The sequence below is a fragment of the Desulfomonile tiedjei genome (assembly GCA_016212925.1).
In the GTDB taxonomy this organism is placed as follows: Bacteria; Desulfobacterota; Desulfomonilia; order Desulfomonilales; family Desulfomonilaceae; genus JACRDF01.
This window is the reverse complement of record JACRDF010000050.1, coordinates 112378-227720: the sequence shown is the minus strand read 5'-3', so window position 1 is coordinate 227720 and position 115343 is coordinate 112378. Positions and strand designations below refer to the sequence as shown.

The 115343-nt window shown below is 53.9% G+C and carries 94 protein-coding genes, 1 tRNA gene and 1 pseudogene (2 of these 96 only partly in view); 40 read left to right on the top strand and 56 right to left on the bottom strand.

The annotated features are described in order from the left end of the window. From HY913_23180 to HY913_23170, 3 genes are all read left to right on the top strand, one after another. Window positions 1-86 carry the end of a 3-isopropylmalate dehydrogenase gene (locus tag HY913_23180; GenBank protein ID MBI4966201.1) on the top strand. The gene continues 976 nt to the left of window position 1, outside the view, so only the last 86 of its 1062 coding nucleotides appear in the window; the start codon falls outside the window, past its left edge; it ends in the stop codon at window positions 84-86. Between the two features lie 422 nt (window positions 87-508). Then, complete coding sequence (locus HY913_23175) at window positions 509-2179, top strand: ribonuclease J (GenBank protein MBI4966200.1); 1671 nt, start codon at window positions 509-511, stop codon at window positions 2177-2179. Between the two features lie 558 nt (window positions 2180-2737). Next, on the top strand, window positions 2738-3109 hold the full coding sequence (locus HY913_23170; GenBank protein MBI4966199.1) for a hypothetical protein: 372 nt from the start codon (window positions 2738-2740) through the stop codon (window positions 3107-3109). 421 nt (window positions 3110-3530) lie between these two features. Here the strand turns inward: HY913_23170 and HY913_23165 are convergent, their stop codons facing one another. Next, the gene (locus HY913_23165) at window positions 3531-3773 is read right to left on the bottom strand and encodes a hypothetical protein (protein MBI4966198.1); all 243 of its coding nucleotides are present in this window, start codon (window positions 3771-3773) and stop codon (window positions 3531-3533) included. 251 nt (window positions 3774-4024) lie between these two features. Between HY913_23165 and HY913_23160 the strand changes: the two genes are divergently transcribed. Then, window positions 4025-5146, top strand: a complete 1122-nt coding sequence (locus HY913_23160) for a DegT/DnrJ/EryC1/StrS family aminotransferase (GenBank protein MBI4966197.1) — start codon at window positions 4025-4027, stop codon at window positions 5144-5146. 265 nt (window positions 5147-5411) lie between these two features. Continuing rightward, window positions 5412-6137 (top strand): pentapeptide repeat-containing protein, encoded by a 726-nt coding sequence (locus HY913_23155; protein MBI4966196.1) that lies wholly within the window; start codon window positions 5412-5414, stop codon window positions 6135-6137. Window positions 6138-6462: 325 nt separating this feature from the next. Here HY913_23155 and HY913_23150 read toward each other — a convergent pair whose 3' ends face one another. The 9 genes from HY913_23150 to tatA all read right to left on the bottom strand — a co-directional run bounded on the left by HY913_23150 (window position 6463) and on the right by tatA (window position 17941). Then, window positions 6463-6870: a hypothetical protein gene (locus HY913_23150; protein MBI4966195.1), complete on the bottom strand. Its 408-nt coding sequence runs from the start codon at window positions 6868-6870 to the stop codon at window positions 6463-6465. Window positions 6871-7670: 800 nt separating this feature from the next. Then, entirely contained in the window at window positions 7671-8213 is a 543-nt protein-coding gene (locus HY913_23145; GenBank protein ID MBI4966194.1) for a hypothetical protein, read from the bottom strand. A gap of 135 nt (window positions 8214-8348) precedes the next feature. Then, a complete protein-coding gene (locus HY913_23140) occupies window positions 8349-9497 on the bottom strand; it encodes a CoA transferase (protein ID MBI4966193.1) in 1149 nt (382 codons plus the stop codon). 201 nt (window positions 9498-9698) lie between these two features. After that, window positions 9699-10841 carry an acyl-CoA dehydrogenase family protein gene (locus HY913_23135; protein ID MBI4966192.1) on the bottom strand — a complete coding sequence of 381 codons (1143 nt, stop codon included), beginning with the start codon at window positions 10839-10841 and terminating at the stop codon, window positions 9699-9701. A 26-nt stretch (window positions 10842-10867) separates the two neighbouring features. Then, window positions 10868-11509 (bottom strand): TetR/AcrR family transcriptional regulator, encoded by a 642-nt coding sequence (locus tag HY913_23130; protein MBI4966191.1) that lies wholly within the window; start codon window positions 11507-11509, stop codon window positions 10868-10870. Window positions 11510-11595: 86 nt separating this feature from the next. Beyond that, entirely contained in the window at window positions 11596-13695 is a 2100-nt protein-coding gene (locus HY913_23125; GenBank protein ID MBI4966190.1) for an enoyl-CoA hydratase/isomerase family protein, read from the bottom strand. Window positions 13696-13917: 222 nt separating this feature from the next. After that, a complete protein-coding gene (locus HY913_23120) occupies window positions 13918-15111 on the bottom strand; it encodes a thiolase family protein (protein MBI4966189.1) in 1194 nt (397 codons plus the stop codon). 801 nt (window positions 15112-15912) lie between these two features. Beyond that, the gene (locus tag HY913_23115) at window positions 15913-17640 is read right to left on the bottom strand and encodes a hypothetical protein (GenBank protein MBI4966188.1); all 1728 of its coding nucleotides are present in this window, start codon (window positions 17638-17640) and stop codon (window positions 15913-15915) included. Between the two features lie 55 nt (window positions 17641-17695). After that, entirely contained in the window at window positions 17696-17941 is a 246-nt protein-coding gene (gene tatA / locus HY913_23110; GenBank protein ID MBI4966187.1) for a twin-arginine translocase TatA/TatE family subunit, read from the bottom strand. 251 nt (window positions 17942-18192) lie between these two features. Between tatA and HY913_23105 the strand changes: the two genes are divergently transcribed. Next, entirely contained in the window at window positions 18193-19740 is a 1548-nt protein-coding gene (locus HY913_23105; protein MBI4966186.1) for an adenylate/guanylate cyclase domain-containing protein, read from the top strand. A 297-nt stretch (window positions 19741-20037) separates the two neighbouring features. On the opposite strand, the gene HY913_23100 is transcribed toward HY913_23105, so the two are convergent. The 4 genes from HY913_23100 to HY913_23085 all read right to left on the bottom strand — a co-directional run bounded on the left by HY913_23100 (window position 20038) and on the right by HY913_23085 (window position 24830). After that, on the bottom strand, window positions 20038-21201 hold the full coding sequence (locus tag HY913_23100) for an ABC transporter substrate-binding protein (protein ID MBI4966185.1): 1164 nt from the start codon (window positions 21199-21201) through the stop codon (window positions 20038-20040). Between the two features lie 114 nt (window positions 21202-21315). Beyond that, on the bottom strand, window positions 21316-22041 hold the full coding sequence (locus tag HY913_23095; GenBank protein ID MBI4966184.1) for an ABC transporter ATP-binding protein: 726 nt from the start codon (window positions 22039-22041) through the stop codon (window positions 21316-21318). Between the two features lie 55 nt (window positions 22042-22096). Continuing rightward, on the bottom strand, window positions 22097-23968 hold the full coding sequence (locus HY913_23090; GenBank protein MBI4966183.1) for a branched-chain amino acid ABC transporter ATP-binding protein/permease: 1872 nt from the start codon (window positions 23966-23968) through the stop codon (window positions 22097-22099). Further along, window positions 23946-24830 carry a branched-chain amino acid ABC transporter permease gene (locus HY913_23085; GenBank protein ID MBI4966182.1) on the bottom strand — a complete coding sequence of 295 codons (885 nt, stop codon included), beginning with the start codon at window positions 24828-24830 and terminating at the stop codon, window positions 23946-23948. Before HY913_23085 ends, HY913_23090 begins: the two co-directional genes overlap by 23 nt. A 314-nt stretch (window positions 24831-25144) precedes the next feature. Here HY913_23085 and HY913_23080 point away from each other — a divergent pair, with 314 nt between their 5' ends. Next, complete coding sequence (locus tag HY913_23080; protein ID MBI4966181.1) at window positions 25145-25732, top strand: DUF2062 domain-containing protein; 588 nt, start codon at window positions 25145-25147, stop codon at window positions 25730-25732. A 111-nt stretch (window positions 25733-25843) separates the two neighbouring features. Further along, on the top strand, window positions 25844-26200 hold the full coding sequence (locus HY913_23075) for a DUF488 domain-containing protein (GenBank protein MBI4966180.1): 357 nt from the start codon (window positions 25844-25846) through the stop codon (window positions 26198-26200). A gap of 361 nt (window positions 26201-26561) precedes the next feature. Here HY913_23075 and HY913_23070 read toward each other — a convergent pair whose 3' ends face one another. The 18 genes from HY913_23070 to HY913_22985 all read right to left on the bottom strand — a co-directional run bounded on the left by HY913_23070 (window position 26562) and on the right by HY913_22985 (window position 50349). Continuing rightward, the gene (locus HY913_23070) at window positions 26562-29399 is read right to left on the bottom strand and encodes a bifunctional transaldolase/phosoglucose isomerase (GenBank protein MBI4966179.1); all 2838 of its coding nucleotides are present in this window, start codon (window positions 29397-29399) and stop codon (window positions 26562-26564) included. 251 nt (window positions 29400-29650) lie between these two features. Further along, the gene (locus tag HY913_23065) at window positions 29651-31105 is read right to left on the bottom strand and encodes a DegQ family serine endoprotease (GenBank protein ID MBI4966178.1); all 1455 of its coding nucleotides are present in this window, start codon (window positions 31103-31105) and stop codon (window positions 29651-29653) included. Window positions 31106-31220: 115 nt separating this feature from the next. Further along, the gene (locus HY913_23060; GenBank protein ID MBI4966177.1) at window positions 31221-32114 is read right to left on the bottom strand and encodes a YfdX family protein; all 894 of its coding nucleotides are present in this window, start codon (window positions 32112-32114) and stop codon (window positions 31221-31223) included. Window positions 32115-33024: 910 nt separating this feature from the next. Next, window positions 33025-33990 (bottom strand): ankyrin repeat domain-containing protein, encoded by a 966-nt coding sequence (locus HY913_23055; GenBank protein MBI4966176.1) that lies wholly within the window; start codon window positions 33988-33990, stop codon window positions 33025-33027. A gap of 131 nt (window positions 33991-34121) precedes the next feature. After that, on the bottom strand, window positions 34122-34391 hold the full coding sequence (locus HY913_23050; protein ID MBI4966175.1) for a hypothetical protein: 270 nt from the start codon (window positions 34389-34391) through the stop codon (window positions 34122-34124). A 623-nt stretch (window positions 34392-35014) separates the two neighbouring features. Further along, window positions 35015-36970: a PAS domain S-box protein gene (locus tag HY913_23045; protein ID MBI4966174.1), complete on the bottom strand. Its 1956-nt coding sequence runs from the start codon at window positions 36968-36970 to the stop codon at window positions 35015-35017. A gap of 52 nt (window positions 36971-37022) precedes the next feature. After that, on the bottom strand, window positions 37023-37505 hold the full coding sequence (locus tag HY913_23040; protein MBI4966173.1) for a hypothetical protein: 483 nt from the start codon (window positions 37503-37505) through the stop codon (window positions 37023-37025). A gap of 103 nt (window positions 37506-37608) precedes the next feature. Then, window positions 37609-39006 carry a TolC family protein gene (locus tag HY913_23035; GenBank protein ID MBI4966172.1) on the bottom strand — a complete coding sequence of 466 codons (1398 nt, stop codon included), beginning with the start codon at window positions 39004-39006 and terminating at the stop codon, window positions 37609-37611. Between the two features lie 70 nt (window positions 39007-39076). Continuing rightward, entirely contained in the window at window positions 39077-40300 is a 1224-nt protein-coding gene (locus HY913_23030; protein MBI4966171.1) for a M20 family metallo-hydrolase, read from the bottom strand. 680 nt (window positions 40301-40980) lie between these two features. Then, window positions 40981-42150: a DUF1343 domain-containing protein gene (locus HY913_23025; GenBank protein ID MBI4966170.1), complete on the bottom strand. Its 1170-nt coding sequence runs from the start codon at window positions 42148-42150 to the stop codon at window positions 40981-40983. 422 nt (window positions 42151-42572) lie between these two features. Next, on the bottom strand, window positions 42573-42995 hold the full coding sequence (locus HY913_23020) for a phage holin family protein (protein ID MBI4966169.1): 423 nt from the start codon (window positions 42993-42995) through the stop codon (window positions 42573-42575). A gap of 82 nt (window positions 42996-43077) precedes the next feature. Beyond that, window positions 43078-43851, bottom strand: a complete 774-nt coding sequence (locus tag HY913_23015; protein MBI4966168.1) for a slipin family protein — start codon at window positions 43849-43851, stop codon at window positions 43078-43080. Window positions 43852-43932: 81 nt separating this feature from the next. Next, a complete protein-coding gene (locus tag HY913_23010) occupies window positions 43933-45258 on the bottom strand; it encodes a nodulation protein NfeD (protein MBI4966167.1) in 1326 nt (441 codons plus the stop codon). Then, complete coding sequence (locus HY913_23005) at window positions 45255-45944, bottom strand: uracil-DNA glycosylase (GenBank protein MBI4966166.1); 690 nt, start codon at window positions 45942-45944, stop codon at window positions 45255-45257. The genes HY913_23010 and HY913_23005 overlap by 4 nt, the downstream gene beginning before the upstream one ends. Before the next feature lie 23 nt (window positions 45945-45967). Next, window positions 45968-47176: a bifunctional phosphopantothenoylcysteine decarboxylase/phosphopantothenate--cysteine ligase CoaBC gene (gene coaBC / locus HY913_23000; protein ID MBI4966165.1), complete on the bottom strand. Its 1209-nt coding sequence runs from the start codon at window positions 47174-47176 to the stop codon at window positions 45968-45970. A 673-nt stretch (window positions 47177-47849) separates the two neighbouring features. After that, entirely contained in the window at window positions 47850-48050 is a 201-nt protein-coding gene (locus HY913_22995; protein ID MBI4966164.1) for a hypothetical protein, read from the bottom strand. A 259-nt stretch (window positions 48051-48309) separates the two neighbouring features. Continuing rightward, complete coding sequence (locus HY913_22990; protein MBI4966163.1) at window positions 48310-49734, bottom strand: CoA-binding protein; 1425 nt, start codon at window positions 49732-49734, stop codon at window positions 48310-48312. A 180-nt stretch (window positions 49735-49914) separates the two neighbouring features. Continuing rightward, entirely contained in the window at window positions 49915-50349 is a 435-nt protein-coding gene (locus tag HY913_22985) for an acyloxyacyl hydrolase (protein MBI4966162.1), read from the bottom strand. Between the two features lie 719 nt (window positions 50350-51068). Between HY913_22985 and HY913_22980 the strand changes: the two are divergent. Further along, window positions 51069-51598 (top strand): annotated as a pseudogene (locus HY913_22980) (tyrosine-type recombinase/integrase). Between the two features lie 8 nt (window positions 51599-51606). Further along, window positions 51607-51683: transfer RNA gene (locus HY913_22975), tRNA-Arg, on the top strand. Between the two features lie 165 nt (window positions 51684-51848). On the opposite strand, the gene HY913_22970 is transcribed toward HY913_22975, so the two are convergent. Then, the gene (locus tag HY913_22970) at window positions 51849-52196 is read right to left on the bottom strand and encodes a cupin domain-containing protein (protein ID MBI4966161.1); all 348 of its coding nucleotides are present in this window, start codon (window positions 52194-52196) and stop codon (window positions 51849-51851) included. Between the two features lie 185 nt (window positions 52197-52381). Between HY913_22970 and HY913_22965 the strand changes: the two genes are divergently transcribed. The 15 genes from HY913_22965 (at window position 52382) to HY913_22895 (ending at window position 70172) form a co-directional block, all read left to right on the top strand. Then, on the top strand, window positions 52382-53143 hold the full coding sequence (locus HY913_22965) for an IclR family transcriptional regulator (GenBank protein ID MBI4966160.1): 762 nt from the start codon (window positions 52382-52384) through the stop codon (window positions 53141-53143). A gap of 127 nt (window positions 53144-53270) precedes the next feature. Next, a complete protein-coding gene (locus tag HY913_22960; GenBank protein MBI4966159.1) occupies window positions 53271-54962 on the top strand; it encodes a glyoxylate carboligase in 1692 nt (563 codons plus the stop codon). A gap of 333 nt (window positions 54963-55295) precedes the next feature. Next, window positions 55296-56597, top strand: a complete 1302-nt coding sequence (locus tag HY913_22955; GenBank protein MBI4966158.1) for an iron-containing alcohol dehydrogenase — start codon at window positions 55296-55298, stop codon at window positions 56595-56597. 4 nt (window positions 56598-56601) lie between these two features. After that, window positions 56602-57450 (top strand): MoxR family ATPase, encoded by an 849-nt coding sequence (locus tag HY913_22950; protein MBI4966157.1) that lies wholly within the window; start codon window positions 56602-56604, stop codon window positions 57448-57450. A 68-nt stretch (window positions 57451-57518) separates the two neighbouring features. Further along, the gene (locus HY913_22945) at window positions 57519-58349 is read left to right on the top strand and encodes a VWA domain-containing protein (protein MBI4966156.1); all 831 of its coding nucleotides are present in this window, start codon (window positions 57519-57521) and stop codon (window positions 58347-58349) included. A 62-nt stretch (window positions 58350-58411) separates the two neighbouring features. Continuing rightward, window positions 58412-59797, top strand: a complete 1386-nt coding sequence (locus HY913_22940) for an FAD-binding protein (protein ID MBI4966155.1) — start codon at window positions 58412-58414, stop codon at window positions 59795-59797. Window positions 59798-59818: 21 nt separating this feature from the next. Next, window positions 59819-61234, top strand: coding sequence for an FAD-binding oxidoreductase (locus HY913_22935; GenBank protein MBI4966154.1), 1416 nt, complete (start codon window positions 59819-59821; stop codon window positions 61232-61234). A 2-nt stretch (window positions 61235-61236) separates the two neighbouring features. Continuing rightward, window positions 61237-62385 (top strand): (Fe-S)-binding protein, encoded by a 1149-nt coding sequence (locus HY913_22930; protein ID MBI4966153.1) that lies wholly within the window; start codon window positions 61237-61239, stop codon window positions 62383-62385. Between the two features lie 19 nt (window positions 62386-62404). After that, a complete protein-coding gene (locus HY913_22925; GenBank protein ID MBI4966152.1) occupies window positions 62405-62689 on the top strand; it encodes an MTH1187 family thiamine-binding protein in 285 nt (94 codons plus the stop codon). 46 nt (window positions 62690-62735) lie between these two features. After that, window positions 62736-64028, top strand: coding sequence for a nickel-dependent lactate racemase (gene larA, locus HY913_22920; GenBank protein ID MBI4966151.1), 1293 nt, complete (start codon window positions 62736-62738; stop codon window positions 64026-64028). A gap of 206 nt (window positions 64029-64234) precedes the next feature. Then, window positions 64235-66175, top strand: coding sequence for a cytochrome c3 family protein (locus HY913_22915; protein ID MBI4966150.1), 1941 nt, complete (start codon window positions 64235-64237; stop codon window positions 66173-66175). Between the two features lie 90 nt (window positions 66176-66265). Next, on the top strand, window positions 66266-66685 hold the full coding sequence (locus HY913_22910) for a glycine cleavage system protein H (protein MBI4966149.1): 420 nt from the start codon (window positions 66266-66268) through the stop codon (window positions 66683-66685). Between the two features lie 4 nt (window positions 66686-66689). Continuing rightward, window positions 66690-67883, top strand: a complete 1194-nt coding sequence (locus tag HY913_22905; protein MBI4966148.1) for a (Fe-S)-binding protein — start codon at window positions 66690-66692, stop codon at window positions 67881-67883. A gap of 40 nt (window positions 67884-67923) precedes the next feature. Next, window positions 67924-69057 (top strand): glycerate kinase, encoded by a 1134-nt coding sequence (locus tag HY913_22900; GenBank protein ID MBI4966147.1) that lies wholly within the window; start codon window positions 67924-67926, stop codon window positions 69055-69057. A gap of 65 nt (window positions 69058-69122) precedes the next feature. Beyond that, window positions 69123-70172 carry a lipoate--protein ligase family protein gene (locus tag HY913_22895; GenBank protein ID MBI4966146.1) on the top strand — a complete coding sequence of 350 codons (1050 nt, stop codon included), beginning with the start codon at window positions 69123-69125 and terminating at the stop codon, window positions 70170-70172. Between the two features lie 519 nt (window positions 70173-70691). Here the strand turns inward: HY913_22895 and HY913_22890 are convergent. Further along, a complete protein-coding gene (locus tag HY913_22890) occupies window positions 70692-70874 on the bottom strand; it encodes a hypothetical protein (protein MBI4966145.1) in 183 nt (60 codons plus the stop codon). Window positions 70875-70968: 94 nt separating this feature from the next. Between HY913_22890 and HY913_22885 the strand changes: the two genes are divergently transcribed. Both HY913_22885 and HY913_22880 read left to right on the top strand, forming a co-directional pair. Continuing rightward, window positions 70969-72495 carry an Nramp family divalent metal transporter gene (locus HY913_22885; protein MBI4966144.1) on the top strand — a complete coding sequence of 509 codons (1527 nt, stop codon included), beginning with the start codon at window positions 70969-70971 and terminating at the stop codon, window positions 72493-72495. A 514-nt stretch (window positions 72496-73009) separates the two neighbouring features. Beyond that, entirely contained in the window at window positions 73010-73885 is an 876-nt protein-coding gene (locus tag HY913_22880; protein MBI4966143.1) for an NAD(P)-dependent oxidoreductase, read from the top strand. 862 nt (window positions 73886-74747) lie between these two features. Here the strand turns inward: HY913_22880 and HY913_22875 are convergent. The 7 genes from HY913_22875 to HY913_22845 all read right to left on the bottom strand — a co-directional run bounded on the left by HY913_22875 (window position 74748) and on the right by HY913_22845 (window position 80618). After that, a complete protein-coding gene (locus HY913_22875; protein ID MBI4966142.1) occupies window positions 74748-75584 on the bottom strand; it encodes a substrate-binding domain-containing protein in 837 nt (278 codons plus the stop codon). Window positions 75585-75696: 112 nt separating this feature from the next. Next, window positions 75697-76491 (bottom strand): substrate-binding domain-containing protein, encoded by a 795-nt coding sequence (locus HY913_22870; GenBank protein ID MBI4966141.1) that lies wholly within the window; start codon window positions 76489-76491, stop codon window positions 75697-75699. 600 nt (window positions 76492-77091) lie between these two features. Beyond that, entirely contained in the window at window positions 77092-78255 is a 1164-nt protein-coding gene (locus tag HY913_22865) for a sigma-54-dependent Fis family transcriptional regulator (GenBank protein MBI4966140.1), read from the bottom strand. A gap of 377 nt (window positions 78256-78632) precedes the next feature. Further along, the gene (locus tag HY913_22860; protein MBI4966139.1) at window positions 78633-79511 is read right to left on the bottom strand and encodes an ATP phosphoribosyltransferase; all 879 of its coding nucleotides are present in this window, start codon (window positions 79509-79511) and stop codon (window positions 78633-78635) included. Beyond that, window positions 79504-79875 carry a phosphoribosyl-AMP cyclohydrolase gene (gene hisI / locus HY913_22855; GenBank protein ID MBI4966138.1) on the bottom strand — a complete coding sequence of 124 codons (372 nt, stop codon included), beginning with the start codon at window positions 79873-79875 and terminating at the stop codon, window positions 79504-79506. The genes HY913_22860 and hisI overlap by 8 nt, the downstream gene beginning before the upstream one ends. Then, complete coding sequence (locus tag HY913_22850; GenBank protein MBI4966137.1) at window positions 79875-80276, bottom strand: hypothetical protein; 402 nt, start codon at window positions 80274-80276, stop codon at window positions 79875-79877. The genes hisI and HY913_22850 overlap by 1 nt, the downstream gene beginning before the upstream one ends. Before the next feature lie 201 nt (window positions 80277-80477). Continuing rightward, window positions 80478-80618 (bottom strand): membrane lipoprotein lipid attachment site-containing protein, encoded by a 141-nt coding sequence (locus HY913_22845; GenBank protein ID MBI4966136.1) that lies wholly within the window; start codon window positions 80616-80618, stop codon window positions 80478-80480. Between the two features lie 297 nt (window positions 80619-80915). Here HY913_22845 and HY913_22840 point away from each other — a divergent pair, with 297 nt between their 5' ends. Beyond that, window positions 80916-81374, top strand: coding sequence for a hypothetical protein (locus HY913_22840; GenBank protein ID MBI4966135.1), 459 nt, complete (start codon window positions 80916-80918; stop codon window positions 81372-81374). Window positions 81375-81484: 110 nt separating this feature from the next. Here the strand turns inward: HY913_22840 and trxB are convergent, their stop codons facing one another. Genes trxB through HY913_22820 form a run of 4 tightly spaced genes read right to left on the bottom strand, consistent with a single transcriptional unit; the run spans window position 81485 to window position 83619 of the window. Continuing rightward, complete coding sequence (trxB, locus tag HY913_22835) at window positions 81485-82402, bottom strand: thioredoxin-disulfide reductase (GenBank protein ID MBI4966134.1); 918 nt, start codon at window positions 82400-82402, stop codon at window positions 81485-81487. Window positions 82403-82406: 4 nt separating this feature from the next. Beyond that, entirely contained in the window at window positions 82407-82736 is a 330-nt protein-coding gene (trxA, locus tag HY913_22830) for a thioredoxin (GenBank protein ID MBI4966133.1), read from the bottom strand. 20 nt (window positions 82737-82756) lie between these two features. Then, a complete protein-coding gene (locus tag HY913_22825) occupies window positions 82757-82999 on the bottom strand; it encodes a zf-HC2 domain-containing protein (GenBank protein ID MBI4966132.1) in 243 nt (80 codons plus the stop codon). Continuing rightward, window positions 82996-83619 (bottom strand): sigma-70 family RNA polymerase sigma factor, encoded by a 624-nt coding sequence (locus tag HY913_22820; GenBank protein MBI4966131.1) that lies wholly within the window; start codon window positions 83617-83619, stop codon window positions 82996-82998. Before HY913_22820 ends, HY913_22825 begins: the two co-directional genes overlap by 4 nt. Before the next feature lie 525 nt (window positions 83620-84144). Here HY913_22820 and HY913_22815 point away from each other — a divergent pair. After that, entirely contained in the window at window positions 84145-84957 is an 813-nt protein-coding gene (locus HY913_22815) for an NAD-dependent deacylase (protein MBI4966130.1), read from the top strand. Between the two features lie 490 nt (window positions 84958-85447). Here HY913_22815 and HY913_22810 read toward each other — a convergent pair whose 3' ends face one another. Then, window positions 85448-86197 carry a hypothetical protein gene (locus tag HY913_22810; GenBank protein MBI4966129.1) on the bottom strand — a complete coding sequence of 250 codons (750 nt, stop codon included), beginning with the start codon at window positions 86195-86197 and terminating at the stop codon, window positions 85448-85450. 734 nt (window positions 86198-86931) lie between these two features. On the opposite strand from HY913_22810, the gene HY913_22805 reads away from it, so the two are divergent. Together HY913_22805 and HY913_22800 are read left to right on the top strand one after the other, a co-directional pair. Next, a complete protein-coding gene (locus HY913_22805; GenBank protein ID MBI4966128.1) occupies window positions 86932-87300 on the top strand; it encodes a type II toxin-antitoxin system RelE/ParE family toxin in 369 nt (122 codons plus the stop codon). Continuing rightward, window positions 87290-87628, top strand: a complete 339-nt coding sequence (locus tag HY913_22800; GenBank protein MBI4966127.1) for an XRE family transcriptional regulator — start codon at window positions 87290-87292, stop codon at window positions 87626-87628. Before HY913_22805 ends, HY913_22800 begins: the two co-directional genes overlap by 11 nt. A 113-nt stretch (window positions 87629-87741) precedes the next feature. On the opposite strand, the gene smc is transcribed toward HY913_22800, so the two are convergent. Next, window positions 87742-91272, bottom strand: coding sequence for a chromosome segregation protein SMC (gene smc, locus HY913_22795; protein MBI4966126.1), 3531 nt, complete (start codon window positions 91270-91272; stop codon window positions 87742-87744). A 293-nt stretch (window positions 91273-91565) separates the two neighbouring features. On the opposite strand from smc, the gene HY913_22790 reads away from it, so the two are divergent. Beyond that, on the top strand, window positions 91566-92069 hold the full coding sequence (locus tag HY913_22790) for a hypothetical protein (protein ID MBI4966125.1): 504 nt from the start codon (window positions 91566-91568) through the stop codon (window positions 92067-92069). A gap of 37 nt (window positions 92070-92106) precedes the next feature. Continuing rightward, complete coding sequence (locus tag HY913_22785; GenBank protein ID MBI4966124.1) at window positions 92107-93198, top strand: tetratricopeptide repeat protein; 1092 nt, start codon at window positions 92107-92109, stop codon at window positions 93196-93198. Window positions 93199-93639: 441 nt separating this feature from the next. Here HY913_22785 and HY913_22780 read toward each other — a convergent pair whose 3' ends face one another. The 3 genes from HY913_22780 to rpsO all read right to left on the bottom strand — a co-directional run bounded on the left by HY913_22780 (window position 93640) and on the right by rpsO (window position 97380). Further along, on the bottom strand, window positions 93640-94947 hold the full coding sequence (locus HY913_22780) for an insulinase family protein (GenBank protein MBI4966123.1): 1308 nt from the start codon (window positions 94945-94947) through the stop codon (window positions 93640-93642). Next, window positions 94947-97037 carry a polyribonucleotide nucleotidyltransferase gene (pnp, locus tag HY913_22775; protein MBI4966122.1) on the bottom strand — a complete coding sequence of 697 codons (2091 nt, stop codon included), beginning with the start codon at window positions 97035-97037 and terminating at the stop codon, window positions 94947-94949. The genes HY913_22780 and pnp overlap by 1 nt, the downstream gene beginning before the upstream one ends. 73 nt (window positions 97038-97110) lie before the next feature. Further along, window positions 97111-97380: a 30S ribosomal protein S15 gene (rpsO, locus tag HY913_22770; protein MBI4966121.1), complete on the bottom strand. Its 270-nt coding sequence runs from the start codon at window positions 97378-97380 to the stop codon at window positions 97111-97113. A gap of 977 nt (window positions 97381-98357) precedes the next feature. Here rpsO and HY913_22765 point away from each other — a divergent pair. Next, window positions 98358-100946 carry an FAD-binding protein gene (locus tag HY913_22765; protein MBI4966120.1) on the top strand — a complete coding sequence of 863 codons (2589 nt, stop codon included), beginning with the start codon at window positions 98358-98360 and terminating at the stop codon, window positions 100944-100946. 256 nt (window positions 100947-101202) lie between these two features. Continuing rightward, window positions 101203-102648 (top strand): cobalamin B12-binding domain-containing protein, encoded by a 1446-nt coding sequence (locus HY913_22760; GenBank protein ID MBI4966119.1) that lies wholly within the window; start codon window positions 101203-101205, stop codon window positions 102646-102648. Between the two features lie 336 nt (window positions 102649-102984). Here HY913_22760 and uvrC read toward each other — a convergent pair whose 3' ends face one another. Continuing rightward, window positions 102985-104817, bottom strand: a complete 1833-nt coding sequence (uvrC, locus tag HY913_22755; GenBank protein MBI4966118.1) for an excinuclease ABC subunit UvrC — start codon at window positions 104815-104817, stop codon at window positions 102985-102987. A 241-nt stretch (window positions 104818-105058) separates the two neighbouring features. On the opposite strand from uvrC, the gene HY913_22750 reads away from it, so the two are divergent. From HY913_22750 to HY913_22730, 5 genes are all read left to right on the top strand, one after another. After that, complete coding sequence (locus HY913_22750; GenBank protein ID MBI4966117.1) at window positions 105059-105460, top strand: hypothetical protein; 402 nt, start codon at window positions 105059-105061, stop codon at window positions 105458-105460. Between the two features lie 14 nt (window positions 105461-105474). Beyond that, complete coding sequence (locus tag HY913_22745; GenBank protein MBI4966116.1) at window positions 105475-106023, top strand: 2-oxoacid:acceptor oxidoreductase family protein; 549 nt, start codon at window positions 105475-105477, stop codon at window positions 106021-106023. A gap of 88 nt (window positions 106024-106111) precedes the next feature. Further along, a complete protein-coding gene (locus HY913_22740; protein ID MBI4966115.1) occupies window positions 106112-106393 on the top strand; it encodes a 4Fe-4S binding protein in 282 nt (93 codons plus the stop codon). 2 nt (window positions 106394-106395) lie between these two features. Beyond that, entirely contained in the window at window positions 106396-107559 is a 1164-nt protein-coding gene (gene porA / locus HY913_22735; GenBank protein MBI4966114.1) for a pyruvate ferredoxin oxidoreductase, read from the top strand. A 26-nt stretch (window positions 107560-107585) separates the two neighbouring features. Continuing rightward, entirely contained in the window at window positions 107586-108560 is a 975-nt protein-coding gene (locus HY913_22730) for a pyruvate synthase subunit beta (protein MBI4966113.1), read from the top strand. A gap of 349 nt (window positions 108561-108909) precedes the next feature. Here the strand turns inward: HY913_22730 and HY913_22725 are convergent, their stop codons facing one another. The 5 genes from HY913_22725 to HY913_22705 all read right to left on the bottom strand — a co-directional run. Next, window positions 108910-110523 (bottom strand): (Fe-S)-binding protein, encoded by a 1614-nt coding sequence (locus tag HY913_22725; GenBank protein MBI4966112.1) that lies wholly within the window; start codon window positions 110521-110523, stop codon window positions 108910-108912. Window positions 110524-110533: 10 nt separating this feature from the next. Next, window positions 110534-111463, bottom strand: a complete 930-nt coding sequence (locus HY913_22720; protein MBI4966111.1) for a respiratory nitrate reductase subunit gamma — start codon at window positions 111461-111463, stop codon at window positions 110534-110536. A gap of 799 nt (window positions 111464-112262) precedes the next feature. Next, entirely contained in the window at window positions 112263-113480 is a 1218-nt protein-coding gene (locus tag HY913_22715) for an AAA family ATPase (protein ID MBI4966110.1), read from the bottom strand. A gap of 318 nt (window positions 113481-113798) precedes the next feature. Further along, window positions 113799-114806 carry a ketol-acid reductoisomerase gene (gene ilvC, locus HY913_22710; GenBank protein MBI4966109.1) on the bottom strand — a complete coding sequence of 336 codons (1008 nt, stop codon included), beginning with the start codon at window positions 114804-114806 and terminating at the stop codon, window positions 113799-113801. 141 nt (window positions 114807-114947) lie between these two features. Beyond that, a protein-coding gene (locus HY913_22705; protein MBI4966108.1) for a serine acetyltransferase crosses the window boundary here: on the bottom strand, window positions 114948-115343 show its final stretch. It continues 612 nt past the right edge of the window; only the last 396 of its 1008 coding nucleotides appear in the window; its start codon lies beyond the right edge, outside the window; its stop codon occupies window positions 114948-114950.

The following is a 115343-nucleotide window of genomic DNA, read 5'->3' as shown; positions in this document are numbered from 1 at the left end:
CAAGCAACTTGAAAAGCCTCGAAGCGGGTCGTATGGGCTATTCCACCTCTGAAGTGGGGGATCTCGTGGCGGGCTATTTGGTCTGACGCGCACCGGGGCATGAAGGTTTTTGATCTGCGTCCGGGCGGATTGAGAAACAGCCTATGAATCCGGTTTGCGGTTAAAAAGCCAATCATACCTCCGAAGGGACCCGATCCGGAGGCCCGGCAAACTGGCAAAATCCCTTCTTTCTCCATTCACGAAGGTTGGAGCGGGGGGATTTGACGACATTGGCCTCCGTAGCCTGGATTTCCGAAGTAAAATCTATGGACGCCTGCCTGCCCGAAGCATTCCCCCGCAAATTGACTTTTCGCAAACGCCGTATGCTATAGTAATTTTAAGGCGTTTTCGTTTCAGACATCGACCACGCAAATGTCTCATCCATAGCGGAGGACCTCTTTGAGCACACTCACATTGATTGCCATGGCAGCTGCACGGACCAATTAGAGGTTAAATCAAACAACAATCTATGAGCAACGACCTGGTTCCTAAAATAAGAATCCTTCCTATGGGGGGGCTTGGGGAGATCGGCCTGAATATGATGGTCGTGATCTTCGGGGAAGACGCGTTCATAATCGATGCCGGGCTCATGTTTCCGGACGAGTCCATGCCGGGCGTGGACATTGTTATTCCCGATCTGGACTCGATCCTGGACAAGGGCTGGAACATCCTCGGCATAGTGCTTACTCACGGCCATGAAGACCACATCGGCGCGTTGCCTTATGTGCTCAAGAAAATTCCCGTGCCCGTTTATGCCACGAATCTGACTATGGGTCTTGTGGAGTATAAGCTCGAAGAATTCGATCTGTTGGCCGGCACGATCAGGCACACAATCTCGACCGAACAACCACTCCAACTCGGACCTTTTCAGATTGATTTCTTTGCCATGTGTCACTCCATTGCGGACGCGATCGGATTGGCTATAACCACGCCCGGCGGGGTGTTGGTTCATTCCGGGGACTTCAAGCTGGATCCCACGCCCGTGGATGGAAGGCTTTGCGACCTGGAAAAGGTGGCGACATATGCACGCAAAGGGGTTTTGGCTCTCTTTTCGGACAGCACAAACGTCGAAAGGAAGGGGAGCACGCGCTCGGAAAGTACGATTCGCCCCGCGTTTGAAAGCATTTTCAAGGATGCCCGCGGGCGAATCCTGATTGCTACCTTTTCCTCAAATATTCATCGGGTTCAGCAGATGCTGGAGCTTGCCGAAGAGTTCGGCCGCAAGGTGGTGCTCGTAGGAAGATCCATGGCGGCCAATACGAGGATCGCCTCTGAAAGAGGATACTTGCAAATTCCTCGCGACATCCTGGTCGATATGAAATATCTGGAGAGTCTACCTGACGAAAAGGTCACGGTTCTGTCTACCGGTTCTCAAGGGGAACCTATGAGCGCCTTGTCGCTGATGGCCTTTGATCGCCACAAATATTTGAAGGTCAAGCCGGGAGATGTCATTGTCATGTCCTCCCGTTTCATACCCGGCAACGAAAAGGCGATAAATCATATCATTAATGAGTTTTCGCGTCGGGGAGCCCGCGTCCTCTACGAAAAGGTCTCGGATGTTCATGTTTCGGGGCACGCGAGCGAAGAAGAGCTACGCTATCTGATCCGGTTGGTGCATCCCAGGTACTTTATTCCTGTACACGGGGAGTACCGGCATCTTTTGAGACATGCGGCTATTGCCATTGAAGAAGGAATTCCAGCGGACCGAGTTCTGGTGGCTCAAAACGGGGACCTCGTCGAATTTTCCGAAGAAAACGCGAGCGTGGTCGACCAGCTTGACGTGGGGCGAGTCTTCGTTCACGGCAAAGGCGTTGGCGACATAGTTCACGATGTGCTGCGAGACCGTCGTTTGCTATCGGAGGTTGGGCTGGTAACCGTGGCTCTGGCTATTGCAAAGGAGTCCGGTAAGCTCGTATCAGGTCCTGATCTGTCCTCTTTGGGTGTGACTTTCGAGGAGGTCGAACAGGAACTTCTGGACAGCGTCCGCGCTGTGTTGATGGATCGCCTGGCCGAACTGAATCCACGGACACTCGAGGACTGGGAGGCATCGAGGCAAGACATCAGATTGGTTGTGCGCAGGCAGATAAATCGTATTCTTGGCCGCAAACCAATTGTCAGCACTGTTATCCTGCACGTGTGAATGAGGTTGTTGTGGAGTTGCCACCGTTCTGGCGCAGGTAAGGGCCGAACCTCCCTGTCACAATTCCTTTCAAAGTCATGAATAATTCCGGCCTACAAAAACCATGGCCGGGGTGGCCCCGGATTGGTGAAACGGTCCAGTCTCTGACGGGATCGCTTGTCCCAAAAGGCCCTTCCGCGGTGGTTCAGGTTTCTCGCCTGTCTATTAACGGTTACGGACACTCTGTTCACCACCACCAAGTCATTTGAGATACCGGTCACTTTTTTTGAATTTCTTTCATTTTGTGCTCCTCCGGCAAAATCCTGTCAAAGCGGAACGATTTTCCTTGCAATCGGTCGGCGGTTGGATTAGGTCTTATCCAGCGCCGACCAATGATGCCGAGCGGGGACGAGGTACCCTGTGGCTGCGCGTTATTGATCGGGCAGAGGTATTTTGCGGCGCCTGTGCATTTGGCTGGGATTTTTCTTGACAAGCCGCTCAGACGCGTGCTACGGTGACGAAAATTTCGGTTATAACAGCTCTTGTATTGGAGTATGCTTCGTTTAAGGAGGGTTTAGGATGAAGAAGTTGTTGCTTATGATGGTGGTGCTGGCGGGCTGCCTGGCCCTGGTAGGAACTGCATTTGCGGCAGGGCCGGCTAGCTGCGCGCCCGTGTGCAAACCCCCGGTTATGAAACCGGCAAAGTGCCCCCCGTCGATTGCCATCCCGGAGATCGTAGAGAAAAAGGTTACGCCGGAAGCGGTGCTTTGCAAAGGCGCAACCAAAGGCAAGACCAAACTTTGTGGACCCTGCGCTCCCACGATTAAATGGGCTGTTTCCTGGAAGACCGCCGAGTTGGGTGCCACAAAAACCTGTAAGTACATGATCGTAAAGAAGGGCAAGCTGATCAAGGAGCCCAAGCCTGCGAAAGAGCCGGCATTCTGCTGGTAAGAAAGTATTCGTCATCGGAGAGTGACTGCAGTTCGTGCTGGTGCTAGACTGCTGCGGACTCCAGCCTCCAAGATGTGAATGAACATATGACAGAGGTCCCTCATGTCGAAGGGGGACCTCTTGCCGTTTCTAAGGCATTTAAGTGGGGCCGGGCGGAAAGTTGGGACGACCCGAGACCACGAAAGTTGCGTTCCCAATCCTCATCCGCCATACAACTGCGGATGAGCGAAACACACGCTACTCATTTCCCCATTCTTCCGACACGGAATGACGGGCAGGACTAACCGTGCTCCACCCGCTCCATAGGGTGCTCCTCTCAATGTCTTTTCAGACGTATAACTTACGGGGAGATCGTAATTTGCAGAACGCCGTTTTCGGCCCCAACCAAAGCGAGCGCCAGTTCTCTTCCACTACCGTCGAATCAAACCTGCCTCCGCGTGTAAGTAATGTCGGGACGCCTTTGGCCCCGGATAGTCCGATACGTGAGAATGGCGGCCAGAATGGCAGAGATTCCCAACCACGCGCAGCCCGTGACCAGCTTGTGATCAATAAAGGAGAAATCCGAGCTTATGCCGGAGAGCAATAAATGCAAAACGACCAGACCAATAGCGACGCATACGAGCGCAAAGTAGAAATGGTCCAAAAAGACTTTTATTGATTGCATCTTTGGTCTGCGGGAAGTAATGGCTTTGGTAGCTAATTTTCAATGTTTCAGTCAAGAATGTCAAGGGCTACCCTGTGCGCCGGGAACGCTTGGAGGACCTCGCTCCGTTACAATCGGCAGCGAGGCCGCTATACTAATGCCCTTTTAGAGGGGTAAACTGCGAGGGGAACCTTCTTGCCGCGTGTTACCGCGTAAATCGTATTGGAGGAATCGTGCGAGATAACCCTGTTTGGCCCAACGACGATTCTGAGTTGGAAGTGCCTTTACTGGATCTGAGGCCAATCCATCAGCCGCTGGCCGGCCGGATGAGAGAAGCAGTTGTCAGGGTTCTGGAGAGCAATCGGTTTATCGGCGGACCTGAGCTGGAAGCCTTCGAGAACGAAACAGCGGCGTATTGCGGCGCGAAATATGCTTTGGGGGTGTCGTCAGGCACTGATGCCATTATCGTTTCACTAATGGCACTGGACATAAGCTATGGAGACGAAGTCATCGTGCCGAGTTTCACCTTTTTTGCGACCGCCGGGTCGGTTCATCGTGTGGGGGCCAAACCGGTTTTTTGCGACATCAGTCCCGACACTTTCAATATGGACCCCACAAAACTTGAGGCATTGATCACCGCGAGAACCAAGGCGATTATCCCGGTTCACCTGTTTGGACAGTGCGCGGACATGGACGCGATCCTGGACGTGGCTCGGCGGCATTCGCTAAAGGTCATAGAGGACGCGGCTCAAGCCATGGGCGCGCGGTACCGAGACAGCATGGCCGGAAGCATGGGGGACACGGGTTGCTTTTCTTTCTTTCCGTCAAAGAATTTGGGAGGAATCGGAGATGGCGGCTTGGTGACCACAAACGACGCGGATCTTGCAGCGGCCATCAGGAGCCTGAGAGACCATGGCGCGCAGCGCAGGTACTACCACTCCAGAGTGGGCGGGAATTTCCGGCTGGACGCAATTCAAGCAGCGGCACTGCGGGTGAAGCTCCCCGCTCTCGAGGATTGGCATGACCAGAGGCGGCGTAATGCTGCCTTCTACAAGGAGGCGCTCTCAGACCTTCAAGAAGCGGGGCACTTGAGGCTCCCTGTGGAAGCGCCTTATGCAAGCCACGTGTTCAACCAATTTGTGATTAGGGTAAAGCAACGAGATCGGCTTCAGAAACATCTCATGGCCAATCGAATCGGCGAGGCTGTGTACTATCCGGTTCCGCTGCATTTGCAGGATTGCTTCTCGGACTTGGGCGTGAAGGAGGGAGCATTGCCTGAAAGCGAAGCAGCGTCCCGTGAGGTCCTTGCCCTCCCTATTTTCCCCGGCCTCACCGACCGGCAAACCGCGAAGGTTGTCCGCTGCCTGAGGGACTTTTATTTGTCGGCGAGCTGATGTTCATACCTGGTACCAATGCGCTTTTGCACGATCAGCCTTGAGAAAACAGTTGCTTGCCGACCCCGGCAGATCTCCCCGGCTGGCAACGGGACAGCTTGGCTTAGCCTCGGAGATTTACCAAAGTGGGCTCATTCATTGTTACTTCTTTGACCGCGCATTGATATAATGTGGCTTCAAAAAGGGAATTTTCCGGAACCGACATCTCTATATATTTCCGCAGGCCGCGAGACCGCAGCGATTGCCACGCGATCAGGGTTAACCCGTGAAAATTGAGATAAGAAATCGATTCACCCGCGAGATAGCTCTGAGTGGAGAAGCAGACTCCCTCAAAGCCTTTTTCCGTACCTTTGTGAGGTCCGGGGCTGATATTTCGGGGCTGGATCTTCCGGGAGCGAACCTTGCCGGGCTCAACCTCTCGAAGGTCAATCTCTCCGGATCCAACCTGTCGGGAGCTAACCTTACCAAGGCAGACCTGTCCGAAGCGGATTTGGCCGGGTGCAATTTGACCAGAACCATTCTTACGGGCGCAATCCTCAAGAAGGTGGATCTTACTGAAGCCAACCTAACCGGGGTGGACCTTACAGGAGCGAGCATGGAGGGAGCAAGTTTGGTAAACGCCGATCTGTATTGGTCAGCCCTTTCCGGGGTTGATCTCACCCGTGCTGATTTGTCCCAGACGAACCTGTCCAAGAGCAACCTCATAGTCGCGACCCTGGTGGAAGCCGATCTGTTTTGGGCGGATCTGGCTGGGACTAACCTCACTATGGCCAATCTTACCGCCGCGACCTTGACCGTAGCCAATCTTTCCCGGGCCTGTCTCACAATGGCTGATCTGTCAAACGCGATCCTGGCGGGTGCGGACCTCACCGGGGCTGATCTGAGCGAGGCAAATCTCACCGGGGCCGATGTTAACGAAGCCAACCTTGCGGGAACGAACCTCACCGGCGCCAATCTCACGGGCGTAGACCTCTCGAAGGCCAAAAAATAGCTGGAGAAGCAGTTTGTTGCACCGGCGGCCAAATCCCAATGGAGATGCCTGTTATTGCGGCAAGACGATTTGCCTCCCCGTTCGTTTATGGGTTGCCGAAATCCTTATCCGGTTGGGCGCAGAGCCTTAGCGGAAAGAAGTCTATTTCCCCCAGCGCCTTTGACAACAACCGTGATTCGGCGGGCGCGGCCCGCCCTACGGGAAACGTCGCCTCCTATCGTAGGCGGGCCGTGCCCGCCGAACGAGGTAAGCACCGACAACTTCGATTGGACGCGTTTTTGGACATTTCCTTTGGTGATCGATGTAACAGCGGATCCGGCTGAGCTTAGGATCTTTCCCTGGCGCGGCCTATTATTGAGTTATACAGAGCGATTCCCACCAGGAAGTCAGCCAACAGGATTACTATGTCAGCAAAGGTGGTTTCCAGGAGCCAGCCCACGGGGCTGTCCCACGGCTTGATCTTGACAAAGCCGTGAAGCGTGGCGGACAGGGAAAAGTCGGTCATAAGAATAATGCCCAAGAAGGCCAGAAATCCGTTTAGCAACAAACCCCAGACCGCGGTGCTTCTGTAAAGGAACAATATGCCCACCACCACCAAGTCGAGTGCGGTCCCAATATTGGCCACCAGGTGCATTCCTCCTTCACTGGGCGGGTGAATCCTGTAATGCAGCATGGTTCCGCCGATCGCAAGGCCGAGTAAGGCCGTCCACAGGAGACGCTGCTGTGTATTCATGACATCCTCGCTAGAATTTTGCTAGATAACCCAGCAAGAACATGAGGCAAATTGACACGACATGCACAATTATCCATCCACGCTTAGGATACATCAAGTGTTGGAGCATATCTTTCACCTCCCGAGAAATGCGGCTGTCAGCCGACCCGCAGCGTACACGGCAGCCATTCCGACGAAGTGAACGAGCCACCATCGGAAGCTCAAAAACCTCCATTCCTTTTTCACGCTGTCACCTCCTGTTACGTAATTCAGGAAAAGGCGAAGTATATTGGGAAGTTGTATATATCAAACGCGGCCAATATACCAAAAGCCAACAAAGTATATCCCATTGCCCACCAAAAAATGGCGGTCCCCACAATATGGCATTATAGCAATTGCCGAAAATAATGTCCGTTGTGATTCGACGGCTCCCTTACCATTGCTGCTTTGCTCACCCGTCGTTCCCGCGAAAGCGGGAACCCAGGGAATCTCGCGAGACGCGGGACTGGATTCCTGCCTCCGCAGGAATGACGGAATGTAGACCTCCCGAATCGGACAAAAATTTTGGCAACTACTATTTAACTTGATTTTTTTGTGGTGGATGCCACTGCCGGCTTCATCTTGACTCGCCTCGTAGTCTGCGGCGCCAATAGGCTGCCCTACGTTTGTAGTCCCAGGCTTGGTGTCATCCCCCGTAGGGCGGCCTATTGGCCGCCGTTGACTCAGGCGCCACTGAGGCTTCATTCCGCGAAAACTTTTGAGAATCACTATGGACACTAAGCCGCTGCAAGGGGAACAGGGCACCAACAATAGAGTTTTTGTTATCGCCCCGCGTTTTGGCGCCGGATGTAATCCCGCACCGCCAAGCTTACGAATTGGGAAAAAGGGACATCTCCTCTGTTCTCGTCAATTGCCTCGATTACACTAACCGGGAAATTAACCGCCTTGAGCCTCATAATTTCTTTGGCTTCCGAACTGACCGTCACGGATTCCGCTTCGCGGGCTTTGTCTCGAACTTTGACTCCGAACTCAAGAGGCTGTTGGGATTTCTCAACGAAATTCCTTTGCAGCACTTGGAATTCTTCGTCGGTCAGGGACAAATGGCCGAAGCCCACAAGGTGTTGTCCGGTGGCCTCATCTTCTTTAGCCCAATCAATTTTGGCGTGGCACGTTATTCTTTTGGTTCCGCGGTCAAGCACCAGCCTCAGCTTGACGTTCTGGCCCTCGCCGAAGTGCGTGAATTCGCTCGCCTCCACAAAGGAGGCCACCTGAATACCGTATTGGTACGCCAGATCCGAGTTTATGATTGGTGGAGTGGAAGCTATTCGCGAATGGACCGCGCCGTCAATGTGTTTGTATTCCATGTTCGGCCTCCTGTCCGGCAACAGTTCGGTCAACAGAGCAATTTACAGCGATGATACAATCTGGGTCCGAAATGGCCTATAGTTAATTATTAGCCAAATTGCGACAATTGCATACAAAAATTCTTTGACGCGCGATCAAATTGTTCCCTGTCTGGCCAAAGATTCAATTTCATCCGGCCCCAGGCCCAATTGCTCCAGAATCTCGCGAGTGTGCTCACCCAAAGCCGGCGCGGGAATGTCATCAGGCACAGGTGAATGCCCTAGAATTAGCGGGAAACCGAGTGCCCGCCCGCCTTCACGATTCCGGTTAATCATTTGACGGGTCGCAACCAGAGTGGAGTTGGAGGCATCGGCCAGAGACAACACCGGTTCGCAGCAAGCGTCGGCATTCTTGAAGACCTCCACCCATTCGGTTTGAGTGCGGGAAGCAAAAAGGCGTCGCAGTTCGTCGACAACCTCGGGGCCGCCAAACTGGCTGGCCACAAGGTCTTTCCGGTCCAACGCGTTGCAGAAATTCTCCCAGAACTTGAATTCCAAGGCCCCCACGGACATCCATAGGTCATCAGCCGTCTTGTAAAGTCCATAGCAGGGGAATCGCCCGTTCAGTAGCATCTTTCCTGGTTCGGGCTGCTCTAAACCGGATTCGACACCCGCGAAAACCATAGTGGCAAGGGAGAATGACCCATGAAACATGGACACATCTACAAATTGTCCCTGTCCCGTCTTTTCCCGCTGGATTACCGCAGCCAGCAGGCCCGCAATGCCCATGAGGCTGCCACCTGCCAAATCCGCGACCTGCACACCCGGTATGCCGGGCCGGCCATCCGCGGTTCCGGTCATTCCTATGACGCCGGCCAGGGACAAGTAGTTTATATCGTGGCCGGCCCTGAGGCGATAAGGGCCGTCATGACCGTAGCCCGTAATGGAAACGTGGATCAGTCGAGCATTTCGAGCGCTGGTGGTGTCATATCCCAGGCCGAGTTTTTCCATGGTGCCCGGTCTGAATCCTTCCACCATGATGTCGTAATGGTCCAAAAGCTCGAGAAAAAGCCTCTTGCCATCAGCATGTTTCAGGTTAAGGGCTACGCTCTTTTTGTTGCGATTGACCGCCTCGAAGAAAGGAGAGTTCTGTTTGCCGCCGAGAGCACGGGCATAGTCTCCACCGGCGGGGTTCTCCAGCTTGACTACCTCTGCTCCAAGTAGTGCCAGGAGCCAGGTCATGTACGGACCCGGCAGATTCATGGTCAGATCGAGCACTTTCAGTCCGTTCAGGGCTTGGGACATTTTCCACCACCAAAAGTTGTTTGTACAAAGGGACGTTGTTTCCGGATCACGAGGCAGCGGCCGGAGGGTTGCGGCTTTCCGTAGAGGCATCCCGCGTCCCGCGGGACCGTGCCCGAGATCCGCGATCGCAAACTTCACAGTGTTTCTTGGTAACTGACTCTACTGAACCCCGTTTGGGTCAAGGCCCCTCAAATGGGACGCTTACAACCCGAGGCGTTTCGCCGCGATCTCTTTCATCACCTCGTTGGTGCCTGCAAAGATCAAAAAGACTCTCATGTCTCTCCATGCACGGGCCACGGGGTATTCCTCACAGTAGCCGTACCCGCCGTGGAGTTGCAAGCAGCCGTCGATCACGCGCATGGCCATTTCGGTAATCCAGTACTTGGCCATAGATACTTCCAGCACCACATCCTTGCCTTCCATGTGATCCACAATCAGCTTGTCGATGAATGTCCGGCCGAGCTTCACCTGAGTAGCCATCTCCACGATCTTGAATTGGGTATTCTGAAACTTGGAGATAGATTTCCCAAAGGCTGTTCGCTCCTTGCAGTACTGAATAGTAAGATTGAGGATGTTTTCCGCTGCGCTCACGGCCCCGATGCAGCACACGAGGCGTTCCTGTTGGAGCTTTTCCATAAGCATGACAAAGCCCCCGCCCTTAGCTCCCAGGCGATTTGCTTTGGGAACGCGGCAATCAGTAAAGAAAAGCTCAGCAGTGTCTTGGCTGTGCCACCCAACCTTTTTCAGCGTTCTGCCCTTGTCGAATCCGGGGGTGGCTGCTTCGACCGCATAGAGGTCTATAGCCTTGTGCGGAACTTTCACCGACGGGTCCTTGACCGCGAGGACGATCAGATCGCAGTTCTGGCCATTGCTGATGAAGGTCTTCTGCCCGTTGATTATCACGTGGTCACCGTCATCGACCGCTGTGGTTCGTATGGACGCAAGGTCGCTCCCCGCGTTGGGCTCGGTCATGCCCACGGCAGTGATTATGTCTCCGGATATGCAACCGGGCAGGTATTTCTCTTTCAACTCCTCAGAGGCATAGGAGGTTATGTAAGGGACCACTATGTCGCTGTGGAGGAAACACGCCAGGCCGAAATGGTTTGTCCTTGTGAGTTCCTCCATAAGGATGACGGAATAAAGAAAGTCCGCTTCCATTCCCCCGTATTTCTCAGGAAGGTCCATGCACAAGAAACCTTGTTCCCCCATTTTTTTCCAGGCTGATTTGGGGACTATACCGGCCTCCTCCCATTCTTCAATGTAAGGAACGACCTCTTTTTCAAAGAATTTTCGAACCGCGTCTCTGAAAATCCGGTGCTCTTCCGAATAGTTGATAATCTCCATGTTTGGGCCTCCCGAGAGGTGAGCCGTCACTCTGAGCCCTTGTCCGGGCTGGAGTGAGTTTGAGCTATACCGTTAAAGATAAGCTCGCAAAGCTCTTCAGTGAGTTTGTCGGCTTCGATGTCGCGATTGAAGATGACTCCGGGAAGACATACATGTTCTATCCCCCCTAGAACAGCCTGTCTGATGACAGACACCGAGATGTCGTCGCGGATTTCACCGCCTTCGATACCTTCTTTGACAATCTGTCGGACCATCTTGCCGTACCGCCGGACTATCTCGTACGCGTCGCTTTTGAAATAGTCCGGATAGTTCCTTACTTCCAGCAGTAAGATCCTGGCGAACACCCTATTTGCGGCATACATGTTGATGTGAGACCAAATGAGCTTTCGCAGTTTGTTAAGGGCCCCCTTGATCCCCCGCAGGTCCATCTGCCCTCGTGAGAGGAAATCCTCCATGTATTCCTTCAAGACCTGATGCAGCAGGTCCCGCTTATCCTGGAAATATTTGTAAATGAGGGCTTCGGTCACACCGGCTGTTTTGGCTATTTCAGAAGTAGTGATCGCGCTGAACTCCTTCTCCGCGAGCAGAGATCTCAGGGCTTCCGCGATCTTGACCCGACCAGGGGGCAAATGCCTGTCATTTATCTTTTTGATGTGAGGTTTTCCCATTCTAGGACTCGCCCCCACGGCACCCGCGGAAGCAACTATCGTTGGAATCCATTCTGAAAAAAGGTCCTCGCCAAGGCTTCACGGTCCTACACAAGCGATGAGTCCAGACCGCACGCGATGAGTCGCTCGAATTCAGGCGCAGGCGCCAGGGCAGGCATGTTGAATTTTTCGGATAGTTCCGTCAGTCTGGAATGAACCGCCTTAACGCCCCGCTGGCTGACGTACCGGCCCGGCCCGTGCCAGCAATCAGGAAAGCCTATACCCAGGACCGCGCCTAGGTCCATGCTGTAATAATCGCGTAGGATCCCTTCACTCAAGCACCAGAAGGCTTCGTTCACCATTCCGAGCAAAAGGATGTCTTTTGCTTCGGTATCGGTCGGCCTAGGCATTCCTTCCCTTCTCACCACATGAGCCAGCGCGGATTCGTCTCGGACAAACTTCCGCGGGTCCACGTAAAACGAAGGCTTCCCCAGGCCCACGTATCCTGCTTCGTATAGTTTGGTCAGAGTCGGGGGCACAGTCATCCTGTCAGGGAATCGCTCGGCCATGAAACGGCTTGCGTGGTACACGACCATTCCGCCTGTGGTGCCGTAAACATGCAATGGTCCCTGCGGAAATCCTGCCTGCAAAGCCAAAAAGTCTACATCCCACGGCGACAGGCCCAATTCCACCAATATGAAACCATTCATGACAAAATTGCCGAACGTTCTACTGGTATAGAAACCCGGACCATCACCGACGAGGATCACCGTCTTTCCCATGGCTCTGCCCGCTGTCACCGCAGTGGCCAGCGCCTGCCTGCTTGTCGACGGACCTTGAATCACTTCGAGTAGCGGCATCAGCGGTACCGGCGAGAAGTAATGCATCCCTACAACGTGTTCAGGCCTGGACGCTTCGGATGAAATATCCGCCATGGGTATTGTGGAAGTGTTGGACGCAAATATGGCATCGGGATTGACTTGCTGGACCTGCGCGAGGATTTTCCTTTTCAAGGGTAGGTCCTCAAAGACGCATTCGATGACCAACGGCACGTCCCTGATGTCGCTGTAGTCCGTGGTCCATTGGATGTGGGACATGACCGCTTCCTTTCGACCCGGGCTCCATCTGCCGCGAGCGACCCGGTCTCCCAAGGAACGGTCGACGTTGTCCACAGCAGCCCGTACCTTCTCTTCATCCACGTCGATCAGAGTAACGTGTGCTCCCTTGTCCGCAGCCACTTGAGCTATACCTTGGCCCATAAGGCCGGCTCCGATTACGGCGATCCTGTCGGCGCGCACGGCCGCGGAAGGGTCGATCTTGGCCAGCTTCGGACCAACGCTTGTGGCAAGAAAGAAGAGGTCTACCTTGTTGCGCGTATTCGGGTGAAACATGATCGGAACGAACAGGTCGATCTCGTTTTTGACCGCCTGATCGAACGGCAACCTCAGGCCGGCTTCCAGAGCTTCGATCACGGCAAGCATGTTAGGGCGGTCAGGGCATATGGTGTACCTGAATCTGGCCGCGTTTAGAATCTTCTGTTTTTCGTCATCACTAATAGGGCTCGGTTCATGATAATTGGGATCGTAATTGCGGTTTACGACTCCCTGATGATCGGCCAACCAACTCAACGCCTTTGGCCTCAATTCGGCAGAAGAACATAAGGTGAAGGCTTCGGAACCTGAAAAAGACTCGACCGAGCTTATTCTTGCTGTGATTATTAACTCCACGGCTGCCTTGAAACCCACCACACGGCGCAATGTCTGAGTAGCGCCGCCTGCCGGGAAAAGCCCAACGCTCACTTCAAGCTGCCCCACTCTTGAATCCGGGGTGGCAAACACATGGTCGCAAGCCCACAACAGCAGTTCCAAGCCGCCGCCCAAAGCGGTTTGGCCATCCAAGATCGCCACCACAGGGAAAGGTGCTTTAGCCAGGGCGTCCAGGGCCTCCTGGAATCTGTGCAGTATCTGGCGAACTAATTGAGGCGTGCCGCCGGTCAATACTTCCTTCAGGTTGGCCCCGTCGAGGAAGCTCTTTTTCTTTGCCGAGATCACAACGACTCCACGAACCTCGTCCTTTAGCGCACTAGCAACGGCCTTCTCCAGATCGGTTATGAACTGCTGGCCGATGGTGTTTACAGGCCCCGCTGTGTCTATGACCATTGTGGCAAATCGAGAAGCCTGATCCAGGCTGTAAATGATCTCGGGCATGCTCCCTCCTGTTGAATTTCTCGGTTATAGTGCGGCGCTTCTAAAAAGAAGAGGTCTGAAAATCATCCCTGTGCTCTTTCGAAATGGCGCAGGCTGCTTGTTGAATGCTTTCCGCTATCAGCGGAAAGCATTCAACAAGCAGGATATGAAAGTTTTTGGGGAGGGGTGCGGGGAGGCCCTTTTTGTAAAAAGGGCCTCCCCGCAATTTCATCCTGCACTCTCTCAAACCTCGACTATGACGGCTTCACCCTGGGTTAGGCCGCCGCATATGGCCGAGACGCCCAAGCCGCCACCGCGTCGGCGCAGCTCATACATCATGGTCATCATAATTCTGAGGCCTGATGCGCCTACCGGGTGGCCCAATGCGATGGCGCCGCCGTTGACGTTGGTCATCCTCAATAGCTCGTACCACTTGTCCGAGTCTTCGTTCGCGAGGATCTTGGTGCTCACCAAAGGCATCGCGGCAAAGGCTTCGTTGATCTCGATCAGATCCATCCGTTGCAGGTCAAGGTCGGCTCCGGCCAAGACTTTTCGGATGGTAAGCGCAGGTATCCATGAGATGCCGTTGGGCTGGTCGGTTTCCCCAGCCATGTGGACAATTCTGCCGAGAGGTGTGAGATTGAGTTCTCGCGCCTTTTGCTCCGTCATGATCACTACGGCTGAAGCTCCGTCGCTTAGTCCGGGGGCGTTGCCCGCAGTGGTTGTCTTGGATCCGAAGATAGCGGGGAGTTGCTCGATCGCGGCTACACTGCTGTCCGGCCGGGGGGATTCATCCACTGAGAAGATGGATTTTTCTCTTCCCTTCCTGGCAACTATAGGAGCGATCTCCTCGTCAAATTTGCCGCCCTCACGAGCCCTGGCCCACTTGGAATGAGAGGCCATTGCCCACGTGTCAAGCAGCCGCTTTGGGACCTGGTATTTTTCAGCACCGTCCGATGCATCCTCCGCCACAGACTTGTACCCCGGATAACTGATGGGAAAGATGGAATCCTTGAGCTTCACTTCTCCAATCCGCACACCGGCCCTCAATTCCCTGCTGGTATGCGGGACACGGCTCATGGATTCGACCCCGATAACCAGGGCCGCGGACGCTTCCCCGAGCCGGAGCGCCCACCAAGCCATCCGAAGCGCTGTCAGCGGTGAGCAACACGCGGTATCAAGCGTGATTGTGAAGCGATCCAAGCCCAGCTTGAGGGCGATTTGCCGCCCTGCCACCGAGCCGGTCTCAAAAGAGCCCGGCATGCAATTGCCGACAAATACCTGGTCGATGTGGCTCCCCAGATCGTTTCCCTGGGCCGTGAGAGCGGCTCGTCCCGCGTGAACAGCCAGTTCCAGGGGCTCCATTTCGGAGAGTGAGCCGAGGTACCTGCCGAAAGCGGTCCTTTTGGCGCCTACGATGACGAATTGTCCTGACATGTACCCTCCGCGTCAATCGGGATGGTGGGGGGTGGGTTAATGTAACTAACCTAGTGAATAGCTAACTGATTATGCGAAGTATGGGCTATATGAACCCCACAAGGAGTAGGTAAGTGATAATCACCCACCCGCGCGCCTCTGTCAAGAATTTCTTGCTTGCAACACCCTGCGGGTCTCGTACCCATGCCTTTCATGGATGTAAACATTGCAGGCACTGATGCCTGCCTTTAAAGTGTTTGCCAAAATTTTTGCCTGATTCGGGAGGACGCCATTCCGTCATTCCTGCGAAGGCAGGAATCCAGTCCCGCGTTTCGCTGGATTCCCTGGGTTCCCGCTTTCGCTGCAACGACGGGGTGAGCAAATCAAAAATAGTGGGGGGCGTTGGGGGCCAACGGACATTGTTTGTTGGCAATTGCTACAATGAAACTACTTCTCCTACCACGCGCTGAAATGATATCGGCTCGCTTTCAAACTGTGAAGATGACCTCGCAGCCAAAGCAGCACTGACCTGGTGCCCAGGTCAGTGTCTGATTCAAGGGATTATTCATTGTTTGGCCGCGCAATGGTATGAGCCCCGCCCTTTCTTTTTTCGGCATGAATCGAATCGCGGATGTTCGCATCTAGAATGACGTAACGGATCGAATACGGAGATGTGCCATGAGTGGAAGAGATACGGAAAGAATCGTACCGGAATCAATGATGCCGCACCGAGAGGAGCAGACTTTTTGTCCTCCGGTAGAAAACTGGCCTGACGACCAATTTGCTCGCTGGGTGATCTCTCATAGAGACGACGTGAAGACCCTAGTGTGTGGTTCGACCTTTTATGGAGGCATACCTGCCTGCAGGAGTTGATGGGCAAGGTGTCTTCCGTGGACGGTTGGGTTCGCGCGGCGGCATAATGAGATTTTTGTTCGAATGTATGGCGGTCACACCATTCCAGTGAATCGCAGCAAGAGAGTCGCGCTCGGAGATAGTGTCAAGAAGAACCAGCTTTGACCCCTGGCGCATGAAGATAAGCAGGCTGTCCAGCGGGATTGGCGGTCTGATCGCGCTCCCGCGAGCTACCAGCCCAGCCTGCGATGCTGTTGCGCTGCGCCCTTCCTTGTCACCCTTCACCTGGTCTTTTGGATAAAGGAAGTAGGCGTGGAGGTCCTGCTTGTCGTACAGCATGCGCACAAATTGGCCCAGCCCATCAACCCCCTGAAACACTACGGCGCTCTGAGCACCGTGATCGGGCAAGTACCACTGAAGGTCCAGGAACAGGAACGTCGTGCCCGGCGCGACATCCGGGACTTGCTCTACAAGGTTTGCGCAGATTTGGTCCCTCTTCTCGGCCGCCTCCAGCCACTTGTTTCTCAGATCCATGAAGAAAACCGCCATCAAAGCTATAACAACAACAGCGGCAACTTTCATCACCGACCGCATTCCTTGGCTCCTGGGAGCCGTAACCGACAAGCCCAGTAGTATTGCCACTCCGTACGAACCCGCGGAATAAATGCGGCTTTGGCTGGTAAAACCCATTGAGGAATCATATCCGGCCATCAGGTAGGGCAGCATGCCAAGCACCAGAACAGCCAGTCCCAGCACAGCTACATAAAGCCAACTTCGTTCCCAACTGGCCGGCTTCTCGCGGCTCGAAGAATCCCCACTCGCGGCGCGATAGAGCAAGCCTGAGGCTATCAATGCTACCAGGCATCCCCAAGTCCAGGCCAGTTTGTCGCCGGAAAGGTCCCGAAATGGAATCAAACAGTATAGCGCCAAGTTGGTGATATATGTCCATGCCAGGCTCCAGGGCGGGATCAAGGAGCTGTGCCCCACCGCACCCCCTGAAAAAACCGCAAACCTGACCAAGACGAAAACCGTGAAGGCTGCCGTAATTCCTGTGCCGACCCGAAGCAGAAAAGACCGGTATGACAATCCATTTTGGTTCCGGGTGTGAATCGGCCAGACGAACAGCGGAACGGAAAAGATGAGGAATGTCGTATTCTCGTAAGTAAACGCGGCCAGGTAGTAAAGAAGGACGGGCAATATCAGCCCGTGCCACGACGGCGAAACCTGAGCCCATCGCTGAAAAGCCCACACAGACACCCAAAACAACAATACGGACAGTCGAGAATTGTCCGTATGAAACATGTACAGAAGATTGGAAAGGGGGGTCAGGACAAACGCAAACAGGGCACTTAACACCACGAGAGAGTCCCTGCCCGGAAAAGCTTTTTTCAAGCAAGCTCCCATGAGCAGGCAAGACCCCATGGACAAGAGCAAAGCCGAGAGATTGTACCAGATCCTGTTCAGTCCGAAGGTCTCAAAGGCCAGAACCGTGTAAAGCCCTTCGACAGGCCGCCGGGATTCCTTAATGTATTCCCAGATGGAGTAAGGAAACGAATTCCAGTACGGCCACGCGAATTGCCACCAGTCGTCACCCTGGAAGCCGATGTTCCCGATGAGTATTGCGGCACTGACGCTGCATACGACCAACCCCGCGGCGGTCCATGATACAATTTTCGTGTCCGGACCAGTTTCACCCAATCCTAAATTCTCTCTTCCCGACACAGCGCTGATACTGCCTTCACTAAACAGGGAGCTATTTGGGCTCTATTTTTTCAGAGGAGACGACCGCGGCGGAGCTTCGGTCAGGGGGAACCGGCGTCGGGGGAGACGCAGGCCCGGGCTGCTGCGCGGGAATAGCGGCTTCCACATCTCCGTCCATGACCTTTTTAAAAGTCCTAATCCCCTTGCCCAGACCCTCCATAATCTCGGGAATTCTTTTGGCGCCGAACACAATAACAACTATTAGCAGAATCACGATCAGTTCTTGCGCACCAAGCATGATTTCCTCTCCTTCGTTCGGGAAGGGCCTTTCTCTCACGGCTTCCAATTGTATGTCGGATTTGCCGGAGTGTCCACCGCTTACAAAAGCATCTGACTTTGCAGGCCCTTTCGTGTTATGGTTTGCACTGGACTACAAATTCAATCTGCTGAGCCGGGACTCCTTTGGAAGCATCACGGAACAGAACCTACCGATTTGTCATCGGGGGCGTTTCTCTGCTCTTGAACACGTTAGGGGCAGGATTAACCTTTGTGTACTTCACGTTCATCAGATCCGGCCTCAGCCCTAATCTGGCCGAGCCGGACATAAGGACGCTAATCTCTTATTTTGTGTTCGTAATGATTCTGGTGAGCGGTGCGGCTCATTTATTCTCAGTGAGATATTACAAGCGCTTATGGCTGCGCCTGAGTAGTGTCAAGGAAGAGCCTGATCCACAGCGGACCAGAGCCATATTAGATAGCCTTCTGAATGTTCCCTTTAATGTTTCAGCCCTCAGTCTTCTAGCGTGGCTCGCCGCCGGGGTGCTATTCGGCGTTGTCCCCGAGTTCTGGCAATCCTCGGAGACGGCGCGGTGGTATCGTGCTTCTCACGTATTTTTCGGCATTGTGTTCGTGGGTGCGCCTTTCACGGTCGTTTTTCTTTATTTCGTCTTGGAATGGCTCATACAGAATAGACTGCATTCACTGTTTCCCTCCGAAGCGCTGACCACAGTTCCGCGTTCGCTCCACTTGAATGTCTTGCCGAAGATAATTCTTGTTTCGTTATTGATAGGGATCGTACCCGTAACGATAATCAGTTACGTCACTCTGGGCCAAATCCACCAGGTCCGGGCAGGGGAGGTGGACATAGGGAGTTTCATCGCGCATATGCCCGTGGTCATAGCGTTCCTCCTTTCCTTGGCTGTACTCGTGGCGGTGGGACTGTCGGTCTTCGTGGCCAAGAGCATTTCGGAACCGCTGCGTCAACTGAGCACCGCTATGAGGCGGATTCGAAAAGGAGACCTGGATGTGAACGTACCTGTGGTCTCAAGCGATGAGATAGGAAGGATGACGGAAGGATTCAATCGCATGGTTGGAGGGTTGAGAGAACGGGATTTCATAAGAGACACCTTTGGATCGTACCTGAGCCCCGAGGTCGTTTCGGAGATCCTTTCCTCGCCCGCCGGAGTGAACCTCGGCGGAGAACAGCGGGATATAACTATTCTGGTAGCTGATTTGAGAGGATTCACTGCACTCACCGCCAATGTGGGGCCTGACGCGGTGGTGAAAATCCTCAACCGTTTCCTGGAAAAGATGGTCGATATAATCGTCCGGCATGGTGGAACAATAGACGAGTTCACAGGTGACGGAATTCTTGCATTCTTCGGGGCTCCGCGCGTAATGGCTGACGCTCCGGAACGAGCCTTGCGATGCTCCATTGAAATGCAGAATGCAATGAGTGGCCTCAACGACGAATTGCATCCTGACCTGACCCCCGGCAACGAACAGACCGACACACCAAATCCCGGACGGACCGGGAACCCTTTCACCGGACCACTCACTCTTCAGATGGGCATCGCAATCAACAAGGGGCGCTTGATTGTTGGCAACATAGGATGCGAACAACGCAGAAAATACGGCGCGGTGGGAACTCCAATCAATGTCGCGTTCCGGATCGAGAATATCGCCCGTGCGGGGGAGATCCTAGTAAGCGAGGAAGTCTACGAATCCATTAAGCATATAACCGGAGCGCACCCCATGCCCGGGGTCCAATTGAAGGGCATAGACCACGCGGTCACTTTGTACAGCCTAATTCCCTGATACATTATGAACCCTCGGCGTTACCTTGAGATACGGGACGACTCTTGTACTAGCGCTCTCCAAGGCATATACCACTTGCCACAATTCTTGACCGTTTGTACAACCCGAACTCCTAAAAAACCAGTGGGGACCAGAGCCTGCCCCGGACCGCGATCCGGGGTCCATGTCACGCCAGGGGCGTGATTGATTTATACTGGCAAAATGTGCCGGCACGGAGGCCGGCACCTACTACTTTCCCGGAACCGCCTTGCGCAATCGGACATTATTTTTTGACACTTGCTATAATCCGAATTGGTGTCACTCGACCAGATTCCATTTGCCGTTGTCGATGCGGACTACAATCATGGAATCAGTGCCCAGGCCGTTATGATCCTCGGGCGTTAGGTTGTAGATTCCACTGACCCCCACATAGCCCTTGGTATTCTCGATGGCTTCTCGGAGCTTCTCGGGATCTGTTCCTGCCTTCTTCATGGCGTTGGCCACTATGTAAATGGCATCCCAGGCATACCCGGAGTGCGTATTTAGAGGGAATTCTTTGTTGTACTTGTACACGTCGTTGTACAGGCGCACAAACTCCTTAATCACCGGCTTTTGAGGGTCGTTATCCGCGAGTTTTTCCCATGCCATCAACTTGGTGGAAGGCATGATGTTCCCTTCCGCTGCTGCTCCTGCAAGCTCCACGTATTTGGGATCCGGGAGCCCGTGGCACTGGAAGAGCGGAGTCTTGATGTTCAGTTGCTTGACGTTCTTGGCCACGATCGCGCCGGCGGGTCCTATGGTCCAACACACAATGGCTTCAGGGTTTGTCGCGGCGATTTTGGTTAGCTGAGAGGTCATATCCGTGTCTTTGGGGTTGAACGACTCGTCCGCCACTATGGTTATGCCGTGTTTGGGAGCCAGTTTTTCGAGCCAGCCTTTGCCGTCTTTGCCGAACCCATCAGATGCCGTGATCAGGGCGACCTTTTTCAGATTGTGTTTTTGCAGATAGGTGTAGACCTTTTCCACTGCGGTGGAACTTCTCTGCGGGGACTTGAAAACCCACTTGAAGGTCCCCAATGGCCCGCCTCCCATGATGACAGGATCGCCTCCAACCGTCATAAACGTCGGAATTCCCGCATCCTCGATCAGTTTTTTGACCGCCATGCCGAGATCGGTCCGGTCCGGACCTATTATTGCCGCTACTTTGTCCACGTTTATAAATTTTTTCGCCACCATAACCGCCTTTGTCGGCTCGGATTCGGTGTCTCCCAGCACCAGCTCGATAGGCCGGCCGTTGATGCCGCCTTCCTTGTTAATCTTTTCCACCACCATCTGGGTTACGAGTTTGGTGGGTGTGCCTATCGCGGCCGCAGGCCCGGATAGGGAGTAAAACGCGCCGATTTTGATGGGTTCAGCGGCATTTCCCGCCGTGACCCCAGCTAGAAATAAAATTGCCAGCAAAAGAAATCCCACTCTTTTCATGCCACCCTCCTTGGATCTGATCTGGTCCCTTGCCGTGAAGCAGCGCAAAACGGGACGAAAAGCGTCGCTGTAGCCAAGCCGTGAAGAAATGCCAATAGGATGCCTCGAACCCTGTTACATGGTTACATCCTGCCCGAGAAAAGCACGCCGGACTCTCTCGTCTTTCATCATCAGGTCTGGAGGCCCGCTCGCGGAGATCCTTCCGTTCTCTATCACGTATGCTCGTTGCGAGATTTTCAGGGCAGCCAGAGCATTTTGTTCAACCAACAGTATAGTTCGCCCTTCGTTGCGCAGTTCCTTGATTATGCGGAATATCTCTCTGACCACCAGGGGCGCCAGCCCCAAGGAAGGCTCGTCGAGCAAGAGCAGGCTTGGGTCCGCCATCAAACCTCGGCCTATTGCCACCATTTGCTGTTCCCCACCCGATAGGGTCCCGGCGAGCTGTTTTTTGCGGTTCTCCAGCGAGGGGAACAGCGCAAAAATGCGATCCATTTCCCCTATCAACGTTGCCTTTTTCATCTGGCCGGCTCGCAGGTACGCCCCCATTTCCAGATTTTCCTCGACAGTCAATGGACCGAATAGTTGACGATTCTCAGGCACCTGGACGATTCCCAGACGGACGAGGCGCTGAGAGGAGGCTTTTGCCACCTCCTGACCCTTGAAAAAGACCTCACCGCGGCGTTGGGGGTGCACGCCTGAAAGACAATTCAACAACGTGGTTTTACCTGCGCCGTTTGCCCCTATCAAGCATACTATTTCTCCCTGTTGGATCTCCAGAGAAATTCCTTTCAAGGCCTGGTTACCGCCATAAAAAGCCTGCAGGTCTTGCACTTTCAGCATTTAGCCTACACTCCTCGGGTACGCGGGCAGGACGATGACCGGCAAGATGCCGGCGCTACGGAAGACCTACACTCCCCAGGTACGCGGACAGGACTTTTTCGTTCTTCTGGATCTCCTCAGGATGACCCTCTGCGATCTTTCTGCCGTAATTAAGTACCACTACCTTATCGGAGACTCCCATTACAAGGCCCATGTCGTGCTCAACAAGGAGGACCGAGATCCCCATCGAGCGTATTTTTTTGATGAGCCGGGCGATCTCCGCGGTTTCCGTCATGTTGAGGCCCGCGACCGGTTCATCCAGGAGAATCAGCCGGGGATTCGACACAAGTCCGCGAGCCATTTCCACTCGCTTCTGTTCGCCGAAAGACAGACTCGATGCCGGCCAGTGGGCCTTCTCATCCAGCCCCAGAAAACTCAGCGTGTCCCACGCCTGCTGTTCTATTGCTGCCCCTTCCTTACGAAAGCCTGGGAGGCGAAGCAGGCATTGGAGGAACTCGCTCCTGGTTCGCGCGTGCAGCCCTACCATCACGTTTTCCAGGACAGTCATGTTTTCGAATATCTGAACATTCTGAAACGTACGTGTCATGCCCAATGCTGCCATTTGATAAGGGCGACTGCCTTTAACTCCTTGCCCATCAAAGATCACTGTTCCGGACTGCGCCTGATAATTGCCGGAAACCACATTGATCATTGTAGTCTTGCCCGCGCCGTTGGGGCCGATAAGGGACGTGATCGAACCCTCCACAACATCGAAGGACACCTGCGCCAGAGCCACTATACCTCCGAAGCGGATGGTAACGCCTTCCATGTTGAGGATTGCCCGACCGGACGAATATGAGCCCGAAACCACACGGTCAGTTCTCGGATCAGCGTCCCTGCCGGCGGCCGCGGGGTAATGTTCACGATACTTTGAGTCTTCTTTTTGCTCCGACGGCAATGCCTCGGCAGGTCCCTTCATCGACAGCCATCGTTTTCGAGCCGCAACCACCAGACCTTCCGGCACAAAGATCAGAATGAGCACCAGGATCAAACCATAAAAGACGTCCTTGTACTCATCGAAGAAATGAAGCACATTTGGCAGGGAAGTGAGGAAAATCGTCCCAAACAGCGCGCCCCAGACACTCCCCATTCCGCCGACAATGACCATAGTGACAAGTTCCACGGAAAAGAATATGTCAAACGTTTTCGGACTTATGAACGTCAAGTAATGGGCATACAAACTGCCTGCCAAAGAGGCGAACAGAGCGCTCAGAACGAACACCTTTACCTTGTACTTTTCTGTGGGAACGCCTACGGAAGCGGCTGCAATTTCGCTCCCGTGCAAAGCCCTCAGGCCTCTGCCTACCCTGGAATTGACGAGGTTGAGCGACAATAGAACAAAAATGAAAGCACACGACCATATCAAGAAATACATTTTTAGGTCGGAATCCAACGCCCAGGACCCCAACTGTAAATTAGGTATACCGGGGAAACCCGATGGACCGCCCGTGACTTTGTCCCATTGGATTAGAATTATGTTTATTATCAAATTGAAACCTAGTGTGGCCATGACAAGGTAGTGACCATGAAGCTTCAAGGTGGGAATGCCGATAATCAAGGCGATCAGGCCTGTAGCCAATAGCGCAATTAACATCGCAGGCCAAGGAGACATATTGTACGTGACGGTGAGAATGCCTGAGAGGTACGCCCCCAGTCCGTAGAACGCCGCGTGTCCGAGTGAGATCTGTCCTGCATAGCCGATCAACAGGTTGAGGCCTACCACCACCATTGTGTTCAGGCCGATGATGTTGGCCACGTTTAGATAGTAGGGGTTGGTGGTCAGAAAAGGGAAAAACAGGATGCCCGCGGCCAACGCTACCAAAGACAAATACTGTTTGATTTTGGAAAGACGGCCGGTCATAAGGCTATACCCGTTCTTTTTCCCCATAGCCCAGCAGCCCGCTTGGCTTCAGGAAAAGGACCGACAAGAGAATGGCAAAGGCTATTACATCCTTGTAAGTGGAAGAAATAAGACCGGCGCCTATGGATTCAAGAAGCCCGAGCAACAACCCGCCTATGATGGCGCCGACGCTGTTTCCATAACCGCCCAAGACCGCGGCAGCGAACCCTTTAAGGCCCAGCATTACACCTATGTCGTAGTTGAGGGTCGTAATGGGAACTATGATTATTCCGGCAACCGCGCCCAGGGCTCCGCTAAGCGCGAAAGACAACAAGATCATTCGATTGACATTCACCCCCATGAGCGCAGCGGCCGTGGGGTTGAAAGATGTAGCTCTCATGGCTTTACCGACTCTGGTGCGACTGAAAAAGAAATGCAGGAGCCCCACCACAAGGACGGTGATACCTAAAATCCAAAGGCTCTGAGGCAAAATTGCCGCGTTCCAGACCACGAGGGGTGTGTCTCCGGAAAAAGAAGGGAGCGCCATCTGGTTTTTACCCCAGATAATTTTGATTATGCCTCGTGTCAGAATGGAGACACCGATAGTGATGAAGATCAGTATAATTATGGCGCGGGATCTCGCCGGCTGAATCGCTAGTCTTTGCACCAATCCGCCGATACCTGTCACAGCCAGGACGCCCAGGACAAAAGACAGCGGCATGGGCAAACCCAGTCCCATAAGGAAGGTGTACATCATCATGCCGCCCAGAGTGACGAAATCCACCTGGGTGAAATTAACTATTCCAGTGGAATTGTGGATGATGCAGAAACCGAGAGCGATCAGGGCATAGATGCTGCCGGTGGTGAGTCCGGAAACGACGAATTGAGCAAGCTGGTCACCAATAGACATGCTCTCCTTCAGTTATCAGCCCTTTTTCTTTGGTAGCCTGAACTACTCGTGTAACCGTTCAGGCGGAAACTGTCAAGAAAGAAGCCGGTGACCGCGAGGCCAAAAAAATTTCGTCTCCCGCAGGCCGCGTTGACTCCGGACCAAATCTGACATATTCCTATAGCCGTGTCGTAATACCAATGCGCTTTCATGCGAATAAGCATGGCGGGCGTCCCGCGGGGCCGCTAACATATTATAGTAGGCGCCGGGGTCCCTGCCGGCGCATCGGTTTAACCGGCCAACGATCATTCTTCAGCGTGTCGGGACACTAGTTAATGGGTGAGCCATCAAGAAAGGGGCTGTGGGGCCGGTTTCGGCGGATCATCCACGGTAATTTTATCGAGCCCTTAGTCAATTCCAGGCATCCACCGTGGTTTGACGCGCGGGGGGTAGCCGTAGGGCTGGTCGTCGGATTTGGGGTCCCTGTGGGCGGCCACTTCGTGGCCCTGGCCATTCTGAGAGCCATATTCGGATTCAACTTTATAGTGGCTTTCGCGTTCACGTGGGTCTGCAATCCATTTAATATGATCCTCGTGTACTATGGATATTACTTGCTCGGATCTGTGGTGGTCGGCAAGCCTGCCGCCCTGGGCCTTGAGGACTTTGGCAATCTGCTAACTCCCATTATAGAAATGACATACTTCTGGGAAGCCCTATCTGCATTCCTTCAACTGGGCAAAGACCTGCTTGTAAGGTGGTATGTGGCTGCGGCCATGATTTCCGTTGTCTCCGGGGTGATCGGATACGTTGTCACGTACCGGGTGCAGAAACTGCGCTGCCGGCGAACCGCGGAGAAACTCGGAGTGAAATACGAGAAATTCCTCGAGGAACTAGAAAGTGGACCCGCCACGGGACCGACTTGACACCAATAGACTAAATCGGAAGGCAAGGGATCATGCAGGGAAAGGACCGAACAATGGGCAGACCATTCTCCAGGGGATCTTTGACGGGAACGCGGCGGAAAGGAGGTCTAAATGGGAATTCGCGTCAAAAGGGTCTATGACACACCCGAAGACCAAGACGGTTATAGAGTGCTGGTGGATCGCTTGTGGCCTCGCGGGATAAAGAAGGAAAATGCCCGCATCGACGAGTGGGTCAAGGAAATATCCCCGAGTAACGAACTCCGGAAATGGTACGGTCACGATCCGGAAAAATGGGAAGAATTCAAGCGGCGATATTTCATGGAACTCAGGGACCATTTGGAGACAGTAGAGCACCTCGGAAAGAGGGCGTCAGAGGCCACCGTGACATTCCTGTTTTCCAGCAAAGAACTCCGGATCAATAATGCAGTGGCCTTGAAGGAGTACGTAGAAACAAAATTCAAGCCGTGATTATCTCTCGTTCCCAGGCTCCAGCCTGGGAACGCATGCCGGGAGGCTCCTGCCTCCCCTTTACATGAACGATTGAGGACATTAGCGTAGGACGGTTAAAGCGAACCGCATTGCCCGGGAAAGCCGCCCGAGAGATGCAGTTTGCGATTGTTACAGCATCCTACCGGACTAAGTAATGTCCGGGCCAGAGCCCGGACGACAGACATTCCCAGGCTGGAGCCTGGGAACGAGACAATAAGCGAACAAATCGACCCCTCTGGACGTGGCCCTGTAGCGGCCAGAGCCTGCCCCGGACCGCGATCCGAGGTCCCTGCCGGCCCTGCATAATGCAACCTGTTCGAATGTCGGCGAAAGCAGACCGTCACAACGACGTCAAGGCTTGGCTCAACAGCTCCTCGAGAGCCGCCAATCCGCCCAGGGCGTTCCGTCCCAGGTCAATCCTGATGACACGGCGGCCATGTTTGCGCAACGCCTGCAAGTCTCCCAGGGCTTGAGCGTGCTTGAGGACTCCAAAGGTGTAAAGCCGTCCGGGTATCCACACATCTTCCTGATCTTCCGAAGTAAGCAGCAGAAACAAACCGGTGTTAGGGCCACCCTTGTGGTACTGACCCGTGGAATGCAAATAGCGCGGCCCGTAACCTGTGGTCGTTGCCAACCCGAGACGGTTACGCAGGAGCAGGCGTATCGCCTGGAGTGCGCTTTCAGTGTGGTCATCTTCGGTCAAATACGCCTGGACAGCCACATAATCGCCGCCGCGCGCGCTGCTGAAAAATGCCCCCAGGAGGGCTTTGGCGTCCGTAATGGCGAGGTCGGTAGAAAAGAAGGCCAGTCCATCCTCTCTTGCCGCGGGCTTCTCCTCCGGCAACTTGCCGAGTTCCTTTACCGATTTCAACAGACGGTTGGTGTTGTCCTTGCTTTCCTGAACATTGGGCTGATCAAAGGGATTAATGCCCAAAACAAATCCCGCGCAGGCCGTAGCCATTTCCCATCTGAAAAACTCCTGGCCGAGATCCAACCAGTCCCTGAGTCGAATAGTTATTGCAGGATGGCCGGCAGCGATCAACGCGGCCGGGATCTTTTCCGTGGTTTCGCACGGTTCGCTTCCCAATCGAAAGGAGACTAAAAGCCTGTCGGACCCGTACTCGGACGAGCCGATCGGAACTTCGCCTGCGACAGGCAGTATCCCCTTGCCGTCCTTGCCGGTGCTTTCCGCGAGCAACTGCTCCAGCCACATGCCAAGGGCAGAAATTGAATCAGGGACAACAAAGGTGATTTTGTCCCGACCCGCGCGGGCCAGTTCCCCGATGGCAGCGCCCAGTATCAGGCCGGGGTTTTGACTCGCGGGATTGCACGAAGGACAGGCGTATTTCATGCGCAAGGCCCTTTCCAACAATTCGGCCACGTCCAGCCCCATAAGTGCGGCCGGGACCAGGCCGAAATACGACAGAGCCGAATAGCGCCCTCCAATGTCGGAAAAATTGAAGAAAGCGCGGCGAAAGCCTCGCTCCAGTGCAACAGACACTAGCGGTGACCCGGGATCGGTAATTGCAACAAAGTTCTCGCCCGCGCGGTTGCCTTTTACGGATTTCACCTTGTCATAAAAGTAATCGCAAAACGCCAGTGGTTCGGTCGTGGTGCCGGATTTGGTGGCTACAATGAACAGGGTGGTGGGAAGTGAAATCTCCCGTTGTATGCTTAGGATGGTTGCCGGGTCGGTGGTGTCCAGGACAATGAGGGGTATCCCGTTTGCCGTGTGGGGAACCGATCGTTGCAGAACCAATGGCGCAAGACTACTTCCGCCCATACCCATATGCACCACATGGGTAAAACCGTTTTTCTTCGCGGCGGCTGCAAATTGCTCAAGTTGCGGTACCACGGAGATCGTTTTTTCCGCAACGTGCAACCATCCCAAGGAATTGGTGATGGTTTGTCGGGCAGCCGCGTCGGCCTCCCATAAGCTCGAGTCTTTGCGCCATATGCGCTTTGCAAAGCCGGATTCCTCCAATTCTGAGACCCGTTTCTCCACACTGACTTCATAAGGCCCCAATTGCAGATTCTGGTCATCAATCGGTTCTGAAAGCGCTTCTTTGCGTTTCTCGTCCAAGGACCGCATCAACCTGTCGAACGGATGGCTGAATTTCTGAATACCCTCGTGCTCCAGGCGCTGAGCTATCACCTCCAAGTCTATGCCCAGGCTCGGCAGCAGCCCCAAGATCTTTCGGGATTCGGCAAGCCCATCTTCCAGGCGCGTGGCCGGGTTGCCATGGTCACGGTAGGCTGCCAGGGTTTCCATTGGAAGAGTATTGATGGTGTCCTGGCCAATGAGGGCTTCCACGTATTTGACATCGCTGTAAGCAGGGTTTTTGGTGCTGGTGCTGGCCCATAGGGCACGCTGCGGCCTGGCCCCGTTACGGGCAAGTTTCTGGAAACGGTCGCTCGAAAAGACTTCCTTGTAAATCTGGTACGCGAGTTTGGCACATGCAATCGCCACTTCACCGCGACATGAATCGGCAATTTGGCTCTTGTCGCACTTATCTTCAATGACTCGTTCCAGCAGCGGGTCAACCATCAAGTCGATGCGGCTGAGGAAGAAAGAGGCAACTGATGCCACCCGATCCAGCGGCTTCCCGGCAGCCAGACGGGCCTCCAGGCCGGAAATGTAGGCCAACGCGACCTGGTGATAGCGTTCCAGGCTGAATAGAAGCGTCACATTAACGTTTATGCCTTCGCTAGTAAGCTGCGTGATAGCCGGAAGGCCTTCTTGCGTCGCGGGGACCTTGATGAAGACGTTGGGCCTATCTACAGCCTCCCACAGCTCACGCGCCTCGCTCACGGTCCGTTCCGTATCTCGAGCCAAATAAGGTGAGACCTCGAGACTCACAAAGCCGTCGCGGCCGTCAAGTTGGTCGAAAACAGACCGAAAAACGTCCGCAGCCTGTCGCACGTCTTCCACAGCAATTACCTGGTAGATCTGCTCCGCTGTTTTTCCTTGCACGGCCAAGGAACGCACCGCTGCAAGGTAGTCGGTGCTGCCGTCAATGGCCTTCTCAAAGATCGCTGGATTCGAGGTCACGCCACAAAGGCCATCCTCGTCGATAAGCTGCTTAAGTTCACCCGAAACTATGAGGCCTCTGCGGATAAAATCCAACCACACGCTTTGCCCCAATTCCCTGACTCGGAGCAGAGGATTCCTTGTCATTTGTTGCTCCTGTCGCGGCTTGGCAGGCCAGATCGGAAGCAGAATGTAACATCGAGATCAAATGAAAAGGCAATTCAATTCCGACCAGCCCGCGAGCCGCTCCTCGGCCGCGAAAAGATATTTGTTAACATGGCGAGACTGCGTTCAAGAATCACGGCCGCGTCAAATCATGGATGAATTTTCGAGGAAAGCCCTGTGCTCAGGGTTTCCTCTCCCACACAAATTCCCAATTTGGAGTTTTCCCAGCCGGCTTAAGGGATACGGTCCGCAAGATAAATTTTGGCATTGCCTCTCTGAATCATGAGGCGGACGATCCCGGCTTTCTTGGCCTCCTCCACTTCGTTGTTGAAATCGGAAGCTGTGGACACCGGTTTCCCGTCAATTTCGAGGATAATGTCGCCCGGCCTAAGTCCCATTTTGGCGCCTGCTTCACCTGGGCTTATTTGTTTGATCTGCAGGCCGAGCCCCTCTTTGATGCCCAATTTGCTCGCTAAGTCGGCAGGGACCTTTTCGACCTCGATTCCAAGCTCTTTTGAACCTTCAGCAGAAGGGACCGACTTGGCAACGGCCGCTGGGGTCCGTTCCCCTATCGTGACTTCGACATCCATTGTTTTCTTGTCTCTGAAGATGGTCAATTTGGCCGCAGCCCCCGGCTTTTGCAGGCCCACCATATTTTTTAGTTGCGTAGCGCCTGTCACCGGTTGACCATTAAAGGCCACAACGATGTCACCGCTTTTTACGCCGGCTTTCTCTGCTGGGCTGCCCGGAACCACTTGTGAGACCAGCGCTCCGTTTGTGTCGGGCTTTCCGAAAGATTTGGCGAGACTTTCGTCAAGGTCCTGGATGTTGATCCCTAATAGCCCCCGCTTGACCTTTCCGTGCTTGATTAGTTCATCCATGACCAGCTTGGCCGAATTGGAGGGTATGGCAAATCCAACTCCCATGTATCCGCCGGTGCGAGTCGCAATAGCAGTGGCGATACCGACAACCTCGCCTCGGATATTGACAAGAGGTCCTCCGGAATTACCGGGGTTGATGGCCGCGTCGGTTTGGAGGAAGTCCTCGTAGTCAATGATCCCCACATTGGTACGGCCCTTGGCGCTGACGATTCCGGAAGTGACAGTGCTGTTGAGGCCGAAAGGATTGCCGATAGCTAAAACTATCTCGCCGACACGCAGCTTGTCCGAATCACCCATTTGTGCGGTGGGGAGGTTTTGGGCGTCGATTTTGACGACCGCTATGTCGCTCTCCGGATCGAATCCAATCATTTTGGCCTTGAACACTCTCTTATCCGGAAGAGTGACCTTAATTTCATCCATTTCCTTCACAACATGAGCATTTGTTAGAATATCACCGTCAGTGGACACGATTACCCCTGAGCCCATTGCCACCCTCTTAGGGATTACTTCCGGCCCGGGACGGCCTCTGGGCCTTGAAAACTGATCTCCGAAGAATTCCCGGAAAGGAAAGCCCTTGAAAAAGGGTGGCAATTCCTCGCTGGAAGGAGGCGGGCCGGCTTTCTTGGTGGAATTTATATTGACAACCGCAGGCGTGACTTTGCCTGCGACGTTGACGAAGGCTTCGTCCAGTTGCTGGAGAACCGACGGGGGCTGGGTTTGCCCCCGAGTCTGCCCGGCGACCGCCAACAGCATAATTGCCAAAATTGCGGCGAGGATTATGCGTACATTGCGACGATTTGAGTCCATTGATCTTGCTCCTTGAAGGGTACTATTCCGGGACTAGTTTTCGAGGAACTATACGGATTTGAAACAACATCGCACTCTACCGAAGGCATCAAATTGCAGTCATCCGTGCCCGCGTTCAAAACAAATTAGAGACTCGTTCCCAAAAGCTGGTGATAACTTCAACGGCTCCTTCCTTCTTTTGGTCTAAAGTGTCGGAGAGGGTCTTTATCTCCTCAGCCAGGGTCTGGGTCCTCTTTGAAACTTCATCACCCATTTGGGCTCTGTACCCTTCCAGCGCTTCAGCCGCGTTTTTCAAAGCCTGTTTGGCCTCATTGTATTTCTGGTCTGCTGCAGCTCGTGCCGCTTCCATGAGACTGCGCCGCGCTGCCAAGAGTGGCAGGTCAACCTCATCGTATTCGGAAATCACGTGCTCTTGGATTGCTGCCAGTGCCTGATCCGCGCTTTCCAAATCGTTCTTTTTCAGAGCATCCTCGGTTTGTTCCAGGTAATGCTTTGCGTCACGCACATCCAGGAAAGTCCGGGTGAACCTGACTTCCGCATCGCCGGATGGCTCCAAGGCTTCTTTCCCTCCTGCCCATTTCTTAGGCCGTTTGACGGAGGCTCCGGTCCAAAGGAATTCGTCCAATTCTCCGTACATGGGGACAATGAACTGCCTGCGTTTTTCCTCGTTTTTGTAAGTCAGATTTCCTGATTTTATGACAGTGCTTACCTGGTACTCCGGCAGGGCATTTTCGATGATTTTTTCAAGGGACAGTGCCTTTGCCACGTGCGCGGCCGCGGTCTTGCCTCCCGCGTACTTAATGTCCACTCTGGCGTCATTGACATGTCTTAGCAATTCAGAGGCCGCCAGAGAGAGCGACTGCTTCTCCTTGTCCGTCATCTTGGTTGTCGGAGTCACTTTGTATTCGTGAGTGATACGGTCTTCCGCCGAGCCTTGAGCAACTGTGATAGCCGTAAACAAAAAGATGCCTACTATGATGGTTTGTAGGGCCGGTACTCTCTTCAGCATTTAATTCTCCCCCTTGTCTGGTGACTGTGCGACTCAATTTCACGATCAAAATGCAAAGTCAACTTTTGTGCAACTACAGCGGAACAAATACTCTGCTAATTTGAGGCAGTGCTTTTTCTCTTCATACTCCCGATCAATTACTTTGCCTTCTGAGACACCGCTCGAGTGGTCATGGTTCCCCCTTGCTTTGGGGATTTGATGAACCAGCCACCGTCTGAGAAAAGCTTTTCATGGCGCCTGGGTAGGAGTCTGCGTGCTGGAAGAGACGATTCGAAGGTTTCTGCAAAAACTCGTCAACCGATACGGGTTCGCTTTCAAACGGTGAAGATTGCTTATGGCAGTTGTCAAGTTTTTGTCCGTTTCGGGGGAACTCCGTTCCGTCATTCCTGCGGAAGCAGGAATCCAGTCCCGCGTCTCGCTGGATTCCCTGGGTTCCCGCCTTCGAGGGAACGACGGGGTGCGCAAAGCAGAAATGGCAGGAGGGCTGTCGGGGGCCAACGGACATCAATTTTGGCAATTGCCATAGGTCCAAATCAGCACTGACCTGGTGCCCAGGTCAGTGGCACCCAACAGCCAATCAGGAGCCGCCCTGGGGAGCCACCGTCCACAGCTTGCCCAGGTCTGCACTGGACGTAACAGTCTTTTCACTGTTTGAACGTGACCTGGTATAAAGCCCCGGTGGAGTACCAGGCTGCAATCGCCCTGAAACATGACGGCCAGGAAGCCCGAACCTGCTTGCCCAGGCCCTTGGAGCCCAACACCAGAGCGAGGCTAGGGTTATCAGGCGCTCCCGGCCTGAAAATCCGGTCGGTGCAGGAGAGGGCGGGGGCCTAGGAGCCTTTTTTGGACGCGAGTCGGCATGAACCGAAAAGCTCCGAAGGTGCCGGGGAGAAGTAAACGGAGTCTCAACTCAAGAAGCGGCCCTCAAAAGCGGTTTGACGTTTCGATGGTCTACTTGACGGCCTCGTCGCTGGAGAGGCTCCGACCATCGAGCCTGACTCAAGTGCCGTATCATAAGTAGTCTTACAATTTCAGTTTGTTTCGCCGCGTGAGCCGTAAAGAGCGCCGTATATCCCAAGTAATTTTTGAAATTGATATCAGCGCCTTTCTCCAAAAGCAGTGCGACCATTTCCCGATGACCCGCGGAAGCCGCCAACAATAAAGGTGAATAGCCTTTTGTTGTCTCAAGGTTGACGTCTACTCCGCAGTCCAAGAGCATCTCAGCTATCGTCTCGTAATTCTTGAAGCAAGCCCACACCAGAGGGGTGTTGCCATCTTTATCGGATGTGTCCGGAGAGGCCCCGTTTTCCAGGAGAAGCGCCGCCATCTCGGCATGCCCCCTCACGCAGGCCCAGAAGAGAGCGGTTCTCCCGTCCGCGTCGGTGGAGTCAATGCAGCCCGAAGCAGGCAGGATTGCTGTGGCAACTTCGCGGTACCCTTCCTTGGATGCCTCTATCAAAGCAGTGATGCCGCGGCGGTCGGCCAGACCGGCATTAGCTCCGCCGTCCAATAGCAGTTGGACCGCCTCTTGGTGTCCACCTCGGCATGCTGCCATTAATGCGGTCCCACCGACCTTTGTAGTCGCGTTGATCTCGGCTCCGCGTTGCAACAGCATTCCGAGTATATCCGTGCTACCGGTCAGAGCAGCCAGAATTAGAGCAGAAGTCCCGTACGCTGTGTCTCTGGCGTTTACATCCGCTCCGAGATCCAACAACAGCTCAACGAGTTCGGGCTGTCCCCGCAGACAAGCCTTCATCAGAGCTGTCGCACCAAACCGGTCTTTGGCATTGACATCGGCCCCATTTGAAGCCAGCGCCTTCACCTGCTCAAGACTGCCTGATTCAGCACAACGGATAAGTCTAAGATGTTCTTCCATGAATTGCCCTTTTTACCGGCGGTATTTGCAGCAGCGGCGGGCTTGTGGAGACCAAACCGCGGGAAAGGATCAATTCAACAGCCGGCACTGAATGGAGATTGTTCTTCATATCCAGGCTCCCCACCCGGGGTCTATTTCACGGGGCCACGTTTGGGAAAAGGCACGGAGATCGGGCTGATGCGCGGCATTTGAGGCTGTGCGGGCATTACTCCCGACAGGAGCGCGCGAATCTCCGAGAGGTTTACAGCGTTCGAATCCAGCTTAAGGTCCGCGGTTCTTGCGACAGCAACCCCCGGCTGAGTCCGGCTGAGGTCCGCAGAAGGCAGTTCCACGATCATCACTACCTCAGACTGGGTTAGCAAGATAATGACCCCTATCAGCAAATGAAGGAGCGCTTTCATTGTCAATTCTCCTTTCCCGCAAATGCATCTGGCTTACTCGCATCAATTACCCGTGCTCAAATCAATTTTGCGCGGCCGGCGAGGACACCCTCGCGGGCTGGGGCGCCGTACTGATCGTCGCTTTCCCTCAAAGCGACAGCTGGCGGCGATCGCGTAGTAGGCACTTCAGGGCGCCTGACTAAACCCGCTAATTATGTTGTTGTGAGGGGGTTGGCTCCCGCTAATCCATAGGCAAGCATTTTTCGTGCCAAATTGAGGTCGGCAAAGGGAGGGTGATTTTCCTCAGGAATGACGAGCCGCAGACGGTTTGTACTCCCATCAACTGTAGTATGCGTTTGGAAATTTGAAGGCAACTACGCGCATGGAAATTTGTCACGATCGCGCACGCTTCACGTTTTTTCAGCAAGTTACAGCGTTACCAACTGTCAGAAAAACGCTCATCGGTGGTATGCGCGTCCGATTTTCGCTCATAATTGAAACAAGGGTCGTGGCAGCCCAGAAAAAAGGCTATGTGTCACGACGAAGCTTTTTAGTTTGCCGTAGAAATCCACGCGCTTTCCGCGTGGACCTTTTCCGCCACATTGTGGCGCGCGATCCACAACATTGAGGCGCGCAGTCAACAACTAACCACTCACGTACAACTCACCGGCCGCCCTGTGCGGAAGCGTAAAGAAAAAAGTCGTCCCTTCTCCCGGAACAGACTCGACCCAAATTCTGCCGCCGTGCCTTTCTATTATCTTCTTGGTGAGAGCCAGTCCAAGGCCGGTTCCGGGATAGTCGCTTTCACGGTGGAGGCGCTGGAAGATGGTGAAGATACGTTCATAATATTGGCGCTCGATTCCGATACCGTTGTCCGAGACGGAGAAAACGAATTCCTCTTGCTCTCTGCGGGCCGAGATATGAATACGGGGACGCTTCTCATTAAATTTAATAGCGTTGGCCAACAGGTTTTCGAAAACCTGGACCAATTGGGCGCTATCCACCACCACCGTTGGCAGAGGATCGTGAGTTATTGTTGCCGCCTTTTCTTCGACCACTGATTGAAGCCCTGTCATCGCCCGATGAAATACTTGCTCGCAATCGGTGGGCTCGAAAACGCCGCCACGCGCGCCTACTTTGGAGTACGCGGACAAGCCGTCGATAAGCTGTTTTAAACGGATGCTGGAACTTATTGCGTAATGAATCAATGTGCGTGCGTCCGGGCCGAGTCTATCTTCATATCTCCTTCGCAGGATTTCCATGCAGTTGGTAACGTTTCTGAAAGGCTCCTGCAGGTCATGGGACGCCACGTACGTGAACCTTTCCAAATCCGCGAGAGTCTGGGAGAGTTCCTTCGCGCGTTGTTCCAATGCCTCCTGGGAACGCTTGCGCTCCGTTATTTCCCATTCCAGCTGCTTATTTGCCTCAACCAACTCAACGGTCCGACGCTTGACCCGTAGCTCCAGTTGGTCGCGAGCCTCCTCAAGCGCTTCTTCAGCCAGTTTGCGATCGGTTATGTCGCGGAAGATCTTGAGCTTGGAAGCGGTGCCGTCAGAATTGATGACCGGCGTCTCAATCACATCGTAGGTCTTCCCGGTCTTCTCCGAATGCCAATCCCACCTGGCGGTATGGTTGCCGCATGCCTCAGCATTTGGACAAGCCGCACACGGGCCGCTCTCGTCACGAAAATACTCATAGCACTTGCGGCCCATGACCTGACCGAAGTCTTCCTCCAGGACGTGGTTCACATAGCGTATGCTGTCATCCTGGTCTACCATGCAGACCCCGTCCTCTATGGCTTCAAAGATGTTCAGCAGTTTGTCCCGCTCTTTTCTGAGGGCAATCTTCTCTCTCTTCAAGTCTTCGGACAACAGGGCGTAAGGCTTTTGGATCCCTTTCTCCACAATTGCTCTATAGATGAAATAAAATGCCAGGATTTTGAAGTAATGGCCGAGGAAATTGGCCGGTCCATATACGCTGAAATACAACGTGAACGCCAATTCCGAAATAACCGTCACTACGATTGAGCAAGCGATCAACACGAAAACGTCACGATCGAACTCATCGCGGCATTTCACCAACAGTCCTAACGAGGCAATCAGAATGGCAGCTATAATGTATTCGCTGATTATCTTGAATTGTGTGAGCCCGGTCCCCTCCACATAGCAATCGGGGAAGACCTTCCAGTAAAAGATGGACGCAAAAGTCACGGCAGACAGAATTGCGAAGGCAGGTACAACTAGGCCGAGCCTGACGCTGCGTCTCAGGAAAAGCGGCGCGATTAGGAGAGAGCCGCTTTGCATATACCGCCCTGCGATCCAAAGTTGAGTCGGCAGGTTGGCATCGTACCCCACAAAAATGTCCATCCCCTTGTAAGCCAAAGTGTGTACCAGGTCGAACCCGGCCACGAACAAATAAGCCACTCCTACAAAAAGGAGATAATTGTTGTCCAGGTACTTCCGGGAGTTCCATGCAACGAGGAAGATGCCGCAGGCAACCACAATGCTGAATATTTCCGCGAGGCTGTGGAAAAGGAGAAAATTGTACAGACTCGCCAAGTACAAAGCCGCTAGAAGGCCGGTGGCAACGGCGAGCCACAAAAATATTCCTGAGTCGCGAGTCTGGCTTGTCATGGCGTATGGAATCGGTAGATTATTCGGACGAAAAAGCGGAGGACGATCCTCCACTTCGGAGCTGTTGAATGGTGAGCCGGGATCTTTCCCGTTGAAGTCTCCGCTGGATCTGGGCCGCCTGGAACTCGGCATCGACAGAAAGCTGGTTGGCTTCTCGAGCAAGGCCTTCAAGCTGCCTCTGCAACTGAGCCAATCTCCTGGAACAATTAACCAGGTCGGTTTGCGGGACCCTGTTTATGTTGCCTTCCGGGTCGCGGAGAATCGTCGCGTTGGAGGCATCCTGGATGCACCGCCTGGCCTCGTCTATTTGTCTTTCGATGTCTGCCTGCTTCATCGCCAGAATGTCTTGGCGAATTACAAAGCTACTGGCACGACCCGTCGAAGGGGACACCGGTGTCGCGGAAGCCGCCCTGGATTGCGCCATGCTCAGAGGAGTCAGCAGCAGCCCGCCGAGAAAAAGAACGCACAAGAGCTTAAGGCACAAATCCATTTTTTTTGCCATAGCCGGCCGGCCGGGGCACGGCTCGCAAATGGGGAATCGGGTGGTACCTCTATCAGACCTTATGCTGGGATGTGAATGCAATTGCCACATCTTCGAGCAGCCCTCAGCGTCTCAGTGTGCCCATCCTTCTCTCAAGGATGGCCTGGTTAATTCGATACCCCACCAGAGAAATGTAATAGTCGCCCTCGGCCTGTGACAACTGCCTCTGCGCGTCCAGGACTTCAATATACGTTGCCACCTGCTCTTTATATCTCTCCTGGTTAATGCGAAAATTCTCACGCCTGTATTCCACGGCCGCGCGGTTATTCTGGATGTCGCTTTCGGACCTTTTCATGTCGAGAAACGAATTCTTGACTTCTTCCATTATTTGTTCAACCAGTTGTTCTCTTGCCACGAAGGCCCTGGCTTGAGAAGTCCGTCTCTCCTTCACTGTTTCACGGCGCCTGAAGATGTCGAAGGTCCATGAGAGCACGCCTTGTATTCGCCAATCGTTGATGGCCTCAGGATCGAACGGATTCCAGTCGTCATTCGTGCGAGCGCCCAATGCCTGAACAGCGACAGACGGAAGAAGGTCCGCCTTGGAGGATTTGACCAGCGCCATGGCCTGTTCCACCGATATGTTTGCCTGTCGGATTTCAAGCCTGTTGCCGGCCGCTGTGGCATAAATCTCCGGTATTCTGAAAGGATTTGGACGATACGCTATATCTTCTACTACTTGGGTAAGTGTCTCCTGCGGGTAACGAAGAAGAAAATTCAGCGTGGCTCGGGATTTTTCCCTGTCCGTTATCGCTTGTGTCCTCTGGATCATCGCTTGAGCCAACTGGCCTTCAGTTGAAAGCACATCCACTTTCGCGACAACACCGGCCTTGTAGAATTCCGTAGTTTGATTTTTCAAGGCCTGAAGGGCCCTGATGGATGTCTCAGCCACTTCGAGCAGCTTTTGGGCCTGAATCATCTGATAGTAAGCCTGGTACACGTCGAGAATCAGGTCCTGACGATCGACTTCAAACTGTATCGCAGAGTAATCGACACCCAGCTTGCTGAACTTGTAATCATTCAGCAGTCTTCCGCCGGTATACAGGGGCTGGGTGACAGTCGCGGTCAAATTGAATGTGCGATAGGGGTCGATACGGAAGGGGTAGTTCCCGGCGCCAAATCCTCTGCTGTCGTGGGCGGTCGCAAATGCCTGGATCTGGCTGGCTTGCTGGTACCTGTCCGCACTTGCTGAATACTGAATATCCATAGACGGGAAGAAATCGGAGAAAGCCTCGCGGCGCTGATGCTCTTTTTCCTGAACCGCCAGCCTGGAATCAGCCATGCGCAGATTTCTAGCCACCGCGATTGCAACGGCCTGGGCTATATCCAATTTTCCGTTGGCAATACGCGCCTTATGGTTGCGATCGGCTTGGCCGGCTGCGTGCGACTGCGGAGGCAACGTCAACAGGACCACGCCCGTGAAGGCCATGAAAAGCAATCCTATCAGGGGCCTGAAACGATCCATACCTCCCAACCCTCCTCGGGACAATACCTCAACCCGGAACCCGACCGGGACAAACACATAAAACAACAGGTCAAATCATCATCCGTGCGAAAACCTTTGCGGTAGCCACCAAGTTCTCAACGGAAATCTTCTCGTTCGGCGCGTGAGCGGTCTCCAGGATCTTTCCCCACACCGCGGCTCGCAAGCCCCGTTTACGGAAGAAGGCCGCCACTGTCTGCCCCCCGATGCCGTGGGGCCTGGCTTGGACTCCGCATACCTCTTGAACGGCTTGGGCGAGAGCCACCACCACCGGAGAATCCGGGGGGGTAGGTTCCGGCGCCTCAAATTTCAGGTATTCCTCAACACTGGTTTTGACTCCGAACCGGGAGCCGATCTTTTCGGCCACAGCCTGCATTTCTTCTATAACCAGCGCCAAGGGGATCTCGGGGAGAACTCGGCAGTCAAAATAGAAGACGTCCTCTCCGGGAATAGTGTTAATATTTGGTACGTTCGCGTCTTTCCTTGTGGGCTCAAAAGTGCTCACCGGCGGATTGTAAAACTCATTGCGGCCATCAAAACGCCTGGCGAGAGCCTGATCCAAGTCAACCATGAAGTGGGCCGCGGCCCTCAAAGAGTTACGGCACAAATCCGGCCGACTGGCGTGGCCTTGTTTGCCCTGCACTTTGAAGCGGACGTGCAACAGATGCTTCTCGGCTACCTCGACGTTGTCTCCGTCCCTGTTTCCAGCGTCCGGGACCAGAATCAGATCGTCCCGGCTGAATAAATCCAGTCGTTGCCGCAGGACGTAATCAAGGCCGTATAGACTTCCGGATTCCTCATCGGAGACCAGCACCAGTCCCACGTTCAGCCCGAAGCCGCATGTTTCCTTCACCGCGCGAGCCGCAAACATACTGGCCGCCAAAGCCTGACCGTTGTCTTCAACGCCACGGCCGCACAGAATCCCGTTTTCCAGGCGAGGCTCAAAGGGCTCTTGCCGCCAGTGCTTCATCTCGCCGGGCGGCACCACATCAATGTGGCTCAGGATCCACAGAGTCCGCGACGAATCCTTCCCATTAAAGACCACAGCGAGGTTAGGTCTGACACCGTCAGGCACGCGGTCATCCGGCGCGTGGATTTCTTCCACACGGTCCGGCCCCAACGCGAGAACGGCCTCACGTATCACGGAATACTTCTCCATCTCGCCGGTTCCCTCGTTTTCCGGTCCCAGCGCGGGTATGGAGCAAATACCGATGAGGAATTCCACACACTCGTCTTTAAGATCGTCTATTCTGCGAGCGACTTCCTGGAATGCCACCACTCCTCCCAAATGAAGACAAAATTCCTAACCCTGAAGGCAGACCTCGAATGCGCCATGTTACGGGAATTATTCAGCACCTGTCAAGCGAGAAAACCAACCGGCTCGGAGCAGGCAAGCGCCGCTGGCGGCCAACGCGGCAATGACCACGAAGAATCACGGGCATGGGGGTTCGGGAATGGGGCCGGAAAGGAAACTCTCGCCGGATTTCTTTATACCGGTTGCCAAAAGAAATATTCGTTTGGCCACGAGATAATTCGTCTGGTTTTCAGATCGTATCGACGGGGGCTATTTTGCCAGAGCATTATAACGCCCGTCGTTCCCGCGAAGGCGGGAACCCAGGAAATCCCGCGAGACGCGGGACTGGATTCCTGCCTCCGCAGGAATGACAGAATGGAGTGCTTGCAAATCGGACAACAATTATGGCAACCGCTGCAAGTGACGGCCAAACGAGCCTCATACCAAATCGCTGTCAAACATTGAATAATTCGTTGAATCAGACACGGACCTGGCAAAACCCGAGTCTGTGGCACCCCTGGGCCGATATTGATTGGCTGTTGGGTGCCACTGACCTGGGCACCAGGTCAGTGCTGTTGTTGCTGCGAGGTCATCTTGGCAGTTTGAAAGCAGGGTGGCGTCACAGGTCGCTCCTCAAGAAAACCCATTTGGCCGTCGCGTGTTTAGGTATAAAGAAGGTAGCGAGCCCGGACCTTCAGGAATTCATCGAGATCTTTGGTCCATTCCTTTTCCATTTCCAATATGGAACAACCGTTTTCCAAGGCTTCGCGGACCTGCGGGTCGCCCAGAATCACATCGATGGGTAGTTTGTCTTCGACATATTCATAGGGAGGGGGAGTCCACCGAAAGTCGGCGGGGTACAGCTTCAGGAGTGCGGACAATACACCTAACGTGAATCTGTAGGGTCGAAACGATTTGCGGTCAGTGACGTGGATTTGAAATCCGCGGCAAACCTGGCCCGCCCATTTGTTGAAGGTAGGCCTGAAGTCGGTTTCCCTGAGCACCGCGCCGTCGAGGCATCGTGGTTCCAGGGCTGCCAGCAAGTCATCGGGTTCCAAGTAAGGCGAGCCGAATATCTCGAAGGGCCTGGTAGTGCCGCGTCCCTCGGACACGTTGGTCCCTTCCAGAACCACCTGGCCGGGATAAACGACCGCGGTTTCGACGAGGGGCATGTTAGGAGAGGGGAGCACCCAGGGAATGCCCGTCTCATCAAAATATTCGCTGCGGCGCCACTTAGTGACCGGGATAACCGTGAGTTCGCATTTGATCGCGTATTCTTCGTTGTAAAGGGTCATCAACTCGCCCAAGGTGAGCCCATGTCTCATTGGAATGGGAAAAGGGCCTACGAAGGAGGAGTAATCCTGCTTCAAGACATTGCCCTCAACTTCCAATCCGTTGAGAGGGTTCGGCCGGTCCAGGATTACCACTTTTTTGCCCGCTTCAGCGCACGCCTGCATGAGATAGAGCACTGTAGTGGCGAAGGTGTAAACCCTGGTCCCCACGTCTTGAATGTCCACGAGTATGGTGTCCACCGGTTCGAGCATTTCCCCACTAGGCCGGCGAGTTTCCGAATAGAGGCTGTATATGGGCAGGCGGAGCCGACGGTGAGTGGCGTGTCCCGTTTCCAGCATGTTGTCTTGCTCCGTGCTCGCAACTCCGTGCTGAGGTCCGAAAAGGGTAACAAGCCTGCCCGGAAACGCTCGATCGATTAATTCCGGCGCGGCGCGGAAATGGGAATCCACGGATGCCTGGTTATAGAGCAGGCCAAGTTTGCCCTCTCTAGCGAGCATATCGGGCTCTCGCAAGAGCCTTTCCAGGCCCGTTGCTAACATGAAACCACCTTTCTTGTGTCATCGCACGTTATAGCAATTGCCCAAAATAATGTCCGATTCTGAAGAGGACTTTTGTATTTGGTAGTCTCCCCTTTGGCGGGACCGCTGCGCGGTGGACAATGTGCATATAAATCAATCACGCCCCTGGCGTGACAGGGACGCCGGACCCTACCAACGCATTGGAATCTGTCTTTGCGATAAGGTCAAAAGTTTTGGCAACTGCTATAACGGCGGAATTTTTTGGCCAATGAATATTATGCGCTTCGGCGAGGCACCGGCCTCAGGTTCCCAGGCATAGCCTGGAAACCTGAGGCTATGGGAGAGTTTTTGGAGAGGGGGTGCGGGGGAGGCCCTTTTTGCAAAAAGGGCCTCCCCCGCATTCTTCTTCTTCTTCTCCTCCTCTTCCTCCTTCTTTTCCCCTCCTATTCCCACTTGCCGCCTTTGCCGCGGTGCATATCTACTGTGCCGTTCCATCGCCGGACAATAACGGTTCTTTCGCCGCCGCCTCCGGCGATGGCGGAATTGACAATCCACGAGACGATGCTGACGATGATGGACGCAAAAAAAGCAGACCAGAACGACGCAACGTGAATACCCGAGACGACCGCGCCTGCCAATTGGAAGAGCAGAGCGTTAATTACGAGAATGAAAATCCCTAGTGTGACGATGGTCAAGGGAAGCGTCAGGATGATCAGAACAGGCCTTACAAGGGCGTTTAGGATGCCCAGAATGGCGGCCACGGCCAGTGCCGCGCCAAATCCTTCGACCTTGACCCCCGACACCAGGTACGGGACCATGAGAATCGCCAGTGTCGTTACCAACCACCTTATCAGTATTCCGGGCATGGCTTTTTCTCCCCTGTGACCGGCCAGGCGCTTCGCAGACCGACGGGCTTGAAGATCAATTATCTTCCCGGAGACGGGTCTGTCATTCTTCGGATTCATACTTGCTTGTCTTCCCTCTTCTGAGAAACGGTTCCAGTAGATCTATGGGAACCGGAAAGATCGTGGTGGAATTCTTCTCAGCGGCAACTTCCACTAGGGTCTGCAAAAATCTTAACTGCAATGCCGTAGGCTCTTTCGCGATAATAGTCGCAGCCTCGGCCAAACGCGTTGCCGCCTGGTATTCGCCTTCAGCGTTGATGACTTTAGCGCGTCGCTCCCTTTCAGCTTCAGCCTGCCGCGCGATGGCCCTCTGCATCTCTGCGGGGAGGTCGATGTGCTTAACTTCGACCATGCTTACTTTTACGCCCCAGGGTTCAGTATGGCGGTCGAGAATTTCCTGGATCTGCAAGTTCACTTTTTCGCGTTCTGCAAGGAGTTCGTCGAGTTCCGATTGGCCGCAAACACTCCTAAGCGTAGTCTGCGCAAGCTGTGAAGTCGCGTACAGATAATTCTCCACTTCAATAACAGCCTTGGTGGGCTCCATAACGCGGAAGTAAATCACCGCGCTGACCTTTACGGAAACGTTGTCACGGGTGATAACGTCCTGTGATGGCACATCCATAGTAACTGTGCGGAGGCTCACCCTGACCATGCGATCGATGACAGGTATGAGAAGTATGAGACCGGGTCCTTTGAAATTGATAACGCGGCCTAGACGAAAAATAACTCCTCGTTCGTACTCGTTCAACACTTTGATGGCCATAGAGAGTAACATGAGACCGAGCAGAATAAGGATCCCGAGCGTGTAACTGATCATGAGGTCCCTCCTTCATATAAAGACGCGTCATGTTTCGGATGAACAAGCTGCCCTTCGTTCCGGTGAAATTGAGTAGGAAGGTCAGCCGCTTACGTCAGTGGTTACTATTAGACGAAGATTCTCCACTTTGACTACCCTGACTTTTTCTCCTTTCGGAATGTACCGGTCTGAACGGGCGTTCCAGTATTCGCCGTGAAGAGAAACCCGTCCTTCGTTATCAAGCTCGGTAAGCGCCACACCGACTTCCCCTACCAGGCCCTGGTCACCGGTTCTGGGCCTTTTCATATGGGCCTTCACCACAAGTCCGAGAGCGAAGATGAAAAAGGCCGAAACACCCGCCACCGTAGGAATAACAACCCCCCAAGAAACCCGCATGGCGGTCTCTCCGGTGTCGAAAAGCATGATTGAACCTAGCGTGAGGCTTATTATGGCCCCAAGCGACAATAGCCCGAATGATGTTACCTTCAACTCAACAATGAACATTATGACAGCCAATATAATAAGCATAATCCCCACGTAGTTGACCGGAAGGACCTGGAGGGCAAAGAGAGCAAGAAGGAAGGAAATGCCCCCTACCACACCGGGAAAGATAAGGCCGGGATTGTACAACTCCATAAGGATCCCGATCCCCCCTATCATCATCAACAGGTAAGCAATATTCGGGTTGGCAATCACGTCAAGGATCTTGAAACGCAACCCGGTTGTTATTCTTTCCACCTTTGCGCCCTTGGTGTGAAGCACAACGGTGCGACTGTCCTTTTCAACCTTACGACCATCCAGCTTATCAAGAAGATCAGGAACAGAATCGGCTATCACATCAATGACCCTAAGATCCAGCGCCTCTTTCGAAGTTATGGAAACGCTTTCCCGGATGGCCCTTTCGGCCCACTCCGCGTTGCGGCCTCGCTTGGTCACCACACCTCGCATGTACGCGGTCAGATCGTTGATGACTTTTTCCGACATGGACTTCTCAATCTCCTGGCCGCCTCCGCCAACAGGGTGAGCCGCGCCGATATTCGTGCCCGGCGCCATTGCAGCGATATCAGCCCCCATGGTAATTAACGCGCCGGCAGAAGTGGCCGAAGACCCACTGGGCGCTACATAAACAATAATGGGGAGTTTCGCATTGATCATCTCTTTTATTATGGTCTTTGTAGTCGAAACCACACCGCCGGGTGTATCCAGGCGAATGATTACGCAGGCAGCCTTACTCTCTTCGGCTTTTTGGATCCCTTTGATGATGTAGTCCGAGAGCGCTGGATTTATGGTACCGTCCACGTCGAGCAAGTATGCTACAGGCCGTTCGTCGGCCTTTTCCGCGCTGAAAAGAGTTTGGGGGCTTCCCTGCAACAGTATAAGGCCTGACACAAGCATGGCCGCGTACAAAAAAGTCCTTCTTGAATTCATGGTTTGGCTCCATTTTCGGACACCCGAAGGCACAGCAGTTCCATGACCTTCTGGAGGTCCGCCCAGGCTTCCCCTTTGCATCTTCTGTCCGGCTCCTGCCTGAGGAGAAAGGATGGATGGTACGTCGGCATTAGAGGTATGCCTTTACGGTCGAAAAAGCGACCCCTCAAACCGGATATGGATTCGTTGGTTTCCAGCAATGTGCAAGCTGCGATTCTGCCCAGCGTCACTATGACATCCGGAGATATTGCCGCAATCTGGGCCTCCAGAAAAGGAAAACAAGTGCGGATCTCTATCCCCGCGGGGTCGCGGTTGTCCGGCGGGCGGCATTTAACCACATTTGCTATATAGACTTGCGATCGTTCCAGGCCCATCGCCGCAATCATGCGTGTCAATAGCTGCCCGGCTCTGCCCACAAACGGTCTGCCTTGTCGGTCTTCATCAGCTCCAGGCCCTTCTCCTATGAACATCAACCTAGCTCGAGGGTTTCCTTCTCCGAAGACGATGTTCCGACGTCCTTTGTGCAACGGGCACCGAACACAGTCGCCAAGGTCCGTGCGTACGGCCTCCAAAGAAAGGTTTTCACCGCGGGGAACCAGTATCTCCCGAAACCCCAGGTTCACTTGAAACTGCAAGTAGCTCTTTGCTTTTTGCAGCCAGTTTGCGGATTCTTCATTCATTGGCATCAATTTGCAGCTCGCGGAAATAATTATTTCCGATTGCGAGGGCTACCTTGTCTCAGTTTCAGGACGCGATCCAGGATTAGATCAGCGACCTTGTCCTTGGACAACAGGTCCATCTGTTCTTCCTCTCCGGACATATGCAGAAAGCGTACGATATTTGTATCGTAATCAAAGCCTGCTCCGGGCTTACTCACATCGTTCAGCACCAGCATGTCCAGGTTCTTTTTCCTGAGTTTTGCCCTTCCATTCTCCAGCACGTCGTTGGTTTCGGCCGCGAACCCTACTAGAATCTGGCCCTTGCGCTTGGATGTCCCCAGCTTTTGCAGTATGTCCTGATTCTTTACCAGTCGTATGCTGGGGGGCATGTCATCTTTCTTCATTTTGGCCTTTTTCATTTGAGCCGGACGGAAGTCCGCCACTGCCGCGGCCTTTATGACCACATCCGACTGAGGAAACGCCTCCATGACCCGGTCGTACATCTCACGGGCCGTCCGCACCGGCACATGACAGACCCCTGCTGGGACCGGGATTCTTATCGGGCCGGCTATCAAAGTCACTGAGGCCCCTCTGGCCAGTGCTCGCCTTGCCACTGCCACACCCATTTTCCCGGAAGAGCGGTTCGTCAGGAATCGGGCAGGGTCGAGAGGCTCCTCGGTCGGGCCTGCTGTGACGAGTATCCTTTCGCCTTCCAGGTCCCGAGGCGCAAAGAACCCCTTGATCTTTTCAGCGATTTCGTCAGGTTCGGGCATTCGGCCCTCGCCTGTCCAGCCGCAAGCCAGGTAACCGGCTGCGGGTTCCATGAGGTGATACCCCAGTTCCTGTAGCTTACGGATGTTCCCCTGAACTACCGGATTTCGATACATGTTGACGTTCATGGAGGGACAAATCAGCACAGGGCAAGTGACGGCCATGATTACTGTGCTCAACATATCATCGGCTATACCCACGGCAAGCTTTCCGATGGTGTTGGCTGTGGCCGGAGCAATGACAGCGACGTCGGCCCTATCCGCCAGCGAAATGTGCTCCACGGAAGGCCGGTGTCTTTCGGCCCACATATCGTCGTAAACCGGGTTGCCGCTTACAGTAGCCAGCGTAAGAGGCGTGACAAAGTGCGTGGCAGCGCGAGTCATAACAACGTGGACATCCATCCCTGCCTGAACCAACAGGCGCACCAGAATCGGACTTTTGTACGCGGCTATGCCCCCGCTTATTCCCAGAAGAACGCTCCCGGCCATCGGCTTATCCTTTGAATCCGCCCCTGTAATTGTTTGTCCATGTTGCTGATGGATCGTTCCTCATCTTCGATAGATGTCCCTTGCCGTTCGAACAGCACCGCGATCCTATCTTTTAGATTATAGCTTATTACTCGTCTTACACCACGGTTAGCAGGTGATATTTCCAAAAAATCCGTCCCATCTGAAGCAGGTCGCGTTTTCACCCCGAAATGCTGACAGTCCGTACAGTCCTAAATTGTCTGATACTCAAGCAGAAGAGGAAGAGGGGACCGTTTGGGTCCGGTCCTTGTTATTCCGCGAACCGTGCCTGGAACATGACGCCAGAGCTTCGGCTCTCACGGTTCGGAAGCTTACATTCTTACATCAATCGCTTATATCAACTAAGCCTGGGACTGTCAACGAAGGCCCTGCGCCCGTCAATGGGCGTTGAGGGCACCAGAAACTCTCCGCGTGCTAATGCACCATCACTACTTGAGCGCGAAGCCTCAATTGACCGGCTGTCATGTCAATTGCGATTCAATATCTTCCTTAAGCAGCACAGTTTGTACGCAACCTAAAAACTTACCATTCTCTAAAATGGGGGAAACTGTCACGAGAAGGACCTTTCCATAGGGCTTGGCTTGGTAACGGAAAGATTCCGTCCTTCCTTCTCTGAAATCCTTCAGCATCAAATCTAGTTTTCTGTTGGAAGCTGCCTTATTGTGTGTGAATGAACATCATTGCCCACGTATACAGGTTTACGGTCCAGGATTTTTGCCGCTTGCTTATTATAGTGAAGGAGCGTTCCTTCTGTGTCGATTATAGTGACAGCTACTCCCAGGCCTTCCATCGCTAACTTGATCAGATCTGCTGCTGCTTTCATTTCTTTGGTCATCGGTATTGACTTATCTCCAGGTAGTATACCACTCGTTAAATGGAAACATAGTACCCGGTAATCCGCCAGCATCCCTCCTGCGCGATTCTCCGCGAAATACAGCGCGTATTATCCTTCGGCAAAGCGGGAAGGTAAGGCCATGGGAATTCTGGAGGAGGATGGAATGGGGCTGCAGTGTTTTATGGCTCTAGGACGCTGCCCCAATACTAACGCAGAATCCAGGCCATTCTTTTCAGAGGCAGGTCACGCAGGGGCCATCTCAGTTTCTTGTTCCGTACTCAAGCATTAGGGAAAGCAGCTGTGCGATCTCGTCGAGACGATTATAGATACGAATCCCTTGTTTGTTTAAGTCGAATATCGCTTGGCTTTCCCATATACTATGGTGGCTCCCGATGAAAACGGGAATCCCCATTGCCTTTTCCAGGGATTGAACTCCGCTCATCATCTGCTTCTCAATTTCGAGAAATGCCTTCATTGCAACTGGGGTATCCTTATCGTGGCGTCCAGGCCGACCAAACCCATGCACAACGAGGGCATCCACTTCGCCTGATTCAAGAATGTTTCGGGCAAGCCTGAGTAGGATGTCGACGGACCCGAAAAGCCCTGAGGCACCCCAATCGACAGGGTTTTTTGTTGAGGCCCTAACAGGTAGACCCGTTGACCCGAGCGCTTTTCGTAGCCTCAGACTGAATTCAGGGACCAATAGTCCCTCCGTTTCAAGAGAATCTGTAAGGGCTACCCCCCATGATCCCCCCATCGTGACAACACCTATCCTGGGACCTCGCAAGCGGGGGCGCTCGATCAACGCATGCCCAATCGGAAGTAGAAGCTCCATCGTTGGCGCGACAATGATGCCCACTTGACGAAAAATCCCTTCGTAAATCTCTTTTTGACCACAAAGTGCTCCGGTATGGCTGTGAGCTGCCCGCGCGCTACCCGTTGATTGTCCTGCCTTGTACACCACTACAGGTTTTCTCCTGGTCACTTCGCGGGCAGTTCTGATGAAGCGCCTTCCGTCGCGGATTCCCTCAATGTACGCGAGAATACCCTCAGTATGCGAATCAAAACCGAAATACTGCAGAAAGTCCGTCACCGTTAAGTCACACTCATTCCCAGTGTGAATGAATTGACCTACCCCCATACCTCGATGAGAACCGGAGGCGAGGAGGTCGTACATGGCATAGCCACCTTGGCAAACAGCGGCTAGAACAGTTGGGGTTGAGAGCTCGGGACCGTACGGGGATGCATTGAATGCCGAATGGAAGTTGAACGATCCGCTCACGTTCGGTCCCAAAATTCGCATTCCAGAACCGCTGGCAACTCGGACCAGCGATGCTTCTCTGTCTTTGCCGAGTTCGGAGATTTCTCCAAAGCCTGCCGACACGATAGTGACTCCCTTGATCCCATGTCGACCACAGGCGGCAACCGTCTCCTCAACAGATTCGTCTGGGACGATGAGAATGGCAAGGTCAACCGGCTCTTTAATTTCTGAAACGTCATTTAGGGTGGGGATACCGAACACCTCGCCTGAATGGGGGTTCACAGGATAGATCCTGCCCGAAAAGCCCGTAGAAAGAAGCCCCTTCATGATAAATGAACCCCAGGACACGGGCCGCTGGCTAGCCCCGATAACTGCTACAGACTTGGGGTTGAGGAACACTTCTAGGTTTAAGTCTAAATTCATTTTCATAGCTCTGGAGACTCGCGCGAAGTCTTGAATCTGAGAATAGCTTCCTTTTCCTCAAGGTCAAAAGAGAAATTACAACGCTCAACCCATTCCGGCGGGGGGCCTGCCCGAGGGGGGCCGGATTGCCAGCCTATTTCACTTAGACAATTGATCGAGCACAGAACTACATATCCCTTCTCAGAAGGGATATCGAAATGCTACCAAACCCTGTATCATATTGGTTCCAGGGTTGTGGCTATGGATCTCGTTACTCGTGCCCCACATACTTGCGTTAGAAATGTGCCTCCACTGAACGCCTAAGGACACAATTGCGTTCTCACCTATAGACTTTTGCAAACCGAAGCCCGCCAGCAACAACCAGTTCCAGCGAGAGCCTGCATTCCTATAAGTCTCCGTCACATAGTCTATGCCCACGCCGCCCTCAACATAGGCGTCCCAATGAACGTATCTACAAGGAAATGTGAACCGAAGTTTAGGGAGTCCTCCCAGTTCATACCCACAGCGGAAATTACGGTTGTGCGTACGATCTGCGGCGCTTTCACGATAAATAACATACGAACCGAGCAAAGCAAACTGGAACTCGGTAAACCACGGCCCCCAAGGAGTCATCATAGAATATCTCTTAAATGGGGCACTAACTTCGAGGGTTACGTAATCCAGTGGGGTCAAAGTTAGGAAAGTCGTGCCATAGGCCAGTTTTACAAGGTAATCCGATAAAGGGTGCACCACACACGGTTTTGGCACAAAATTCGCCCTAGGGGCGCTGAGGACCGATTGGGCAGTGCCCATTGCGGCTCTCGCCACATAACCGTCAAAACGTGGATCAAGCGATACGTCCCACCCCGCTGCATGCGAGCAGTTCAGGCAAACAATGAATCCGGCTGCCAAACCAAAAAACCGAAACAGACGATAAACAGGGCGCATGATCATTTCCATACCCTTAAACAGCAAATGAACGCCAGAAAACAACGCTGAGCCAACTAAGACAAATGCGCCCTCATACAGATTACAACTTCGAAAACCTCGGGGAGACCCACTTGTGTCACAAAACCCCTTCCTTACCCCGTGAGTCAATTGGGGGAGCAGAACGGACACCTGTCTACACCGAGATTCTCTTGAACTGGCGACTCATGTAGTAGGGACAGCGCAATTTGTAAAGAGTTAAATTAGGATGTATGCGGAGGTCTTGCCATTTTTTGGTGTTCTAGGGTGACTTGCTCTCAGATCGGCATAGCACTTGTTAATTGGAGACTTTGTGCCTGGTAATCCACCACCATCGCTTCAGAACAAATCTCCGCCTTTTCAATGAACTTCCGCCTTACTTGGCAAAGATGGCCCTTTTTAAGGTGAACACTGGCTCTAGGGATCAAGAGGTCTGTAGTCTCCGCTGGGAATGGCCGGTTCCGGTTCCCGAGTTTAAAACCAGCTTTTTTATCATCCCTGCACAATGGGTTAAGAACTGGCAAGATCGTCTGGTCGTGCTTAATCGGGTAGCCAAAGCAGTGGTGGAAGAAATGCCTGGGGGCATCCTACGTATGTTTTCTCATACAAGCGTGAGCGGGTGTCCAGAATGAACCACCGTGCATGGAGAGAGGCACGAAGACGGATAGGGCTTGAACAAGTGCGAGTTCATGACCTGAAGCACACCTTTGGCCGGAGACTACGAGCCGCGGGAGTTTCATTCGAGGATCGTCAAGACCTTCTGGGACGCAGGCCAGGGAGAATCACAACCCATTACTCGAAGGCAGAGCTTCAAAACCTTATCGAGGCTTCCAACAAGGTTTGTCGAGCGCAGTCCCGCAAAAATCCCCCATTCGTGGTATTGAAAAAAGGAGACAACCTTGTTAGGATGGCCTCCTAAAACGTGTTGCGCCCGTAGCTCAGTTGGATAGAGCAACGGACTTCTAATCCGTAGGTCACAGGTTCGAATCCTGTCGGGCGTGCCAAAGAAAACAAGGGGTTAGTTGGTCGATGACTGAGTTCGGGTGGGCCGACCTCATCCCGTGCCTTTATCCACGTCTTTTCACGATTTGTCTGCCTAGATCTCAAAGCGCCGCTATACAGCGGGGAATGCTTAACTACCACGTCGCTCTTTTGCCCATGAACTGACGTCAAGCCAGAAAAGGGTAGTAGACATCGTAGGCTACGAAGTCTTCTTCTATGCTGTGAGGCTGATGCCTGACGCCTTTGGGAATACGTACGAAGCTGCCTTCGACCATGGGCACGTCCCCGATCCCGTCGATCCAAATCTTCGCTTTGCCCTTGATCACATAGATAATGTCGTCGCACTCGTGGGTATGTTTTTCCACTTGGGTACCAGGGGGTAGATGGAGCAGCAGACAGGTGAGGTCCATCTTCTCGTCGCGATTGGATAGCAAATAAGCAACTTTGGCCGTGGCCAGTTGGGGATGAGGCTCCCATTTGACATCCGCCTTGTGAACGATCTTGACTTCTTCCATTTCTCCTTCTCCTTCCTGGAGTAGTTTTGGAGCGATGTTAGGTGTTGTGCCGTTTTTTTACCATTGGGTCGGAGAATTGGTCAACTTGAAAAAGGGGGTAGACAACGCGCGAGCCCTGTGCCACAATGTAGACTGCTGGTCCACATGGTGGAACGCAGCAACGCCGGACCCCACAGGAACCAACCATGGGCAAACTCACGTCCCTGGAAAAAGGGCTGCGCCTCCTTGACGCTGTCGCCAAGGCCAAGAGCATAGGGTTGCGCGAACTCGCAGCGGGGCTGGGATTCCCTCCGTCCACGGTTCACCGTCTCTCGGGCATTCTCACCGCATGTCATTTCCTGACTCAAGATCCTGAAAGCAAGAAATATCGGCTGTCTTTGAAATTTCTGGAACTGGGCGCGGCCGTCCGCGAAGACCTGGATGTCATTTCCGCGGCGCGGCCACACATGTCGGCGCTTGTGGAAGCCACTTCCGAAACGGTGAATCTGGCTTTCTTCGATAGTGCGGAAGTGATTTACGTGGACCAGGTGGCAAACTCAAATTCTCTCTTGCGTATGTTCACTCGTGTGGGCACCAGGGCCCCGCTTCATTGCACCGGGGTGGGCAAGGCGCGGCTGGCTGCTCTGCCCGATGAGTTGGTGGCCGAATATTGGCGCTCCGCAAAGAAAGAACGTTTTACAGTGAATACGATTGCAGATGAACCGAGCCTGGGGAAGGAGCTACAGGTAATTCGGCGGCTGGGCTATGCCGTGGACAACGAAGAAATGGAAATCGGTGTCCGATGCGTGGCTTGCTTAATACGCCAGAATAGGACCGGCATCGTCGCTGCTTTGAGTATTTCCGGGCCGAGTTCGAGATTGACCGCGGACAAAGTGCCGTTCATCGGGGAGTTGGTTAGGCAAACGGCCGGCCGTATTACGGCCGACCTCGGTTACACGGAGAAGTAATCACCATGAAACTGATTCTCGCAGGAGATCGACCGATTCCACGGTTCGTATGCGACGAAGCACTCGAAGGATGGATGGTACTCTCGAAATTCAAGACTGGGGCACTGATAACAGGGAGGGTTTTGCCATGCCAAAGATGACCGCAATGGATGCGGCGGTTTCTATCCTCTACGATGAGGGTGTCCGCCATATTTTCGGAATCCCCGGAGCGGGGATTCTTCCTTTTTATCAATCGCTGAAAAACCACGGAAGAATTAAGCACATGGTATGCCGCCACGAGGAGGGCGCTATCCACATGGCTGACGGGTACGCTCGGGCCATCGGCACCGTAGGTGTGTGTGCAGCCACTTCAGGACCGGGGGCTTCCAATTTCATCACAGGTCTTTATACTGCTCAGGTCGATTCCATCCCGCTGCTGGCACTAACCGGTCAGAACGTCCGGGCGCAGTTGGGCCGTGAGGCGTTCCAGGCGGTGGACATAGCGGAAATTGCCAAGCCCGTTACCAAGAAGGCTTACTGCGTCAAGGAGCCGGCCATGATCCCCTGGGTTTTCCGGGAAGCGTTCAAGATAATGCGTGAAGGCAGGCCCGGGCCGGTATTAATCGACCTCCCTTTGGACGTTCAGAAAGGGGAGATAGTCTACGACCCTGAAGCCGATGGGCCGTTGGGAGTCTCAAAGCTCAAGCCCAATGCAAGGCAGGTCAAGAAAGCCGTGGACATGCTCATGGCCGCGGAACGGCCGGTGTTGCTTTTGGGTGGCGGCGTCATTATCGCCGATGCCTGTCAGGATTTCGTGGCTGTAGCGGAATACCTGCAGATTCCGGTTGTGACTTCGTACATGGGCAAATCGGGAATTCCTCATTGCCACCCTCTGATGGCAGGCCAGGTAGGCATTCAATGCAACACGCCGTCAGGCAACCAAACGTTCCTGGAATCCGATCTGGTCCTCGCTGTGGGCGCAAGGTTCAATGATCGCCATACGGGCGATATCAAGGTCTACACGGGAAACCGCAAATTCATACACATCGATGTGGACCCTGGGCAAATCGGCAAAAACCTGGTGCCCGAACTGGGTATATGCGCGGATGCCAAGGAAGCTCTAACCGCGATCCTCGACGAAGCCCGAAGCCGCGGGCCTGCTCGCCGGCCCGACCCCTGGGCCAAGAAGGTGCCCGACTTATGCGCGCAGTTGGCCCGAAAAGTGGATTACCCCGATGTGCCTATAAAAGCTCAAAGGGTCTTCAAGGAACTTAACGAGTTTTTCGACGACGAGACCGTTTTTGTGACCTGCATCGGTTTGAACCAGATCTGGTCAGGGCAACTGCAGCAGATTTCCAAACCCAGGCACTACCTGGACTGCGGCGGCGCGGGTCCGCTGGGTTGGGACATGCCGGCAGCCATTGGGGCAAAGGTGGCCCGGCCTGACAAGCAGGTCGTCCAGGTTGTGGGCGATTTCGGTTTTCAATTCTGCATGGAAGAGCTTCCGGTAGCCGTAATGTACGGGACTCCGTTCGTAATTGTGGTGCTTAACAACGGTTATCTAGGGCTTATCCGCCAGGCCGAGAAATACACGTACGACATGAACTACGAAGTGCAAATCTGGTACGACGGTATCAACAACGGTCGAGGATTTGACTTTGTCAAGTTCGCGGAAGCTTGCGGCGCGACCGGCGAGCGCGTGGAGGACCCGGACCAAATAAAGGAAGCTTTGAAGCGCGGAGTTGCAGCCAAGACGCCGTATGTCATAGACATCATCCTGGAACGTGAAACTGACTGCTCCATGGGGGCGTCTATTGATGCGGTCAGGGAGTTCGTTTAGTTCGCCCGAGAAACCCACGTGCTGTGCATGTGATCAGAGGCTTTTGGCTTTGCCGGTAGCCAGCTTGGAGCGTTCCTGCCAACCCAGCAGCCGAAGCCGTCACCCCGGCGAAAGCCGGGGTCCAGGAGTCTCAAGTGGAACGTCGGACCGATAATACTGGATTCCGGCTTGCGCCGGAATGACGTTAAGAAGCGCCGCATCAAGGGCAGGCGGCGAATTCGACGGCATGCCACTATGGGGGCCAGTGGCAAGGCCATGTGCTCTGCTCATGGATCTTTACAAACGATTTTACACCAGCGTATTGGTTAAGCCCCTCAGAAACGGAGGTGAATTATGGCTGACGCTATTTCTCGGGCCAAGGCCATCCTGAGAGAGTTCAAGGGAGACTCTTATGCCTTTGGCTTCGACGTGTTGAATCAGATTGGCCCCTTTGCCGCGGCCCTGGTGGCTCAACCCGCCGCGGGCAAGAAGGCCATGTTCGTGGGACCCGTACAGTTCGAGTGGTTCGCTCGGTACAAAGACCTCGTAGTTAGTTATCTGACCGGTGCGGGCCTGGAGGTAGTGGACATAGTACAAGGCGCCGCGCCGAATGCGCCATTTGCAGACGTGTACCGAATCCACTCCCACATCATGCATAAACGGCCGGATGTGCTGGTTGTGATGGACAGCGGTTCGAGCATCGACGCGGTGAAGGCCGCGGCAGTCATAGCCACCCTCGGTGATGTCACACCGGAAATAGACCCATATTTCGGAGTGGGCAAGGTAACGGAGGCCTGCCAGCGTACCGGGCGCAAGATCATGCCTGTGCTGGCCGTCATGACGGCTGCCAGTTCCGGGGCCCATTTGACCAAGTATTCTAATATAACGGACCCTGTGAAGGGCCAGAAGAAACTCATCGTAGACGACGCGATCACCCCTCCCAGGGCCGTTTTCGATTACAAGGCCACCCTTACTCAGCCCGTTTCGCTTACTCAGGATGGGGCCCTTGACGGATGCGCCCATTGTCTGGAGATTTACTTTGGATCTGCGGGAGACATGGAGCCAAAGGCCCGCGAGGTAGCCGAAGTGGGAATCGATCTTCTGGTATCGGGTCTGGGCGAACTGACGAAGGACCCCCAAAGCCTTGACGCCCGAATGAAGCTCGGTTTGGGCACGGACCTCGGGGGCTACGCCATCATGATTGGAGGAACCAGCGGAGCGCACCTGAATAGCTTTTCGCTGGTAGACGTGCTATCTCACGGCCGAGCGTGTGCGCTGATGAATCCGTACTATGCGGTATTCTTCGCTCCCGCGATTGAAGAAAAGCTCAGGGTTGTAGGGGCCGTCTACCAGAAACACGGTTATATTGAGGCGAATCTGGACATCCTGAAAGGCCGCGACCTGGGAGTGGCCGTAGCAGAGGGTATGGTCAAACTCAGCAAGGCAATCGGGTTCCCCACGAAGTTGACCGACGTGCCGGGGATAACCCAGGCTCACGTGACCCGCTGCCTCACGGCCGCGAAGGACCCCCAATTGGAGATGAAGCTCCTGAACATGCCTGTGCCTTTAAAGGCCAGCCAGGTGGACGATTATATGGGGCCTATTCTCCAGGCCGCGTGGGAAGGACGTTTTGAGCTAATCAAGAACTTTGGTTAGAGCCATGACTAGTAACGGGCTTCCACCACTTATCGGCAGGGAACAGGAGTTGGAGCTTCTGCTCGCCTGTCTGAAGGCAGGCCGCAACCTGTTGGTCGAAGGGCCGGTTGGTGTGGGCAAGACGCGCTTGGCCCAGGAGGCCGCCAGAGCGATGAACCGGCCCATAGTTCGGGTCGATGGCGATGAACGCTACTCTGAAGAGAAACTCACCGGCTGGTTTGATCCACCCGCGGTGGTTTCCCGCGGCTATGTTCCGGAAGCGTTTCGGCCGGGGCCGCTTCACCTGGCCATGAGTCAAGGGGCAGTGCTGTTTGTCAACGAACTCAATCGGATGCCGGACGGAGTTCAAAACGTCCTGTTGCCGGCTTTGGATGAGAAAGTCCTGGAAATTCCAAAAGTGGGGAGCATAAGGGCGGCTGAAGGTTTTCAGGTGATTGCCACCCAAAACCCCAAGGAATTTGTGGGCACTTCGCTTATCAGTGAGGCGCTTAGAGACCGTTTCGAGCTGCTGACACTCGATTACCAGAGCTTTGAAGACGAAGAGGCCATTGTCGCGCAACTTACGGGTCTCTCAGCCAATCAACTGGTAAGGCAGGCGGTATTCCTGGCTCGTGCCACACGCACCCATCCGCTCGTCCGCCGGGGGGCGAGTGTCCGGGCCGCAGCAAGTTTGGCCCTGATTGCCTCCAAGCTGGGAGGAGACGACGCCTTGAGCCGCGCCGCGGAGCTGGCCTTGCCCACACGCATTGAGCTGAAAGATGACCTGGAGGAAGATCCGCGGCTGAGCCTGGTTAAAATATTGGACGACGTGGCAAAAAAAAAAGAGGTCAGGCCGATGGAAAACGTCCGCTGAGGTTTACCGCGCCACAGCCGGGTGCCGAAGGACAACGGCCTGCATTTTCGCCGCGGGAAGACGAGGGGATGTTTCCCTCCGGGGCAACGTTCCTCTGTCCCGACTGGAAGACAACGCGAGCCCGGCCCAGAATAGGATCGTCAGCGGCCGACTTTCGGCGTATCGCTCTGCCGCGGCTGCTGGCCAGACCAGGGGTCCTTCAGGGGGTTGCGCGGACCGGAACACGTTTTCGGACGGTTCCTTACGGGACCTGCGGAGCCGGTGGGGAAGTCCTGGATTTGGAGTCCACACTGGAGCGGATCATGCCGGCCCTTGCTCATGATGGATCTATTCGCCAGGGTTCCGGTCTCCAGCGAGAGGACATCATGGTCCGGTACAAACCGGAGCCGGCACTGAGACTGCTGGTGATCCTGGATACAAGCCTTTCGATGGACGGGCCGCAGAGGCCAATGGCCGCGCTCATAGGAGCGGTGCTGGCCAGGCAAGCCCCAAGCGGCAGCCTGGCGCTCGTGGCTTTCCACTCGGAGCCAACATTGCTTATACGCTTTGGGGAACGGATCAAACCTCTGGAGGCCGCTTATCGTGTCCTGAGAGCGCCCCTGGGCGGTGTTACGAACATTTCCGCGGCTCTGGAGCATGGACTGTGTGTTCTGGCCGCTTCGGGCAACCGGCCGGCTCATGCCGTTCTGATAACCGACGGCGAGCGGACAGCGGGACCGGACCCCTGCGGTCCGGCAAAAAGGTTTAGAAAGCTTCACGTGATGCTTGTGGGAAGGCGCAATATGGTCTCGACCAGAGAAATGGCCCGCCTGGGAAAAGGACTTTGGCGACAGGTGGACCGTCCGGAGACCGTGCCGCAAACGTTGCTTTGGCTTATGCAGCGTCTTTGCAAGGATTGACGTCAGGCCTCAATGAAACTGCCGTAATCACGGTATCGCCTTGCCGCGAAGGAGGTTTCAGGATGGATATTCCTACCGTCAGACAGCGATTGAAGGAAATTGTCGGCGACCAGTACGTTTTGACTTCCGATGTGGACTTGATGCTTTACGGATATGACGCCTACCTGGAGATGAGCAGGCCTGACGTGGTCGTTATTCCCGGGAGCACGGAGGAAGTCAGCCGGGTCGCAAAGCTGGCTTATGAAGGCGGGGTTCCTGTCACGGCTCGCGGTTCCGGCACCAGTCTGAGCGGAGGGCCTGTGCCGCTCAGGGGCGGCATCGTGATCCACTTTTCCAGGATGAACCGCATCCTGGAGATTGACGTTGCCAACAAGAGAGCCAGGGTCGAACCAGGAGTAATAACACTGGATTTGCAGACCGCAGTGGCAAAGCAAGGCCTCCAGTACGCGCCTGACCCGGCAAGTCAGAAAACCTCCACATTGGGAGGCAATGTTGGAGAAAACTCCGGCGGCCCCCATTGCCTTAAATACGGCGTGACCACAAACCACATCATGGGTCTCAAAGTGGTGCTCTACGACGGCACCGTGGTGGACGTCGGCGGCAAGGCGCCAGATAGACCCGGCTATGACTTGACGGGTCTCATGGTAGGCTCGGAGGGCACCTTGGGCATAATTACCGAAATCACGCTGCGTCTCATTGAACAGCCCGAGGAAGTCAAAACACTGTTGAGCATTTTCGAGACCATCGAGGACGCGGGCAACACGGTATCGGCAATAATAGCCGAAGGGATTGTTCCGGCCACCCTGGAAATGATGGACAGATTGGTCATCAAGGCCGTTGAAGAATCCGTCCACGCGGGCTATCCACAGGACGCTGAAGCAGTGCTCATAATCGAACTTGACGGCCTCAAGGACGGTATGCAAAGACTTGCAGACCGGATTGTTGAAATTTGCCGGGCCAATCGAGTGCGAGAGGTGAGGGTCGCGAAGGACGAGGCGGAACGAAATACCCTTTGGACCGGCCGCCGCGGAGCCTTCGGCGCGATGTCCAGGTTGAGGCCGAGCTACATGGTCTGCGACGGGACCGTGCCGCGAACCAAGCTTCCCGAAGTGCTCAAGAAGGTAACAGAAATCGGCCGGAAGTACAATCTTCCCATCGGCAACGTATTCCACGCAGGTGACGGAAATCTTCATCCCCTAATTTTGTTCGATATCCGGGACGAGGAGGAGACTGCCCGGGTGAAGAAGGCCGGTTCGGAGATCTTGCGTTTGTGCGTGGACGCGGGAGGCACTATCAGCGGGGAGCACGGCATCGGCTTGGAAAAACTGGAGGAAATGTCGTTTATCTTCTCCCAGGATGATGTCGCCGCTATGTGGAAACTGAAGAACGCGTTCGATCCGGCAGGCCAACTCAACCCCGGCAAAGTGCTGCTTCCAGTATCTTCGTGAAGGCTAAGAGGGGACCGGAAAATGGATATAGATTTGCTGCATGAGGTTATGAGCCCGAAAATGGTGGTGACTGATTCAGCGACCGTCGCCGAGTTCTCCGTAGACGGCATGGTACCGGGGGCGGTGGTTTACCCGGCTAATTTGGGTCAGGCTGGTGAAGTATTGAAACTGGCCAACAAGGAGAATTGGGGTGTAATTCCCTGGGGCGGAGGCACCAAGATGGCGCTCGGCAAAGTGCCTTCGCGGTTTGATCTGGCGTTGAGCACCAGCAGGCTGGACAAGATCATAGACATTGACGTAGCCAATCTGACGGTCACAGCGCAAGCCGGAGTCAGGCTGGCGGATCTCCAGGACCTTCTAGGAGGAACCGAAAACAGATGCTTCTTCCCGGTGGATGGCGACCTCAAGACCCAAGCCGATTACATGTGCTCCGGTCGCGATTATAAGGGCGTCTTCTTGCCGCTGGACCCTCCATTTTCCGATCGGGTCACGCTGGGCGGCATGGTTGCGGCCAATTCCACCGGGCCGAAGAGACTACGCTACGGGCTTCCGCGTGATCTCATTTTGGGCATGAGATACGTGAGTCCCACCGGCGAGATCATTGGCATGGGCGGAAAAACGGTCAAAAACGTCAGCGGGTACGACGTTTCCAAGATTATGATCGGTTCCCTGGGTACGCTGGGGATTCTCGGAGACGTGACTTTTCGGCTTCTGCCGTTGCCCGAGCAAGTTGCTACAGTGGTGGCGGCCTTCGGAGCCTTTGATGCTGCCAGGGCCTTTGCGGACCGAGTACTGGGCTCGAAGCTTCTGCCCACCTCCCTGGAAATCCTGAACCGCTCGGGCCACGACCTCACTGGATTGAAGGGCCTAAATGTGCCGCCTGGGGGCTGGTGCGTGGCCGTAGCTCTGGAAGGATTCAGCGAAGAAGTGGAAAGGGAGGTCGCGGACCTCAAGGACATGGCCAAGAGAGAGAATGCCCTGGAATTGGCTGTGTTGGATCGCGAAAAAGCCACGGCCTTTTGGAAGACCCAGAGCGACTGCTGTCTTGCCCCCGCGGGCCAGGGAAAAGCGGTTGTCAAGTTCAAGGGCAGTTTCTTGATTTCGCATTATGCTGAAGTCATGAACGCCTGGACCGCGGCCTCATCCGGCTATCAGGTGGCGTTGACCGTGTCGGCAGGACTGGGCCTGGCCTACGCATACATTTTTTGCGAGCCCGATGCGGATTTGGAAAAGATTGCGGAACTGGGAGCGGCTTTCAGGTCGGTAGCTGAGCAGTACGAGGGAAGCATGGTCGCTGAGTGCGCTCCGGCGTCTCTTAAGCAAAGGCTGGATCCGTGGGGTAGTCCTCAAGGGGATTTCCTCCTTATGACAAGGATCAAGGACAGTGTGGATCCTCGGGGTGTACTCAATCCCGGTCGATTTCTTGGAGGGCTGTAGTCATGAACATCGTTCAACTCAAAAAGATGCAGTACGAAGAGGTGGCCAAGTGCACCCGGTGCGGGTTTTGTCTCCCGAATTGTCCCACTTACGCTGTGCGAAGGACGGAAGCCTTTACAGCCAGGGGGCGCAACGCCATCACTCGAGCGGTCATTGAGGGACGTTTGGAACTCTGCGAAGACTTGGCCCAGGCCATCTTCACCTGCCTTGGCTGCGGTGCGTGCACAAAGGCTTGCTTTCCGGCAGTGAATACAAGGGACGCGGTCCTGTCGGACAGGGCCTGTCTCACGGAAGTTCAAGCCCACCCGAAGATATTCGAAAAGCTCGCGGAAGCCCTGAATGAATACCACAACATTTCCGAAGACGATAACGAAGACCGGGCCGAGTGGCGAGAATACCTGAAAGGCATCCCGGATGAGTTCCTGGAAAAAGACCGGGCTGAAATCGTATACTTTGTGGGATGCGTGGCCTCGTTTTTCCCTCTGGCGCAAAAAATCCCCGCGGATCTTGCCACCATCATGCATTACGCGGGATTGGACTTCACGATTCTGGGCGGCGAAGAATGGTGCTGCGGCTTTCCACTACTGGGGGCCGGCATGCCGGAGAAGGTCACTGAACTGAAAAACCACAATCTTGAGAAACTGAAAAGCGTCGGTGCTCGGCAAGCGGTTTTCTCATGCCCCTCGTGCCTGCATACCTGGAAACATTTATACAGCCCCGAGGCTGAGCTGCTGCACGCCAGCCAACTGATGTCGAATCTGATCGAACAAGGCAAACTGAAACTCAAGCCGCTCAATATGAAGGTCACGTACCACGATCCCTGCGATTTGGGACGAAACACCGGTGTTTTCGAGGAACCTAGAGATGTCATAAAGGCCATACCCGGCATAGAATTCGTTGAGCTGCCGAACAACCGGAACTTGAGCGTTTGCTGCGGCGGCGGCGGCAACGTGGAGATGGTGGACCCTGACCTTTCAGCCGCAGTGGCTCAGCGCAAGATCGAAGAGATCCTCTCGACGGGGGCTGATACGGTAGTGTCTTCGTGCCAACAGTGTCTTCGCACCATAGTTACCCGCGCCCGCCGCGAAGGGATTGATCTCAAAGCTCTGGACCTGACACAATTGGTGGTCAAGTCCTTGACGCAGGAATAAATGGGAGGTGGCGTAAGCCATGATAGCCAGTTTTTCAGTATATCCAATTGGTGAAAGCACAAGCCTCAGCCGTTTCGTGAAGAAAGGCGTAGCCGTTGTGAAGGAGTCCGGTTACCCCTACGAAGTGGGGGCTATGTCCACATCAGTGGAAGTCCCGGACCTGGACGCTCTCTTTGACCTGGTAAAAAAGGTGCACGCGGCTCACGTGGCAGAGGGAGCCAAACGGGTAGTCATCGACCTCAAAGTGGATGACCGTAGAGACAAACAGGCAACTATGGCTTCCAAGAAAGCGGCGGTGACGTGATACCGCGGTTGGCCCCAGGGCCTATCTTCCGCAAGGGGAGCCGGCGATGAAATACCTTATGAATTATGGCCGGACCGGGTTGGGTTTGGAGTTGCCCGACCATTGGAACGTCACGGTTATCCGCAAGAAGCCGATGCCTGTGCTGCCGGAGCCGGTCGCTGCAATGGCAAGGGCCTTGAAGGAACCGGTCGGGTCCAAGCCGCTGATCGAAGAAGCCCAAGGACGTTCGAGCGCTTGCATCCTTATTTGCGATATCACTCGGCCTGTTCCAAACGGGTTAATCCTGCCGGCGGTCATCCGAGAGCTGTTGACAGCCGGCCTCAATCCGGAACAGATCACAGTCCTGGTGGCCACGGGCCTGCATCGACCCAACGAAGGAGCTGAACTTCGCGATGTGGTTGGCGACGAATGGGTGCTCAAGACCGTCAGCGTCGCCAACCACTTTGCCCGTAACGACGCGGATCATGTGGACCTGGGATTGACCTCCCGAGGTACGCCCATCAAGTTGGACCGCCGATTCGTGGACGCGGATTTACGCCTGGTCACCGGCCTTGTGGAACCCCATTTTATGGCCGGTTACTCAGGGGGACGGAAGCTGGTGGTCCCCGGTGTGGCCCATCAGGAGACCATCACGCGTCTTCACACCGCGACGTTCCTGGAATCACCGCGTTCTGCCAACTGCATACTGGACGGCAACCCCCTACACGAAGAGCAACTGGAAATCGTAAAGCGCGTCGGCCGCGCTTTGGGTGTCAACGCGGTCATTGACGAATTTCGACAGCCGTGTTTCCTGAACTTCGGCGACATCATACAGAGCCATCTGGCTGCCATAGATTTTATGAGACAGTACGCCGAGATAACCATTCCGCGACGCTTTCGAACCGTGATTACAAGTTCGGCCGGGTACCCGCTTGACAAGACCTATTACCAGACTGTCAAAGGGATGGTGGGAGCCATGGATGTGCTCGAGCCGGGCGGAGACCTCTTCATTGTCTCCGAATGTTCGGAAGGAATGGGCTCGGCGGATTACGTGGAAGCACAAAAAAAACTCATTGAGCTTGGATCGGACAAATTCCTTGACGAGTTGTGGCCCAAGGGAAACGCGGCGGTTGATGAATGGCAAACCGAGATGCAACTGAAACCCATGCGAATCGGGGCCATTCGTTTTTATGCCGAATGCCTTTGCGAAGAAGACCTGAAACTGACGGGTGTTGAGAGCTTCGCCGACTTGGACCGATTCCAGGAAGCTATTCGCAAAAGCGTGGAGCGGTCGGGAGATACGTCTGTAGCAGTGATTCCCGAAGGGCCTTATGTGGTACCATTTTGTCGGCACGAATAAGCAGGAATTCCGCTGGCAAGAGGACAGAGGGCGGATGGTAATCGCCGGAAACAATGTCCTAGAGTGATATCCATACGCCTTCAAACGAGTAAAATCCTGCTCTCGGTGGGACAGGCATCTTGCCTGTCTCTTGGGCAGGCGGGACGCCTGCCCCACCAACGCATAATCGAGCGCGGACGAAAAAGACGGTTTATTGCAGGCACATTATGGACCACGGCAACCATGCGATTCATTCACATTGCAGAGCCTACTGGCACGAGTTTTCTGAGTGGTTTCGGGCCTTTTCTTCGGCCCAGGCGGCTTCTGAAGCCGTAAGAGGGCTGAATGCTACTGGTCTGGCAGTCGCTCTAGTGCTGCTTGCAGCCTCGACGTTTTGCTTTGCTGTGGAGCCCCCGGATGCTGGGTCGTGGTTTCTGGACGCGGCCCGGCACCATGTTTCGGCCCATGGCCAAATCTCCTGTCAGGATTGTCATCCGAACGTGATCCGGCGAACGGCCCACCCTGACCCGGCTCAAGTCAACCGGAGCCTGCGAGATTTTTTTAGTGCCGAAACTTGCTATGGGTGCCATGACGGGACAATAATAAAGAAAAACCTGGAAATGGGTTTGCATGCGGGAAAGCCGATCAAGAAGGCCGAGGACTATTCACACTGTATCGCGTGCCATGATCCTCACTACCAACCCCGGCTCAGCAAGAAAGGTGCTTCGGAAACCAAGCCTGTCGTCCAAACCCGCGAACTGTGCTCCACCTGCCACGACCAAAAGCAAAAGCTTCCTGAAGCCGTGGGTGATGATGTCAAATGCCTGGAATGCCACAAGGCTTCCGACCCTCAAGACAGCGAGAGAGCCCGGAACATAGACCGGATTTGTCTCGGGTGCCATGGACAGGCCGCTGCGACTACTAAAGCGTCAGTGACGGTTCCTTGGATCGACAAAGGCAAGCATATTTTCAAAGGTCACAGCGGTCTGGATTGCTTGTCCTGCCATCGTGAGGCCGCGCGATTTGAGCACCATCGACAGAGTTCCCCGAACTGCCGCCAGTGCCATACCCCTCACAGAGAATCGATCATCCACGATGCCCACACTAAAGTATCCTGTCAGGCCTGTCACCTGGACCAAATCGAAGTGTCACGGGACCCGGGTACCAGAAAAGTGGTCTGGCAAAGGTCTGAGAAAACTTCACAGGCCAGTTGGCTTAATGTTGTGCGACCCGGCGAAGGCACGGGCTCCTGCCAACGCTGCCACCATGCAGGGAACCATGTCGGTGCGGCTGCCATGGTTCTTCCGGCAAAGAGCCTCATTTGTATGCCCTGCCATGCTGCCACCTTCTCAGCCAGGGATCCTATCAGCGTGTTGGCACTCGTCGGCTTTGGCCTGGGGATGTGTGTGGTCGCCTCGGTCTGGTTTACCGGAACACTTCGGCCCCGGGCCGGCTCGATTGCCGGAGCTGACCGTGGCATCAAGGCGGCTTTCTCTGCCCGTGCAGCCGCTGTCCTAAAGGCCCTGTTTCTCGACGGTTTATTCCAGCGGAAGCTCTTCATCCAGTCGCGGCTTCGCTGGATGATTCACGCTCTCATCTTTTTGCCCTTTGTGGTGCGCTTCGTTTGGGGCCTGGCGGCACTAGTTGGTTCACTGGCCTGGCCTTCTCAGGCGTGGGTCTGGCAGATGCTGGATAAGAACTGGTTTCTGACCGCATTCGTATTCGACCTTACCGGATTAATGGTGATTTTGGGCGTGATCTTGGCTATTCTCCGCAGACATTTTTCCCGTGATGAAGTAGTAATTGATGGGCTGCCTGAGCGCGACTGGTTGGCCGTCGGGCTTTTGGGAGGCATTGTACTAGTTGGATTCCTCCTTGAAGGCGCACGGTTGGCTATGACCGGCCCTGCCGAAGGCGCACGCTGGGCATTTGTCGGTTGGGCCTTGAGTTTCGCATGGCGCGGGACCGCTGGTTTGAACGAAATCTACGGGTACGTCTGGTACCTGCATGCGTTTTTGACCGGGGCCTTTTTATTGTATCTGCCCTTCAGCGGGATGGTTCACGTGGTCATGGCCCCGCTTGTTTCGGTTCTCAATGCTGCTGATCGCTTTCACGGCCATCGAGGTAGCTCTCGACATGGGAAGAATCATGGATCAGGGCACAGATAGCTGTTCAGACGGCTGTACGGTCGGCCTGTGCCTCGGTAGCAAAGGCCAGGAGCGGGCGTGACCTCGATATATTGGTTATGGAGGCAGTGGATGGAAATACAAGGCTATAACCTTCCAGATGAGCTGTATTATGAGGAGCATCACTTCTGGGTAAGGTCAGACGGCGGCGTTCTTGTGATGGGTATGACTGATTTTGCGCAAGAGATGGCGGGTAAAATCGTATTCGTCCAGCTCCCGGAGCCGGGCAAGGCCCTTTCTGTTGGGAAGAAGTTCGCGAAATTGGAGTCAGGAAAGTGGGTGGGAAAGGTCTTCGCTCCGGTAGACGGAGTCCTGGCCGCTTCCAACATGGCTTTGGAAACCAATCCCGGCCTCATCAATCAGGACTGTTATTCGGCCGGCTGGATGTACAAGATCACACCCAATGACTCGGCCGACATGGAAAAACTGATTCATGGGGCTGAGGCCGTCACTGCATGGATGTTGCCTGAGATCGAGAAAATCAAGGGGTAATGGCGTGTCCAACCTGGACTACAGCTTCCGCAGGCTTCTCGAAATTGAGGCGTGCACTGCTTGCCGGATCTGCGCTGAGGTGTGCCCCGCGGTGGAGGCCGCGGGAGAGGGCCGTCTTTCCGGAATCTATCGCCTGGCCAAGCTGAAGGAGATCCTCAGAGCGCGAACAGCGCTGTGGCGGCGACTATTCGGCCGGAGAGAACCTGCGGCCTCGGAATGGCGGGATTTCAGTCAAACTGTCTTCCGATGCACCTTGTGCGGAAATTGTCAGGAAGTTTGTCCTGCGGGGATTCACCTGAAGGACCTCTGGCTGGACGTACGGCAGGATTTAAACCATTCGCTATATTATCCTGAGAAGATCGACGCTATCCGGCAAAACCTGGCCGAGAGCCGCAACGTGTTCGCAGAGGACAATGAAGAGCGGGCTGAGTGGGTGGAAGATTGCGACGATTCCTCCGAAGACGGCTTCTGCAAAGAAAAGGCGGAAATCGTGTTCTTCACGGGGTGTGTAGCGGCTTTTTACCCCGTCGCGCAGCAAATTCCGGTGGCCCTTGCCGAGATTTTGACGGTGGCGGAAGTAGATTTCACGCTTCTGGGCTCGGACGAATGGTGCTGCGGTTTTCCCATGCTGGGGGCCGGACTGGGCGATCAGGCACAGGATTTCATTACCCATAATCTCGCGGCTGTGGCGGCCAAAGGGGCAAGCAGCGTCTTATTCTCCTGTCCTTCGTGTTATCAAATGTGGCAGGAGCATTATCCTTACCCCGGCCATCTGTCGATCTTCCATTCCACGCAGTTCCTGCTGCGGCTCGTCCGCGAAAAGCGACTGAAGTTCAAAGGTCTTCCTTTCAAAGTGACTTACCACGATCCCTGCGATCTGGGGCGCGGGGCCAGGGAATTCGAGGCAGCCAGGGCCGTGATCCGCTCTATTCCCGGGGTCGAGCTGGTGGAATTGGAACGCAACCGAGAGAACGCCCGGTGCTGCGGCGGCGGTGGCAACCTGGAGATGATAGACGGGGAACTCTCCAGCCGTATCACGGAACGGAAAATCAAAGAAATCATGGCAACCGGAGCCCAAGCTGTGGTGACCTCATGCCAACAGTGCGTGAGAACTATTACCACTTGGGTCCGGCGTAATGAAGTCCCTCTTCAGGTCCTGGACATAACCCAGCTCGTCAGAAAGGCGCTCGACGACTGAGGTGGCGCCTGCACCCGGCGAAAGGCCGAAGGAAAGTAACATGAAGATCCTGGTGGCTCCCAATGCGCTGAAGGGTTCGGTCTCCGCGGTAGAGGCAGCGGAAAGGATCGGCCTGGGGTTGAAAAGATCCGGTCTGGACGTGATTGTGGATCTCATGCCCATAGCGGATGGCGGCGACGACACTATGGATGTTCTGGTCGCGTCGGGCGGTGAAGTCCGCGAAGTCGAAGTGCTTGATCCTTTAGGCAGGGCGATACGCTCTAAATTCGCTTTGCTTGGAGACGGAAACACCGCAGTGGTGGAGATGGCGCGGGCCTCGGGACTCAAGCTTTTGAAGCCTTCTGAGCGGAATCCACTCATAACCAGTACGTACGGCACGGGCCAGCTCATAGCCGCGGCGATCGAGGCCGGTGCCAAACGCGTGATAGTCGGGATAGGCGGCAGCGCTACCAATGACGGCGGGGTTGGTTGCGCCATGGCTCTGGGCTTGCGGATCGAGGACTCGGAAGGGCGAAGTGTCCCTGGTGAAGGCGGCTCCTTGAAGCGGGTGCGCCGAATTATAGTCGACGAAATGATGCCTGCGCTCAATGATGTAGACATTTGGGTGGCCTGTGATGTTGACAATCCGCTGTTGGGGCCGCGCGGCGCTTCAGCCGTGTTCGGTCCTCAGAAGAACGCTACCCCTGAACAGGTCCTGGAACTGGAAGACAATCTGGCCCATTTTTACGGCTTGGTGGCAGAAACTCTCGGTTTGGACATGCGCGAACACCCCGGCGCGGGTGCGGCAGGCGGATTGGGGGCTGGTTTGATGACGTTTCTCAAGGGCCGGCCGAGGAGCGGGGTTGATCTGGTGCTGGAATATTTGGACCTGCCGAAACGCCTCGAAGGGGTTGACATGGTCATCACGGCTGAGGGGCGCATGGACCGACAGACTTTAGGTGGCAAAGGTCCTATTGGTTTGGCCAGGCGCGCCATCGAGTACGGTGTCCCGACCATCGCACTTGTGGGTTCAGTGGGAGAGGGCGAAGAGGAGCTTCATGAGGCCGGTATGAGAGCCATCTTTCCTATAGTCCCCGGACCGATGGACCTGGCGGAGGCAATGGAAACCGGAGCAGAGCTTCTCGAAAAAGCAGCGGCTAGAATAGGACGCGTTCTCTCTCTTATCCGAAACTGACAGTCTATAGTGAATGCCGGTCCTTTAAACGAGCTGGGGACCGGCATGAAAAGGCGGAAGTGACCGTGGACTTGTATTGCTTGGGCAGCGTCCCGTGGCAAGAATCACAACTCTGTTATCATGCGTTGGCCCATTTGGGGCGCGAGGCATTGGCGCTGGTCTCGCCGGCTACCCACTATGTTTGCGTCGGCTATCATCAGGATGCTCGCAAAGAGATCGCCATGGATTTTTGTCAAGGCCACGGCATTCCCGTTTTCAGGAGGGAAGTAGGTGGAGGGGCTGTTTATTTGGACGGCGATCAGCTCTTCTTCCAGGTAGTGCTTCGCAGAGACTCACCTTTGGTCCCAATGAAGAAAGAGGCCTTCTACAGGAAGTTCCTTCAACCGGTTATCGACGTCTACCGCCAAATCGGCATACCGGCTGAGTACAAGCCCATCAACGATATCCTGGCGGGGACAAAGAAAATTTCAGGGACCGGAGCCGGTGAGATTGGCGACTGCGTTGTCTTTGTCGGAAATCTCATAGTTGATTTCAACTACAAGATGATGTCGCGTGTCTTAAAGGTGCCTGATGAAAAGTTCCGCGACAGAGTTCACAAGACCATTGAAGCCAACCTGACTACCATTCGCAGAGAGCTTGGCGCGAAAGATGCCAACCGGTGGAGCGAATCCGCGCTGAACGGCCTGGTCGTCAAAGAATTCGAGAAAATATTGGGGCCGCTTCAGCCGCGGAAAGTGGATGACATCCTGCGGGCCAAGATGGAAGCGTTGGGCAGAGTAATGACCACCGAAGAGTGGCTCTACAGACGCGGCAGGCCTTCGAATGGTCGTAATATGAGAATCCGCTCGGGGGTCAACCTGGTCCATAAGGTTCATAAGGCCCCGGGCGGTCTTATCCGTGCTGATTTCGAGATCAGGGAAGAGAGATATAGCGCTGTTGCCCTGACAGGGGATTGGTTTTGCCACCCCCGCGATGCGATTCCGGCCCTTGAATCGCGGATTGAGGGCGTGTCACCGGCAGAACTAAGAGCCGTACTGGAGGAATTCTATAACAAGAACCAACTGGAGACCCCAGGGATAGCCTTGGAGGACTGGATAGAAGTCCTCAAGGCATAGCCCGGTCCTAGGGAAACTGTCTCAGAATTCAAACTTGGGCAGAAATCGTAGCACGAATGGCCCTCACCCTGTCCCTCTCCCGCGGGGAGAGGGGACTCAAAAAGTGGCTCCTCAAACGCCACTTCTCCCTCTGGGAGAGGGTTGGGGTGAGGGTGGTGAACCCCATGCCAACGTCAGTCGTGCCACGATTTGGAAGTGCTCTCGGATTCTGAGACAGTTTCTAGATGCCGGCCCTGGACTTCGTGTCCAGCCTTTGGCCCTGCGGCAGTGAAGTGAAAAGCTACGCAGCGACTCTTTCAAAGCCGACGGGCTGGTCACAAAAAGCGCGTGATTTATCGGCCAAGGTGCGCGATGTTTCGAAATCTTTGGTCCAATGTCTCACGGATGAAATCCGGTTTTCCTCATTCTCAGCGTTTAGGCCAGCAATCTCCAAAATTTCAAGAAGTTTCTCACATTGCCTGAGGTGGTGTGGTCTGCCGTCAGGACGGTCGCGAGGGGAGGTGATCCCGGGGAAAGACCTCATACTAAGAGCACAGCCGGCTGCTCGGGTGCTTCGCTGATCCTGTGACTTGCCCCAGTGTCGACCGGCGCGGCCAGTCTAACGAATCGCGTCCGGTGATCGCTGAAACGCCCGATTATCTCAAATCCCATTCCTTCTTTATCCTTGTGGCACAGGTTCTTCGCTTCGGAGGTAAGTGACATGGACACTTTCCTGCTCGCAATCTCCGGCGTCAACTGTGAATGAGATTTCAAGGGGTCGACGACTCCATCTCACGTTGAACTAAGGAGGATGAATATGGGTAATCAGAAAAATGAAGCCTCAGGTGGATCGATCCAGATCGGGGTCAGTCGCCCTCCGCTTCCATTGACCGACATTCCTACGCCGGAAGAGGTTTTCAATAAACCCGTGATCGGCGGCAAAGAACTCATTACGTGTGTGCTTGGCCCGAGTATGATCGCCTTGGGGGTGTCCATCGGAAGCGGCGAGTGGTTGCTGGGGCCTTTGGGATTCGGCAAGTTCGGCTTCATAGGGCTCGGTTTTCTCGTCATGATTTCGGCTGTACTCCAGACCTTTTACAATGTGGAGAACGGACGTTTTACGCTGGCTACGGGCGAAGTTCCGGTCGTCGCGTTCGCGCGCACTCCTCCGGGCTATAAGTTCTGGATTCCCGTAACTGTGGTTCTTATCTACCTTGGATGGTTCTGGGGTGGTTGGGCCTCCGCGGCCGGACAAAGCCTCTACGCGCTGTATCTTGGCGGTCCCGTGAATATGAAGGACCCCGGCTCATTGCAGACGGTGCGCATTGTCGCCATCCTTTTAATGATCTTATCGTTGGTCATCTACATGTTCGGCAAGAAAATCGTCAGGACTATGGAGGCCATTGACACGTTTCTGGTGTTCTTTATCCTGGCGGTGTTGATCACTTTGACTATCGTATTCGCACCGGCAAAGATGTGGGGAGAGATGCTGGCCAGCATCGTGACCCCCGCGGGGCCTCCCAAAGGGATTGATGCCACAACCCTCGGTGCCATCATCGGTTACACAGGTTTTGGAACCGGCTTCAATTTCATGCTGATCAATTACTATCGCGACCATGGGTACGCGATGGGGCATAGATGCGGATTCTACTCAGGTATCATCGGCGGCACCACGCAGGAAGTGCTGCCCTCCGGCTGCACTTTCACCGATACCGAACAGAACAGGAAGACCTGGAAGCGCTGGTTCCGGTTTCTGCTCCTTGACCAGTGGGGAGTTTTCTTTGTAGGCGCGATGATTGGAATGTTCATCCCCAGCATGCTGGTTGTTTCACTTGCCGTGACGCCCGGCGCTGAAGTGCCCTCAGTCGCAAACATGCCCGTTTATGCCGCGGTGGAGTTGGGAAAGAAAGCGGCTTGGCTGTTTCCCTTCATCCTGTTCATCGGCGCGCTGATTTTGTTCAAGACACAAACCACGATTTTGGAGATGCTGATCAGGAATACGACCGATGCCGCCATCGCCGTGAGCCCACGACTGCAAGCCTGGATCGGAGGCGACCCGCGTAAGTTTTACTACCTCCTGGCGATCTGCTTGATCATCTTGATCGGTATCATCATTCACTTGGCGCTGCCGACCAAGTTGCTGCAATATGCAGCGAACATGGCGAATCTCGCATCCCTTATCTACCCGATCATCTTGATCTACCTGAACAGCAAACTACCCAAACCCGCGCGGTCTAAGTGGTGGTCACATGCGCTTATGATTGCGAACGTGGTATTCTTTGGGTTCTTCTTCTTCAACTTCCTGTCTCTGGAGTTCACGGGAGCACCGCTTGTCAAGTTCTAAGTTGGTGGCATGCGTGCCTGCTGAAGCGTAAGCAACTATTGGAACCTCGCCGGGGAACGAAAGCCTGTTCCCCGGCATTCGTCTTCAAATCCTTGCCAAAGCCCCTTATGCCAATGCGCTTTCGTACAAGTGAACATGGCGGGCATCCCGCGTCCCGCGGGACCGCCACCATATGGTAGTGGCCGGCGTCCCTGCCGGCCATTGCTAATGCCCCCTTTTTGAACGCGCATCGGTATTGCTCATTATAGTGATTCTCGAAAGTTCCTTCTGAATGGACCCGTCCCGCGTTGGCGGGACACCCATAAGTTGATCCGTGATCGCTTTCGAGAACTGCTATAATAATTGCGAAACGGCCTCAATTACATTCTGATGCATGGACATCATGTTGGGTTGGGGCCGGCCTTGACTCAACAAGCACAGAGGACCATGATCAATTCACTGAGAATAGGGTGGCAGGGCATGCGGGCGCTGGTCTGCCTCAAGCCTGATGAACGGTTATCGAAAGGAGAATCTGTTGAAGGTCGCATTTGTAGGACTGGGCACCATGGGAGGGCCGATGGCCTTGAATGTAATGAAGGCCGGCCACGATCTCATTGTTCATAACCGCACGGGGAACAGAGAAGAACTTTTGGCCGCTCAAGGGGCCAAACGTGCCCCGTCGCCGCGAGAGGCCGCGAAAGAGGCGGAGGTGATTGTAACCTGTCTCAGCGATACCCCGGACGTGGAAGAAGTCATTTTGAGAGACGACGGCATCATTCATGGGGCAAAACCGGACGCCGTGGTGGTGGATATGTCCAGCATCAGCCCCGATGCCACTCGGAGAATGGCCCAGGCGTTGGGAGCAAAGGGGATCAGGATGGTCGATGCCCCTGTATCCGGGGGCTCTGAGGGCGCCAAGCAGGGTACACTTGCCATCATGGTGGGCGGTGACCCCGAAGACGTGGAAAGGGTCTTGCCGGTGCTGAAGTCCATGGGCACCAAGATCACCCATGTGGGACCCATCGGGGCAGGCCAACTCACCAAAGCAATCAATCAAATCGTTATCGCCGGGACGTATCTCAGCGTTGCCGAAGGAGTGGCCCTGGGGCTCAAAGCAGGCTTGGACATGGAAAAGGTGGTCGAGGCCATCAGCACAGGTGCAGCCGCTTCGTGGGTGTTGACGAACCGTTCACGGAACATGATCGACAACAGCTACCCCCTGGGTTTTCGGGTCAGGCTTCACCAGAAGGACCTGGGAATCGCTCTGGAGGCGGCGAAAAGGCTCGGCGTGACTCTACCGGTGGCCGCCATGATGGACCAGATCGAGACCGGTCTTGTCACCAGAGGTTACGGTGACGAGGACGTCTCGGCCGTGGCCCGCAGCATAAGGGAACAGTCCGGTATCGACTGATACGAACTTCCATGGCGGCGAGCGCCACAACGAATTATGAAAACGACAGTAGCGCCGTCCCGCGCTGAACGCGGGATTGCTGGTGGTCTTCGAGGCGTTCTCATAGGAAGTGTCCGGAAATGGTGTCCGATTGTGAAAAGCGCCTCTTGGAAATCAGTAGGTGCCGGCCTCCGTGCCGGCACATTTTTTATAGCCGGACAAACTATACCGGTTGCCAAAAGCAATGTCCGTTTGGCCGGAAGATAATCAATCTGTTCTCCAGATCGTATCTACGGGGCCTACTTTTCAAGTGCGTTATAACGCCCGTCGTTCCCGCGAAGGCGGGAACCCGGGAAATCCCGCGAGACGCAGGACTGGATTCCTGCCTTCGCAGGAATGACGGAATGGAGTGCTTGCCAATCGGACAAGAAATATGTCAACCGCTCTATACCCGTTCTTCAAAGTAATCACTGATTGGCCGAGGTGCGCCTCTGGTGGCTTCATTTTGACCCGCCCTACATTTGTAGTCCCAAGCTTGGTCTCATCTCCCGTGGGGCGGCCTATTGGCCGCCGTTGACCTGACCAGCACTCAGATTTCATTTCGCGACGACACTTGAGAATCACTATGGATCACTTATTAAAAAGTGCTTTGGTACAATTAATCTTTGCAGACGAACAGGTAAAAAATGTCAATGCGGGGGAGCAATTCCGACGCCATCTCTCCCACTGCCAAGAAAGAGATTGCCCTACGTGCGGCAGGATCGGTTTGCGCCCCGCAATGACACACTGAAATCAGTTTCTGGAGCCAAAAAGCTGCAAGGGACTACGGGAATGAGCCTTATCTTACTTGTGGCTTCGCCCCCGGGTGCCCGACATCTTGAGTCTACTGGGCCTCCTTTTCTGCAAAACCTAATAACCCCTGGATACACGAATTATCCGACCTTGAGTTCCAATACATGAGAAACGGTATGGAAATAGGATAAGACGTTTCCTTTGAAACTCCGCCGGCCAACTGATAGGGCGCGGAATTTGCGTCTTTCTTTATTTTTATTAGCTTGACGCCTCTCTCATCCAATTTCTCGAAAAAAACCGTCGTGGTGGGGATGTAGCCAATCCCGTAAGATCTGCTGCAGACGGTGACAGTGGTGTTGTAAGAACTCATCACCATGCTGTCTTTCGCGTAAGGAGCCCCATGGAGCACCTTCTCTTGAAACAACACACCTGCTCCCGTTTCCGGAACCGCTCGAACAGTAACTCTGACAGGTTCATTCGGGCCGCCGACTTCAGCCCAATTGACGACGTCGCCTCTGAATATTTTTGCCAACTGTTCCATAGTCAGCTCGGTTACGGGGTTCTTGATATTCGTGATGACCGCAAGGCCTATGTGGCCGATAAACCTCGATTGCAGGGTCACAGCCATCGATTCGGTCTTCTTGGTTTCTTCCGCAGTTATCTTCCTGGTGACCATAGCTATGTCCAATTCCCCGTCTGTAAGCCTCTGGAAGCCGAGCCCCGTGGTGCCACCGGTGACGACAAATGAACAGCTAGGCGCTTCCTTCACGTACGCATCCGCATAAGTTTGAACCACGTCTGATAACAAACCGGCCCCACCAATTCGGATCACTTTCTTTTCCTGCGCCAGGGCTTCCGGAATAAAAGTCACGCAACAAATCCAAAAGACGGTAAGAATTGTCGTGACCACCACTCTTGTTTTGTTCATGGCCTGTCCTCCTTGGGCTTTGTGGGGTGCCCACATCAGCCTCCGAGATCAATCCCGGTTTTACGCTCGACCGCTATCACCATGCCGCGGTCACGTTCGACGGTTGAGCCGTCTATTTGCAGGACGGACGGGCAACCCGACTCGAATAAAAGTTGAAAAAAGCTCTTGCCGCATCCGTGGCTTTCTTCCAGTCTATATATAGGTACAGCGGCTGAACAAACGGATAGGTCCCACAGTTCACCGTTTCTTTGGACGGCAAGATCGCTACCGACCGTTCATCCTTTTTAATTGCCAGCAATTTTACCGGTGGTTCAAAGCCTGTTTCTTCAAATCGCAAAAGTGTCACGGCATTCGATAGCTCCGATAATGGTTTCTTCTCAGCCGACATTTGGGCCGCAGGGGTCTTAAGAAAGGTGTGGGCAAAGTATTCCATCATATCTACCGACTGCTTGCCCATTACAACCGGCAAAATAGGTTCATCCCGACCGCCGACCTCATTCCACATCTTACATTTACCCGTGAAAACTCTTCTTACCTGGTCTACGGTGAGTTCATTGATAGGATTTGCAGGATTAACCCCGACGGCGATTCCGACTCGCTCGACAATCGTCTCCTTGATTTCCATACCCCTGTGGTCAGCCTCTCTGATTTCTTCTCTTCGCATCTTTCGAGATGTCATAGCCACTTCACATTGCCTATCCAACAGAGACCGGATGGCCTCATGGTTACCATCGTCGCGGGCTCGTTTTCCTAGGCTGGCCTCTGACGAGTCAACACGGTGCCGGTCCATCAGTCGAACGATGGGTTCATATGTCCCATCTCTCGTCGCTTCCCCCTGGTTGGCATGGACTCCAATCCATGTTAGGCCATTGAAGGCCAGTACCAGTGCAATCAGGCCAGCTTTCATGGATGGTCGATTCCTCAATTCTCCCTCATCCTTCGATGGCTCCCGTAGCGATTTCCCACAGCAGTCGCGAAAACCGAGGAGGAGTCGGTGAGGCCAGGCGTCTTGCCCAGCCTTAGTGGGCATGCGAGCCGTCTGTCCCACCACTGTGAGGTCAGGCTTCTTCCGAACATGGCAATCAGACGGAATTTTTGGCCATTGCTATGATCTCTGGTTGACATGGCTCTTCACCCCGACAGGTGCTTTGGCGAATCGTCGTAAATTTTCTGTTCTTGTGACTCAAAGGTGCCGGACATCGGACAGGTTTGGGGGCAAGACCCCCATTTTTCAGCCTCACGCTGATTTGACGGAAGAAGCATTTTGCGTGCCACAATTCTTTTGTGATCTTTGTCAGTTTATTTGCGTGTGAATTGGAGGTGTTACAGCTACCGCTATTGGATCTGAGAGAAACCGCGAATTCGACAGGGGGAGCGATATGCGTGAGTCTCACGCTATGGGATTAGTGACTAAATAATATCAGTAAATTATGGGATAATTCTGATAAGCGAGGGTCACGCAGTGAGACATTATTCGGTATAATATCCGTATGTTAGCGCGAATATATCACGAGTGAAAATCACGCAGGAGGGCAGGGCGTTGGAGCGCTTTTCGCTCACTCATCCCCAGAGATTTCATCTGGTGGGCTAAGGCATGACGCGAGATCTTTAGAAGGCGTGCAGCGCTCTGCTTGTTCCCGGCAGCGCGTCGCAAAGCCTCCATGATTAGCGAACGCTTGATACTGTCAGAAACCTCGTGAATTGAACGATCCTTCGGAAACCTCACAGTCACGGACCAGTCTTCCGAACTCGTGGCAAAATCCAGAGATGAAAGCCGTATTCGGCCGTCATGGGAAAGTATCAATGCCCTCTCCAGCAAGTTGCTCAGCTCTCGAACATTTCCGGGCCAGGAGTGGCCCATGAGCACATCCAAGACCCCTTGATCTATTTGAGAAGGAGAGACCGAAAGCCCCATTTCCGCGGCAAGTCTGGACTGAATCTGGCGGACGAGAACCGGGATGTCTTCCGTTCTCTCGCGCAATGGAGGAACGGTGATGGCAAACACATTGAGGCGGTAATACAGGTCTTCACGGAAACGGCCTTCAGCGACCTCTTGGTCCAGGGGTTTATTGGTAGCGGCAATGAGGCGCGCGTTGACTGAAATAGAGGCCTCACCTCCTACCCGTGTGAAGGAGCGTGTGTCCAGAAAGGTGAGTAGTTTCGCCTGCAAAACCGGGGAAAGGTCGCCCACTTCGTTCAGGAGTAGAGTTCCTCCTTGCGCCAGTTCCAGGAGCCCCCGCTTTCTGCCGCGAGCGCCGGTAAACGCGCCGGGCTCATGCCCGAACAACTCGGACTCCGACAAATCAGTAGAAACGGCCGCACAGTTTACAGTGAAAAAAGGGCCATCGGAGCGCCTTGAGTGGTCGTGAATGTAACGAGCCAGGTAATCCTTCCCGCTTCCGCTTTCACCCAGTAGCAGGACAATGGTATCTGTTGCGGCGGCATTTCTTGCTTTGGCCAATGCCCGCCGTATGGCCTCCGATGAAAAATCCGGTTCCAAAGATCCCGAAGCCCCCAGGGTAGCATCTCCCAAGTAGGACCGCCGAACCGACTTCCGCAGCAGGCTGATCTCTTCATCCTTAAGTCGCTCGCGCAGCGCGTTGGATACCGAGAGCAAAAGCTCATCGGGCTCGAAGGGTTTGGTAAGATAGTCGCTTGCACCCAGCCGCATGGCCTTCACCGCGGCGCGGAGCGAACTGTGGCCGGTTATGATTATATAACGAGCGCTGGGATGTTCTTCGCGAAGCTCAGTCATCAAGGTGATGCCGTCCACGTCCGGGAGTCTCAAGTCGACGAGGACAACGTCCGGGAAAATACCGGATACCGCGCGGCGGGCTTCCACGCCGCTGTGTGCGCCCACGGCCTGAAAGCCCTCGACTCTCAAGAAGGACTCCAGCTGCTTCACTAGAGCCACATTGTCATCGACGATAAGAACCGATCCGGTCATTTCAGCTTGTTCCCCCACATCGAGAAAAACCTCCGACAAAAGAGGCCGATTGGAGGGTTGAAAACGGGAAAGGTCCAGGCACAGCTTTGAACATCCTAATATTAAACAACCTTGTTAAGAGCATACTCGATTATGCCTGTAGCACCGGCCTTGAGCAATTTCGGTATGAGTGAGCGAACAACCTCCTCAGAAACCACCGACTCAACGGCGAACCAGTCCGACTTGTACAATCCCGCTACGGTGGGGGCGTTCAAGGAGGGGAGCAAACCCACCACCTGATCGACTAACTCCTTCGGAACGTTCATTTTGAGTCCCACCATCTTGCGAGCCTCCAGGGCTGCCTGAAGCAAGAGGTGTATCTGGTCGATCTTCTCTCTCTTGAAAGGGTGCTCGTACGCTGCTCTGTTTGCTATGAACTGCGTGTTGGTCGTCAGCAAGGTATGGATGATTCGCAGGCCATTGGCCCTGAGGGTGCTACCGGTCTCGGTCACGTCCACAATAGCGTCCACCACTCCTTCATTGACCTTAGCCTCGGTGCTGCCCCATGAGAATTCCACTTCCACGGGAATCCCGCGCTCCGCGAAGAATCTCTTGGTGTACGCGACCAGTTCCGTGGCAATACGCTTGCCTGCAAGATCCTCCGGCACCTTATAGTCCGACTCCGCGTCCACGGCCAACACCCAACGCGCAGGGGCCTGTGAGACCTTTGAATAGACCAGATCGTCAATAATCTTCACGTCCGAGCCGTTCTCCAGAATCCAGTCCTTCCCGGTAAGGCCCGCGTCGAATGTCCCGGCCTCAACATACCGTGAAATCTCTTGGGCCCTGAGGCGGGCCATTATGATCTCATCGTCGTCCACGCTGGGGAAGTAGCTGCGGGGTGAAATAGTGATGTTCCACCCGGCCCTGCGAAAAAGATCGACAGTAGCCTGTTCGAGGCTTCCTTTAGGGATTACAAGCTTGAGTGCGTCCTTAGTCATCTATGTCTTGAAAGTCTCCTTCGGGGGTTATGCGTCGGAAAAAGCAACTCCACCTTCGAGTGTGGCATGCGCCCTTTCCGCGCTGTTCTACCAGCAGCAGGATGGTGTCTTCATCGCAGTCCACCAGAACTTCCTTCACTACCTGTATGTCGCCCGAGGTGTCGCCTTTGCGCCACAGTTCTTTTCTGGAACGGCTCCAGTAACAGGCCCTCCCTTCTCGAAGGGTGGTCTCCAGGGCTTCCCGGTTCATATAGGCCATCATGAGGACCTTGCCGGTGCGAACGTCCTGGGCAATGGCCGGCACAAGCCCACCGCTCTTCTCAAAATCCACTTCCGGTTTCACGACCGGCTCCGAGGACCCCATCACGACTCCTCCTGTGGCTCGGTCATAAATTCCTGTTCTCTGGCACGGAGAATGCCCATGACTATGTTTGCGGCAACCTGAGCAACCTGGGGGTCAACGGTCCGATCGATCACTCCGCTCAACAGGTTATTAAGCATCCTGACAGCATCGCCGGCATCATTAACCAGCAGGCCCTCTTGGACATGGCCGGTTTCCCGAGACATGCCGGAGCCCGCTCGTGGCTGCGGATTACTTTGGGCTTGGCCGCGCACACCCCTGCTCTCCAAAATTTCAGCAAAGCACTCTATAGCCTCGGGGGTGTAATCGTCCTTTTCCTCTTTGAGGATACGCAGTATCTCCTCCGTGGGATAGGACTCGAGACGCTCTCTGTCCACGCTGTGTTCATTTTTTTTCTTCCACATTGCAACCTCCGGGTCCGCGTTCTTTTGCCTGGACCCTTACTAGAACAGTCCGCGAAACTACTCAAGCAACAGGCGTGAACCCGAACACTGCCCCACAAGCGGTTCCGTGCTTCGAAGACCGCGCCTCAATGCCTCTGCTTACCGGCGCTGGTTCCAACGCTAAGAATATCATGATTTCGGTCAAAAAGGGGAGTAGACAGTCTACCTTATGAGGAAATCGACTATTCGGATTGTCTGATCATCGCGTTCCCATTCCATGTCATCGACCCACTTCCAAACCTTGCTCCAAGAGCAACCCGAAAGCATCAGGAGCGCGATTGCAACCAGTAGCCATTTCTTCATAAAAATCCTCGATTTGGAGGCAGGAGACATTTCCCGGCGGATCATGCCGGAATTTATCATACATCACAATTAGAAAGGAGGCAAGTGAGAATTATATAAACTTGTTTCTAGATAATATCGACATTATCTGGATATAATGCGTAAATTTCTTGAATTATTTTTTTCGTTATGATAGGATCGGCCTATGAATCAGCCCTGGGCGCGGTCCGTAGCAACAACACAACTTTCGGGCCGGGAAAGACTCACGGCTCGCCTGTCCGACAAAGGCCGGTGAATATGCCGATACCGGAGGACCAAATGAAGAGAATTGTGACCCTGGCCATGGCGCTGGCGCTCACCGCCGCAATGGGCAGTTGGTGCCTGGCTTATGAGACCGATTTCGACGACCTGCGCAGATTTGACCGCAACCTGCCGGGATGGAAGCTGGGCCGGGGTATAGTGAATATCCTCGGCGCGCCGAATGAATTATTCTCGAACATAACCAACGGCGCCATTGATGGAATGTACTGGGGTGCGTACGACGAGGGATTCCAGGGAGCGGTGGGCGGTTCGCTCAACGGGATGATAGCGGGAACCTTTCCGGGGCTCTCCAAGATGGTTAGGCGAATGACTACCGGCGCGCTCGAGGTGCTGACTTTCTGGAAGCCGGAGTACGGCCCGACGGTTGATCCGACCTACGGCACCAGATGCCGAGCGTTCCCCACATCAGATTATTTCGATCCCGATCCGTATTGGTACTGGGGGCCGCCTAGATAAGGCCGGGAATTTGACCTCGTAAGCGCAGAAGATCGCTGAGGTCTTCGGAATCCGGGATTCGGTTGCCGAGAACCTGGAATCGGCGTGAGACGGCCGGCCTTTGTTATTTGTTAAAGGCTTTCCAAGTACTGTTGAGCGCTGAAAGCGGCCAAAGCGCCATCGCCCACTGCTGTGGAAATCTGGCGCAGGTTCTTGGATCTTACATCTCCTGCTGCGAAGACTCCGGGACGCGAAGACACCATATTCCTGTCGGTGACGATGAACCCCCTATCGTCGGTCTCCACCACATCTTGAAAGCCCTGAGTGTTGGGGTGTAGTCCCACGTAGAAAAAGACACCTCCCACAGGGAGGACCTTTTCCGCCCCGTCAATCACGGAGCAAATCTTCAGACCCTTAACCTCCGCGTCGCCCAATACCGCAACGGGAACAGAGTTCCACTGGACTGTTATGTTAGGATTGGCAAAGGCTTTTTCCTGGATCTCTTTCACCGCGCGTAATTGATCTCGCCTATGGATTATATGAACCCGCGAGGCAAACCTCGTCAAATAGACGGCCTCTTCCACAGCGGAATCTCCCCCGCCTACCACGGCAACCTCCAGGTCCGCGAAAAAAGGTCCATCGCATACTGCACAATAGCTGACCCCACGTCCTGCCAACTTCACTTCACCAGGGATACCCAACTTCACGGGGGATGCTCCCGTGGCAAGAATCAGCGCACGACAATTATTTGACTCACCGGATTCACTTTCAATCACAAAACCCTGTTTGGTGGGTACGATAAGCCTGACATCTTGTTGAACAATTTCCAGCCCAAACTTCTTCGCGTGGGATTCCATCCTTCGGGCAAGTTCGACGCCCAAGACAGGCTCTTCGAAGCCGGGGTAATTGTCCACCACCTCGGTGGCGGTCATCTGGCCTCCGGGAATTCCTTTTTCCAGGAGAAGCGCAGGTATCCTCGCCCGGGATGCATAAATTCCCGCGGTAAGGCCCGCAGGCCCCCCTCCCAAAATGACAAGTTCGCGCTGCATTTTTTCAGACCTTGTCGAGCAATTCCTTGATGCGGCTCTTGGGAACCGCTCCCACGATCTGATCTACTACCTGGCCGTCCTTGAACAGCATCAGAGTGGGTATTCCCCTCACACCGTACTTTGCCGGAGTCTGTTTATTCTCGTCCACATTGAGTTTGGCAACTTTGATCTTTCCTTCATATTCGGCCGCCAACTCTTCCACCACGGGGCCAACGGTCCTGCAGGGTCCGCACCACGCGGCCCAGAAATCTACAAGCGCCGGCACGTCCGATTGAAGGATCTGCGACTCAAAATCGCCGTCACCGACATGCAAAAGGTTTTCATTTTCAGACATTTGGATACTCCTCTCTAATATTAAGGGTGGAGATTTTTGCAGCGCTGTTTCAAGAACGCCTTTAATCTATCACGGACTTCTTCGGGCATATCGTCCGAAATCCCCTTGGAGCAGACCTCAACGGCACTCTTGAGGGATTTGTATTCGAGCGCGCAAGGGGAGCAAGCAGCCAGATGCTCTTCAATAAGCTTGCACTCGCTTTCGCTCAGTTCTCCTTCCATATAGTCGGAAAACTGATCGCAAAATTCTCTGCACTTCTTCATTTCGATTTAGCAATTCTCCGGCTCGATGCCAGATCTTTTTCCATGTAATAGGCTGACAAAGTCTCTCGAACGGAATTCCTGGCCCTGTGAAGACGGGACTTCACCGCGGCCACAGAAGAATCCATTATTTTGGAAACTTCTTCAAGGGAAAAACCTTCCACGTCCCTCAAAACCATTACCGACCGATACAGAACGGGTAGTCCGTCTATTGCCTCTTCGATCTTCCTTCGACCCTCATCCGACAAGAGGATATCGAGCGGGGTGTTGCAGAACTCTGCTGAAGCAGGGAAAAACGGCAGGTCCGTTCGGGGCTTGATGTCATCGTCGTACTCGACGCTATCCGGACGACTCTTTCTCAGATACATCAGAGCCGCATTGGTGGCGATCCTGAAAAGCCAGGTCGAAAAGGATGATGCTCCGGCAAATCCCTTCAGTCCTTTGTAGGCACTTAAGAAAGTTTCCTGCAACAGGTCCTCGGCCACCTGGCCGTCACCGACCATCTTCCTTAAATGTCTGTAGATCCTACCTTGATATCTTTCAACAAGTTCCTCGAAGGCGTCATAATCCCCGGCGATCACTTTTGCTATTACTAAATTGTCCTGTTCCTTTTTGGCGCACATGGCATGAACACGTATCAACTTCTTGACTTAATTCCATCGTAATTCACCTTATAAACATAGTATTGGTCCCGTCTTTCTGTCAAGGCCCGACGCTTCCCGGGCGGCTTGAAACGGCTCTCATACCACTTGCCATTAAAGTCATATAACGATTGTCAAAATTTTTGTCGTTTTTCATCCGGCTCTGCAAGAGTACGGATTGCCACATAGGTGCCATTGCCTCCGGGTTCCGAAGGAACAGGAGGTGCCGGCTCATGAATAGGGGATCGTCTTAACTCCGCTGCTGGAACGGCGCGCGTAAAATCCACCTCTTGTCGCTTCGCGACCTGCGGGTGGGACCGTCCCGCGCAGAACGCGGGATTGCCGGTCATTCTAATAGACAGGCTGGAAGCCTGTCCCACCGAACATCCGGACCACCCACGAGGGACAATTGCCGTGCCCACCCTCATCTGGGAAATCCTTAGCCCCGCAAAAAAGGTTGCGCTGTTTAACTCCGCCATATATCATTAAGAAAAGCGAGGAACCCCCATGGAAGCCCTTATTGCCCAGACAGCGGAGAAGCTCGCCAAGGCAAAAAATGCAGTGGCGCTTACCGGAGCCGGAGTCAGCACAGAGTCAGGCATACCTGATTTCAGAAGTCCCGGAGGGCTCTGGACAAAAATCGATCCCGGAGAGTTTTCCATAGATCGTTTCCTGCAAAACCCTTCCCGCTTCTGGCGCCTTCACCTTGAGTTGAAAATGTCCGGGGACTTCGATATGGCCTCGGCAGAGCCCAATCCGGCCCACTATGCCCTGGCGCGAATGGAGCAGATGGGCTTTCTCAAGTGCCTCATCACTCAAAATGTGGATAACCTCCACCAAAGGGCCGGCTCGGTGGAAGTCGTGGAATTCCACGGCAACCTGCTGAGGGCGGCATGCATGAAATGCAGGGCCCTGGAGCCGATCGGCCGGGTGGAAGATCGACTGGCCCAGGGTGAGGAAGAAGCCCCTCGGTGCGTAAAATGCGGCGGATTGCTCAAGCCTGATGCGGTTTTTTTCGGGGAAGCAATCCCTTCAAGGGCCCTGATGGTATCTCAGGTCCAAACCCAAAAATGCGATCTGCTTCTCGTGGTAGGCACATCCCTCCAAGTGTTCCCCGCGGCTCAGATTCCCCTGACCGTGAAACTGAAAAACCCGCCTGCAACAGTCGTGGAGATTAACCGTGAACCTTCCGCCATGCACGAACAGGTCACTGATATCCTACTGCTTGGAAGCGCAGGCGAAATCCTCACAAAGGTTATGGACTGCCTGGACGGGAACCATTCAGCCAGCCCGGTTTCGTCCAAATGGGGCCAGATCTGAGCCCTCGGCATGCTTTCACCCAGTCGTAATCTAAAGAATAGCCTATATCCGTTCTCAAAAGTTATCATGGATTGACTCCCGGGTGCCACGGACCTGGTCTCGGCCAGGTCCGTGCCGGCGTTTTGGGAAAACAGTAAGGTTGTCCCCCGCATTGAACACCAAATTGAACAGCGAGCTGATGGTACGGCAAAGCTGGGAATCTTCCGAGTCATCGTGGCGATAGAACTGACAGGAAGCACGGACCTGGTAAGACCCAGGTCCGTGGCACCCAATACAGAAGGCATCGTTCGATGGAAAGGAGCTACGATACTTGTTCCCTAAAGCTCTTCCCGAATGAGATCGTCCCGCGTGGGCGGGACACCTACAAATTAACCGTGTTTCCTTTCGAGAACTACTCTAGTGGAATCATTGTACTAAGGACACGTGCCGTAGTTTGCGGGGGTAGGGCGGGCGTAATGTGGCCGAAAGAGATTAACGCAGAAAGCTGTGGCTAGAACAAAAGAGAGGTTTCGAGGAAAAAGCCCATCCTATTCATATCAAGGGTGTCTCGGTCACGCTTGAACTTGATGTGCGAGAATCTATAACCACCATTAACACACCAGGTCCACAGGCGATTGATAGGAATATCCACCGCGGCCGCAGCTTCCCAGTCCCAGGTTTCCAGACTCTGATAATTCCACCAGTTGACCCGGGCTGAGATGTTCGGCCGTAAAGAGATGCCGTCCATGATCGGGTAGAAAGTCCCGTGTATTCCTAAAGACGGTACGACCCGGGTACTGTCGTCCGAATAGTTGTAAGTGATGCCCCCTACTGTCACATTCCGCACTTTCGTTTCCACTTTGAGTATGTCCAGATCCCCATTGGCTCCGAATAGAAGTTGAGGGGTCATATAGAAATCAAGATCATAGCCCATTCGAAAATCAGTGACTTTGAGGCTCGAATCGCCTCGCGATTCATCGTAAATACTAGATGGCTCAAGCCTGAATCTGAACACATGTATGTTGTCCAGTCTGAAATTGGTAAAAAAGTCCCAGACCAGTTTGTCTTTTTTGATCCCAAGGTTTTCGGTTAGGCCAAGCTTGGTGCGGTCGGGCTCAATAAGATCCCCTTCGAGTTGAGAGAACCACATTCTGGAACCTGAAACAATTCTTACGTACGAGGGGACCTCCCAGGCATGGACATTGCCGAGGAGAAGAAAGCACAGAATAGTAAGCCATGATATTACGAGAAGTTTTTTCATTGTTTCGGCCTGCCGCAGGGTCAAGCTATAAATTACTTTAACAAATGCACGCAAGTCATATAATCTTTTTGTTAATTTGTCAATTAAAAGCGAAAAGGCAAGGTCGAGTCCGCGGCTTCATTCCGAAGGCCGAATGCAATGTCGGAAAATAAGAAGTGGTGGCGGCAAAAGCAATCGGCGGGCGCGGCCCGCCCTACGGGAGGCGTGTTTCCAATGGTAGGACGGGCCGTGCCCGCCGTGATTTTGGCAGGCAAACTGACCGGTAGGGCCGGCATTCCTCTGGTCAATGGCGGCGACCGGCAAGATGCCGGTCCTGCTGCTTGTCAGGCCAACCGGGTGGGATGCGATGGGAGCCGGTTACCGCGAACGATATGGTTCCCGCTGGTCACCGCATCCTACGCGCTGGGTTTCGCGGCAGGTGAAGAGAGGACCCCTTTGAGAACGGAATGTCCCATCTATTGGCATCGCAGACATGTGAATCGTGAGACGGAATTATGCCCCCGACAAGTAGTAAGCAAAATATGCAGAAAACCATGAAAGGTAAAGACACGCCAAGAGTAGGCAGTTTTATCGAAAGGGAGATGTGGCGAATTCAGAGGGGTCATAATTCAGATGGAGACTACTGAATATACCAACGGGTTTCTTTGATAGCCGTCTACTCTGTGTGCCATAGTCCGTCAAAAAAGGTTGTTTATACCCTTGACGGTATATATCTTAAAGGGTATATTGTTAACATGAAATGGGACATCGAGTACACGGATGAGTTTGGCGAGTGGTGGGACAGTCTTACCGAAGGAGAGCAAGAATCAGTAAGAGCTAGCGTTAAACTTCTAGGCGATTATGGTCCAAGCCTTCCTTTCCCCCACTCCAGTGGTGTCAAAGGGTCAGGGCACAAGCATATGCGTGAATCACGGATTCAGCACGCTGGCCGCCCCTTTCGTGTGCTCCATGCCTTCGATCCTCGCCGGTGCGCGATTTTACTGATCGGTGGAGACAAAACTGGAAATGATCGCTGGTATGAGGAGTATGTGCCCATTGCAGATCGGCTTTATGATGAACACTTGGAGACACTAAAGAAGGAGGACTCAAAAAATGGCTCGTAAATTTGCTGAACTAGAAGCCAAAATGTCCGCCAAAGCAATCGACCGTTCTGATGCGCGCTATCGAAAAATGGTTGCTGAAATGGCACTGCACGAATTGAGACGTGCGCGAGGAATGTCTCAAGCGAGGCTTGCTGAGGCGTTGCACATCAAACAACCCAACGTAGCCAAGCTGGAAAAACGCACCGACATCTATATCTCAACGCTACGAGCGACGATTGAGGCAATGGGAGGGACTCTCGACATCGTGGCTTGTTTTCCTGATGGTAAAGTGAAGATCACGAATTTCTCGTCTATCGACGAAGGTGAGACGGCTACAGCCGAAAACTGAGTTGTGTCTATGGGTAGATCGAAAAATCAATGGGTCTTGTCACCAAGATAAGTCTCATCGACATGAGTAACTCTTAGCACTGCTGCCAATGGCTGGGACATTCGGTTTGAGAATCACGCCACAAACTGGACAGACACCACGCTTGAGGCGCCTGGCTCTTCCATGGTGACGCCGTACAGAGAATCGGCTTCTTCCATGCTTCGTTTGTTGTGAGTGATGACCAGGAACTGGGTCTGTCCCGAGAGCTTGCGGAGCATTTCGTTAAAGCGCACCAGGTTAGCGTCGTCCAGCGGTGCATCCACCTCGTCCAGGATGCAGAAAGGTGAGGGCCGAGTCAGAAAAATCGAGAAAATCAAGCCTACTGCCGTAAGGGCCTTTTCTCCGCCTGACAGGAGATCCATATTCTGAATCCGCTTTCCAGGCGGACGAGTTATGATGTCTACCCCTGTTTCGAGAAGATCCTGCTCATCGGTAAGTTCCAGTCGCGCCTCTCCGCCTCTGAATAGGTACGGGAAAATTTCCTGGAACTTCTCATTTATGCTGTCAAACGCAGCCCGGAAGCGTTCCCGTGTGGTCTTGTTAATAGCGTTGATGGTCGCGTACAGGGACTCCACGGCTTTTTTGAGGTCTTCTTCCTGCTCGATCAGAAAGGCGAGCCTTTCTTCGGTCTGGCGGCTTTCGGCTATAGCGGCCAGGTTCACTTCTCCCATGGTCTCCAGCTTAGCTTTTATGTCATTCACTTCCGCATCGTCGGGCGGTGCGTCCGGCGGTTCAACGGTTCGGGGGTCCAGGTGGTAACGCTCCAGGATTTTTTCCACCAGTCCTTCAAGCATCTGGCTCAGGCGAACCGATTCCATTTCCAGGGTGTGTGCGGTTTCCCGCAATTCCCGCACGACCTTGCCAATTCGAGCTGTTTCGTCTTCCAGGGACTTGACCGCAGCTGCTAATTCTGATGATAGGTTTTTCAGGTTTTCGATCTGCCCGGCCTGGGCCTCATGCTGTTGCATGAGTTCTTTTTCCCTGATTTCCCCGGCGGCCAACTCTTGCCGGAATCGTTTTTCATCCGCATCGCTCCGCGCCATTTCGTCTATTAACGCGCCAATTTGCTTTTCATGCTGCCGGATGATTTCCGCGAGAGATTGAAGCTCCTTGTCCAGGGATCGGGCCCGCTCTTCCAGTTGGGCTACGCTGATCTTGATTCCTTCGGTTTTCTCGGACCGGGCACGAGCTTCTTCATTCAGTGCGTCTATCCTAAGGATTGTGCTTTCTCTTTCCGTTTCCAGTTCCTGTCGCTTAAGCTCCAGCGACCCTATGGCGGACTCAGCCTTGGAAACATCTTCGGCAATGGTCGCGGCCTCGCCGTGGAGGCGCTCTTTTTCGAGGTTCATGACCTCAAGCCTGCGCTCCGCTGCCGCTATTTGCGATTCCAGACGCTCCTGATCCTTCCGGAGCCTAACTTCCTTCATGCCTAGTTCGTTGAACAGCCGTTCGGTCTTATCCAATTCAGCCGAAATACTCTCTCGCCGGGTTTCCTCTTCCTGGAGGGCGGATTGAAGAGCGACCACAGCTTCTTGCCCTGAAGCGACCGCTTTGCTCAATTCCGCGATTTCTTCTCTTCTACCGAAAACCTCGCTAATCTTATTCTCGTGGGAACCCCCGGTGATTTCTCCATGGCGGCTGAGCACCTCGCCGTGCCGCGTGACCAGGTCCACGTTGATGCCGTTTTTTTCCCAGATCTCCACAGCCCGTTGCATGTCCTCAACCACGAAGCAGTTTCCCAGAAGGAAATCAGCGAGGCTTTCACATTCCCCTCGAAGGCGGACCTGCTCTTTGAGTGAGGTCAGATCTTGCGGTACGTTGCCGTTGCCAGGGGGTGTTTCAGACCGGGGACACACCGGGATGAATGTGGACCTGCCGGCGCCCGCGTCTTTGAGCCGTTGCGCCGCTTCCATTCCATCGCGAGTGGAAGAAACCACCAGATGGCCAAGGCGATCGCCCAAGGCCGCTGTCAACGCCTTCTGAAACTCCGGTGGAACTTCGATAAGTTCCGCCACCGGGCCAAGCATGGAGTTCTCATCCGCGGCCCGGCTGTTCATGACGTATCGGACGCCATCGTCATAGCAGTCGTAACTATTCTGCATTTCTTCCAGGGACTGCCGGCGGGCTCGGGCGGCTGCCAACTCTTTTTCACGCCTTGTCACTTCTTCTCGGAGAGAAGAGATTCTTTCGCGGGATTGCCGGCCGGCACTGGAAAGCTCCTCTTTTATCTCTGTCCTCTGCTTGCGCTGCTCGGATACATCAACTAAAGCGGTTACAAGTTTTGATTTTTCCTCGCAATCAGCCTTTAGCGCGGACCCTATGGCTTCAGCATCGGCGACGATCCTGCGTGACTGAGCGTCGATTTCGATCCTGCGCTTGGTAAGGCTTTCTTTTCGATTTCTTTCCTGCGCGGCTTCTTGCAGACTGCCGAAGATATCTTCCTTTAATCGGTCCAGATTTGCTCGTTGGTCCGTTAGCGTCTGCTGCGAACTTGCGCCGTCAGCTAAAGCGGATTTTAGCTCTTCGGCCGCCACTCGGAGGTCCTCGTTGAGTGTTGCCTTGGCTTTTTCCAGATCTTGCCCGCGGAGTTCCGATGCTTCTTTATTTTCTTCCGCAGAGTTCCTTTCCCGCTCGCAATGGCCTCGGCGGTCCAGAAGCTGGGCAATCCGGGATTGATGTGTCTCGATGCGGGCTCTGACAGAGGTTAGCTCAATGTCGGTCCTGTGTTGTGCTTCGAGCAGGTCTTTAAGGCTCTTTTCCGTCTCCAGGGCAGCAAGCCGCGATTGCTCAAGCTTGGCTCCCATCGCGGAGAGTTGCGACTCATTTTCAAGCAACCGAGATCTGTTCTTCTCCAGGTCAGTGCCGACAACGGCCCCGTGAGTCTGAAGCTCATGGCATCGGTAGGCGTGAAGCCCTATGTCCAGCTCCTTGAGACGGTCGCTGAGCTTCCGATAGCGTTCTGCGCGGGATGCTTGCCGCTTGAGGGCCGAACTCTGGCGTTTCACTTCACCGACGACATCGCTGATTCGCTGCAAGTTCTGGCGGGTCAATTCAAGTTTCTTGAGGGCCGCTTCCTTGCGAGACTTGTACCGGCTGATCCCCGCGGCCTCCTCTATAAGAACTCGGCGATCCTCGGGCTTAGACGCGACCACCATGTCAACTCGGCCCTGCTCGATGATGGCGTAGGAATTCCGGCCCACACCGGTATCCAGGAAAAAGTCGGTCACATCGGAGAGGCGGCAGGCTATATTATTGATTTCATACTGTGATTCGCCATCCCGGAACAGGCGGCGAGCAATCATTATCTCGTCGTAGTCCGACATGGACGGAGGGCACATTCCGTCATCATTGGACAGGATAAGCCGCACTTCTGCCATGCCTACGGGCTTGCGGGTTTCGGAGCCGTTGAAGATGACGTCTTCCATCTTCTTGCCACGCAACGTGCGGGCCCTTTGCTCCCCCATCGCCCAGCGTATGGCTTCCAGGATGTTGCTCTTGCCGCACCCATTCGGGCCGACGACCGAGGTTATTCCCGGTTGGAATTCCAGTACGGTCCTGTCCGGAAAACTTTTGAACCCTTTGATTTCCAGTTTCGTGATCTTCATTTCGTCCACATCAACCGATTCAATCGGGCGGATACTATATTCGGTCCTGATCGATGTAAAGCAAAAACCAATTATTATGGCTAACCATTCAGTCTTCCGGCGTTAAAATCCCCCCTCGCCCCCCTTTAGAAAAGGGGGTAAGGGGGTGATGCGAGTTCCCCCCCTTAATAAAGGGGGGTTAGGGGGGATTTTGAGGAAACGGGTGAAGGATGGTTTCCAGTCGGGCACCTCTTTTCCTCGCGTAACTGAACGGATACTGTTATGAACTCCTCCAGGCATGATAGGATGTTATCATGGAAACAGACGAACGGTACGATCACATCCTTATACGAGACGCCACAATTCTGGTGCGCTTCCCGAAAGGTGGCGAAGGTCCCGCCGCCGCGTCCGAATTCTTCGATGTCAGGACCGGTGTTCAGATCAGGGCAATTCATCCGTCCCTCCAAAAAGTGGAACTGGATCGTGGATTCTTGTTGTCCGACGAGGCTGCCGGCGCGATTTTGAGGTCAGGCGCGCCGATTTTGAGCGATCCGTCCGCGGACCTTTCCAAGGTTGTGACTATTCTCGAAGTGAAACAGAGGAAACTCGATTCCATAGTCGCGGATTCGATCCTCGATCAGCTACGTGTAATAACGGCGCTCTTACAGCACATTCTCGATGCCGCAAACACAGCCCAAAAGGAGGAACGCTTTTGGCTGGCGCAGCAGGTTTTGACTTTGGTGAGGAAGTTTTCGGGAAGAGAACTTTCTGAAATGGAAGAAATAGTTGACTGGTTTAAGACAAGGCATAAAAAATAACTCCCTGGACTTGGCCGGCCATCGAGGGATTCGATTCATGAAAAGAGCCATCTGTATCTGTGTTTTGTTTTTTGTGGTCTTCCTTGGATTGAGCACCATTGCCGCCGCTGCATCAGAGGGGGTGGACAAAGAGTTCAATACCGGGAAGGCCCACTTGAAATCCGGACGGTATGAACAGGCTATTGAAGTGTTTTCCTTGGTTTTGACCTCGCTGACTCCCGATGAACGAAACGCTCATGTGGTGCAACTTGCGCGCGCACAGGCCTATTTTGGCAAAGGTGATGCGTCTGCCGCGTGGAAAGATCTTAAGACTGTGCTGCGCTCAAATCAACTCGATGGCGAGACGCGAGCCACTGCTCTCCAGTTAAGCGGAATGTTGAGCCTCCGAGGCAAGGACCAGAAAAAGGCGCTCTCAGATTTTACAGAAGCCATCAAGACGCCTCACGACAATCACTCTCTCCTATCAGCATCATTTGCCAATCGCGGAATTGCCTATATCAATCTCGGGGACCCTGACAGGGCTGTCAGCGATTTGGACAAAGCCATCGAGCTGGAACCGACGTCGGGGTTCGCCTACGCGGGCAGAAGTTTGGCTCAGCTACGCCGTGACAACATTGAAAAGGCGCGTAAGGACGCGGAAAAGGCACTTCGACTGAACCCTGACCCACAGACCCTGAGCATGGCGGAAAAGGTCCTGAGCGAACTGGCTGTGTCAGCGTCAGGGCCACTCAATGTCAGCGTGCCCATAGGAGAGAGCGGCCATTCGTTTGTGCAGGTTAGTTTCAGCAAGGGCGGGAAACCGCACAGGTTTTTGCTCGATACAGGCGCCACGTACACGGTCGTGGACCGTAAGCTACTTGCGGAGATCGGTCGAGAGACTGAAGTCAAAGCCGTGGGAAAAGGAAAAGTTCAAACAGCCGACGGAACAGCCCACACTGTAATTAGATATAGAATAAAAGATGCCTTTCTTTTTCACCTGCCTTTGGGAGAAATCGAAGTACACGTTTTTGAAAAGCAGATGCCCAAGATAATTAACCTTCTCGGCATCAAAAGCATAAGCCGTATAGCCGTATCAATAGACAACGCGCAAAAGAAGGTCGAGTTCAGACGAAAAGATACTGACAATTGAAGCCGGTTTCCATTCAGGGCGCGAACGGGCTTCCATAGCAATTTCCAGAAAATAATGTCCGATTCATAAGAGCGATTGGCGAATTTGGTAGCCAACGGTCTCCGGAAACTACCTCATAACTTGAGAAGGTGGCCAAATCGTGCCACGATCATGGTTGATGGTTGTTTTGTTACCCTCACCCCAACCCTCTCCCAGAGGGAGAGGGACAGGGTGAGGGAGCATTCCTGCTACGATTCCACCTGTTCCATGACTTTTGAGACAGTTTTTCCGTGCGGGGGGACTGTGCGCAGATGAATCACCAGCGCCTTGGCGGGGTCCGGCGGGCGGCCCAGACCTGCGAAAACAGGTCCGGGCTTCTTCGTTTTCATATTCTTCGTTTTATTACGAGTACAAGTCGCTTCCGAAGGGATTTTTTTCTCTGATGGGATCCGAAAGGGAGGGCTAGTTTTTGAAGAGATCCAGAAGATCAGTCTTCACGCTCAGAGGACCCAGCGCAACAACCGTGAGTTGGCCTCCATTGATCATTTCTTCCGCCATTTCGGACAGATCTCGAACCGTGACTTTTTCAATGGCGCTGATGATTTCATCCACGCTGACGTACCGGCCGAAGTAGTACTCGCCTTTCGCCAGCCTGTTCATTCGAGACTCCGACGATTCCGTCGCAAGAATGATGTTCCCTTTCAGTTGGGCCTTTGCCGTGCGCACATCGTCTTCCGTCAGAGTGGCTGCCAACGACAAGGTTTCTTTGCCCATTGTGGTGATCAGCTCCTCCAATCGAGCCGGGTCACATCCTGCGTAGATCCCGAACATTCCCGTATCGGAAAGAGACGAAAGAAAAGAATAGACGCTGTACGCCAATCCTCTTTTTTCGCGGATCTCCTGGAACAGCCGTGAACTCATTCCTCCGCCCAAAATCGTATTTAATATGTAGCCTGCGTGCCGTTTTTCATCCACCGCACTGGGGCCGTCCACTGCAACGCAGACATGAACCTGCTCAGAATCCCGCTCCTCTATGTGAGAGATCGACTGTCTCCGATCGCTCTGCGCAAAGACCTGAGGCTCACGGGCCGCTATCCTGTCCATCTGTTCCGCGAACAGGTCCACAAAGGCCTCGTGCTGAAGTTTGCCCGCGGCGCATATTACGATCTCGCCGGGAACATAGTTGTTGCGCTTGAATACGGATATGGTCTCCCGGTCGAAATTCATGATGTTGGGAATGGTCCCCAGTATGGGTTGGCCCAATGGATCGTCAAGCCAGAATCTGGTTCCCAGGATTTCATGGACCAGATCTTCCGGACTGTCCTCCAACTGAGCTATTTCCTGGCAAACAACCTGTTTTTCCCTTTCGATCTCGTCCTCAGGAAACGACGGGTTAAGGAATATGTCCGTGAGCAAGTCCACGGCCAACGGTAGGTTTTCACTCAGGACCCGGCAGTAGAAGGAAGTCATTTCCTTGCTGGTGAAGGCGTTCAAGACGCCTCCCACGGAATCTATCTCTTTTGCGATGACGTACGCGGACCTGCGCGCAGTCCCCTTGAAAAGCATGTGCTCGATAAAATGACAGATGCCGTTTACAGAAGGAGTCTCGAACCGGGACCCTGAACGAATCCAGATGCCCAGTGACGCGGAATAAAGGTGCGGGACCTCCTCCGTGACAATTCGTACACCATTCCCAAGGATAGTCTTGCCATAGTGGTTCGAATGTTTGGGCCGGCTCGAAGGGGGTGGAGTAACTTTGGATTGCTTCATTACTCGGGTGTCTGACCTATAGCGTCTTTTCGTGACAGTTTAATCTTTCCTTGGGGGTCAATGCCGATAACTTTTACCGGAACCGTGTCTCCCTCTTTGACGACGTCGGTAACCTTCCGCACGCGCTCCGGCGCAAGCTGAGAAATATGAACCAAACCATCCGTGCCCGGAAATATTTCTACGAAGGCGCCAAAGTCCGTAATTTTTCGGACTATGCCCATGTAGATCCTTCCCATTTCCGCCTCTTGGGTTAACCTCTGGACTGCCGCTTTGGCTTCTTCCGCACCCTCGGTGTCCGTCGCCGCAATCAGCACCTTACCGGTATCATCCACTTCGATCTTGGTGCCGGTCTCTTCCTGGATGGCTCGTATGACCTTTCCGCCCGGGCCGATGATGTCCCGGATTCTGTCAGGATTCACGTACAAGATCAAAATTCTGGGGGCCCGGGGGGACACTTCAGTTCGAGATTCCTTGAGCGTCTGGTTCATTATCTCGAGTATGTGACGGCGGCCGTCTCTGGCCTGATACAAGGCCTGGGTAAGGACCTCGCGGGTGATCCCTTGGATCTTTATGTCCATCTGCAAGGCGGTGACCCCGTTCCAGGTGCCGGTCACTTTGAAGTCCATATCGCCGTGATGGTCTTCGTCACCAATAATATCGGAGAGTATGACGATTCGATCGTCAGCCTTGAGCAATCCCATTGCTATGCCGGCCACAGGTTCGGCCAAGGGGACGCCGGCATCCATAAGCGAGAGCGATGAGCCACACACCGTAGCCATAGAGGACGAGCCATTGGATTCCAGAATCTCGGAGACCACGCGGATCGTGTACGGAAAGTCCTCGTCGTTGGGCAGAAGATAAGCTATGGCCCGGTTCGCCAGCGCACCGTGACCGACTTCTCTTCGGGACGGCCCCCGGAGGAACTTGACTTCGCCCACGCTAAAAGGCGGGAACTTGTAATGGAGCAGGAAGGACTTGTAGCTGGATCCTTCCAAAGCTTCTATCTTCTGTTCATCCGCGGACGTGCCCAGAGTAACGATAACCAGAGCCTGGGTCTCGCCCCGTGTAAAAAGGGCGCTTCCGTGGGTCCTCGGAAGAATCCCGACTTCACATGAAATGTCCCGAATGTCCGTAAACGCGCGTCCGCCGATACGCACTCCTTGCTCCAGGATCATCTTGCGTATGTATTCACCCTCGATCTTTTCCAGGTAACCCAGGATCTCGGAGCGACGCAGTTCACCTTCTTCTCCCAAGGACGCAAGTATTTTGTGATAGATATCCTCCAGGGCTGCCTGGCGTTCGAGTTTCTGAGCAATGCCTATCGCCTGCTGAATCTGATCACCCCATTCGCTCCTAACCTTTTCAATGAGTTCCGCGTCCACGATAGGGGGCGAAGTCTCTCTCTTGGGTTTTCCGCTCGCAGCCCTAAGTTCCTCTTGGGCCTGGCATATTCTGAGGGTTTCTTCGTACCCTTTGAAAATCGCCTCCAGTATCGTCTCCTCGGGAAGCCGGTCCGATCCGCCTTCAACCATGACGATTCCCTGAGTTGAGCCGACCACAATGAGGCTCAGGTCCGAATAGCCTTCTTCCATCGGCGAAGGATTTATAATCAGGTTCCCGTCTACCCGGCCGACACGTACCGCGCCGATGGGGCCGTTAAAGGGGATGTCAGACAGGTGGAGCGCGGCTGACGCGCCATTTATGGCCAGCATGTCCGGATCGCTTTCGCCGTCGGAAGAAAGTACCGTGGCGATAATTTGGGTCTCCGCTTTGAATCCTTTTGGAAAAAGAGGACGAATCGGCCTGTCAATGAATCTTGCCGTCAAGATTTCCTTTTCTGTCGGCCGTCCTTCTCTCTTGAAGAAACCTCCCGGTATCTTCCCCGCCGCGTAGGTCATCTCCAGATAGTCAACTGTAAGGGGGAAAAAGTCGATTCCTTCTCGGCCCTTTTTCTCGGCTACAGCCGTCACCAGGACCATGGTTTCCCCGCTGCTGACCAAGACCGACCCGGAAGCCTGTTTGGCCAGCCTGCCGGTCTCAAATACAATGTCTTTCCCGGAAACAGTGGTCCTTGAAGTATGCAATAACATAGTTGTAGTAATCCTTATTTCCCCGATCCCAAAAGTGCGGGCGCGAGAATGTCAATTCCGAGCGGAGTCAGCGCTATTTCCTGATACCCAATTCGGCGATTAATGTTTTGTATCGGTCGACACTCTTTGATTTGAGGTAGTCCAACAATCTGCGACGTTGCCCAACAAGCTTCAAAAGACCACGGCGTGAATGGTGGTCCTTCTTATGAATCTTGAAGTGCTCGGTGAGATATCCTATCCTCTCGCTTAGCAGAGCGACCTGGACTTCGGGCGAACCCGTATCGCTCTCGTGAACCCGATACTTCTCTATGATTGACTTCTTTTTGTCCGTAAGCAGTGGCAAGTCTCCTCGTCCTCCTGAACGTGCATATGGGGCCTTCTTAAGCCTAATTGGATATTAATATCACACGCCTTTCATTAAGTAAATACTAGATGATTGTTCAGGGGCAGATTCCGCGCTCGTTCGCGATCCTTCGCTCCTGCCGGCTCTCTGATCGCCGAAGTGTTCGCTTGTGCAGCGCCTAATTGGGCGGCGATGGAGATCGCAATCAGCGACTTGCTGTCCAATTGTCAACGGTACAGGCTCAATTTGAGTGGTTAATTCTGCGTTCACCGGTCTCCATCGCCCGCCCTGAGGCTCCGAAATACAGTCTTCCCGTTTATTCCAGTCAATTCCATACCTAACAATCCCTTATCAATTCTACCAACCTAGATGCGCGACCCTCCAATTTGATGCAAAGTTCGCGAAATTTTTTTGAATCGCGCCGGAGCAACTGGATGTAGCCCTTCACTTACGCGGGGGTGTTGGCTCTCTGGCATTGCGAGGAGTGAAGTCCCGCGTTCCGCGGGAAAGCAATCTCAGCGCCGAAAGGCCGAGATTGCTTCCCCCCGCTTTTCAGCGGGGTCGCAATGACATGTTCAGCGCAAGTTGTTTCCCCCCAAGACTGAACAGTTACAACTGGATCTATGACGCCGGCCCCGCGGAACTGAAAAAGGGCAAGCGCCCCCCGATGACAAGTTCTGTATAATGAATATTCAACAAGAGAGGCTCGCCGGTTTCTCGGACGGACGGCATGGCTATTGATCATACTATATCAATATGTTATTCCTCGCGGTGATATGCCTTGAGCCCTCAAGCAGGTGTCTTTCGCTTTAGACTCTCTTGTGAAATCCGGGATTTGATTTATACAGGGAATTGGGCTATCATTGAAATAATCGGTTCGATTAGCATTGGGCCTCTTTCCATCCCGTCGCGAGTTTCAAAGCATCAAATTATGACCCCGTACCCGGGTGAAGGAATCAGCTCCAGGAGGAGAAAAAATGGGTTTCATTGAGCGATTGTCCGATATCGTGGGGTCGGAGAACATGACCGCTTCCCCGGTGGACTGCCTGGCCTATTCTCGGGACATGTCGATCCACGCGGGAGTCCCTCAAGTTATTGTTTTTGCATCTGATACAGAACAAGTGAGCAGAATTGTTTCCCTCGCGAATGCGGAGAAAATCCCTGTTGTAGCTCGCGGGACCGGCTCCTCAGTAACTGGCGCGGTCTTGGCGGTGAAGGGCGGGGTGGTGCTGGATTTCACTAGGATGAATAAGGTCAAGGAGATCAACAAGGCCGACGGATACGCGGTCGTCGAACCGGGAGTCATCTGCAACGCGCTGAATGCCAAACTCGCGCCAACCCACTTCTTCCCGCCGGATCCCGGCAGTGCGCCGATTGCCACCATCGGGGGGATGATTGCAACCAATGCCAGCGGGGTTCGAGCTGCCAAGTACGGGACGACTAAGGACTATGTTAAGCGCCTGACGGTGGTCCTTGCCGACGGACGCGTGGTACGCACGGGGGACCTGGCGCCGAAAAGCTCCGCGGGCTACGACTTGACGCACCTATTCTCAAGCTCCGAAGGGACCCTTGGGATAATCACCGAAGCGACTGTGAAGATTCTGCCCATGCCGGAGTACGAGGCTTTTGCCAAGGCATCCTTCCCGGACGTTGACAGTGCGGGGAGAGCCGTGGAGCGGATCTTCACGACGGGAATGGAACTGGCGACTTGCGAAATACTGGACAACATCTGCCTGGAGGTCGCCCGAGACGCTCTCAAGATGGACATTCCCAGGGAAGTGAATTGCCAACTCTTCATGGGGATTGACGGGCCGAAGAGCGCAGTGCAAGAGCAGATCAAAAAGATTGATGAGATCTGCAAATCGGTCGGCGGTATCGAGAACGTCTGGTCGGACAACCCTCTGGAGAAAGCCAAGCTATTTGCCGCGAGAGGCGGTCTGGTCCCGGCCATGAGTCGCCTCAAGCCCGGTTACCGACTCGTGCCGCTGGTGGAAGATTTTGGGGTGCCCATCAGCCGCATTCCGGAGACCATAGCCGAGATCCAGCAGATCGCCAAGAAGGTCGGCTTCCCGGTAGCAACGTTCGGTCATATCGGGGACGGCAATCTGCACGCGACCTTCATTATGAACCCCGCGGACGCGGAAGAATGGGAAAAGGTCAAGGGAATTGCACTTGAATTCATTGATATGACGCTCCGGTATGGGGGAACCGTTTCCGCGGAACATGGGGTAGGCATGGCCAAGTCCCCTTACATAGGAAAGCAGTTGGGCGAAGGGCTCAATCTTATGAAGACCATCAAGAAGGCCTTTGATCCCAACAACATTCTTAATCCCGGCAAGATGGGTTTCGACGACGCCATCGCGGACATCCTGGACGAAAACAGCTTCGAGAAATACCTGAAGGAACCTCAAAACATTCAACATTTCCCCGAAGGCGTGGACAACGAAATTATCGCATGTATTCAGTGCGGGTTCTGCCGGGCCGGGTGTCCGACCTTCGGCGAGACCACATTGGAGTCTCTGAACGCAAAGGGAAGGGTCACTCTTGCCTACAACATGTTGATCGGGAATATAGAGCCCTCCGAGGATCTTGCTAAACGCCTCTATCAATGCATGCTCTGCTTGAACTGCCGGGCGGTATGTCCTGCTCAAGTCAAGGTGTCCGATATAGTTCGCAGCGCTCGCCAGAGGCTCGTAGAGAAGGGTTTTCTTCCGGAAATTTTCAAGCCTGCACTCTCGTCAATGCTGGAAGCCGCAAATCCGCTGCTGGCCCCCCCTGAAAAGAGGGCTGACAGCTATCCTGCGAATTTCAAGAAAGCCGTGCCAGGAGAGACGGAGGTCCTGCTCCACCTGGGATGCGTTACAAGCTTCCAGGACGTCAAGATAATTCCAGCTTTCATGGAAATATTGAACAAGGCAGGGATAAACTACGGAGCAATGGGCGAAGAAGAGACCTGTTGCGGGTATCTTGCGTACCTGGTGGGCGACATGCCCACATTCACAAAGACCATGGAAATGTACGAAGAGCGCACCTCAAAGTACAAGCCCAAATCTTTGATCACGTCTTGTGCCGGGTGCCTGAAAACCTTCCGGGACCTCTATTCGCACTACGGAAGCGGGCAGGATTACGAGGTCCTTCACGCAGTGGAGTTCATGGAGAAGCTTATTAGCGAAGGCCGACTCAAGTTCAAACAGGATGTCCAGCCTCTCAAGGCCATCTATCACGACCCATGCGACATGGGGCGCCACATGGGAGTATACGAACCCCCCCGCAATGTGCTCAAGGCCATTCCCGGAATAGAATTGGTCGAATTCCCGCTTAATCGCGCTCAGGCCAAGTGCTGCGGCGGCGGAGGGGGCATGAAAGGCTTCGACAATGAACTGGCAGGGGAGATCGGGTACAAAAGGCTCCTAACCGCCATTGACCTCGGAGCTGATGTGCTGGTGTCCGCGTGTCCTTCGTGCAAGGGTTCGTTTAACCAGGCAGCGGCACGCGCCCGAAAGGAAAAGAAGGGCAAGATAAAAGTCATGGATATCACCGAGCTGGTTGCCGGCCGATTGGAATAAATTAGAAGAGAGTTAGGGCCGCAGGGGGCAAGGGAGAATTTTCGCCGCGTAGGTCAAGGCCTACCAATTTCGGTAACCATACTAGAGATGTTCACCCCCGCCCATTGCTGAACGGTTACCAATTTGCTCATATTTTGGTTGACTTTCCCGCCTAGAGCGTGCAATGCACAGGCGCAACAAGTTATTCGTGTGGTTGAACGCGCCGGTATCCCGTTGATATATTTCTGTAATTTTGGGAAGATCGAAGGATCGGAACATGGGGAGGCTCAAGGTCCTTTTTGTCGTAGACCGGATCGGATTTACGGAAATTATTTCCGTTCCCTCGCTGTCCGCCATTCTTAAGAGCGCGGGACATGAAGTCGAACTGATTGAATTTGGCGCGGGCGAGTCCGAAGCCTTGCGCCGGATCGAAGCTAATCCTCCTCATATTTTGGCCTATTCCATATGCTCGACCGAGGCTGAACGGTTTCTGCATATCAACGATCGAATCAAGACCCGGACTGATTGCTTTTCTGTCTTTGGCGGACCCCACCCAACTTTTTTCCCTGATTTCATTTATCAACAAGGTGTGGACGCAATTTGCCAGGGTGAGGGGGATTCGGCCCTTCCGCGCTTTCTGGATTGCTTGGGCTCCGAAGCAATGTTCGAGACGCCCAACTTCTCGATAAAGCTTCCGGACGGAAATGTTCGAGAAAACCCTGTGGGAGATTTGATCGAAAATCTGGATTCTCTGCCGTTTCCCGATCGAGACATTGTTTATTCCAAAAACAAATTCTTGGCGGGCTCCCCCATAAAGTCGTTTTTCGCTGGACGAGGCTGTCCTTTCAAGTGCACCTACTGCTTCAACCACGCCTACCACGAGCTTTATAGAGGCAAAGGACACGTTGTTAGGACCAAGAGTGTTTCATACTTGATGGAAGAATTAGCGTCCGTTGGAAGCCGATATCCCTTGAGCTTCGTCAAGTTTCAGGACGATGTTTTCGGGCTTAAACGAAGTTGGCTCGAAGAATTCTGCGTGACCTATCCGAAAAAGATCGGTCTTCCATTTCTGTGCTATGCCCGGCCCAACATGGTAACCAATGATTATGCGAGGCTCCTGAAAGAGGCCGGATGTTATTCCGTATGCATGGCCATTGAGTCCGGCAGCGAGGCCATCCGAAGGAATGTGCTGAATCGGCAGATGGGCGATGAAAGGATAATAGATGCGGCAGCGATCTTAAAAAGGCATGGGATGCGCCTGTATATTGTCAACATGATCGGCCTCCCGAATGAGACCGAGCAGGACATGATCCGTACCGTCAATTTGAATAGTGCGGTCGGATCGGATTTTTCAGACGCGTCGATCTTTCAGCCGTATCCTGGCACTCACATTGAGCATTATTGTAAGGAAATCGGCTTACTTGGCGAAGGTCAGGCAACATTTGAAAGCCAGTTCACGAGCTCGATACTAAATCTGCCGCCTGACTTCAAAGCAAAGGTAGAAACCTTGCACCGTCTGTTTTCTATTATGGTGGATTTCCCTTGGGTCCGGAGATTTTACCCTGCCTTAGCCAAAATGCCCTGGCTCAAGCCGCTGCTGAACTTCGTTTACAGATTCTATTATGGCGTCAACCTTCACCGGAGAATATACGCGGGGAAAATACCCTTTTCTCTGAGGCTAAGAGCCGCTCTACCTTTGTTGTTTTCAAGGAACCGCACTTGATTTGAGGAAAGAATTCGAGGACCAAGGTACCCTGACGTAACACGTACATTTAGTTGCCAGAAATACTGTCCGATTGTTCCCACGGGATAGTGTGCGATGGTACGTCACAGGTTTGAAGAGAGGCCTCAGCTTCCCGTACGGCGCGGACCCCCGCGTCCGCCCTTATCTTGGCGTCTCGTTGGGCCTAGGGCAGGCACGGGGGCCTGCCCCTACACGGACTAGCCGCATTCCCACAAAAAATTGGGCACTCGGTATAAGAAGTTTTTCGGCGCGGTAAGCAAGGAAGTTTTTGGTTCCTCAAGCTACGCTCGCATTTCTTCTCGCGGCCATTTTTCGCTACACCGTGAGGCCTATTTCTTCCTCTTTGAAGTGATCTCGTATTCGTTCCACATCTTTTTGATTGATGCCCGGAACCGCTCTGATTTCCTGATCCGACGCCGCGAGCATTTCCTTAACACTTTTGAACCGCTTCAGGAGTGCGGCTCTCTTTTTGGGGCCAATTCCGGGAATGTCGTCCAGAGCTGAACGAATTACGGCCTTTGTGCGACTCTTCGTGTGGAAGGTGTGAACGAATCTATGCGCCTCGTCTCTTACCCGCATCAACAGCATGAGGCCCGGGTCACCGTGAGGAAAAATCACAGGGTTCTTTCGGTTGGGCAGGTAAAAGCGTTCCGGCTGATCTTCTTCGCGAGCCTTGGCAATTGAGGCCACCGGTGGGAATTCGCGTCCCAATTGTTCTTGCAACGCTGCGCAGGCCGCATTGAGTTGGGATTTGCCGCCATCAATCAGGAACAAATCCGGCAAAGGCCCTTCGTCGCTGTGCCCCAGTCGCCTAGTTATTGTCTGATGGATCATGCCCGGGTCATCTTGATCTGAAAAGCCTCTGATTTTGTATTTACGATAAGCCGCCTTATCGGGTTGACCGTCGCGGAAAGCTACCTTGACACCTACCGGTTGAGTTCCCGCGATGTTGGAGATGTCATACCCCTCGATCAATCCGGGCGCCGCGGGTAGGCCGAGCTTGGCTGCGACCCTTTCCAGAGATTTCTGCGCGGAATCTCTCTGTTTCTCACGCAGCAAGGCATCGTGAGCGTTCTTGAGCGCCAACTGCATCAGGCGTGCGCCGTGACCGCGCGATGGGACCCTCAGAGTCACCTTGTTGCCGCGCAGTTCAGAAAGCCAGGCTTCTATCAACTCGGGCTGCTCGATGGGACGAGCGACCAGCACCTCTTTCGGAACAAAAGCGCCCGACCCGTAATATTGCTTGATGGACGAAGTCAGCACCTCCTCTTCATCGAGAGCGGGGTTGCGCAAAAGGAAGGAATCGCTTGAAAGCAGATTGCCCTTGCGAAAGGAAAGCACCTCAACCACGAAAATGTCGCCGTCCCCGGATAAAAGAGCAATCACGTCCTGGTCCTTCAAGTGAAAGAAGGAAACATTCTGTGCCTCCAGGGTCCTCTCCACCGAAGCCAGGCGATCCCGGATACGGGCCGCCTCTTCGAAACGCAGATCCGCCGCGGCTTCCTCCATTCCTCGTTTCAAGGATTTGATCAAGTCCTCGCTGCGTCCCTGTAGCAGCAAGGTGACCCCTTGCACCATGCGCGCATATTCCTCGGGATCTACTTTACCCGCGCAAGGGCAGAGGCATCGCTTCATCTGGCAGTTCAGGCACGGCCTCTTACAGGTAGCCAGTTGCCTCTCGGTGCACTGGCGCAACGGGAAGAGCCTGCGGATAAAATTCAACGTAATCCGAGCGTCCCGTGCCGACGAATAAGGGCCGAAATAGCGTTCCCCGTCAGGTTTCACGCGCTGAGTCCTGACCAGCGTCAGCCTCGGGAAGGGATGGGACACATTCAGTCTCAGAGAAAAAAACGACTTGTCGTCACGCAGGTTGACGTTGAATCGGGGCCGGTGTTGCTTGATTAGGTTATTTTCCAGGATCAGAGCTTCTTTTTCAGTCTGCGTAAGAATTGTCTGAATACTGTCAACCCGCGGCATCAGGAATTGGATTTTGGGCCTTTCGTCGCGTCCCTGGACAAAGTAACTCCGGACCCGATTTCTGAGATTCCCGGCCTTTCCCACATAAAGGACCTTGCCGTTGCGGTCGGCCATAAGGTAGACCCCTGGGCTGGTAGGGAGATTCTTCAGGAATTCTTCGGTAACAGGCATTTTTCTCAAAGGTTCGCGCCGGCCGCTGTTCCGGATAAGGCGGAAGAGCGGAGGCTCCATAGGAATGGGAAACGCGTTGACTGTTTGTTCTTTCGCGTTTTGTGCAATCCGACTATTATTGTGAACGGCCCGCCAATCAGCCTCGATACTCCTTGATCGGGAGCATGACGTTTGCTAGTATAAAATATTTACGTTCCGGCAACTTTGTCAACTACACGGAGCGCGGTGAGGAGGAGGCCCCATGAGAAAAAACGATCACCGTAAGACAGCGGAAAGGACATTTTTGCAAGACAGAGGCCGCATCACAAACAAAGATTTGGCCAAACAACTGGGCGTTCATCCCGCGACGGTGGCCCGGTGGAAGAAGCTTGATGAATGGGATATGAAGCTCGTTCAGTCCGTCACCGGCCCCGAAGAGTCCGAAACGGCAGATTCTGATTTCTACAAAATGGATTTGCGTCACATCAGTGAGTTGAATGAAAGGATAGACGCGTATCTGCGGAAGAAGGAAATGCTTCCTTCAGAGATCCTGGAACTCGCTCAGGCAAAGTTCCACTTGATGAATTGCATGGAAATAATAAACGACCAGATGAGTTATCCCCTTGTAGATGACTTTGACGAAGAAGATGAGAACTTCGATTGACTAAAGGAGCAGCCATGATCGAAATGAGATTTCACGGCCGAGGCGGGCAGGGAGCTGTGACTTCTGCTGAGCTTGTGGCCCAGGCAGCCATTGACACGGGTAGGTATGCCACCGCCTTTCCGAGTTTCGGACCGGAGAGGAGAGGGGCCCCAGTGGTTGCTTTCGCCAGGGTGGATGAACAGCCGGTTCGCCTGAGATCGAAAGTGTACAACCCGGACGTGGTCATCGTCCTAGATCCTTCACTTCTGGACATCGGCAATCCCGCAGAAGGCCTGCGCGAAAATGGTATCCTGATCATAAACTCGTCCCAGGATCCACAAGCCATCCGGAAGCAGCTCTCTTACAAAGGGCGATTAGCCTTAGTGGACGCCAGCCGTATCGCCCGAGAAGTAATCGGACTGCCAATCACCAACACGACCATGGTAGGCGCACTGGTCAAAGGGACCAACCTGATGGCCCTGGAAGCCCTGAAAGAACCGTTCAAGCGGCGATTCGGAAAAATTGCCCCAAGGAACATAGAAGCTATGGAAAGAGCGTACAACGAAACAACCGTCACAGAATGATGGAACTCGAAGCCCGGCTCAGGTTGCCGGACCATTGACCGGAAAGTGAACGGTGTTTCTTTCAACGGAGGACAATGTGACTAAACCGATGGATGAAATCAAGTGGCAAGAGATAGAGCCCGGCGGAGTGATCACCGAGCCCGGCAATGCCAGTTGCTACCATACCGGAGCATGGCGCTCCCAGAGACCTGTTTATAAGGAAGAGATCTGCATCCGATGTTGGCGATGCTTCATAATGTGTCCGGATTCGTCAATCTCTCCGGATTACGAGAACAACGTCATGGTATGGAACTATGATTATTGCAAGGGTTGCGGGATTTGCGCCCATGAATGCCCTGTGGATGCCATAGACATGGAGGAGGAGGGCTGACAATGGGTAAAAAAGTTGGCATAGAGGTCTCCATCGCGGCGGCTGAAGCTGTTGGTCTGTGCGACACGGATGTCGTCGCCGCGTACCCGATTACCCCTCAAACTCATGTGGTCGAGCACCTGTCCGAAATGGTAGCCAACGGGCACCTCGATGCGGAATTCGTGCCGGTGGAATCGGAACATTCGGCAATGAGCGTGTGTTGCGGCTCCGCGGCTGCCGGCGCTCGAACTTTCACGGCTACCGCGTCCCAGGGGCTGGCTCTTATGGCCGAAATAGTGTATATCGCCGCTTCCATGCGCCTGCCCATCGTTATGTTTTTATCTAATAGGGCGTTGAGCGGTCCTCTGTCCATCTGGAACGACCATTCCGACACCATGATGGTACGAGACTGCGGCTGGATACAAGTGTTCTGCGAAAACGGACAAGAGGTCTACGACTCGATATTTCACGCGTTCAGAGTGGCCGAAGACCCGGCTGTGTCGCTGCCTGTGATGGTCAATGTGGATGGCTTTATTCTGACTCATGTTATCGAGCCCATCGAATTCTGGGACAAGGACATGGTCAAGAAGTATCTGCCGCCGTTCAAACCTCTGAATCGGCTCCATCCGGACAAGGTTGTGACCATGGGCGCATTCGGTATGCCGGAGATTTACGTGGAGCAAAAGATGGCTCACGATGTGGCCCTAAAGAACTCACGGCCTGTTATTGACAAGGCCTGGAACGAACTGGCCGAACTGACCGGGAGGAAATATTCAGCGGTTGAACTTTACAAGGCCGACGACGCGGAAACCCTGATTCTTACAATGGGGACCATGTGCGAAACTGCTTCCCTGGCGGTGGACCAGATGCGCGAAAAGGGACAGAAAGTGGGCCTTGTAAGACTTCGACTGTGGAGACCGTTTCCACTGGCTGAGATAAGGAAAGCGCTGGCCGGGGCCAAGGACGTGGTGGTCCTCGATAGGGCCATAGCCCTGGGCGCAGGCAACGCGCCCGTAACTTCCGAGATACGAGCCATAATGTATCACGAGCCGCAACGTCCCAAGGTCCATTGTATGATCGCTGGAATCGGCCAGAGAGACGTCACGCCGGAAGATGTTTGCCGGATGGTAGAGACGGCCCTTGCCGAAAAGACTTTTGAATACAATATCTACGGCGTCCGAGGCTGAGAAAGGGCGCTTGAACGGAGACTGATATGGCCGAACCTAACAAAAAGAAGGTGTTGAAGCCGCTGAAGAATTTCCCTTTGGAAGAATACATAAACTCAGGCCACCGAGCGTGCCAGGGTTGCGCCGAAGTTCTGGCCGTACGCCACGTTCTGAAGGCCATCGGGCCGGACATGATCCTCGCAATGGCAACCGGCTGTATGGAAATCATCTCCTCTCCTTACCCGTTGACCTCGTGGAATGTCCCCTGGATACACGTGGCTTTCGAGAACGCGGCCGCAGTCGCTTCCGGGGTTGAGGCGGGTATCAAGGCGCTCAAGCGCAAAGGCCGCATACCCGACAAGGATATTACCATCGTGGCTATGGGAGGAGATGGAGGCACGAGCGACATAGGGTTTCAAGCCCTTTCGGGCATGCTCGAGCGTGGCCACAGAGTCATTTACGTGTGTGTGGACAATGAGGCATACATGAATACTGGTGTCCAGCGCTCGTCATCCACACCTTTCGGCGCCTCGACCACGACGTCCCCTCCGGGGCAAGTCCACCCTTCCGGACAGACGACCTGGAAAAAGGACATGCCGGGGATCGCAGCGGCTCACGGTATTCCCTACACGGCGACAGCCTGCCCGAGCTACTACACGGATCTCATCAAAAAGGTGCAGAAAGCTAAAGCCGCAAATGGACCGGCTTACCTCCACATTCTGTCGGTGTGCCCTACCGGTTGGCGCATTCCGCCTCAGTTGGCCATACAATACGGCCAGCTTGCGGTGGATTCAGGGATTTTCCCCCTGTACGAGGTGGAGAACGGAGTTTGGAGACTCAGCCGAAAACCCAAGCAGCTTAAACCGGTAGCGGAATATTTCAAGGGCCAAGGGCGGTACCGCCACCTTGACGAAAAGCTGATCGCATACATTCAAGAAAAGATTGACCAGAGATGGGAAAATCTCGTGAAAGTGTGCGGAGGAAACGGAGAAAAACAGGCCGCAGAACCTGCGGCTGAGTGACCGGGAGACAAAACGGGGGCCTGTAAATCCCGATTTGCGATCAAACTTGGAACCCCGCTGAGAAGAAGCACGGACCTGCCTGGGCAGGTTCGGGGCACCCAACACCGGTTCGAAGTTGAAAGTATTGGGTGCCGCTGACCTGGGAACCAGGGCAGTGCCGGACACGGTGGAAATCCGAGTCACTTTTTTAAAGGCCAATCGGTATAGGTTCAATCAAAAAAAGCGGCCGGTAGCTAAACCGGCCGCTTTTTTTGTCTTTGTAAGGGCACGGCATGCGTGCCCTTACTACATCTAATCCCCAAAATCATTTGTGTGAACGAGGGCTTGTACCGGGACACCTAAGCCCTTGTCACATGTCGTCATCTGCCTCATCCGGCCATTCGATAAAAGGTTTCTCCTGGTCAACCATGGCGTTGACCATGAGTTCCACAAGACCGGTGTACCAGATCCCCGTCTTCTCGAAGACCTCATAGTGTTCGAGCAGGCTGCGCGTCTGTCCCTTGCAGTTCGAGCAGGGAGCGCAGATCATTTTTCGAATGGATGGATCCATTTCACCCTTGAAGGCATTCAAATACTGCTCCAGTTTCTTCCTGCCGGAAATCATCCTCCTCCAGTCGGGGAAGTTTCCTGACTCCATGATAGCGAATCCTGAACCGCCTCCGCAGCAATAGTTCTCCACACCGTGGGGGGTCATTTCACGGAAACGGCCCGGCGGAAAGATAGCATTGAGGACATTCCTTTGCGGTTTAACAATACCCATGATTCTCACGACGTTACAAGGATCGTGCAGAGTTACCGGGAAGTCGTTCTTGGACGGATCGAACTTGATCTTTCCAGTCTTAACAATGTCCCAGAGCAATGTATAAGAGCTTTCCCGTGGAATCAGCTCTTGGCCGGGGAGCAACCGGTCGGCTACAACTGCAAGAGCCTTATGCGCGTGGCCGCACTCACCAATTACTATCTTCTTTACTCCGAGGTCCTTGGCAACCTGCAGATGCTTCAGGGCGACTCGGGCAAACTGAACGTCGTCGTACCAGAGGCCGTAGTTCACCGCGTCATATCCGAGCAATTCGGTCGACAGGGTGTAGTTGATGCCGGCGGCCTCGAAAAGGATGGCGAAGGACATGGGGTTTTCAGGCCATGCCATGAACTCCCCCGCATTGTGCAAAAGAAGGACGTCCGCTCCCTTCTTGTTTATAGGGATCTTGATCTGTTTTCCGGTCTTTTCCTCGATGTCGTCCTCGAGGTACTCGATGATGTCCTCGACCGCAGCCTTGATCATGCCGGTGCTGGAGCCGAACTTCAGGTGCTTGACGGAGCCTTTCTCGTGGATCTCGGCAGGTGCTATGCCGAGTTCCTGACTGAAGATCTTCCTCAGTTCGTGAGTTATCAGCATATTGTCCACGCCGACCGGACAAACCTGAGTGCAACGCCGGCACATTGAACAGCGATATGCAAGCTCCGCAAGGCGGGCCACCAAGTCCCAATTCAACTCGATGTCGTGGCCGCGAAAACCGGCCAACAGCCTTCCGCCGGTCTTAAGGTACTTCTTGGCCACCTTTCGAAGGACATCGGCTCGGAAAGTGGGCCTGTAAATGTCTTGCTTGCCGCTCATTTCGTAAATAGGACAGGCATCCGCGCATGTCTGACACTTGGCGCAGTATTCCAGGGAGAGGGTCAGAGGTTGCAGGAATGCCCAGTTGTTCTCTTTGGTCAGCAATTTCTCGAACCCTCTGAGGAAAGCCTCGACAAGCTTTTGTTCTTCTTCCGGAGTCTTAGGCTTCGGCAGGGTGATAGCGCTGACACCGTCCAATGAATGTTCCCACCGGGTTTTCTGGTCGTCGGTCAGTTCCGTAATGGGCTCTTCTTCCCAGGTATCGTACGGAGGCGGTAGCGGGACCAGGTCTTCTACCTTAAGTTCCACCAGCCGATCGGTCTTTTTGGATATTTCTTCAGGTTTCATTTTGGCACTCCTATTTCTCGTCTTCCTTGGCAAAGGGATTGTCGGTAGCGACCTCAGCCCAACTCTTCTTCCCGCCTTCAGCTCCAATATGCGGTGCAGCCCACGTCACCGGATAGGCGAGGTATTTCTTGATCTTGGAATCCATGCCGGGGTCACCAATGTTCGGAGCGTCTTCCCATTTCACCTTGTCCCACATGAAATATTTGGAAACCATGTGCGTCATGTGCGTAAAGGGGAAATAAGCCCAGAAGCCGATGAATAGCAGCAGGTTGATCACATGCAAGGCGCTCATGGACGTGGTCATCTTCTTGAACGTGATCAGACTGACGAGATAATCCCTCGCAACCGCGAACCCCGGATCGGTCAGCCACACGAGGAAACCGGTTACAAAAATGGCTCCGAGCCAGAGCAGGTTCATGTAGTCAATGCCGGCGGTGAATTCGGTCAGATCGGGATCTGTCATCCTCTTAATAGTCAATCCGACCGCACCGATGGTTCCGAGTATGTACCCCACCACCCCGAAAACCGTGGTAAGCGCCTGAACAAAGCTCGCCAGGGCCGAAGCCTGGGGAGTCATACCACCGATCTGCAAGAGCGCGCCGATTGTGAGGAACACAAGGCCGCCAATGCACAGGTAAAGCCCCATGTGAAATGGAAAGGACCAATACCACAATGGGCGATTGTCCTCGTACAATGCTCTGATAAAGAGGATCTCAGGCACCATGAACTTGTACTGGGCCATGTGATCCTTGTGTCTCTCTTTCTTCCAGTGGTCCACGTCTTCATAGAAAGAGCCGCCCCAAGCCTTGCCTTCATGAGGAACAGGCATAAGCTCCCAGCGGACATGCATGGGCATAGCTAAGTACTTGAAGATTTTCACTCCGAATGCAATGACGAAGACAAGGCCGCTCACATAAGTCAACAGCTTGAGAACTTCCATGACTCTGCTCCTTCCAGGATATTATTATTGGAGACTTTTCGTGCGACGGGGAAGATTACAAACCATATTTTTAACACGTTCCCTCATTTTTTTCTAGAACTTTTCCGCACGTGCGGCATTAGCCTTTCCTCCGCGGAATAGAGCATTATTGCTTGTTTCCCGCTATCGGGTTTTACGGTGCAAAGACCGTAGTTGGAGCGGGAACCCCGCGATTTATCGTGAGAAATAGGACGGCTTTCGCGCCTGAGAAATGGTGTGCCTCAGTCGCCGGCGCAACGCAAACGCCCGCCTTATGGGAACAGCCGCCAATCCTGTGAGCAAGGACTTTTCGAGGTATTGTTTCCATGAAAACTTTACATATCCGGAGCGGCTGATTGCCGTCGTTGGCCCCATATGGCCGCGTGGCATGGAAGAAAGGAACGAATCATAGTAGTTGCCAGAATTCTTGTCCGAGTTGTCTCTCGAAACTAGGTGCAACCGACCGTCTCAGGAGAAAAGAGAGGCCTCGGCCTTTTGTACGGCGCGGCCCCCCGAGTCCGCCCTTGTCTTGGCGTCTCGTTAGGCCTGGGGCAACCACGGGGACCTGTCCCTACCCAGACTTGCGGAATTCGGACGAAAACTGTGGCACTCGGCATAGACCCGTGGTACGGCTACAAGACGCTCCCGCTCCGTTCCCACAAGACCGGCGCGGTGCCCGAGCAGGGACGTAAAGTTTTTGGTCAAACGTCATGCCGGTGAGGGGGTCGTGACAAGAATGCGGAAAGGATAGAATCCGGCAAAGGAGGGACAGAGCGGTTGTTTAATACTCTTCTGCCTGCTGTTCCTCTTTTTCCCACTGAGGGTATTCATATTCATCGGCCTGACGCGGCTCTTCCACGACATCGGGGAGCGGTTCATCAGCATAGTCTGCTCTGAAGAACTTGTTCACCCAGTCCTGCCCCCAGGGATCTTCTTCAAGAAACACTCGTAAATCTTTCTCCCCCTTAAGGTTGCGAAACTCTACCCAGCCGTCTTTTTCATTCATCAGGGTGAGTTCTTCAGGCAATTCGTCGGACCAGTCTATGAAATATGGGGAATGAGAACTCAACAGCACCTGCTTGCCGGGATGAGCTGAGGCAAAACGGTGCATGAGTCCGTAGAGCACCCTGAGCCTGTTGGGGTTTAGGTAGCATTCAGGTTCTTCTATGAAGAAGATCCTAGGCTGATCAGGAAGATTAAACAGAGTGCAAAGAGCAAGAAACACCAGGAATCCGTCGGAAAGTTGGGGCCCCACAAAATATCCGGACTTGCTTTCCTCTTCTACGCCGATCCCGACCTGATGCGGGTCGCCAAGGTGAGGGGTGAAGATTCGCCGAATTCCGGGAACGGTCCTTTTAACCTCTTGCACGATTCTCTGAAAGTTTTCCGGATGATTTCTCTCCACAAAGTGAATTACAGCAGCCAGATTCTCGCCGGTATGATCCAAGAGGTAGGATTCTTGGACATTGGAAGGCTTCTTGATAAGATCAGGAACGAACCTGTAGCGTTTGATCTTTGACAGGTACTGAGCCACCGACCGAATTCTCTTTTCCGCGTCGTTCCATGCATGGCCTTTTCTCATCTGAGCCATTTTGGACTCTCGGGCTTTTACGTCCCCTATGGTGAAAAGGATCTCTCCCTGAACCTCCTGGAGAGTCTCCTCCTTGATCAAATATTCATTCCGGCGAATTTCAGTGAAGATAAGCGTGTAGTCGTAATTAACGTTCTCCACTTCCAAAGTGATCCCGAAATAAAGATCCAAATCTTGCGGCCCTGTGTCCCCTTTTTCGCGTCGACTCAGAGTCTGGCGAAAAGTAAAGGGTCCTGGACCGAATGCGCTACTGAAAGGGCCGGAGGATAAGAAACTCATCATCAACAAAAAATTTCCAAGATTGGATTTTCCCGTCCCATTTGGCCCGATAAAAATATTTAATGACCTGACGTCGAATTCCGCATTCCGGAAATTCTTAAAATTCTTGATACGCACATTCTTAATCATTGTCAGGGCTTTCCTTTCATTAGTAATGCCTCTATGTACTCATGATAGTCATTCGGGATAGCCCTTTGGGGCAAAGATATCCACTCGGAGATGCACGACTTCATATTCGGGAGGCGGCGGAAGCTCCCGTATTTGTCAATACGCAATATGCGTTGAACAATAAGGCTCATGTCCATCGGCTCGAGCCACGCCGGAGTAACAACGATCCGGGGGGCGCTGTTCCTGGCTGATCGTCTTAGGAAGGGCAAGACCCGCCATTCGCAATCCGACCAGCCTTCCCGGAATCCTCGGAGCACCTAAATCAAACGTCTATTCGACTCATTTCTCGTCCAAGGTGGAGTCAATCCAACTCATCATTGAACGAAGCTGTTTTCCCACGGTTTCAATCGGGTGCTCGGCCCCCATTCTCTCCAGGGCCTTGAAAACAGGCCTGCCTGCCGTATTCTCCAATATCCATTCACGAGCAAATTCGCCGGAACGTATCTCGGACAGGATCTTCTTCATTTCGGCCTTGGTGCGCTCATCGACAATCCGAGGTCCTCTCGTCATGTCACCGTATTCGGCTGTATTGCTGACGGAGTATCTCATGCGGCCTATACCACCCTCGTAGATTAGGTCTACGATGAGCTTAAGCTCGTGCAGGCATTCGAAATAGGCTATTTCAGGTTGATAGCCTGCCTCGACGAGGGTCTCGAAACCCGCCTGGATCATAGCCGTGACCCCACCGCAAAGAACTGCCTGCTCTCCGAAAAGGTCTGTTTCCGTCTCTTCGGCGAAGGTTGTTTCGATGACACCTGCCCTGGTCGAACCAAGAGCGCGTGCATAGGCGAGACCGATCCGCCTGCACTGGCCGCTGGCATCTCTGTGGATAGCCAGTAGAGCCGGGACACCCAGCCCCGTCTTGAACATTCGGCGGAGCAAGTGGCCCGGACTTTTCGGGGCCACCATAAATACATCCGTCTCTGCCGGTGGCTCTATCTGGCCGAAATGAATGTTAAACCCATGAGCGAACGCCAGGACCTTGCCCGGCCCCATTGCCGGCCCGATCTTGTCGCGATACAAGGCCGCTTGAAGCTCATCGGGCACTAGAATCATCACCACATCCGCAGATTGTGTGGCCTGATCCACTTCCATGATTTCGAGGCCGTCTTCGATTACTTTGTCCCAACGGCGGCTCTGGCGTTGAAGCCCCACCACCACCCTGACTCCCGAGTCCTTGAGGTTCAAAGCATGGGCATGTCCCTGGCTGCCATAGCCTATTACGGCAACAGTCTTTCCTTCCAGGGCGGTCGGATCCGCGTCCCGGTCATAAAATACGTTGGCCAAATTGATACTCCTAAAAAAATATTCTCCAAGTCATAAATTTGGATGGGGATTCTATCAAAAACGTAACAAACCTTCAAGGCTTACAGGTCCGACCCGGATCTTTTTCTCTGCCGCGATCCTGCATTTCCAATTGCATAGCCCTCAATCACCCTTGTTTACCCCTTTTTGCATTTGAGGGTCTTCCCTGAAAACATGTCTGGGCGTCTCGATCAAAACCGTGGTGTCAGGGGCCACGGAAGATGTCAACCATACGTTGCCGCCAATAACGCATCTCGCGCCGATTACGGTTGCACCACCGAGTATGGTTGCCTGAGCGTAAATAGTTACATCGTCCTCGATGGTCGGATGTCGCTTTTTCCCTCGCAAAGAATTCCCACCTTCGGATTCTCTCGGAACCGACAAGGCGCCTAGCGTAACCCCCTGATAGATGCGCACCCTGTTTCCGATTTCCGTTGTCTCGCCAATGACCACTCCGGTGCCGTGATCTATGAAGAAATCCGTGCCAATCCTAGCACCGGGGTGGATGTCGATCCCTGT

Bases quoted from the DNA above. Each gene is read 5' to 3' on its own strand.
- HY913_23175 (MBI4966200.1), top strand. From the start codon at position 509: ATGAGCAACGACCTGGTTCCTAAAATAAGAATCCTTCCTATGGGGGGG.
- HY913_23170 (MBI4966199.1), top strand. From the start codon at position 2,738: ATGAAGAAGTTGTTGCTTATGATGGTGGTGCTGGCGGGCTGCCTGGCC.
- HY913_23165 (MBI4966198.1), bottom strand. From the start codon at position 3,773: ATGCAATCAATAAAAGTCTTTTTGGACCATTTCTACTTTGCGCTCGTA.
- HY913_23150 (MBI4966195.1), bottom strand. From the start codon at position 6,870: ATGAATACACAGCAGCGTCTCCTGTGGACGGCCTTACTCGGCCTTGCG.
- HY913_23145 (MBI4966194.1), bottom strand. From the start codon at position 8,213: ATGGAATACAAACACATTGACGGCGCGGTCCATTCGCGAATAGCTTCC.
- HY913_23140 (MBI4966193.1), bottom strand. From the start codon at position 9,497: ATGTCCCAAGCCCTGAACGGACTGAAAGTGCTCGATCTGACCATGAAT.
- HY913_23135 (MBI4966192.1), bottom strand. From the start codon at position 10,841: ATGGAGATTATCAACTATTCGGAAGAGCACCGGATTTTCAGAGACGCG.
- HY913_23130 (MBI4966191.1), bottom strand. From the start codon at position 11,509: ATGGGAAAACCTCACATCAAAAAGATAAATGACAGGCATTTGCCCCCT.
- HY913_23125 (MBI4966190.1), bottom strand. From the start codon at position 13,695: ATGCCCGAGATCATTTACAGCCTGGATCAGGCTTCTCGATTTGCCACA.
- HY913_23120 (MBI4966189.1), bottom strand. From the start codon at position 15,111: ATGTCAGGACAATTCGTCATCGTAGGCGCCAAAAGGACCGCTTTCGGC.
- tatA (MBI4966187.1), bottom strand. From the start codon at position 17,941: ATGCTTGGTGCGCAAGAACTGATCGTGATTCTGCTAATAGTTGTTATT.
- HY913_23100 (MBI4966185.1), bottom strand. From the start codon at position 21,201: ATGAAAAGAGTGGGATTTCTTTTGCTGGCAATTTTATTTCTAGCTGGG.
- HY913_23095 (MBI4966184.1), bottom strand. From the start codon at position 22,041: ATGCTGAAAGTGCAAGACCTGCAGGCTTTTTATGGCGGTAACCAGGCC.
- HY913_23090 (MBI4966183.1), bottom strand. From the start codon at position 23,968: ATGGGGAAAAAGAACGGGTATAGCCTTATGACCGGCCGTCTTTCCAAA.
- HY913_23085 (MBI4966182.1), bottom strand. From the start codon at position 24,830: ATGTCTATTGGTGACCAGCTTGCTCAATTCGTCGTTTCCGGACTCACC.
- HY913_23080 (MBI4966181.1), top strand. From the start codon at position 25,145: ATGGGTGAGCCATCAAGAAAGGGGCTGTGGGGCCGGTTTCGGCGGATC.
- HY913_23075 (MBI4966180.1), top strand. From the start codon at position 25,844: ATGGGAATTCGCGTCAAAAGGGTCTATGACACACCCGAAGACCAAGAC.
- HY913_23070 (MBI4966179.1), bottom strand. From the start codon at position 29,399: ATGACAAGGAATCCTCTGCTCCGAGTCAGGGAATTGGGGCAAAGCGTG.
- HY913_23065 (MBI4966178.1), bottom strand. From the start codon at position 31,105: ATGGACTCAAATCGTCGCAATGTACGCATAATCCTCGCCGCAATTTTG.
- HY913_23060 (MBI4966177.1), bottom strand. From the start codon at position 32,114: ATGCTGAAGAGAGTACCGGCCCTACAAACCATCATAGTAGGCATCTTT.
- HY913_23055 (MBI4966176.1), bottom strand. From the start codon at position 33,990: ATGGAAGAACATCTTAGACTTATCCGTTGTGCTGAATCAGGCAGTCTT.
- HY913_23050 (MBI4966175.1), bottom strand. From the start codon at position 34,391: ATGAAAGCGCTCCTTCATTTGCTGATAGGGGTCATTATCTTGCTAACC.
- HY913_23040 (MBI4966173.1), bottom strand. From the start codon at position 37,505: ATGGCAAAAAAAATGGATTTGTGCCTTAAGCTCTTGTGCGTTCTTTTT.
- HY913_23035 (MBI4966172.1), bottom strand. From the start codon at position 39,006: ATGGATCGTTTCAGGCCCCTGATAGGATTGCTTTTCATGGCCTTCACG.
- HY913_23025 (MBI4966170.1), bottom strand. From the start codon at position 42,150: ATGTTAGCAACGGGCCTGGAAAGGCTCTTGCGAGAGCCCGATATGCTC.
- HY913_23020 (MBI4966169.1), bottom strand. From the start codon at position 42,995: ATGCCCGGAATACTGATAAGGTGGTTGGTAACGACACTGGCGATTCTC.
- HY913_23015 (MBI4966168.1), bottom strand. From the start codon at position 43,851: ATGATCAGTTACACGCTCGGGATCCTTATTCTGCTCGGTCTCATGTTA.
- HY913_23010 (MBI4966167.1), bottom strand. From the start codon at position 45,258: ATGAATTCAAGAAGGACTTTTTTGTACGCGGCCATGCTTGTGTCAGGC.
- HY913_23005 (MBI4966166.1), bottom strand. From the start codon at position 45,944: ATGCCAATGAATGAAGAATCCGCAAACTGGCTGCAAAAAGCAAAGAGC.
- coaBC (MBI4966165.1), bottom strand. From the start codon at position 47,176: ATGGCCGGGAGCGTTCTTCTGGGAATAAGCGGGGGCATAGCCGCGTAC.
- HY913_22995 (MBI4966164.1), bottom strand. From the start codon at position 48,050: ATGACCAAAGAAATGAAAGCAGCAGCAGATCTGATCAAGTTAGCGATG.
- HY913_22990 (MBI4966163.1), bottom strand. From the start codon at position 49,734: ATGAATTTAGACTTAAACCTAGAAGTGTTCCTCAACCCCAAGTCTGTA.
- HY913_22985 (MBI4966162.1), bottom strand. From the start codon at position 50,349: ATGATGACTCCTTGGGGGCCGTGGTTTACCGAGTTCCAGTTTGCTTTG.
- HY913_22970 (MBI4966161.1), bottom strand. From the start codon at position 52,196: ATGGAAGAAGTCAAGATCGTTCACAAGGCGGATGTCAAATGGGAGCCT.
- HY913_22965 (MBI4966160.1), top strand. From the start codon at position 52,382: ATGGGCAAACTCACGTCCCTGGAAAAAGGGCTGCGCCTCCTTGACGCT.
- HY913_22960 (MBI4966159.1), top strand. From the start codon at position 53,271: ATGCCAAAGATGACCGCAATGGATGCGGCGGTTTCTATCCTCTACGAT.
- HY913_22955 (MBI4966158.1), top strand. From the start codon at position 55,296: ATGGCTGACGCTATTTCTCGGGCCAAGGCCATCCTGAGAGAGTTCAAG.
- HY913_22950 (MBI4966157.1), top strand. From the start codon at position 56,602: ATGACTAGTAACGGGCTTCCACCACTTATCGGCAGGGAACAGGAGTTG.
- HY913_22945 (MBI4966156.1), top strand. From the start codon at position 57,519: ATGTTTCCCTCCGGGGCAACGTTCCTCTGTCCCGACTGGAAGACAACG.
- HY913_22940 (MBI4966155.1), top strand. From the start codon at position 58,412: ATGGATATTCCTACCGTCAGACAGCGATTGAAGGAAATTGTCGGCGAC.
- HY913_22935 (MBI4966154.1), top strand. From the start codon at position 59,819: ATGGATATAGATTTGCTGCATGAGGTTATGAGCCCGAAAATGGTGGTG.
- HY913_22930 (MBI4966153.1), top strand. From the start codon at position 61,237: ATGAACATCGTTCAACTCAAAAAGATGCAGTACGAAGAGGTGGCCAAG.
- HY913_22925 (MBI4966152.1), top strand. From the start codon at position 62,405: ATGATAGCCAGTTTTTCAGTATATCCAATTGGTGAAAGCACAAGCCTC.
- larA (MBI4966151.1), top strand. From the start codon at position 62,736: ATGAAATACCTTATGAATTATGGCCGGACCGGGTTGGGTTTGGAGTTG.
- HY913_22915 (MBI4966150.1), top strand. From the start codon at position 64,235: ATGGACCACGGCAACCATGCGATTCATTCACATTGCAGAGCCTACTGG.
- HY913_22910 (MBI4966149.1), top strand. From the start codon at position 66,266: ATGGAAATACAAGGCTATAACCTTCCAGATGAGCTGTATTATGAGGAG.
- HY913_22900 (MBI4966147.1), top strand. From the start codon at position 67,924: ATGAAGATCCTGGTGGCTCCCAATGCGCTGAAGGGTTCGGTCTCCGCG.
- HY913_22890 (MBI4966145.1), bottom strand. From the start codon at position 70,874: ATGTCACTTACCTCCGAAGCGAAGAACCTGTGCCACAAGGATAAAGAA.
- HY913_22885 (MBI4966144.1), top strand. From the start codon at position 70,969: ATGGGTAATCAGAAAAATGAAGCCTCAGGTGGATCGATCCAGATCGGG.
- HY913_22875 (MBI4966142.1), bottom strand. From the start codon at position 75,584: ATGAACAAAACAAGAGTGGTGGTCACGACAATTCTTACCGTCTTTTGG.
- HY913_22870 (MBI4966141.1), bottom strand. From the start codon at position 76,491: ATGAAAGCTGGCCTGATTGCACTGGTACTGGCCTTCAATGGCCTAACA.
- HY913_22865 (MBI4966140.1), bottom strand. From the start codon at position 78,255: ATGCGGCTGGGTGCAAGCGACTATCTTACCAAACCCTTCGAGCCCGAT.
- HY913_22860 (MBI4966139.1), bottom strand. From the start codon at position 79,511: ATGACTAAGGACGCACTCAAGCTTGTAATCCCTAAAGGAAGCCTCGAA.
- hisI (MBI4966138.1), bottom strand. From the start codon at position 79,875: ATGGGGTCCTCGGAGCCGGTCGTGAAACCGGAAGTGGATTTTGAGAAG.
- HY913_22850 (MBI4966137.1), bottom strand. From the start codon at position 80,276: ATGTGGAAGAAAAAAAATGAACACAGCGTGGACAGAGAGCGTCTCGAG.
- HY913_22845 (MBI4966136.1), bottom strand. From the start codon at position 80,618: ATGAAGAAATGGCTACTGGTTGCAATCGCGCTCCTGATGCTTTCGGGT.
- HY913_22840 (MBI4966135.1), top strand. From the start codon at position 80,916: ATGAAGAGAATTGTGACCCTGGCCATGGCGCTGGCGCTCACCGCCGCA.
- trxB (MBI4966134.1), bottom strand. From the start codon at position 82,402: ATGCAGCGCGAACTTGTCATTTTGGGAGGGGGGCCTGCGGGCCTTACC.
- trxA (MBI4966133.1), bottom strand. From the start codon at position 82,736: ATGTCTGAAAATGAAAACCTTTTGCATGTCGGTGACGGCGATTTTGAG.
- HY913_22825 (MBI4966132.1), bottom strand. From the start codon at position 82,999: ATGAAGAAGTGCAGAGAATTTTGCGATCAGTTTTCCGACTATATGGAA.
- HY913_22820 (MBI4966131.1), bottom strand. From the start codon at position 83,619: ATGTGCGCCAAAAAGGAACAGGACAATTTAGTAATAGCAAAAGTGATC.
- HY913_22815 (MBI4966130.1), top strand. From the start codon at position 84,145: ATGGAAGCCCTTATTGCCCAGACAGCGGAGAAGCTCGCCAAGGCAAAA.
- HY913_22810 (MBI4966129.1), bottom strand. From the start codon at position 86,197: ATGAAAAAACTTCTCGTAATATCATGGCTTACTATTCTGTGCTTTCTT.
- HY913_22805 (MBI4966128.1), top strand. From the start codon at position 86,932: ATGAAATGGGACATCGAGTACACGGATGAGTTTGGCGAGTGGTGGGAC.
- HY913_22800 (MBI4966127.1), top strand. From the start codon at position 87,290: ATGGCTCGTAAATTTGCTGAACTAGAAGCCAAAATGTCCGCCAAAGCA.
- smc (MBI4966126.1), bottom strand. From the start codon at position 91,272: ATGAAGATCACGAAACTGGAAATCAAAGGGTTCAAAAGTTTTCCGGAC.
- HY913_22790 (MBI4966125.1), top strand. From the start codon at position 91,566: ATGGAAACAGACGAACGGTACGATCACATCCTTATACGAGACGCCACA.
- HY913_22785 (MBI4966124.1), top strand. From the start codon at position 92,107: ATGAAAAGAGCCATCTGTATCTGTGTTTTGTTTTTTGTGGTCTTCCTT.
- HY913_22780 (MBI4966123.1), bottom strand. From the start codon at position 94,947: ATGAAGCAATCCAAAGTTACTCCACCCCCTTCGAGCCGGCCCAAACAT.
- pnp (MBI4966122.1), bottom strand. From the start codon at position 97,037: ATGTTATTGCATACTTCAAGGACCACTGTTTCCGGGAAAGACATTGTA.
- HY913_22765 (MBI4966120.1), top strand. From the start codon at position 98,358: ATGGGTTTCATTGAGCGATTGTCCGATATCGTGGGGTCGGAGAACATG.
- HY913_22760 (MBI4966119.1), top strand. From the start codon at position 101,203: ATGGGGAGGCTCAAGGTCCTTTTTGTCGTAGACCGGATCGGATTTACG.
- uvrC (MBI4966118.1), bottom strand. From the start codon at position 104,817: ATGCCTGTTACCGAAGAATTCCTGAAGAATCTCCCTACCAGCCCAGGG.
- HY913_22750 (MBI4966117.1), top strand. From the start codon at position 105,059: ATGAGAAAAAACGATCACCGTAAGACAGCGGAAAGGACATTTTTGCAA.
- HY913_22745 (MBI4966116.1), top strand. From the start codon at position 105,475: ATGATCGAAATGAGATTTCACGGCCGAGGCGGGCAGGGAGCTGTGACT.
- HY913_22740 (MBI4966115.1), top strand. From the start codon at position 106,112: ATGGATGAAATCAAGTGGCAAGAGATAGAGCCCGGCGGAGTGATCACC.
- porA (MBI4966114.1), top strand. From the start codon at position 106,396: ATGGGTAAAAAAGTTGGCATAGAGGTCTCCATCGCGGCGGCTGAAGCT.
- HY913_22730 (MBI4966113.1), top strand. From the start codon at position 107,586: ATGGCCGAACCTAACAAAAAGAAGGTGTTGAAGCCGCTGAAGAATTTC.
- HY913_22725 (MBI4966112.1), bottom strand. From the start codon at position 110,523: ATGAAACCTGAAGAAATATCCAAAAAGACCGATCGGCTGGTGGAACTT.
- HY913_22720 (MBI4966111.1), bottom strand. From the start codon at position 111,463: ATGGAAGTTCTCAAGCTGTTGACTTATGTGAGCGGCCTTGTCTTCGTC.
- HY913_22715 (MBI4966110.1), bottom strand. From the start codon at position 113,480: ATGATTAAGAATGTGCGTATCAAGAATTTTAAGAATTTCCGGAATGCG.